We start from the raw sequence: 112826 nt of genomic DNA, 5'->3' as shown, positions 1-112826 counted from the left end.
ACAGAAACGACCCCGGCTGTTAATAGCCACAGAATCAAGGTGGTACGACCGAATCCATGTTTCATCAGGCATCTCCTGTGTCCAACACCCGCTTCCATCAGGATGCGGGTTTGGCTGCCGCACGGCAGACATTACCGTTGCAACTAAACGGCAAAGTGGGTTTACCGCCGAAGTCGTTAATCGTGGTGACGTGCGGCGTCGTAAAGTGCGAACTGCTCACCATCGCCGTCGATTTTGGCGCGACCATGACCGACTGAAACCCCTTCGCCACGGCCATGTTCGGCGCGGGGGTAATGCCAATCACCGTCATGTAATACGGCGTCGGATTCTCCACCCGATATCCGCCGTTCACCTTCTGCAGCACCAGTTGGTTATCCCAACGGCTATACTTCTCCGGCAGGATGGCTTTTGGCCGGTAAAACAACTTTATTTTGGTGTGCAGCGCCAGCTGCATCACATTAGGTCGGTCGCTCTTAGGCGGTACTTCACGCACGTTGAAATAAAAAAGGCTCTCTCTGTCCTGAGGCAATAACGCCGCGTCCGGCATTGCATTAATGCGCAAAACGCTTTTTCCCTTTGCCTCGAGCCGCTGGAGCGGGGGGACCACGACCAACGGACCGCTTATTTTTTTCCCCTGCTCATCTTCAATCCATCCCTGGGCCAGGTAAGGCATTGACGTGCTGTCGTTAGTAATGTTCAGGGAAATGCTCTTCTGCGAACCGGGAAAAATCGCCCGCGTTCTGTCCAGGGCGATCGCCGCCTGTGCATCATTCAGCAGACCTGACGTCAGCGTTCCCAGCAGAATAGCCATCGTCGTTTTATTTACTTTCATTCCTTCACCATCCACTTTCTCAGCCGCGAGATATCGGTTTGCATGGCAGTAACAGCTGCTGTGCAGGGAGGACTCGCGGCAGTACGACTTCACACCGGGCGGAACCGCCCCAGTGCACGGTTAAATGCTCATCCGGATTCACGCCGGTCAACCAGGCCAGTCCGCCATCGCTGACCATTCCCAGCTCGCGCTCTTTGGCGTTATGCACCGTCGCGCCAAACGGCGGATGACGACCATCTTCCTGGCTGAGGATGGCGACGACTTTCGCGCCCTTTAACACATCGAAACGGCGGAACCCGATGGCGCCTTCGGTAAGCGCCAGCTCAGCAATTGGCGAGCCTGAAGTCTCAACGTCGTCTGGTAAGCGGTTAACGTCAATTTCGGCACTGGTGCGGAAATAGTTCGGCACGCCTGGGATCACCGCGATACCAAAGGCGTTGGTGTAACTCTGATACCCCACAGGCACTCCGCTCACCCCATCGGTGCTGACCATCAGCCGGGTCCCCCCCTGTACCCCACCTGAGTGCAGCGCCACGCCTTCAGCCGTTGCGGTCATACCGCCGCTGGCTGAGATACCAAAAGAGGTATACTGGCTTTGTGCCCAGTTAAAGTTGGTAGTAACATCGGCCATACTGCCAGGGTGCGAGTAATAGCCGCTCATCTGACTGCGCGTTCCCTGCCCGCCGCCTATGCTGTTACCGGCGTTAATGCGGTAATAATCATTATTTTCCAGACGATCGCTCCAGCTGGCGTTTTGCGTATAGCGGTCGCGGTTAATGCTTCCGTTGTACCCTACCGTGCCTGAACCAAATGGCATGGTGAGCGAAATATAGGCCGTGTCGTCCTTACGTCCGTTAAACTCGCTGCGCGCCGCGTTGAGCGATAACGAAAGATGTCTCCAGTCGCCCAGATCAAAATACTTGTTAAGAGAAACGCTGTAGCGATCGGTCGCCGGGCGGTTCCAGTAAGTCTGATGCGACCAGTTAATACTGGTGGAGAGGCGCAGGTCCTCGAAATTCTTGGTCGCCTGGAGGGTATACAGCTCTTTACTGTTACCGATATAACCTTCCCGGTAGCGAATATCTAAATACTCACCCATGGTGAGATAGTTGCGCTCGGAGAAGCGGTAGCCGGCAAACGTGACTTCACTACTGAGTTCATCAAAGCGTTTGGAATAGCTGAGCCGCCAGGATCTTCCGTGACGGTTTTTATCGCCCGGGAAGCGGGCGCTGGCATGGGTAACGTCAGCGGACAAGGTGCCGTAGACGCTCATATCACGACCTGCCCCGAGTGCCACGCTGTTGTAGTCCTGCGAGAAAATACCGCCGCCATACACCGACCAGGCATTCGTCAGGCCCCAGGAGAGCTCACCGGTCGCAAAATAAGGTCCCTGTGTACTGTGGCGATAGTCCCTTGGCCGACCGGTGGTCAGCTTGTAACGAAGCTGGCCGGGACGCGTCAGATAAGGAACCTGAGCCGTATCCACGGCAAAGGTCTGCACCGAGCCATCCTGTTCTTCAACCCGCACATCCAGCCTGCCGGTCAGGGCGCTGCTCAGTTCCTGAATACGGAACGGCCCCGCCGCAACGGTACTTTCATAGATCACTCGCCCTTGCTGGGTGACCGTAACCTTCGCGTTCGTCCGCGCGATACCCGAAACTTCAGGGGCATAACCGCGCAGTTTCGGCGGCAGCTGGCTTTCATCGCTGACCAGCGATAACCCGGTGTAGCGCCACGAATCAAAAAGATCGGAAGTGAGATAATCTTCACCAACGGTAAGCTTTGACATAATGCCAGGCAGCGCGCGATAGGCGTAGAATCGGCTCCAGTCAAAGTCACGGTTGGTACTGTTCGGCCGTCCAGTGGTGTTGTAATAACTTCCCTGATAATCCCCTCTTAAGCGCCATGGACCCAGGTTCACCCCGGTGGTGCCGCTGACGCTGGCACTCTGGCTCTGATTCCCCCGCCGTGGGAAGGTGACGTTAGTGTTGAGGTTGTAATCAAATAGCAGGCCAGGAATACCCTCTTCCCAGCGGGAAACAGGCAGCCAGGAAGCATCCTGGTACTCCAGCCATGCCTGAGGCATGGCAACCTGCAAGGAGGATTCGGACAGGTCGCCGCGTAAGACAATACCTTCAAGCGCGCTGAAATCGGCGCAACGACCGCCGTCAAGCCACTGAATCATTTTGAGCGCGTCTTCACGCAGCCCAAGTAAATCGACTTGTTCAGGCGTCAGGCAGGCTTCGACAACCAGTTGATCCTCGCGTGTTCTTTCAACGAAAGTAATATCCTGATCGGAAATCCCGCGATCGTTAAGTCGCATACTCAGCGTGTAGGTCCCGGGCATAATATATCCGGCCCGAGAAAAGCGGGATAAATCAATATTCTCGCGGTCCTCAGAATCCAGAATATCCACATTAAATTCTACCGCCACAACGGGTGATGTAGAACCAAAAATGGCAATAGCAATGTAAATACCCAGACGCCGCAGGTAATAAGCTGGTGGTCTGCTTTTTTTCATTTTTTTAAATCCATTTATTGCCTACCAGAATTCACCAGTGGGAAAGTATCTATTACGGGAAAAATGGATGAGGAGGAATAAAGATTCCCAGCCATTTAATAACGCTTTAACTTACTGATAAGTTACCATAAAGCGAATAATTCCGTACCAGTCACCTTCCGACAACGATTTTCCGCCGCGCACCAGCGATAATAAATAACGCAATTCATTATTGTCATTTTGTAACATGACGGCTGGCATCGGAATGCCGTCTTGCGCCACATCGCCGATCTGGCTGTGAATACGTAGCCCAAGCCCCTGAGCATTGCCATAAACTTTAAATATATCGCGACGAAATACCTCCGTTTCCCCACTAAAAGTGATGTTCACGCTTTGCCATAAATCGCCATGACTTCTTTCCAGTGAACAGTTCACCAGACGAACAGCGAAGGGTTTAATAATCGCTTTGCCTTCCTCGTCGAGGTCATTATAAGAAATCACCCCAAAGGGTATTTCCTGCCAGATATCATCAGTATGAATAGAGCAAGCTGATTCCTGAATTTGACCATTCATTGTGACAAGCCCTCTGCCCTGATCGGATGCCACAGCGCCAGAAGATATTGCCAATAAAAGACTCAACGTCAGGCAACGCGTAATTTTTACCATGACTGTGCTCCTGAATATCGGGCTGCAGACGCAGCCCGAATAAAACTACTTGAGAACAGGCTAAGACTTATTGATAAGCCAGGGTAAAGTTAGTCACCGCCTCAAAATCACCCGGAGTGACGTTAGTCACTGACGCGATTTTTTCCAGGTAAGCGCTAAAGCTCAGAGTGTTGTCGCCAATGCCAAGAACGCGCCCGGCAGTCGGCTTATCTAAAGTCACCATCGTGCCTGAGTAATCCTGGATACGAACGCCAGCGCCCGCAGCCTGACCGGTAATAGCCAGCATGGTCATGTCATTAGGAACGTTGCCGCCATTGAAGGTGACAGTGACGGTGTTAAACATCGGGTCGCCGTTTGCATCCTTCGCGAAGGAGCAGTTTTCCAGCTCAATGTCGAACGGACGAGGAGTAGAGATACCGCCGTTATCCAAATGCGTATTGGAAATCTGACCCAGTTCGATACGCTGATCGCCGTAGCCATTTTTAATTGAGCATGGAGCATCAATAATCGAACCCCAGAAGGTGACCTTGCCGCTTCCCTGATCGGCCTGAGCTGCGAAAGAGGCAACACCCATAGTGAGAACAACAGCAGATGCAATTTTGCTAATTTTCATAATACATTCCGTTATATTAAAAGTTACTGGATAACCATCCTGAAAAATAACCCTCAAAGAGACTGAACGCAGATAGAGGGATAAAAACCTCTATATTTCTTCTCGAGTTACGCTTATTCCTGACAGCGAATTCATACTAACGCGAAAAATCTTACAATCAAATATATGCACCTGCTGAAACGATCATTACGAGCTAATAATTTTATAAAAAAATATCCAACAGGATAAAATCCCGTGCGTGTAAGGTAATACGACAACGCATGTGAAAATATTACTAATAATTTAAAATAAACTATTTGTATAATTTAAAAAGATCGCACGCATAGTTACACAAAAATAAAAACTTTTATTTTTCAGATGCTTGGGCAAATGCCCAGAAATTTAATAACATTAGGATTTTTCCATGAGAAAATTCCTAATACATAATGCAAAAAAGGGGGTTCAAAAGACGAAAAATCCTATGAAATGGATGGGCGTTCTATATAGAGAAGAGCGAGAAGGAGCGATATTTTTACCACCTGGTCAAAAATACGCCTTATAGACGAGGCTACATTATAGATATGTGGCCAGGACGATCATGATCCACAGCAAAAATTTCTACAGAATTTCGTACAGGAAGCGACAAGATATGAATTGTTGCCCTATCGCGGCAGCTGATAGAACCGACTAACCGCTCCAGGTTAAATCGCAAGCAAAAGATAAAGTTAAACCCGTACATCAAGAGGTGTTATTTTGCCCGTTCCTTGTTATTCTGCTGAATTGTTGTCCAGGTGATTATCATTCAGCATTACGCTGCTGCAGAAACTCTCCTGGCCACGGCGCTATTCTTGCCAGCTCAATATTGAAACCAATAAAAGGAAGAACGGCGAGCTTATTCACACCTGACGCGCAGGTGTTTTTTTCTACAGGGAGAATTATCGTGAGATTTGCATCAGTTCCTTTCAATCAGAATCAGGTGGGATGGCCGCTCAACGACATTGACCATCACAGACAACCGCAGCTGAGCGGCGACATCCAGGCCGACTGGGTGATAGTCGGTTCCGGCTATGCCGGCGTCAGCTTTGCCCGCCGGCTGGCTAGCCTCAATCCGCAGCTGAATATCGTGCTCATCGACGCTGAATGCGCCGCGACCAGCTCCTCAGCGCGAAATTCCGGCTTTATTATCGGCCTGCCGCACAATATCGGCAGCTCTACCGCCGAGCTGAAAAAAGCGCAGGATTACCGCGCCCTGTTGCAGGAAGGGATCCGCCTGCTCGATGAAACGGTGACCGAGCACCAGATCGCCTGCGAATGGGAAAACGTCGGCAAATACCACTGCCAGATAGATCCGTCCAGCGAAGCCATTATGCAGGAGTACGTGGATAACCTGCAGCTGATGCAGGAGCCCTACAGCCTGCTGGACGGCGAAGCGCTGTACCAGAAGCTGGGAACCCGCCTCTACAGTAAAGGGATCTATACTCCCGGCTGTATTCTGGTCAACCCGGCAAAACTGATCGCGGGCCTCGCGCGTCATCTGCCGGAAAACGTCACCGTTTACCATCAGACCCCGGCGCTGGCTATGCGCCAGGAAAACGGCGGCGTCAGGGTGACGACGCTGCAGGGTACAATCCGCGCCGCCCAGGTCATGCTGGCGACCAATGCCCTCTCCCGCGAACTCTCGCCGACCGTGAGCCGTCAGGCGTCAATGGCGACCTACGCCAGCATTACCGCCCCGCTCACGGCGGAGCAGCGTCAGCGCCTGCCAGAAATGGAAAGTTGGGGGTTAACGCCGGTCAATGCTATCGCCGGGGCCACGCTACGCTATACCCACGATCATCGTTTCCTGGTTCGCCAGCATGTCGATCCGGCATTGCGCGGCGTGATTACCGCCGGGCAGACCGCCACCGCCGCGCGCCAGCATCTGGCGCTGTTCCACACGGCCTATCCGCAGCTACGGGATGTCACGCTGGAGCGAACCTGGTCCGGGACCATCAGCGTCACCCGCAACGGCGCGCCGGTCTGGGGAGAGCTTGCGCCGAAGGTATGGACAGCCGGAGGCTGTAACGGCGCCGGGGTATCCAAACAAACCATCGCCGGGACGCTACTTGCCGATCTGGCGATGGGACAGGACAACCCGCTGATCGCCGCCATGCAGTCGCTCGGCCAGGCAAACTTTATGCCGCCTTCCCCGTTCCTGGATATCGGCGTAGCCGGGGCATTATGGAAAGAGCGCTACATGGGCCGTAAAGAGATGCCCGTGTAGTCGCGGTCTGACAGGTTTCACTGCCCGTGCGTGAAACCTGTTGTTGGGGCTAGTCTGGAATCACTTCATCTTTACGCAGGGTCAGAACCTCGAATCCCTCCGCGGTGACGGCGACGGTATGCTCCCACTGCGCGGACAGCTTTTTATCGCGGGTGACCACCGTCCAGCCGTCTTTTTTGGTTTTAATCCGGCTATCGCCCTGATTCACCATCGGTTCAATGGTAAACACCATCCCTTCCTTAAGTACGGCGCCGGTGCCGGGTATACCGTAATGCAGCACCTGGGGATCTTCATGCATCTCTCTCCCTACGCCGTGGCCGCAGTACTCCCTGACCACGCTATAGCCGTTGCCTTCGACATACGTCTGAATCGCATGGCCGATATCGCCCAGCGTCGCGCCCGGCCTGACAACCTTGATCCCTTTCCACATCGCTTCGTAAGTTTTCAGCACCAGCCGACGGGCCAGCGGCGAAACGTCGCCAATCAGGTACATTTTGCTGGAATCGGCAATCAGCCCCTCTTTTTCCAGCGTAATATCCACGTTCACAATCATGCCGGATTTCAGATGCTCGCTCTCCTTTGGCATACCGTGACAAACCACTTCGTTGATCGACGTATTCAGCACGTAGGGGAAATCATACTGCCCTTTGCTGGCCGGGCGTGAATGCAGATCGTTGACGATAAAATCCTCCACCCGGTTGTTGATGGCCATGGTGGAGATACCGGGCTGAATAAAGGTATCCAGCATGTCGAAAACCGAGGCCAACAGCTTGCCTGCGCGGCGCTGTCTGGCCAGTTCGTCCGCGGTCTTAATGGGAATTGATAGCATTGATCACCTCCAGCAAGCGGTCGGAGCCGGACTTCAGCATCATCATCTTGATCTGCTGATGGTTAAGTTCGGGATAGAGTTCGCTCATCATACCCAGACGGATCCAGTACTCCGCCTGGGCGTTGACCGAACGCGACATCGCCTTGCTGGCATCACGAATATCGTCGTGCAGCAGGTCGGAAATTTTTACAATACCCATTTATACATACCATAACGTTTTATATATGTTTCGTATATTACGCCTCCCCGCTCAAGCTGACAACGTTTGCCGCTTTTGTTGCCAGCGCTACGGGTTGCTAACGTTAAGAGCCACTATCTGGATGTTCTGAGAGTCAACAACGGTGCCTTTTGTCGTCACAAAGGCGTTGTGGACAAAGTCCCCGCTCTCTTTATCCACCAGGGCAATATGAGGCTCATCATGCAGGATATTTTTATGCCCCCACGCCATCAGGGAAAACAGGATCGGCGCCAGGCTGCGGCTTTTTGGCGTAAGAATATACTCATAACGTTCGCGCGCCCCTTCTTCCTGATAGGGCGTTTTGCTCAGTAAACCCAGCTCCGTCATTTTCTTTAACCGGTTTGCCAACGTCTGCTTAGGCATTTTTGTATGCGAGCGGATCGTTTCAAAGCGGGTCACGCCGTATAAAGCCTCTCTTAAAATCAACAAAACCCACTGATCTCCCAGGATTTCCGCTGCCGCAGAAAGCCCGCACAGCTCCGGTAGTAAGTACGTTACTGAATTATTTTTTGACATGTCCGCTTTCGCTCTCTAATCTGAGTATGAATTTTAGACCTAGATTATTAAGGAGAATACAATGCCCTTCGTCAATGTACAAACCATTAAAGGAATTATGAACCCGGAGCAAAAAAAAGAACTTTTACGCCGCATGACCGATCTGATTGTCGAAATCGAAGGGAAAGGCGATCCTGAATTTCGGCGTTCAGTCTGGGTGCGTATTGACGAGCATGAGCCGGAACAGTGGAGTCTGGGCGGCATTCAGCCCACGGCTGAAGCGATCGCGGCAAAATTTTCGTCGCCTAAGGCGTCATAACCTGATGGCGTTTTAACGCGTCATACCTGCGGGAAATTGCGGACAACCTTGATGTCCGCTTTTACACCGCCCGACTGGTGCTCAAAACGGCCATAAACCGACTCTCCGGGGCTTATTTTACGTAACATACCACGGTCGCATGATCCCACCATGGGTTCTCATTGACGTTCACCTCAAGCACATCAAAATGTTCATCGCGGATCTCGTCCAGGAGAGCCTGGAGCGGTCGCAGCGTACGCCAGGGTTGACCCTCTTTAAATAAATGATGGCGAATGGGATCGTAAGCGGCCAAGTCTTCCGGGTGGCGAGGGGTTCCGCACATCGAACCGACGACAAACCGTCCTCCCGGCCTGAGCAATCTTCTGACTTCGGCAAAGCAAAGGTGGCGAGCTTCGTCAATCAGGCAATGCGTACAGCTGCCATCGATAATGAGCTCAAACGTCGCATCCTGGCACTGATGAATATGGCAGACATCCCCGACAAAAAATTGAGCCGCCAGCCCCGCTTGCTGAAAACGATTTTCTGCCCAGCGGATCGCGGTTGCGGACAAATCCATCCCCCACACGGAATAGCCTCGTTCAGCAAAGTACTGCGCTGCCATGGCGCCATTCCCGCACCCCAGCTCAAGGACTGGCGCTCCGGGTTGGGGAAAGTACTGCTGTAAATCAAGCCAGCTAAACACCCGCTCCTGTTGTTTCTTTGCCCTTAAGTAACCCTCGCCAGCCCAGGCGATGGCGCCATTTTCCAGCAGCTGGCGGTACATTTTTTCATAGGGATTCATCGTAAAAACGCCTTTTTCAGCAACAACACAGGCCACTCTACTTCCTATCGCGCAAGAAGAGATCCCCCCGTTTTTAGCGGCTCCCCGTTATCTTGGGCAGTAATTGCTCAATCACGCTGATAATGCTTCTGACCCGCTGCGGAATAAAGCGGGCGTCAGGGTAAACCGCATAGAGGAAGCGATCGGGTAATCGCCAGGCGGGTAAGACCGGCACCAGCCTGGCGGATTGTAAAGCGTTGGCCGCGAGGGGCAACTGCATGCCACCGATACCAATACCGGACTCCAGCGCCTGCAGCAGCGCTTCGCTGGTGTTAGCCCGAAACACGGTATTGACTTTCACATCGACCGTTTTATCACCCGAGACCAGCCGCAGCGGCGCGTCCTGCGCGATGCCGCTGAAACGTACGTGCGGATGGGCAGCCAGTTCGCTCACGCAATGCAGTTCTTTAAAACCCGGGGCGGCGAATAGCGCGGTTTCAATACGCGCCAGCACGCGCGCCGCATGCCCTTGAGGCGGTTCACTGCTTAACCGCAGCGCGACATCCACCCCTTCAGTAACCAGATCGGCAATGCGGTCATCAAGTGAAAGCGTCAGATGCAGCCCGGGGGTCATTTTCTGCAGCGCCAGCAGGTGCGGCAAAAAGATCTGTCCCAGGCCGCTCGGTAGCTGCACATGTACCCTGCCTTGCCGCTGACTCTCGCTGGGGTTTAAGCGCCTTTCAGCGTCGCGCATCGCTTCCAGCAAAAGCTGCATATCGCGCCGGTAGCTTTCCCCCTGCTCGGTCAACGCCATCGCCCGCGTCGTTCGATGCAGCAAGACCACCCCGAGCTCCTCCTCCAGCGCCGCGATCTGCTGGCTGACTGCGGATTGTTTCATCCCGCACTGGCGGGCCGCCGCCGAAAAAGATCCCGCTTCGACGACGCGCAGAAAGGTGGCAATGGCGTTGAGCTTATTATTCATTTAATGATTCTTCTTATAAGTACCATCGAATTTATGGGATATGCGTGAAAAAAATAATATATCACACTGCCTCTGTCCCCCCTTTGGAGAAGCAACGTGAATAAGAAACCGCAACCCAGGATCGCGCTGGTCGCCGGCGCCAGCGGCATTGTAGGCAGACAGCTAGTGAAAACGCTGTTGCGCCATCGGTGGGAGGTCATTGGCCTCAGCCGCCATGCCTCGCCTCACCCGGATGACATTCCCGTTATTAACGTCGATTTACTCGATGCGCGGGACAGCGCGCAGAAACTGCAATCGCTCAACGGCATCACCCACATTTTTTACAGCGCATGGTTGAACGCGGCGAACTGGACGGAAATGGTTGAACCGAACGTCGCCATGCTGCGCAATCTGGTCAGCAACATCGAGAAAACCTCACCGCTGCGCACGGTAAGCCTGATGCAGGGATATAAAGTTTATGGCGCGCATCTTGGTCCGTTCAAAACCCCGGCGCGAGAAAGCGATCCCGGCGTACCCGGGGCCGAATTTAATGCCGCTCAGCTCACGTGGCTCAGCCAGTTCCAGCGCGGAAAAACGTGGCGCTGGAGTGCGCTCAGGCCGGGCGTGGTCGGCAGCACGGTGCCCGGCAACGCCATGAATCTCGCGCTGAGCATCGCGCTCTACGCCTCGCTGTGTCGGGCGCAGAATTTACCGCTGCGCTTCCCCGGCTCGGAACAAACCTGGCGCAGTATCGTCGATCATACTGACGGCGGATTGCTGGCGGAGGCCACGCTGTGGGCCGCCACCTCGCCGCAGGCGGAAAATCAGGCGTTCAACGTCAATAACGGCGACCTCTGGCGCTGGTGCGAGCTGTGGCCGCGCATCGCGGACTGGTTTGAACTGCCTTCCGCGCCGCCGGTCAGGCTCTCCTTTCACCAGCTGTTTGTCGATTACCGCGCGCAGTGGCGCGAACTGGCCGGGCAGGATCTGGTGGAGGCGGATATTTTACGGCTGAACGACGGTACGTTTGCCGATTTCGTCTTTAGCTGGAACTACGACATGTTTGGCGATGGCAGCAAACTGCGCCGGGCGGGCTTCACGGACATGCAGGCCACCGACGACATGTTTTTCCGCCTGTTCGCGCAGCTGAGAGCCGCACGCGTTATCCCCTGAAACAGCATGCTTTTAACCGTCAGCCGGCGTCGCGCGAGCAGCCTGCGATTCAGTTTTTCGCCTCTTCCTCGCGCTTCGATACGCTGGCAAAAATCTGCCAGTCGATATTCTCGACTGGGAGGCGGATTAACGCCCTTTTTCGATGGTGCAGGCCCACTGCTGGCTCATGCTGCTCTGGCTGGTGGCGATTTGCAGCGACAGGCTGGCGTCAAGGGTATGCGTGACGCTGTATTCAAGCACCACATCATCCAGATCGCGGGCCACCCGTTCAATGCGAAACAGCGGCGCTCCCGGTTTGATATTTAACAATCCTGCCGTGCGGCTATCGCAGCACACCGGCGTATAGCGCTCCGTGGCGTTGGCCGGCGAGTAGCCGAACGTTTCCCGCAGCTGCTTGTATAGCGATCGGCTGCCGTCCACGTGGCTGAGATCGTTGTAAATACGGCCATTAAGCCACGTCAGCACATGGCCAACCGGCCGATCGCCCTGCACTAACAACCGTTCCAGACGCATCAGCTGGCAGCCTAAATCCAGCCCCATTTGCTCCGCCACCTGGCGGTCGGCCATGGTCGAAATCAGCGACAGTACTTCTACGGCTATCTCACCGGGCTCAGCAAAGCTCGTCAGTACGTCCGGGAGGTCGGTGTAGTATTTCTGCAGCGCATCGCGGTTGATAAACGTCCCTTTACCCTGCTCGCGGTACACCATGCCAATACTGGCCAGCGAATCTATCGCCTGTTTAATGGTGCCGCGCGCGACCTTGAACTCCCCGGCGAGCAGCAGTTCGCCCGGGAGCTTATCGTCATAGGTAAAAGAGAGGATCCGCTGCAGGATAACGTCTTTTATCCTTAAATAGAGAGGGAGTCCATCCGACTCAAACATACTTGTGCTCCAACTCAGAGGTAGTGTATCTGGCTCCTGTAAGCGCTCAGTATATCCTGATTTATCGCCTGATTACCGTCTATGTTTGCGCTGGCGAGAATGGGCGGCGTGCGCGCATTTTCCAACATGATTTCGCAAATACGTAATACCAGGCTGTTGGCGATAGCCGCGCCCATGATGGTGGAGAGCGGCGCGGCTTTCTGCGCCATCCCCGGCAGGCTCACCGCCGCATCGCCATACTCGCAGTGGTTATCAATGGTGATATCGGCAATATCCACCAGCAGTTTGCCGCTGGAGTGGCGAGAGGTCACGCGCGCCGCCGTCGCCAGGCTGGTAATCGCGATAACTTTTGCGCCGCAGGCTTTCGCCGCCAGCGCGACGTCAATGGTAATGGCATTCCGCCCGGAAACCGAGTGGATCAGCAGCGTATCGTCAGCCCTTAGCGGCGACTGCTCCACCAGTACCCGGCCGAGATTTTCCACATTTTCCACCGCGCTGGTGAGGGTTAATGGCCTGACGTTAAGCATCAGCGCAGGCGTGAAAAGCGGATTGATAATGGCCAGGCCGCCCGCCCGATAGCTCATCTCCTCCGCCAGAATTCCTGCGTGGCTGGCGCCAAAGACAAAGATGTTGCGCTGGGCCAGAATGCTTGCGGTCATGGTTTCCGCCGCCCGGGTGAGATCATCGGGGCGCTGCTCAAGCAACGCCAGCTTCTGGCGGATCTGGCGGTAGTACTGTTTCAGTGCCTGACTCATAGACTTCCTCCCGATATCAGAACGTCAGCATGCGGGTTAAAAGATGAATGACCGGCGCGAGGACAAACATATCGCTGTCGCCCGCCCACAGCGCGGTATCCGGGATCGTGCTGTCGATAAAGCCGGTGACGCAGAAATACTGCCCCCAGGCGACCACGGTGGAGGTGATAAACCCCGCCAGCAGCGCGCCTTTATAGCCTCCGGTAATATTGCCGAAGACCCCCGCCGTCCCGGCGTGAAAGAAAATCACGATCATGCTGGGAATAAAGACGTAGCCGGTATAGCGGCCTATCAGGGTCAGCCACAGCAGCGAGCCAACAAACGCGCCGACAAAGCCCAGCACCACCGCGTTTGGCGCAAAGTTGAACAGTATCGGGCAGTCGAGCGCCGGTTTTGCGCCGGGGACCAGCCGCGAGCCGATGCCGTTAAACGCCGGCACCATTTCGCCAATAAACATCCGTACGCCAAGCAGCACCACGGCGATGCCGCCGGTAAACATCAGCGATTGTTTGAGGGCATAAATGTAGAAACTCAGGTCGCCCGATTGCGCCAGGATCTCCGCGGCTTTCGGCGTACCTTTTATCTGCAGAATAAAGGTGCCAATAAAGAACAACAGCGCCATGGTTAACGCGGTCACCACGTTGGAATCGCGCAAAAAACCGAGCTTTTTAGGAACTTTAATATCCTCGGAGCTGATTTTGTTGCGGGCAAATATCTGGCCGAAAATCGCCCCCAGCAGCGCGACCGAGGCGGAAGTATGCCCCAGGGCCACGTTGTCGTTACCGGTGATTTTCCGCACCCAGGGCTGAACCAGCGCGGGCTGTAAGGTCCAGTACACGCCCATAATAACCGTCAGCATCAGCGTCAGCTGTACTGCGGAAATAGCGGGCGCGGTGTTCACTATCACTCCGGCAAAGATCATCGTGGTCCAGAACATCATATGTCCGGTCAGGTAGATGTACTTAAAGCGCGTCAGCCGGGCCAGCAGCAAATTAATGGCGAATCCGCCGGCAATGGCGATGGTCACGCTGCTGCCGTAGCGTTCGCTGAAGCGCGCCTGGCCGATAATATTGGTCAGGTTCATCGAGCTCAGCCCGAAGACTTCGGTCCAGATCGGTTGAAATATCAACAGCGCGGAGACGATAATCCCGGCCCCCGCGCCGATGATCAGAAAGCCCAGGATCCCCTTCAGCGTGCCGGACACAATATCCGCCAGCGATTTCTTTTGCAGCACCAGGCCGAGCAAGACAATCAGGCCAATTAAAATCGACGCTTCACCAAAGATATTGATGGTTATCCAGCGCAGTACGCCAAGAAACTCGCTCATGATGGCTCTCCCGCGGGCAGAATGTTCGCCTGCGTCAGCGCCGCGGTGATTTCCGCGTTGTCGATATAGTTGTTCACCACCACCACCGGGCAGGACAGATGCTTAAGGTTATCTACCAGTTCCGCGTTGGTTATCACCACATCGGCGTTGGCCGACGCGGCGGAAGAGACATCCATATGTTCCACGGAGGCCTGAATCCCGTGCTGTTTTAACACCGCCTCAACGTTCATTTTTAAAATCAGGCTGGAGCCCATACCTAAACCACAGACTGTCAGAATTTTCATCGCTATTCACTCCGTGTTAATCACGCTACAAACGCTGCGAGCCGCTGGCTAACAGCCGATAAAGTTGTTCTGGGTCGCGAGAATGCATCAGGGTATGCAGGTTATTTTCATCGCTGAGTACGGTGACGATATGCTGGATAAGGCGGATATGCGCATCGCTGCTGGTTGCCGACAGGCCCAGCACCACCTGCACCGGATCGTTTTCCGCATGACCAAACGCCAGCGGTTCGCGCAGCCTGATCGCGCTGATCTGCGCTTTCATCGCCCCCTGTTCCGGGCGGGCATGCGGCAGGGCCAGCCCGGGGGCAATGACAAAATACGGGCCCAGCTCGCGGTAGCTATCGACCATTGCCTGGACGTATTGCGGGCTGCAGGCTCCCGCGCGGCACAGCGCGTTCCCCGCCTCGCGGATGGCCTCTTCCGGGCTGTTGGCCGCACAGTCGACGTTTATTGCCTGACGCTCAATCATGAGAGGCTCCTTGCGCTAAATGCTGGCGGATGGAAACCAGCGTGGTCTCCAGCGCCCGCTGGACAAACGCGCGCCCTTTCTCTTCGCTGGCGGCAGTCGGATCGCCCAGCACCGCATAATCAGAGAACGCGGTCCAGGGTATCGGCTGATAACGAAAATTCTGCGGAAAATCAGGATAGTGTTGCCGAGCTTCTGTCATGTTGACGAATTCCGGCGCTAGCGCCAGCATCAATGAGGTCTCGACTTCGTCGGCATGCATATAACCGGGATAAGCCACCGCCGAGGTTTGCCGCTTTTTTACCTCCTCATCCATCCCCGCCCAGCTGTAGCCAAGTAGCGTGATGCCCTGCTCCTTAAGCTGACGGGAAGCGGCTTTAATGGCGTCGAAATTACCGTAATGCGCGTTAATCACCGCCGTGGTGGTGATACCGTAGCTGGCCATGTTTTCCGCCAGCGACACCAGCAGCGAGGTCAGCCGCTCATTACCGATATCAATCGCGCCCGCGTGGCCGCGCAGGGACCAGACCTGGCTGTAGGAAACGACCGGCAGGCTCAGGGCGCACTCGCCCAGCTGGTCATCAAGCAGCGCGCAGAACCGCTCGGCCAGCAGGTTATCGGTATCCAGCGGCAGGTGGTCGCCGTGCGGTTCGACGGCGCCGAGCGGCAATAAGGCTATCCGCGCCTTTTGTAGCGCCCGCCTGGCCTCGCGTTCGTTTAAATGATGCAGCTTCATGACGCCTCCTCAGGCAAAAGCGAGGTAACGAGCCGGGTTGTCGACGAAAAAATCGTGCAGCAGCGCTTCGCCGTCAAATCCGGCTTCCCGCGCCTCTTCAAGGAACCTTGGCCGCCAGTCGTTAAGGATGAACTTCAGCCCCAGCCCCCCCTTGCCGTAGTGCGCGCTCATTGATTTACGGGCAAAATCACCGCCGATTAAGATCTGTTTTTGATAACCCCGCTGGCACAGCGCCAGGATGGCCTGGGTGCGGATATGCTCAGGGTGGTATTTGATGCGGCTGATACCGTCGAAAGAGAGAAACGCCCCGGTGTTGGCGATCTGACGGTGCAGCCAGGGATCGGGGTTGCGATCCATATGAGCAAAACATAAGCGGGATAAATCCAGCCCCCATTTTTTGAAGATCCGCGCCTGCTCGAGTCCCATCGTCCCCATTTCCGTATGGCTGTGCATTGGCGCGCCGGTGCGCTGCTGGGCGCGAACGATAACCTCCATGGTTTTTTCTTCCAGCGGGGAAATGGTGTTGTAGCCGGTGCCGCACTTCACCACGCCGGCCCGATGCGCGGTGCCCTCTATTCCCTCTGTGACCTCGCGACAGACGTGCTCAACCAGTTCATCAATCTCTGAATGTTCGATCCACTCGGCAAAAGTCTGCGCTGAGCCTGGCCGCTTGCTGCTCCAGAGAAAACCTTTGTTGAAACCGGCGGTGGCGATGATGTGCAGCTGCTGGCGCTGCGCCATGGCGGCGACGGCTGCGGCCTGACGACCATAGTCCGGCGCGGTGGCGTCATAGATGGCGCGGCCGCCCGCCTCACGAAAATCGCTTAATTCACGCTCTGATGCCTGTGGATCGTCGAGTAACAGATCGTCATCCTGACGCTCGGCCCAATAGGGCGGAATACAGTAGATATGGTCGTGGCTGTAGGTGACACCCAGCTGATGAGCGGAAATATCCCCGTTTAACGTTCGAATGATGCCCATGTTACTTACTCCCCGGAACGGATAAGAAGGTGCTTTCAACATAGGCCCGCCCCACTTGACCAGTCAAGTGATCAAGTTCGCATCGGTCATATAAAATTTCTATCTGTGAGGGCGGTAGATATTTAAAACGCGATAACGGCGCAGTACACCGGTGACTTTCAGGCAACAGAAATAATATCTGTAAGAGGATCGTGCCGGGGACGATAAAGTGACGTTGTCACATATAAACTCTTCAAAGGGAATACCGCTGCTTATGGAAAAAATCGCTTTCCCCACAAGGGTGTGACGCATTTTATTTATTATAAACAATAAGTTAAATAAATAATCAGCACACTTCATCTCAGGCTAATAATCAACATCATTGATTAAAATGTTTAATTGAATGAATCGATAAAAAGAGTATTGTTAAAAACAATGATGAGCGGAGATAAATAAATGTTACGTGATTTTTTGAAGGTAGAAAAAGAAGATCGTCTGGTCGAACAACAGGACGCCAGCAGCGATAAAGTTAATTCAACGGACGTCACCGAATGGATTATTGTGAATAAAAATGGCGATAAAAAAGGCCGGGTGGCGTTATTCAATCAATTTACCACCCGTCGTTCCTATTGCGTGAATTACCGCATCACCCAGTTTGATAATAGCGGCAACGTGGTTGTCGACCGGCTGGCGGAATCAATCTGATCCCGGGAAACGTTATCACGCCGGTGTCCCGCGCCTTTAGCCCGGGCCGTCGCTGGCGGCGGCCAGCAGCGGCACAATCACATCGCTGAGCGGCGTGGGGATATGGTGAATACGACCATATCGCTGCACGACCCCGTTGCGAATATCCCACTCCAGCGGCAGCCCGGCCTCGCGATCCGTAAGTATTGAAGTGCTTAAATCCGGGGGCGCGCGATGGAAACCGGCGAGAATTTCCTGCGGCACGCCGTCGCCCAGGCTGGCGCCTGCGGCGCGCGCCACCGTCAGCCCCTCCTGCAGATAGGCTAAAGCCAGCGCCGTGATATCTTCGCGGGCAAACATCCCTGCCCGCCTCCCCGTCAGCACCATCAGACCAGCGACCGCATTTTGCAGCAGTTTCCGCCACGCAACGGAGAGGAAATCAGCGCTAACGTCCACTTCACAGCGGGTGTCCCGTAGCGCATGCTTCACCCGTTCAGCCCCCTGGACATCGGGCAGCGTCAGCCGCGGTTTCGCCCGCAGCCAGACTGACGCCTCGGGTTCACGCTGCGCCGGGAACCAGACGACCGATGGCAGCACGGTCGCTTCCGCTACGTACGGTGCGAACTGCGTCTTTTGTTCAACGCCGTTCTGGAGCACGCAGACAACCGTGCGATCGTGGCATAGCGCTTTCAACCACGGCGCAATCGCCGTAATTTGCGTCGCTTTTACCGCCACAAAGACCAGGTCGAACGGCGCGACGACCGATGCCGGTTCCGTCACGACGGGCCCCGGCACCACAATCTTCCCGCCATCGAAACGCAGCGACAGCTGCGGATGCGCGCGGCGACCGCATACCAGAGGCGTACGGCCAACCTCGTGCAGCGCAGCGGCGATGGTGGTACCGATTGCGCCCGGGCCTACCAGCGCAATGGTGGGTTCTTCAACTGTCATCTATGCCTCCAGGCCGCTTCCGGCCCCTGAGATTCAATGGGTATGTAACATAAACGCGACTTCGTTCGCATTACCATTTTATTCATATGGGTAATCTGAATGTGTGTGTCAGCGTACACACTTATCACCATCAACAAGGAAGGTACATGTTTCCAGAATACAGAGAGCTAATTTCTCGATTGAAAACCACGCACCCGCGCTTTCAGTCGCTATTCGAAAAACATAATGCACTCGATCACGACATTTCCCGCATAGAAGGAGTCGATGGCAAAGGATACAGTCTCGAGCTCGTACATATGAAGAAAGAAAAACTTCTGTTGAAGGATGAAATGCTGAAAATCCTCCAGCATGAAAGCCTGAATCAGGCCTGAAGTGTGTGATAAGGCCGCCGGATGGCGGCCTTTCTTATCCCGCAGCTACGCGCGGATAAACGCCAGCAGATCGGCGTTAATGACATCGGCGTGCGAGGTATGCATACCGTGCGGAAAGCCGGGGTAAATTTTTAGCTGGCTGTTCGGCAGCAGCTTATCCTGCAGAATGGCGGCGTTTTGATAAGGCACAACCTGATCGTCATCGCCCTGCATCACCAGCACCGGTAGCGTAATGGCTTTTAAATCCTCGGTCTGGTCCGTTTCAGAAAACGCCTTAATCCCATCATAATGCGCCTTCGCGCTGCCGGTCATTCCCTGACGCCACCAGTTCTGAATGGTGCCCTGCGACACCTCCGCGCCATCGCGGTTAAAGCCGTAGAACGGCCCGGACGCCACGTCGAGATAAAACTGTGAGCGGTTGGCGGCCAGCGCTTTGCGAAAACCATCAAATACCTCGATTGGCGTACCGCCAGGATTACTCTCCGTTTTTACCATCAGCGGCGGAACCGCGCTGATCAGCACCGCTTTGGCCACACGACCCTGCGGCTGACCATACTGCGCAACGTAGCGCGCAACCTGCCCGCCGCCGGTAGAATGGCCGATATGCACGGCGTTATGCAGATCCAGATGTTCCGCCACCGCCGAAGCATCGGCGGCATAATGGTCCATATCATGACCTTCACTTACCTGATCGGAACGACCGTGACCGCGTCGGTCAATCGCAATCACCCGGAAGCCTTCTGCCAGGAAAAACAGCATCTGGTTATCCCAATCATCGGCGCTCAACGGCCAGCCGTGATGAAATACGATCGGCTGCGCCTCCTTCGGGCCCCAGTCTTTAAAGAAAATATGAAGTGAAATAACGATCTGTTTATTTAACGCGCTATGCCTACTCAACATACCGGCTGATGGTCACCGTCGCTGTGCCCGGCTGGTCAAGCGATTTAAGCCCCTCGACCACCCGGCCAAGCTTTATCAGCCCGGACGATTGGCGAAAATCCTCGCGAAAAATGGCCAGATTGCCCCACGGCGCGTAATAGGCGATGTCGCCGCGCCGTGGGGTTAGCGATGCGCCAGGATCCGCCTGGCGCAACTTAGCCGGCAGCCAGGCGATTTTTTCCGTGGAACCATAATCCTCAAGCTTCACCGTCATCGGCAGCTGTGCCAGGAACTCATTAGCCGCTGCGCTCTCATCCAGCAAACCGACTACCGTCGTTGCGTTAAACGCAAACTGAATCTTCACTCCGTTCTCCTGCCCGGCAGAGAATGCCGCGCCCGTTGTTGCCATAAAAATGATTAGCGTGGCGCTAAGAGAGTTGAACATCCGCTCACCCTGCCAGGCCGCGAGCGCGCAGGACTTCACTGACCACCGCTACCGCCGAAAAGGCGTTTGGCCAGCCGGCATAGAAAGCGGCATGCGCAACGACCTCTCCCGCCTCTTCCGCGGTGAGGCCGTTATCCATCGCCCGGTTAAGGTGGTAGCCAATTTGCGCGCTTTGCCCGGCGGCAATCAGCGCGCTGACCGTCACCAGGCTGCGGTCGCGCGGCTTCAGCCCCGGGCGCTGCCACAGGTCAAGAAACAGCGGTTGCGTTGTGAACTTCACCAGCCCGGGGGAAATCGCGCCGACGTTCTGCTCTACCGTTGTTGAGCGCTGCTTTTCCATCGCCTGATTAAGAGGAAGCAGCTCCGGGGACGCCGAAGCCAGCTGCTCGCGGCCAATACCGCGCGCGATAAAAATATCTTTCGTCACCGCAACGGCGGACATCGCGTTAGGCCAGCCGGAATAAAAAGCCAGATGAGTAACGATCTCGGAGATTTCAGCCGCTGTGACCCCATTATCCAGGGCAACGTCAACGTAATGTTTTAGCTCCGCGAGCTGGAGACGGGCGATAAGGATCGCTACGGTCACGATGCTGCGATCGCGGCGCGAGAGTTCATTTCGCACCCAGAGATCCTCTGTCAGCACCTCGCTGCCGAAACGGGCAAGCGCGGGCGCGACGGATTGAACATCTTCAACGGACAACTGGGATGGGCTAAATGGAGCCATTTTTTCACCTCTTTTTTCTTCAGCCAGGACGGGAGCGCCCAGCATCAACGACATGGCGGCAGCGGCAATAAAAGCTTTCACGATAAATTCCTCATCGGCATATTAATTCGTCAACCTTTCCACCAGCTGGCGCTGGTACTCAGGAAGCCGGCTGCGGCTGGCATTCTCAAAAGCCAGCGGGGGAAGCCAGGTCATGCCCGCATGCAGCGCGCTGGCCTTCATCGGCGTAAAGACGTCGGCCAGGCTGACGCCGATCCGCCCGGACTCGCCGTAGGTGGATTCGCCTCCCGCGGCCGTCGTCACGATCATCATCTCTTTGCCCTGCCATATTCCCGGCCCCACGCTACCCCAGGTATCGTTCAGCCAGGCCTTCATCATCGGCGTGATGTTGAACCAGTGGGTCGGGAAAATAAAAACGACGCGCGCGTGTTCCCGCATAAGCCGTCGCTCTTCATCGGCATTGATGTTTCGGCTGTCAAAGCCGTAAAGCGCCTCGAGATTGCGTACGGTCACGCCGGGCACGCTTCGCGCAGCCTCCTCCAGACCTTTGGTCATGACCGATTGTTCAGGATAAGGATGGGAGACAATAACCAGCGTGTTAGCCTCGGCGGCACGGCTGGTAGGGGTAAAGCTAAACAGAAACGCGGTGACGGCCAAAAGCCAGAACAGACCGGGAATACAGCGGTGCGAATAGTTCATCAAGCTCTCCTTCTCTTTTGCCACAGGTTAAGGCGCGGAATAAGAAGGAGCCAGCCCTCGCTATCGAATGGGGCTGTGAGTTATTTTCATCAATCGGGCTACAGACCGAGCGGCTTCATTTCCCGCACAAGGGAGATTAACAGGCGCAGCCCGGTAGGAAGCTGATGACGGCTGGAGTAATAGATATAGAATCCCGGTCCGTATGAGGCCCAGTCGGTCAGCACCAGACGCAGGCGCCCGGCGCTGACGTGCTCTGCTATCAGCGGTTCCGGCAGGTACATCAGGCCGAACCCCTGCAGAATGGCCACTACGCCCGTCTCCGCCAGATCGACCGTTAATAGCGGCGGCACTTTGACGGTGAGCTGCTCTTCGCCGCGTTCAAACTCCCATTTATAAATCCGGTTGTTTCCCAGACGATTGCTGACGCAGCGGTGCTGGTGAAGATCGTTGGGATGCCGGGGTTCGCCAAAGCGGACAAGATATTCCGGCGACGCCGCGACCACCCAGCGCACATCGGCGGACAGGCGCTGCGCCACCATATCTTCCGGCACGGTTCCGCCATAGCGGATCCCGGCGTCGAAGCGCTGTTCCGTGACGTCGACAATGCGATTGCTGGCCACGATATCCAGCTCAATATCGGGATAACGTTCGGCAAAAACCGGCAGTACCGGAGCCAGCAGCAGCGTGGCGGCCTCAACGGCGACGTTAAGCCGAATATGCCCCGCCGGCGAATCGCGGAACTGGTTGAGCTGTTCCATCGCGGCATCGATGGAGGCGACCGGCTCGCTTACCGCGCTGGCCAGGCTCTCGCCTGCCGCCGTCAGGGTGACGCTTTTGCTCGTGCGGTTCAGCAGGCGTACGCCCAGCCGCGCCTCAAACCCCTTCAGGGCGTGGCTTAGGGTCGAGGCGCTCACCCCAAGTTCGACGGCAGCCTTACTAAAACTATGATGGCGCGCGATGGCGCAAAAATAGATAAGGTCGGCCATATCGGCACGGTTCACATTCATACGGCCTCGCTAACGGGGTAAAAGATAAGCTAAAAAAATAACGGTACCTTGATGTCATGCCGCATCGTGGCGATCGTCCGCGAAGGAAAATCAAAGACCTTAATGCACGAGCAACCTGCCGGGCGGTAGGTTTATACTACAGGCTTCAGCCCTGATAAACTGTCCATCCGACCGGTAATAAACCCTATTTTGTCCGCCAGAGGCGCGTTTATGTTACCTGATTGCGATAAAGCCATCGTCCTGCTGCATGAAATCTATGGCCTCAACGCGCATATTCAGCGAACCGCCGCGACCTGGAGAAGCCGCGGTTACGCTGTCTTTACGCCCGCGCTTTTTCCCCACTCTGCGCCTTTTGCTTATGACCAGCAGGACGAGGCCTGGCGCCACTTTTCCGATAACGTCGGATTTGATACCGCCGCCATTGTGCCGCTGCTGGCCGAGCTTAGAGCGAAATACGGCACGCTAATTCTTATCGGCTACAGCGTGGGCGCCACCTTAGCCTGGCTGGCCGCCAGGAGCGGGCTCTGCGACGCCGCGGTGTGCCATTATGGATCGCGGATCCGCCTGTACAGCGACGTTGCGCCCCCCAGCCCGACGCTTGTCATCATCGCCCGTAATGAACCGGCGTTCGATCCCCGCGTCATGCAAAACGAGCTGGAGAAAATTCCCTCCGTGACCTGCCGGATGTTCAATGCGCAGCACGGTTTTTGTGATGCCGACAGCCCGGCATGGGACGCGCGCCTCGCTCAGCAGGCAGACGAGGACACGCTGCGCTTTTTAACGCTTATTCAGCAAACACAGGAGGCCTAATGCATCAGGTATTTCACTGGATTAACGAACCCGCGACATGGTCGGAAGAGGACGGCGTACTCCGCGTAGTCACCGATGCGCAAACCGACTTCTGGCGCGAAACCTGGTACGGATTTGAGCGCTTCTCCGGCCATATCTACGCGACGGAGGCCGCAGCGGATTTCACCTTTCAGGTGCGGGTCCGCGCCGACTTCAGCACCCTGTATGACCAGGCGGGGATCCTGCTTATGCAGGACGCGCAACGCTGGCTCAAGGCCGGTATTGAGTACAATGACGGCGCGCCCGCTATCGGCAGCGTATTGACGCAGGGGAAATCAGACTGGGCGACCGGTGTTTTCCCGGGCGACCCCGGCGAATTTTGGCTGCGTCTGACCCGTCGGGGGGAAGCGCTGCGCCTGCAGTACTCTACGGATGGCCGTCAGTGGCCGCTGCTGCGGCTGTGCCCTTTTCCCAGCGGAGCGGTGAAGATCGGCGTCATGTGCTGCACGCCGCAGCGTAGCGGACTACGGGTTAATTTCCACGATATAGCGTTGCTGCCGCCAAACGAGAAAGATCTGCACGACCTGAGCTGAGTCGCCAGCTCGCGCACGGGCAAAATCGCGGAATAATCGCGATGAAGGTATGATTTTTAGCCCCCCGGCCTGCATGGCCTCCTCCTTGCTGCTAGATTGGCATCGACCTTCAGACCAACTATGAGGAGGAGCCATGTTTTCTTACATCATGCTCGGCACCAACGATCTGCCGCGCGCGCTGCGTTTTTACGACCCGCTGATGGCAATGCTGGGGCATCCCCAGAGCGGTCGGAGCGATGAAGGCGCATCGTGGGGGACATTCAGCGGAAACAGCACCATCGGACTGTGCGTTGGCAGACCGTTTAACCAGCAGCAGGCGACGACGGGTAACGGCGTGATGGTAGCGCTGAACGCTCGTTCAGTTGATCATATTCAGCAGCTGCATCAGCTGGCGCTGAACCTCGGGGGAACTGATGAAGGCGCCCCTGGACACCGTCCGCAGTACGGTGAGGGCTTCCACAGCGCCTACGTCAGAGATCCGGACGGCAATAAGCTGGCGTTTGTGTATTACGCAAACGCAGGCTAAGCCCGCAGAACGGGAGGTTAAGGCAGGGTTCGCGCATGGCGAAACCCTGCGCGTTGCTGAACATCGCGCAGGGCTCGTGCCGCCTGTTTCACCTTCGGCGCTCACCGGTCATTCACGGCGCGCCCACGAGAAAGGCATTTTGTTTCAGCCCGTTGCCGTACAGCAGCGGTCGTTTCTGACTCAGCCTTCAGTAAACATTCCCGACGTAAACGCCGCCCGCATCGCTTCGATTTCGCCCGCCTGCGTCGCGTTTAATGCCGCCAGCATATTGCAGGTAAAATCCACAAAGCCAACCCCATTGGCGGTCACCAGATTGCCGTCGCGAACCGAAGGCACGCTTCGGTAGCGCGCAGCGCCGCTGTAGGCGGGGCCCGCTCTGTTCTGCAGGTAGGCCAGCCCGTTCGAGGTGTGGTCGACATCATTGAGAAAGCCGTGCGCGCCGAGGAATGCCGAAGCATCGCATATCGCGCCAACCACGATCTGCCGGGCCTGCGCTTGCTCTACCAGCGGCACCACCCGCCGGGCCTCTTCTCCCCACCAGTTCATACCGCCCACCAACACCAGCGCGGCGTAATCATCGGGTATCGTCTCGAAGGTATAATCCGGCAGGCAACGGACCCCGCCAATGGACATCACCGGCCCCGCATCCGCGGCAACGGTCCTGACATCATACTGCGGCGCCCATATGCCAAACCCCCGGCGCAGCCCTGGCGCCAGCAGGGCAAACTCCCAGTCGGCATACTCCTCGATGAGCACAAACAACACTTCTTTACGCGTATCCATAAATCTCATTCACTCCCTGGTCAACGGAATTAGCCGTCGCGGCATCCGCCAAGCCCTTCGCTGTCGCGATCGATATTCTCGTCGTGCCGCCGCTACAAACTGTATAAATACACAGTAATGAAGGCAAGGTTAATTTTCCCCTTATGGCAATCCGCACTCATTTTTGCGAGCCTGCTCCCCGGATAGAACCACTATCCGGGGACATTGGCTATCGTCTTCTGCGATCCGGGCCTGCAGACAACGGAATGCGCCTGCGGGCGAGGAGAACCTCCCTGGTGATATAAAGCGTATATCCCTCCGGCCTCAGCCGGGGCGATCGCAACGCCTTCAGGGTGATGCCGCCGATATCTCCCGACGCAAGGCGCTTACGGACAGCGCTACCGCTAAGGCACAGCTGACTTCGCAGCACCGATAGCAGGCTGGTCTGAAAGGCTCGCGCGACGGTAACCTCCACTCTCACCTGAGAAGCGCGAACAAGGCTGATTCGCCAGCGCTCCTTGACCATGAATTCAGGCGATCCTGACGGCGACGCGCGATTACGCCGCAGCACCAGCAGATCGTGAGAATAAGCCTCGACGGCAGATTTATCGTTAGCGATAAGCCGCTCGTAGAGCTGCGGATTGATTTTGCTGATCGGTAAACGAGAGAACAGGCTGATGTTCCAGGTATACGCGCAGCGGACGCACTGATAGATACTCCAGACATCAAGCATCTTTTTTTGTGAATTGACCCGGAAGGCGCCGGATGGGGTGAAATCCTGCTGCCCATGACAGGCGGGGCAGCATTTGCTAATCAGCTGGTAGCCCACGGGGCTGACGTTCCATGTGACTTTCATGGTGAACCTTTTTTAACCTATACAAAAGCGGATCCGTCGATAACGGACCGTGATTTTTGCGATGTGAAAAATATTTAGAGGATACTTTTCAGTGGGTTAAAAAAAGATTTCCAACACGACTACCCTGTCTGACCGCCAATGAATGGGCCTAAGCGTAACAAAGCGGCTAAGGGTAAAGGCATGCATTAAATCAATAAATACAGAGAATTCATTCATAAACAGCATTGTTTACCTTCTGTTCACAAAACGAGAAGCGGCTCACTGATCAAACAAACCTAAACGTTTATGTTTTGTCTCATAAACGTTTAGGTTAAGGAAATAACCGTTTATATCACGGGTAATTTTCATAAATGCAGAGAGCGAAAAATGCGAAAAGCGACGATGCGGGACGTGAGTGAGGCGACGGGATTTTCAATGTTCACCGTCTCACGCGCGCTTAACGGTGGCGATGGCGTAGCTGATGATAGCCGGGAGCTGATTTTAAAAGTGGCGCGCGAGCTCGGCTACGTCCCTAACCGCGCGGCACAGGCGCTACGCCGTTCGAGCAGAGACTCGGTGGCGGTGATTACGGCCCATGCGTCGAACTCTTACTACCTCAACCTGATGTCCGGGATTCAGCAGATGCTGCAGCCTTCGCAGTGGACCGTGGTGCTTGGCGATATCGCGGTAAACGGGATCTACGACCGGGCGCAGGAAGATCGCATGATTAACCGCCTGATCGAATCGCGGATGGCCGGGATCATTTCGACGGTGACGCTCCAGCCGGAGAGCCTGAGCCTGCTGGCGAAATGGGATATCCCGGTGGTCTTTGTCGACTCTCCTCCCCGCGGCGAGCACAATTTTCCCAGCGTCACCACCGACAATTACCATGCCAGCCTGCTGGTGGGGAACCATCTGGCGCAGCACGGCTATAAAAACTGGCTGCTGCTGATCTACCCGGACCGCTGGACCACGCGTTTTGAACGCGAGCGCGGGATCCGCGAAGCCGCTGAGCAGTGCGGCGCCACGCTTGAAGTCCTGGAAACGGAAAACGACGCGCAGTCGGCCTCTGAAAAACTGAGCCAGTATCTGGCGCGCGGGGAAGCGCTGCCGGACGTGCTTATTGCCGGGAACAACCCTATTCTGCTGGGTTCGCTCAACCAACTCCAGCAGCGCCAGATAGCCATTCCCGGCGATATGGCCCTTATTGCCTATGACGAATTCGACTGGGCACCGCTGTTAAATCCACCGCTCACGGTGCTCAATGAAAACAGTGAAGAGATCGGCAGGCAGGCGGCAGAGATGCTGATTCGCTTAATTAATCAGGAAGGAAAAGGCGAAATAGAGACCCAACTTAAAGTTCCCGCCGCGCTGGTGATTCGCCAGTCCTGCGGCTGTAGAAAAGCCCATAACACTTAAAAAGACACGATTGAGATGGCTGCCCAGACGGCATTCTACGGGCCGACAGACATTGCTCTTGCGGTTCTGTCCTTCCAGCCAACAAGCGGCTAACCCGAGCGAAACAATTTTGCCGCCACTCTTTCATCATTTTAGCGATTTAAATAACGGCTGAATTATTCAGTCGCGATTAAAAAACAACATCAGGGGATTATTTCTGAGGCATCCCCACACCTGGCCGTACCTCGTACCACAAGAAAATGAAAGGAGCAGAATATGACCAAACTTCGTAAAGCATGGCTGGCTGTCGCGGTTGCCGCGGTAATCACCACCATGACAGGCTTGGCTCCCGCAGCCAGCGCCGCGCCGCAGGAAAGCAAAAAAATCGCCCGTATCGGATTAATGGTGCAGGACATGTCCAACCCGTTCTTCTCCGCGATGGAGAGAAACGCTAAGCAGGCTGCGGCTAAAATCGGCGCAACCCTTAATGTCCAGGATGCGCAGGTCGATCTGGCAAACCAGAACACGCAGATTGACGCTTTTATTCAGCAGAAAGTGGATCTCATTATTATTTCCGCCGTCGATGAGTCCGGGATCGAACCGGCGATACAGCGGGCAAAAGCCGCCGGCATTATCGTTATCGCAGTCGATACCCCCGCTAAAGGCGCTGACGCGGCGATCATGACCAACGCCATTCAGGCCGGGGAGACCTCCTGCGAGTACTTGTTCAGCCAGATGGGCGGCAAAGGCAAAGTGCTGCTGGTCGATGGGCCCCCAATTCAGACCATTATCGACCGCATTAAAGGCTGTAAAAACGTCGCGCAAAAATACCCGGATATCAAAATCGTCGGCCAGCAGGCATCGCGCAACGACCGCGCATCGGGCCTGATGGTCACCACCGATATGCTCACGGCCAACCCGGACGTCTCCGGTATTTTCGGTATGAACGATCCTTCGGCCCTTGGCGCGGTGCTGGCGGTTGAACAGGCGGGCAAAGCGGGCGCGATCAACGTTACCGGCGTCGACGGTAGCCCGGAGGCGGTTGAAGAACTCAAGCGCGGCGGCTCGCCTTTTATCGGCACCGCGACGCAAAACCCGGGAGAAATGGTTCGCCAGGCCATATCGCTTGCTCAGGATATGGTCGACGGTAAGCCGATCGCCTCCCGTACCGTTTTGATCCCGAGCGTACTGGTCACCCGCGATAACGTGGGTAGCTATCCGGGCTGGTAATCACATCGTCACTCTAAGCAGCAACAAACGGGATGACCCTCAGGCTCATCCCTGAGGGCAAAGACAATGGCCGACATATCATCACCTCCCTTACTCAGGCTGGAAGGGATTTCAAAACGCTACGGCGCGACGCTCGCGCTGAACAACGTACGCTTTGATTTATTCGCCGGAGAGGTCCATGCCCTGATGGGGGAAAACGGCGCGGGTAAATCCACGCTGATGAAAATCCTCTCCGGCAACGAGCAGCGCGATAGCGGCGTTATTTTTATCGATGGACAAGCGATTGATATTCGCACGCCCCGGGACGCGCGCAAATATGGTATCGCCATTATCCACCAGGAGCTGAACACGGTGCCGGATATGACGGTGGCGGAAAACCTGTTTCTCGGCCAGGAGCCCACCTCTTTCGCCGGTATTCTCGATCGCAAACGGATGCACCGGGAGGCCAAAGAGAAGCTGAATCGAATTAACGCGGATATCGACCCGCAGGCGCCGCTCGGGTCATTGAGCATCGGGCGTCAGCAAATGGTGGAGATCGCCCGCGCCGTCAGTGAAAACGCGAAAGTACTGGTGCTTGATGAGCCGACCGCCGCCCTGTCGCGGGCGGAGACTCTCCAGCTATACCGGCTGATCGCGCAGATGCGCCAGGACGGCGTCGGCATGGTCTACATCTCGCACCGCATGGAAGAGGTGTGGCAGTTGGCAAACCGGGTCACGGTGTTCCGCGACGGCACGTGGATCGGCACGGAAAACCTCGGCAACGTCTCAACCACCGATATCGTGCGCATGATGGTCGGCCGGCAAATCGTCGATCTCTATCAGCACGAGCCGCGTACGCCCGGCGACGTCCTGCTGGAAGTGCGGGATCTGGCAGGCAGTGCGACCGGCCCGGTCTCCTTTGAGGTCAGCGCGGGCGAAGTGGTGAGCATGTCCGGTCTGGTGGGCTCCGGGCGAACCGAAGTTGCCCGCCTGCTCTTCGGCGCCGATCCGCGCAGCCAGGGAAGCGTGCGCCTTGCCGGCAGGGAGAGCCAGCCGTCAGACCCCACCGCCGCTATTGCCGACGGTATTGGAATGGTGACCGAAGACCGTAAAACCCAGGGACTGTTTCTCGGTCATTCGGTTGAGCACAACATTGATATCAGTTCGCTGGATAACTTTGTCGCCGGCGGCGTGGTTAAACGCAAAACCATCCGCGCCGCCGTCCTTGAGCAGATGCGCAGGCTGCGGCTGCGGGAAAACGCGGTTGAACTGCCCGTCAGCGCCCTGTCCGGCGGAAATCAGCAGAAAGCGGCGCTGGCGCGCTGGCTGCTGCGCGATTCGAGGCTGCTTATCCTCGATGAACCGACCCGCGGCGTAGATATTGGCGCCAAAAGGGAAATTTACGAGCTGATAGACAGGCTCGCTCGCGCCGGCAAAGCCATCCTGGTGATCTCTTCCGATTTGCCGGAGGCCATCGGCATCAGCGACCGCGTGCTGGTCATGCGCGGCGGGCGAATCGTCCACCAGCTCCCCTCATGTTCAGCCACGGAAGAAGAAGTGATGCTGCACGCAACAGGAACCTTTACCAGTCAATCCGGAGAATGCCATGGACAACAATAAACCTGTGACGGAACTGCCGGTCAAAGCGCCGTTTGATTTTGCCAAATGGTGGGACCGGGTGGGGATCTTAATCGTCCTGCTGGTTTTGCTGATCCTCATGTCGACCTTCGCGCCAAACTTTAACCGTGTCGATAATCTGCTGAATATCGCCCGTTCGATTTCCGTCAACGCCATTCTGGCGGCAGGTATGACGTTCGTCATTTTAACCAGCGGTATCGATTTATCCGTCGGGTCGATCGTCGCCGTATCCGGCGTGGTCTCGGTGGTGGCGGCGATGGCCGGGATCCCCGCGCCGCTGGCGATTCTGGCCGGGGTTGGCGTTGGCGCGCTCTGCGGTCTGCTTAACGGCGTTCTCACCGCCTATCTCGCCCTCGCGCCGTTTATCGTCACCCTCGGGACAATGACCTTCCTGCGCGGTATGGCCTACACGATTACCGAAGGGCAGCCTATTGTTTCGAGTAGCCTTAGCTTCCGCGAGCTGGGCAACGGCTATCTTATCGGGATCCCCATCCCGGTCATTATCATGCTGGTGGTTTACCTGCTGGCGTGGTTCATTCTCGAACGCACCCGCTTTGGCCGTCACATTTACGCCGTCGGCGGCAACGCCCAGGCCGCACGCCTGGCCGGCGTACGGGTCAAACGCGTGCTGGCGGCGGTGTATATGATTGCCGGCGTCTGCGCGGGTCTGGCGGGCATTATCTTCGCCGCCAGGGTGATTTCCGCCCAGCCTACTGCCGGAACGGGATATGAGCTGGACGCCATTGCGGCCGTTGTCCTGGGAGGCACCAGCCTCGCCGGTGGCCGCGGGCGAATTATCGGCACCCTGATTGGCTCGATAATACTTGGCGTACTCAGTACCGGTCTGATTCTGCTCAGCGTGCCCTTTTTCACCCAACTCTTAATCAAAGGCATCGTCATCATCCTCGCCGTGGCGATTGACGGACTGAAGCAGCATCCGGAACTGTTTACCTTCTGGCGGAAAAAAGAGATCGCCCGTCCCCGCTAGCTTTCCCTGACGCGTTGTTTATCCGCCGCATCGGCGGCGGGTTTTCGTTTGCTTAAAATCTGATGGAGTACACGCCCATGACATACCACATTACCCTGACGGACCCGATGAATGGCCACCGGGATCGCGAACCGATTACGTTTACCCTCCCGGAGAGGCTGGCGGAACCTCTGTGGTGGGCCATTACCGACGAGGACGAGCGGATCCTTTGCCAGCGCCTCGAGCATGAATCGTCGGTAAGCAGTACCGCTTTTATCGCGACGGTCAGCTTCAGCGGTACCCTTAAGATGCGGCTTGACCGGCCGCTCACGGCGGCTGAAGTCGATGACATATCCGGTATCCAGACGCTGCCCGGCCGGGAGAGCGACTGTTTTGCGCGCCTCAATACCGGCTGTTTCGATCTGGAAATGTGTCGGGGAACCGCTCAGGGCGTCGGTTCATCAAAATGGGGGCTGCGCCATTTCCGCGCTCTGCAGGACGGCGTCGAACTGCTTCCTTCGGGGAATAACGCCATCGGCGGTTTTTACGGTCCGTTCTTTACCCCGGAGAACGGACTGATTAACCCGCCGGAGCATACCGTCGTTGATATTGAGGTCGTTGAACAGGGTCCGGTCTATCATCACTACCGCATGCGCGGCGCGATCCCCGACGGGTTATTACCGGAGCTGCGCGGTAAGCGCTTCGCCATCGACTGGAAATTTAGCTGGAACACGCCGTGGTTTCAGCGGCGCTACTGGGTGGATGACTTTTCGACGGTGATCAACGGCCGTTCGGTGACCAACAAGATCACCGTCGGCGACGAATTTGAGAGCGGTCCGGGAAACCTGCTGTTCGACCGCTTCGCGGCCTACGGCGGCACCCGCTACCGCGCGGGCGACCCCTACGCCGAAGAGCTGGCGGCGATGGTGGCCAATACCGTCGCCACATCGGAAAATCAAAGCCCGAAATTTGCCGAATTCCGCGAACAGCTCACCGATATGGCTTCTGCCCACTGGGATCTCTACTGGCGGATGTTCTGTCGCTGGGAGCACGTGCTGGATGAAGCGGAGATTCGCGAACGGCTGAGTCAGGTGCGCGCCCGAGCGCATCTTCGGGCCGATCTGACCGAGCGGGAATGGCTGTTGACCGATTCGCCGGTTAACGTTTCCGCCGTCGCGGATGAAACCATCTTCCCCGGGCCGGCCAGTAAAACCGTCGAGTATGATTCGGCTAGCGGCCGGGCGATGATCTGGTGGACCTCCCGCCCCTCCGGCGCGTTTCAGATAGTCCAGCGCCGCCAGTCCGGATGGGTTAACTGGGGCAGCAACGGCGAAAATGAGTGTCCGGAGCTCCCCGTCGGCGTCGAGATCAAGACCGCCTGCGGGATCTTCGCCGAAAACTGGATGCAGATCGCCGATCGGCTGGAAACCCCGCCGGTGGTCACGGTACGTAAAGGAGATAACTGATGATCCTCTGCTGCGGAGAAGCCCTCATCGACATGCTGCCCTGCCAGAGCCGCGAAAATGACCCCGCTTTTACTCCCTGCGTCGGCGGAGCGGCATTTAATACCGCCGTCGCCCTGGGCCGTCAGGGGATGGCGGTCAGTCTGTTTTCCGGTTTATCGGATGACTTTATGGGCGATATGCTGCGCCACACGCTTGACGCATCCGGCGTGGATTATTCGCCCTCAACCCGCGCGCCGCTGCCAACCACGCTGGCCTTTGTCAGGCTGGTAGGCGGTCAGGCCCGCTATACCTTTTACGATGAAAATAGCGCCGGCAGAATGCTGAGGGAAAGCGACCTGCCGGAACTCGGAGATGATGTCGCCGCCGTGTTGTTCGGCTGCATCAGCCTCATCGCGGAGCCGTGCGGCAGCGTTTATGAAACGCTGATGGCGCGAGAGGCGCCGCGCCGGGTGATATACCTCGACCCCAATATCCGTGAAATTTTCATCGCGGATCGGCAGAAGCACCTGGCGCGCATGAGGCGCATGATTGCGCTGGCGGATATCGTCAAGCTTTCCGATGAAGACCTCGCGTGGTTTGCCGAACCCGGCGAAGAGCATGAGGTCATCCGCCGCTGGCTGGCGCTGGGACCAAAGCTTATTGTGGTTACCCGCGGGGCAGACGGCGCCGATGCCTGGACCGCAGATTTTCATCTTCACGTGCCCGCGATTCGCGTCGCGGTGGCCGATACTGTCGGCGCGGGAGATACGGTGAATGCCGGTATTCTCGCCAGCCTTTCGCAGGCCGGGCTTCTTGAAAAAGAGAAGCTAGTGACACTGTCACGTGAGCAGGTTCGCCGCGCGGTCGATCTGGGGATGCGCGCCGCCGCGGTGACGGTTTCCAGGCCAGGAGCTAACCCGCCCTGGGACCATGAACTCCGAAGTCAGCAGAGACCAGGCCTGTAAACAACGGAAAACCGGATGAGGGTCTGCAACCGCGCGTATCGACGGACCCTTATCATTAGCTTTTATGGATATGATTTAGGTCCCAATTATTGAATGAAAGCTAAACCAGCTTCATTTATTCATGGGTTATTGCCGACTAATCCATTAATATCAGGCAATTAGATCGGCATTCAATTTTTGCCCTTCTCGCTAATGGACATCAGGGACAGGAGGTCAATAATGAAAATGAATCAATGGTTTGTACGTTTGCGTAATACTCCCATTCCGCAGCGCAAGCTGCATCCGGCGAAATGGCTGACGCTGATCGCCTTTCTGCTGCTGCTGGCGCAGCTGGCGGTAGAGTCTTTGCTCTCGGTATAAGCACAATAAAAATGGGCTTTAGTGTCAAAGCGCGCCAGCACTAATAAGATTAAACTCAAATCTAATTCGTGATAAGCATCTCAGTTTATCAACAACGGCTAGACAGAAAGAACTCAGGCATGCTAGTAATTAATTCAAGCAAGGGAACGGATTTAAATTAAACGCCATTTAAACCCTACCCATAAGGCTGAAAAATTAATTGATAATGGTTTGGCTTACTGAACGATTATCAAAAGGGTAAGTGAATCGAAGGCCCTCAGAGACGAAAGTTTCTGAGGGCCTTTTTGTTTTTTTCTCTCACAGGAGTTAATCAATGTCTAAAGAACGTCGTCTCTCCCGAATTTTCGCAAAAGATGGTAAATCAGTCACGCTGGCGCTGGATGGCTACTATTTTTCCAGCAACACAAATGGTATTGATAATACGATAAAGCAGCTCCCGGTACTGGTCGAAAATGGCCTGGATTGCGCGCTGGTGACCTGGGGTATGTTGAAAAATTTTCGCGAAATTTTCAACAGCGTTCCCGTTGTATTACGCGTCGATAGCACAGTGAGTATTTTTGATAATACCGTTCCCGATACCACCCCTGTTTTTTCTATCGAAGATGCGCTGAAAGTGGCTGCTGATGGCGTGGTGTGCATGACCTTCCCCGGCGCGTTCAATGAAGAGAAAACGCATATCATGGCCATGCAGCTGGCGCAGGCGGCCGATCGCTGGAGCATGCCGCTGATAGTGGAATCTCTGCCCTATGGCTATCCCGTCACCAGCGACGACTCCAATAATCCGGCTATCATCGCCGCCTCGGCCCGCGTCGCCGTTGAGCTCGGCGCGGATGTCATCAAAACCCGCTTTACCGGTACCGAAGACGATAGACTCATCGTCGAAGCCGCCGGAGTGCCGGTGCTCGCGCTCGGCGGCCCTAAAACCGGCATCGACGGCTATTTTAAATTTGTTCATCACTGTATGCAGGTGGGAGCAAAAGGCGTGGCGGTGGGTCGCAATATTACGCAGGACCCACGGCCAGAAAAAGTAGTAGCAGGTCTGAATGCCATCATCCATGAAAATGCCACAGCGGAAGATGCTTACAGCCTCTACATGGTTTAAACATACGGGTATTAATATGCACTTAAATAACACCATCATTCCTTCCGTCAGAAAATATAAACATTTTGAGCAGGCGCTGTCTTGTTCATCAGAATACGTACTGTTATCCGAAGCGAATATCGGCAACTTACAGTCGCTGATTGGTAAATGTCATCAAAGCGGCAAAAAAGTACTTATTCACCTGGAGCTATTGGGCGGTTTTAAACCCGACCAGGCGGGGATTAGTCTGCTCAAAAATTACTACAAGGTTGATGGTGTTATTTCTTCCAATCTCTCGGCCCTACGCCATGCAAAAAAAGAGGGATTGTTAACTATCTTTCGGGTACTGCTGATCGACTCACGTTCGCTGGATCAGTCCATCGATATTGTTAAGCATAACCCGCCGGATGCCATTGAGATCTTACCTGCTGAATATGCCTGCCAGTGTCTGGAATTGATTAGCCGGAATTTAAAAGGCTTTGACGTGATATTCATCGCCGGAGGCTTTGTTAAGCGGAAATACCTTGTAGATAAAATATTCCATGCCGGATTTAAAGGAATTACCAGCAGCGAACCCGGATTATGGTAACTCATAAGGAGTCCACGCGAATGAAAGAACACTATGTCATGGGCATTGATAATGGCGGAACCGTTACAAAAGCGGCGATTTACGATCGAAGCGGCAACGTGGTCGCTATCGCGTCGCAGTCAACGCAAATGCTGACGCCAAAAGAATTTCATACCGAGCGCGATATCAACGAACTCTGGGCGGCTAACGTTGAAGTCATTAAAAAAGCCATCGCGCAGTCGGGTATCGACGCCAGCCAAATCAAAGGCGTGGCGGTAACCGGCCACGGCAACGGGCTGTATATGGTGGATGAAACCGGTGCCCCGGTGCGCAACGGAATTATCTCCACCGACAGCCGGGCTAAGGCCTGGGTTGAAAAGTGGTACCGCGAGCCGACGTTCGTTAGCGATATTTTGCCCAAAACCATGCAGTCCATCTGGGCCGGGCAGCCCGTCGCCCTCCTCGCCTGGCTAAAAGAGTACGAGCCGGAAACGCTGAACAAAGCGCGCTACATTTTCATGGTCAAAGATCTGATTCGTTTTTACCTGACCGGTGAAGCTTTTCTCGAACTTACCGATATCTCAGGAACCAACCTGATTAACGTTCGCGACCGCGACTATGACGCCTCGCTGCTGGCCTGGTGGGGGCTCGGCGATCTGCGCGACAAGCTTCCGCCGATTAAACGCTCCACCGATTGCTGCGGCTACATAACCGACGAGGTGGCGCAGCTGACCGGTTTGTGCGCCGGGACGCCGGTTTCCGGCGGCGTTTTTGATATCTCGGCTTCTTCCGTGGCTTCCGGGATCAATACGTTGGATAAGCTGGCTATTATTACCGGGACCTGGAGCATTAACGAATACGTGACCGACCATCCGGTTATTGACCAGGATCTGTTTATGACCTCGATCTATCCGATTGAGGGTAAATGGCTAATCACCGAGGCCAGCCCCACTTCCGCCAGCAATCTGGAGTGGTTTATCAATAACTTTATGGAGGGCGATCGCGCGGCCGCTTCCGCGCAAGGTATGTCCGTCTACGATCTGTGCAATGAGCTGGTTTCCACAACGACGCCCGCTGAGAGCCACCTGCTGTTCTTCCCGTTTGTCTTCGGCTCTAACACCATCCCGGATGCTTCTGCGGGGTTTATCGGCCTGAATAGTTTCCATAAAAAAGCGCATTTTCTGCGCGCTATCTATGAAGGCGTCGCCTTCAGCCACCTTTATCACACCGAACGTTTACGCAACATCAACCCACAGTTAAGCCGCACCATTCGGATTGCAGGCGGCGTCACCCACTCTCCGGTTTGGTTACAGGTATTTGCCGACATTTTTCAGTCCACGCTGGAAATTGTCGACGTGAAAGAGCACGGCACGCTCGGCACCGCGATGACCGCGGCGGTGATGGTTGGCTGGTTTGATGACGTTTTCGACGCCTCAAATGCAATGGTGCGCGTCTCGCGAACCGTCACGCCGAACCCCGACAACAACAAGGTCTATCAGGATAAGTATCAGCTCTACAAAAATCTGTTAGCGGAAATGCAGTCTCCGTGGAAAAGCTGCAGCAACTACATCACGCATTAAGCGAGGAAAGTATGGATCTGAATTTACACCACCGCACGGCTATCGTTACCGGAGGCGCTACGGGCCTCGGCAAAGAGTTTGTCCTTTCCCTCGCCAGAGAAGGAGTCAATATCTGCTTCACCTATATGCATGAAGACGAGCACCCTGAACTGCTGGTCGAAACGGTGAAAAGCACTACCAACGTCGAGATCGTTGCGGTGAAAACCGATCTTTCCGACGAGCAAAGCCGTGAGAATCTGTTCGCCACCTGTATCGACCGCCTGGGAAATGCCGATATTCTGGTCAATAACGCCGGGATCTGGCTGAGCGGCTACGTTACTGAAATTACCCCACAGGACTGGGATAAGGTGATGAACATCAACCTGAAGGCGGTATTCCACCTGAGCCAGCTGTTTGTAAACCACTGCCTGGCGAAAGATCGGGCCGGCAGCATTCTGAATATCACCTCTCAGGCGGCCTTTCACGGTTCGACCACCGGTCATGCTCATTACGCGGCCAGTAAAGCGGGCCTGGTGGCATTCGCCATTTCGCTGGCGCGCGAAGTGGCGAAACAGAAAATCAATGTCAACAACATCGCCGTCGGCATTATGGATACCGCGATGATCCGTAAAAACATTGAACAGAATCCTGACTATTACGTCAGCCGTATTCCGGTGGGCCGGGTGGCCCAGCCGCACGAAATTGCCGATATCGGCGTCTTCATGGTCTCTCCGAAAACCAGCTATATGACGGGAGCGACTCTGGATGTCACCGGCGGTATGTTGATGCGTTAACTTATGGAGAATGTCTATGAAATGTCTGGCAATTGCCGATCTTTTTATCAATGCAGCGATGATGGACGCGGGTCTGAACGCGCTGAAAGATAAAGGTATTGCAGTGGAAGTGCGCGAGTGGTCGCACGAGTCGATTGAAAAACTGCAGGAGGATAATTTGCTGGTGGAACAGCAAGGTTCAGAGGCGCTGGCGCTGCCTGCCGCCCTGCTTCAGGGCGCTGAGGAGACGGAGATCCTGATAGTCCAGTTCGCCCCGGTTAACGCGGCGGTATTCGACAAGCTGCCAAAGCTTAAATACGTCGGCGTGCTGCGCGGCGGCATTGAAAACGTTAATCAGGCGGAGGCCAAAGCGCGCGGGATTGAAGTGATGAACACGCCGGGGCGTAATGCCCGTAGCGTGGCTGAGTTTACCGTCGGCATGATTCTGGCGGAGATGCGCAACATCGCCCGCTCGCACGATGCGCTGCGCGATAAGTTCTGGCGCAAAGAGAGCCCTAACTACCGGGCCATTCCTGAACTGGGCGGCAAAGTGGTAGGTCTGGTCGGGCTGGGGCATATCGCTCAGCTGGTGGCTGGCTTCCTGCGCGGTTTTGGCAGCGAGATTATCTTTTACGATAAGTACGTCGCTGGCCATGACAGCTATGAAAAGGTGGATTCTCTTGATGAGCTGGTTCGACGTGCGGATGTGATTTCGCTGCACGCCCGCATGACGGCGGAAACCGAAAACCTGATCAACGCGCATCATTTCGACTTGATGAAGGAGAGCGCCATTATCGTCAACACGGCTCGCTCCGGCCTCATTAACGAAGCCGATCTGATTGCCGCGCTTCGGGCTGGTAAAATCATGGGCGCCGCCCTCGACACTTTTGATGATGAACCCCTGCCGGACGATAGCGCGTTTTATTCGCTGAATAACGTCACGATAACGCCGCATATCGCCGGCAGTACTATTGATGCCTTCAGCAATTCGCCGAAGCTTTTTTCTGAGATCTTGCTGAAAAAAATCGGTTAACGATTAAAAGAGCCAGTTACGCTTTTATCGGGCCCATTGGGCACGGGTTCGCTCGCGCCCAATTCGGCCGCCTTTTAAGGAAATATTATGGATATTATCAACAGCATTATTAGTCTGGGGGCATCAGTAATGATGCCAGTAATATTCTTTATTATCGCACTGTGCTTTGGCGTAAAAGTGGGCACCGCATTTAAAGCCGGGATGCTGGTGGGGATCGGTTTTGAAGGGGTGGGTCTGGTGATCGGTCTGCTGTTGACCAACCTTGGCCCGGCGTCGCAGGCCATGGTCGAGCGTATCGGTTTGCACCTGACGGTGGTGGATACCGGCTGGCCGACCGCCTCGACTATCGGCTGGGGTTCGCCGCTGATGCTGCCGGTGGTGGTGGGGTTTATCGTTATCAATATCGCCATGCTGCTGCTGAAATTAACCAAAACGGTAAATATTGATATATTTAACTACTGGATTTTCCTGATTATGGGTTCGGTGGTGTATGCCGGAACCGGTAACTACTGGCTCTCCGTCGGTATCACCTTCGGTATATTTATCTTAACCCTGCTGGCGGCGGATTTAACCGCTCCCTATTTACAAAAAAACTATAATCTCCAGGGGATTTCGTTTCCCCATCTTACCTGTATAACCTACGTCCCCTTTGGGATTGCCTGTAACTACATTATTGATAAGATCCCGCTGATCAATAAAATTAATTTCGACCCGGAAAGTATTAATAAAAAATTCGGCGTCTTTGGTGAACCGCTGACTCTGGGCTTCGTGCTGGGGCTGCTGCTGGCCTTCCTTGCGGGATACGACGTTTCCGCTGCGGTCTCGCTGGCGATTAAAGTTTCCGCCGCCATGCTGCTGCTGCCGAAAATGATCGAAATTTTGGTTCAGGGCCTGCTGATCGTGCGCGACGCCGCCGAAGCGAAGCTGAAGGCTAAGTTTCCTGACCGCGACTTCTATATCGGCATGGATACCGCGCTGCTTATAGGCGAACCCTCGGTGCTGGCGACCGGACTGCTGTTGATCCCCATGGCGGTGGTGCTGGCGATTATTCTGCCGGGCAACCGCGTGCTGCCGTTTGTCGATCTGGCCTCACTGATGTTCCTGCTGGCAATGGTAACGCCGTTTTGCAAGCGCAACATGTTTCGCATGTTCATTACCGGCACCCTGGTGGTCAGTTGTATTTTGTACGTTGGGACGGATATTTCGCACGAGTATACCCAGGCCGCGGTCAACTCTCATATTCCGGTACCGGAAGGCATGTCTGAAATTACCAATATCGTTGGCGGAGCAACCACGCCGGTTGGCTGGCTGGCGCTAAAATTCGGCGAGTTTTTCAGTACCGCGCCATAAATCGCCCTTCTCACTCTACCCGGCGCGGGAAACGGCGTCGGGCTTTTTTCGCCCCGTCCGTCATTAAAAATGCCTGCCAGGAGGGTAAGCTGGCAGGCATGGCACAATGGACGTCTGTGCTTAGAACTGGTAGGTCATACCCACGGCAACGATGTTGTCGGTACTGATTTTGGCATCGTTGGTGAATTTCGTCTCATCCAGCAGGTTGATTTTGTAGTCCACATAGGTAGACATGTTTTTATTGAAGTAGTAAGTCGCGCCGACATCAAGGTATTCAACCAGATCCTGGTCGCCGTAGCGGCCCAGATCTTTGCCTTTCGATTTCAGGTAGGCGATGGACGGACGCAGGCCAAAATCGAACTGATACTGGGCCACGACTTCAAAGTTCTGCGCGGTATTGGCGATATAGCCGCTACCGAACTTCGTCATATTGCGGGTTTCAGCATAGGTGGTCGCCAGGTAGAGGTTGTTGGCGTCATACTTCAGACCGGCCGCCCATACTTCCGCTTTCTCGCCGCGAGCGTATGCGTTCGGATTGTCGCGACCCGCTTTAACCTGCGCATCGGTACGATCGGACGCCGCGTAGGCTGCGCCTGCGGCAAAACCTTCGTACTCATAGGTAGAGGCCAGCCCCCAGCCATCGCCATGCTGTTTCGCCAAATCGCGACCGTTACCCTCTTCTTTACCCTGATACTGTACGGCGATATTCAGACCATCAACCAGCCCGAAGAAACCGTTGTTACGGTAGGTAGCAACGCCGGTGGTACGCGCGGTGGCGAAGACGTCAGTTTGCGTCCAGGTATCGCCGCCGAACTCCGGCAGCATATCGGTCCAGGCGCCGATGTCATAGGCGACACCATAGTTACGCCCGTAGTCCAGTGAACCATATTCGCCGAACTTCAGGCCAGCGAAGGCGAGACGCGTTTTGTCGCCGGAATTGTCGCCTTCAACGTTATTGGCGCTGAAGTTATATTCCCACTGGCCGTAGCCGGTCAGCTGGTCATTGATCTGCGTTTCACCTTTGAAGCCCAGACGCGCATAGGTCTGATCGCCATCTTCAGACTTATCGCTGGAGAAGTAATGCAGGCCGGTCACTTTCCCGTAGAGGTCGAGTTTGTTTCCGTCCTTGTTATACACCTCTGCTGCCTGCACGGTTCCTGCAGCAAGAAGTGTAGAGACGGCCACTGTAAGTAATTTTAATTTCATATTATTTCGTCCCTAACTATTAATAAAATATCAAATCTCAGATGCCTTCTGAGCGAACCTATTATGCGATAATTCGCAAAGAGACTTAAAATTAAAAGTTCCTGGTTTTTATGCCAATGCCGATAATTGTGACGGCGTCAGGGGTTGTTAATTGACCTTGATCAATTAATCTTACCGCTGACCTGTAATTATTCTGAATAAGATCCGTTGCAACCGGTTAAATCAGAAGATTTAACTAAAGGAGACGATTTTCTATAAGTAAATTCTAATGATAAGATAAATTAAAGATTGCATTTTGTTAAATGACAGCAAAATCATATAGTTATAATTTTAATATCAATGCGAATATTCTCATCCATAAACAGATTCATTCTCCATAACTTCCTTTATAAGGTATATTCAGACTTTTCCCCTTAAAATAAAACCTGGTGTTATGGGTACCCTCTACGTTATTTTGATTTCTTGACAAAACTCATGGAGATTATAGCACTGCGGTTTAAGGTTTGTTTAATCTTTTTGTGAAAGGGATAGTCACGACAGTTTTTTCAAGGGATGGGGAAGTGATGAATAAATATAGTTCTGGAAGAGTCCAAAGGATTATGCCTATCGGAACGCGATGGAGGCGAATATGTTAAGGCCGATGACGGCGGGACGAAGGCTGGGCGGGAGTCGCCAGCCGACATCGCCAGAGAGGTGAAAAGACGGCTAAACGGCTGCGTTTGATTCAAACCATCGGTCAGATAAGCAAATGAAGCCCAGGAGAGTGGTTATCCCTCTTCACCGGTTCCGGGTAATGATATGAGACACGTTGGCTCAACGTGTCCATCCTGAAAAGCGCCGCAGGCGGAAAAATAAAATGAAAGTGCACAGATAACGGTAACGTGCGGCAATTACTCCGGCATGAATTTATCGATCAGCGAAAAAGCGTGTAAATAATTAGACAGCGCCAGTAGCGCATGAAATGAATGAAAGCCAAACTTTTGAATTATTTTTCTTTTATTGCAGCTATAAGCCTTCGGTGAAATGCCGAGCAGTTCCGGATAATCCTTTGCCAGCACGTTAAACTTCATTACAAAAATATACTGAAACTCTCGCTCTGTTAAAGTGATATCTTCCCCCACCGGGATCCCGTCAGTTACCCTGTCGATGATATTGGCGATATGCGCGGTGCGCCTCTTATTTATCAAACAAACAATATTATCTTCGACCTTAAAGCAAACAAAATTCTTTTTCATTTCAAAGCTGTTAATCAGAAAATGAAACTGCGCGCGCCTGCTGGTTGGGTACCTTGTTAAGCACAAATCGACCAGATTCGCCTGCTTCGCCGCTTTTACGTCATTTATTTTCAGCCGCATGGCTTTTTTAAAAAAATGATTGTGGCTGACAATCGTCACCATTCCTTTCCCTCACGAAAGCCGAATAATCCTTATAAAAAGGCGAAAATACGCGCCATGGGGATATACCCATGAGTGAAGTGGGTGAATTATAAGTTTGTTTAATATTTATTGTCCAGACGCGCGCTTTTCAGAAAAATCCCGCAATAACCGCACTGATTAATTTTGCGTCAGCCCGCGCACGGCGATTCAATCAATCATTATTTTAAGAATTTTCTCATTAGACATCGGAATAAGCGCAACAAGCAGAATAATACACTGATATTTTATGTAAATTCGATTGATTAAATCAAATAAATATATTTATCGAAATATTATTTCACATTAACAAGACTACCCGCGAAGGAACGTAAAGCGTTTATTCATTTTACCAATGTTTATTTGCCATTCGTTTAAGTCTGCGCCGGGTGATGACCCGGCGCGAAGAAGTTTACGCCCGGTTTCTGGCAAGCAGGATAATGATAAACAATCCGCCGATTCCGGCCGTAATGATCCCAATCGGCAGCTCCTGCGGGGCCAACAGCGTCCTGCTGACAATGTCGCCGCCGCACAGGAGCACGGCCCCCCACAGGCCGCATAAAGGAAGCAGCAACAGATGTTTGACGCCGGAAAAGTAGCGGCACATATGCGGCACCATCAGGCCGATAAAGCCAATCACTCCGGTTAAAGCCACCAGCAGCGAGGTGGCCAGCGCGCAGCAGAAAAAAACCTCCATTCTCAGGCGGCCAACGTTAATACCCAGCGACTGCGCGGTCTGCTCGCCGGCCAGTAAGCCATCCAGCGAGCGCCAGCGTAACAGTACGAACGCGCCGAGAAACAGCAGACTGAATACGGCATACGGTAAATTATCCCAGCGCGCCAGACCAAGCCCTCCCAACGACCAGAACAGTACCGAACTGGCGGCCCGCTGATCGCCGGAGAAAATCAGATAGCTGGTCAGCGCGCCGAATAAAAAGGAGATCGCCAACCCGCAAATCACTAAGTGTTCGGCGCCGCGCTGCTTTTTAAAATGAAACAGCAGCATCACCGCCACCGCCGAGCAGAGGCCGCCAACGAATGCCGATACCGGCAGCGTCAGCGCGCCAAGCCGCTCGCCGAATCGGGTAATCACCAGCACCGCGCCCGCCGATGCGCCGGAGGAGAGACCAAATAAAAAAGGATCGGCCAGATCGTTGCGCGTGGTGGTCTGTAAAAGGCCGCCCACGATGGCCAACACGGCGCCCGCCAGCACCGAGAGCAGCGTTCTCGGCACGCGTAAATCAATGACAATACGCCCGATCATCTCCGATACCGGCACATCCAGCAGCCGCAAGGCTCCAAGAACCTGGGCCAGCGATAGCGGTACGCTCCCTTTGGCAACGCTGAGCAGCATCAAACCGGCTAACAGCGGCAGCGCGCCCCACATTGCCCAGCAGTAACGAAATTGAGTGCCCCTCATTGGTTAGCCGCTGGATACAGCGCATGAGCCAGCTTTTCCGCCGCGTTGATATTCGCCGGGCCGGGCGTCAATTCAGCATACTGCAGCTTCAGGTAGCGCTGCTGCTTCACCGCCGGTGTCTGCTTCATTAACGGATGATTTTCGAGGAAACGGCGCAGCGAATCAGCGCCGCTGCCGGTCTGATAATCGAGAAGAATAATAAAGTCAGGCTCCGCCGTCGCCACGCTCTCCCAGGAGGTGGTTCCCCAGCTCATCGCCAGGCCGTCCATCACGTTTTTCCCTCCGGCCGCTTCAATAATCGCGGTCGGCATGGCGTACCGCCCGCTGGTAAAGGGCTTATCTTCGCCAGAGTCATAGACAAACACTTTCAATGGCTGTACGCCCCGCGGCGGCTTAGGCAACGCGTTCAGCGCTTTCTTCCAGCCGTCAACCAGCGTCTGGGCCTCATGCCGCTTGCCAAAAATTTTGCCCAGCGTCAGCTCATCGTTGTACAGCAGGTCCATACTCGCTTTACGTTTATGCTCCGCGGTAAAGACGCAGCTCTCGCTCAGCACAAAGGTTTTGATGCCGTATTTATCGAGCACGGAAGGCGTGACCTCGCCGCCGACCTTCATGCCGTAATTCCAGCCTGCGAAAAAGAAATCAGGATTCACCGCCAGCAGCGTTTCCAGAGAGGGATATTTTGGCGCCAGCTCGGGAATGGCTCCCATCTGGTGTTTAAATTCCGGGGTCATTTTGTACCACCCGGTAATGCCGGTTAAGCCCACGATGCGGTCCTGCAACCCGAGAGCAAAAGCCATTTCAGACATATTCAGGTCGTGTATAACCGCCCTTTTCGGCGCCTGGGTGAAGGTCACCGGCGTTCCGCAGCTCTCAATAGTGACGGGGAAATCAGCCGCGCTCGCCGCTGAAATGGAAAGAACCGCCATCATGCCTGCAAACCCTTTTTTCATGCTTCGTTATCCTTCAATAATGTATTACGCATAGCCCGGAACCTCGAAAATCCGCAGCGCTTTCCCCGTTTCGGGATGCGGTACGGTAAAGCTGGTCAAGCCAAAGACCGGGTAAAGCCGTTCTGAAACCAGTACGCGCTCCGGCACGTCCCAGGCCAGGGCGCGCCCTTGCGATAAAAGCAAAACCCGGTCGGCAAAGGACTCAATCAGGGAAAGATCGTGCAGTACCGCAACGACCGTGATCCCCAGGCTTTTCACTAATGCCAGCAGTTCTACCCTGGCCTGCGGATCGAGGTGGTTGGTCGGTTCATCCAGCAGCACCAGTTTTGGCGACTGGGCCAGCACCCGCGCCAGCGCCGCCCGCTGTCGCTCGCCGCCGGATAACGCGGAGAGCGAGCGCGTGCGCAGCTTCTGCAATCCCGTATCGTTAATCGCCCGGGTTACGATGCTTTCATGTTCGCGCCGTGACATATCCCGGGCGTGGGGAATACGTCCAAGAGCGACATAATCCTCAAGCGCCAGACGCATATCAGGGGCGTCGTTCTGCGCCAGTACCGCTATCTGCCGGGCCCGCTGCTGCCGGGTTAATGCGGAGACGGAGCGGCCATATAAGCGAACGTCGCCCTCCCGCACCGTCAGTTCATGATCTATCGCGCGCAATAAAGAGGTTTTTCCGCTGCCGTTCGGGCCAATGACCGCCAGGCACTCCCCTTTACCGGCACTAAAATGAATGTCGGCGAGAATGTCCCCGCCGCCGGGACGCGGCAACGATGCGATACTGACGCTAAGCACCGGGACATTGGTCGTACCACCCTTTGTCAAACTCTCCTCCATTAGCCGTTCTCCCTTGCTCTTAAGCGCGGATTAGCGAAACGCACTCTCTTGTTCATTTTCACCGCAGAAAATAGATGATAATCATTATCATTTAAAAAGAAAGGTGAATAGTCACATATTTTATAATGCTTTAATTGTTATATTATAACATAACAATTATTAACGATGATTTGCAACTGCTCTTCGGGGCTGGCCAAAGCCAAGCGCCGAAACATGGGGAGTTGTGCTCAGCGCGGCGCTGTGGTGTATTGCTGCAACCTTCAACGGATTTGCACAGGAAATGTCAGGATGAAAACGGTAGAGTTTTTGCTTTATACCCTTAAACCGGGTTCCGGGAACGATTTTCACCGGCTAATGAAAGAACAAAGCGCGCCCTGCCACCGTGCAGCCGGCATGGATATCGTCGCCTTCGGCAACTCAGTCGAGGACAACGACGCTTATTATCTGATACGGGCCTATGACGACCTGACGCATTTAAATACCTCGCAGGAGCGCTTCTATCGTAGCCCGGCGTGGCGCGAAGGCCCGCGACAGGCCATCATCGATAAAATCAGCGTCAGCGTAAAAACGGTGATGGAGCTGAGCGACAGCGCGATTGATGGCCTGCGAAACGGCTGACCCGCGCGGGCAACAACGGCTGAGCCGGCGGCGGTTCGTTTTTTCTGGCGCAGACATTCATGGGTTGCAGGCGTTGCCCGCTGGCGGCCGACGCCTTACCGTGCCAACGATGAGTCAGTGTAACCCGGCAAAAATGCGGCTACTGCGCGTCCCCCTGACTCCGCCATGAGTTGTGATTCAGCGACGCAAGAAAGCCCTGCGGCGTGTTGTTGCCGAGCTTTTTTTGCGTCCGTCCCTGGTTCCACAGCGCGCACAGCCGCTGCAGCGTCGCATCCGGTTCGTCCAGCGCCGGAATAACGTCGGCTAATCGCTCGCTAAGCTGCACCGCCCCGCTCTCCGCCATCGCCACCGTTGCGCACGACAGATCCGCGCGCGCGGGCTGAAAGCCGGCATGAGCATAAATCTCAAGACATTGTATCCGCGCCGGACAGGCGTCCAGCGCCTGGCTCAGCCAGCTATCGACCAGCGCGGGCGAGATCCCCGAATAGATGCGGCCAAAGCACCAGCCGCTGATCGGCTCCTGCGCCCAGAGCAGATGATGTTCACCACCGTCGTCCATCGACAGCGCCAGCTGGCGGTAGTGCAGCGTCAGGGTATCGGCGCGCATCCCTGCCTTTAACGCTTTCTTTCCCTGCGGCGCGGCGCTTTTCCGCCCCTCATGGGCCGGGCGCAGATAGCGGTTCAGGGTGGCCCGAGAGATGGCGATGCCCAGCCCCTCATTCACCATAAACAGCAGCTCATCCAGCGGCGCGCGCAGCGCATCGCGCAGGGCATTTATCAGGTTCTCCTGCTCTTGTCTCAATACTTTGTGTATCAAATGCGGCGTGGTGTGGTTATCGGAAATCTGGCTGCGGTTGCGCCAGCGGCGCACCGTAGTAATAGAAATCCCCAGTTCCTGCGCCAGTTCGCGGTCGCTTTTGGTCGATTCCTGAAGATATTTGCGCGTTCTTGGCGTGGTGGTTGCGTTGGCGTGCAGCTTAATTTCCATACGATCCTCGACAGAAAATATAACCAATCATATGAGATATATATTATTGTAGAGAACACAATGTGAACCGCTTCACCTTTAAGCCCACCGCTTTCTCTCATAATCCGCCATAGATAACACACTCATCCCCTGTCGATCTTGTACGGAGTTCACAATGAACAATGTTCTGGGATTTCTTGAAGCCAAACTGATGCCGCTGGCGGCGAAAACCGCCCAACAGCGTCACCTCGGCGCTATTCGCGGCGCCTATGTTTCATTTATGCCTTTTATTATTGTCGGTTCTATTCTGCTGGTGATCTCGTCGTTCCCCAACCAGAGCTATCAGCAGTTTATGGCCAGCACCTTCGGCGCCAGCTGGAGCGCGATTATCGAAATTCCGTTCAACGCGGTCTTTTCGACGATGTCGCTGTTTATCAGCTTCCTGGTGGCCTATCGTCTGGCGGAGCATTACGGCGATGACCGCATCTCCTGCGGCATCCTTTCGCTGGTGGGGTTTCTGATCCTCACGCCATTTATTAAAGTCGCTGAAAACGGCGGCATCACGGTGATCCCCGTGGAATGGATCGGCACCAAAGGATTATTCGTCGCCATGATCGGTTCGCTGCTGTGGACCGAACTGTTCTGCTGGCTTAAGCGCAAGAAGCTGGTGATTAAGATGCCGGACGGGGTGCCGCCCGCGGTGCAGGAGTCGTTCGCCGCGCTGATCCCGGCGCTGCTGGTAATGATTCTGATCCTGGCGATTCGTATCGGGTTTGAGCACACCCACTACGCCACCATCCACCAGTTTATTTATGAAGTCGTCGCCTCGCCGGTACGCCATTACGGTACCTCCTACTTCGGCGCGCTGATGACCGTTTTCAGCATTACCATTCTATGGTCGGTCGGCATCAACTCCGGTTCGATGATTAACGGCATTATTCGTCCGCTGTGGATGGAAAATCAGACCGATAACATCGCGGCTATTCAGGCTGGCGTCACTCCGCCGCACATTATTACCGAGCAGTTCTTCGACATGATCTGGATGGGGGGCGCGGGCGCAACGCTGTCGCTGGTCATTGCGATGCTGATTTTCGCCCGCAGCAAAAATATGCGCGAAGTCGCCCGCCTCGGCGCCGGCGCCTCCATTTTTAATATCAATGAGCCTATCCTCTTTGGCCTGCCGGTGATCATGAACCCGATCATGCTGATCCCGTTTAACCTCGTGCCGCTGGTGCTGGTCACCGTGCAGTACGCAGCGATGAAAATCGGCGCAGTGGCCGTCACCACCGGGGTCTTTATCCCCTGGACGCTGCCGCCGGTGATCAGCGGTTTTATCGTCACCGGGCATCTTAGCGGCAGCGTGATGCAGATCCTTAATTTGCTGATTGGCGCCATGCTGTACCTGCCCTTCATGCGCATCGTCGATAAGCAGTATCGCGCCGCGGAAATCACCGCCCGAGCCGAAACGGACAACACGCTTGCTAAACAGGAGTAAACCAATGTGGGGAATGATTGCCACCTGGCGAATGGCGCTGGAAGGCGTAACCGAAGCCGCGACGGCGCTGGCCTCCGGCGCTGACACCGCCAGCGCCGTGGTCAATGCGGTGGCGGCGGTAGAAGATTTTCCGCTGTACAAATCGGTAGGCTACGGCGGTTTGCCGACGGAAAACGGCGAGGTCGAACTGGATGCCGCCTTTATGGATGGCGATACCCTGGCCTTCGGCGCGGTCGGCAACCTGGTGGATATCGCCAACCCGGTTAAAGTCGCCCACGCCCTCAGCCGCCAGCGCTATAACAGCCTGCTGGTCGGCCAGGGCGCCCGAGAGTGGGCCATAAGCCAGGGCTTCGCCGCCAAATCAATGCTGACCGAGCGGGCCATGCAGCACTACCGCAAACGCTGCCGCGAAACGCTGGATAAAGGCCTCAGCCCCTACGACGGCCACGATACCGTGGGCATTATCGGTCTCGACAAACAGGGTTCCATGAGCGTCGCCACCTCCACCAGCGGCCTGTTTATGAAAAAACGCGGGCGGCTGGGCGATTCGCCGATTATCGGCTCAGGCTTCTACTGCGATAGCGAGACCGGCGCCGCCACGGCCACCGGCGTCGGTGAAGATCTGATGAAGGGTTGCGCCAGCTACGAAATCGTCCGGCGCATGGCCCAGGGAATGACGCCGCAACAGGCGGCGGACTCGGTAGTCTACGAGTTGGAAGACAAACTGATGTCGCGCTTTGGCCGCGCGGGCGACCTTTCGGTGGTGTGCATGAACCGCCGCGGCGAATTCGGCGCCGCCACCAATATCAAAACCTTCTCCTTTGTCGTCGCCAGCGCGACCCAGCCGCTCACCGTGTTTTGCGCCGAGCGCGTGCAGGAGAAAACCCACTACCGTCCGGTGGACGACGAATGGATGCAGGCCTACGCCGCACGTATTCGCGCCCCCATCGAGGAGTAAGTCATGCTGGATTACCGCTTTATCAACCGACTGGATAGCGCCTGCCATGGCGCGCATCTGGTGACCTGGCCCGGCAGCACGCTGTTAACCCAGGCCCCCCTCAACTCAAGTCCCCTGCTCGCGGAAATGGTGGCACAGGCCGCCCGCGGCGAGGTGGCGGATACCCGCTTCGGCTGCTCCCCCTTCGCGCGCATCACCCTTATTCCGCGGCCGCTGTGGCAGGATGCGCTGAACGACGGCCTGGCCGAGGCGCTGCGGCCGCTATGCAAAAAGCCGCTGAGCGAAGCGCTTATCCTCGACTGTTCGCTGGAACAGAGCAACGGCACGCTAACCAAAGCGCTGCGCGAACTGTTTAACCTCGACTGGCAGCTTGATGACTTAGGCCTGCATCAGGTGAAAGCCGTCAGGCCACGACTGCGCCAGCTCGCCCTCTACGCCCTGCCTGAACAGCGGCCGACGCTGGAAACCCTTGTGCGTCAACAGCAGGCGATCGCGCACGGCATGATTGCCGCACGACGGCTGGCGGATCTGCCTTCGGAGCAGTGTACCCCGCAGTACGTGGTGGACGAGGCCCGGCGTCTGTGCATCGATATCCCTGTTCTGCGCTGCGAAGTACTCGATGAAAACGCGATTGTTGAACAGGGGCTCGGCCTGCTGCATGCGGTGGGGAAAGGGTCCGCGCGTCCGCCGCGCCTGCTGGCGATACATTATGATGGCGGCGGCGATGGCCCGGTTCGCTGCTACGTCGGTAAAGGCGTCACCTTTGATACCGGCGGGCTGTGGCTGAAGGAAGGCGCCGGGATGTACACCATGAAGTACGATATGTGCGGCGCGGCCAACGTCCTCGGCCTGATGCTGAGCATCGCCGAGCTGGCGCTACCGGTGCGAGCGATGGGCGTTCTGGCGCTGGCGGAAAACGCGATTGGTCCCGACGCTATGCAACCGGGCAGCGTCGCCCGGGCCTGTAACGGTCTGACGGTAGAGATCAATAACACCGACGCCGAAGGTCGGCTGGTGCTTTCCGACGCCATTGCCTGGGCCAGCCAGCGGCATCCGCAGGCGCGCTATATTATCGATATGGCAACCCTGACCGGCGCGGTGGTTAAAGCGCTGGGTTACGATTTAAGCGGTTTGATGACGCAAAACGAAACGCTGCGGGCGGCGTTGACCCAGGCAGGGATGAAGAGCGGAGACGAAGTCTGGTCGCTGCCGCTGGATAGCAGGCTGAAGAAACAGACCGAAAGCGCCATTGCCGACCTGTGCAACACGCCGGGCAATAATGCGGCGATCAGCGCTTCCGCCGCCTGGCTTTTACAGCATTTCTGCCCACCGGAGATCCCCTGGGCCCATCTCGACGTCAGCGGCACGGCGCTGTGGCGCGAAGGCGGCAAAAGCGTTGCTTCCGGCCGGCCGATTCCGCTGCTGATTCAGCATCTGCTCGACGATATCGGCGAGATTTAATGTCTCCCTGGAGGCGATGTTCGCGCACTATCCCGGGTTGCGGCGAAAACGCCTTACCCGGGCTACGGATTACCCGCAATCTGCGGTCCTGTAGCCCGGGCAGGCGCTCTGCGCCGCCCCCGGGGGAAGAGCGCGGAGTAGCAGAATTTCCCGGAGGCGGTGCTCGCGCACCTATCCGGGCTACAAAATCAGCAGGATCCGTAGCCCGGGAAATGCCCTACTCCTCGCTCACAACCGGTTTGACTCTTACCGCAAACAGCACAATCACCATGGCGCTGACCAGCAGCACGCCGCTGCCGACAAAAACGCCGCTCGCGCCGTTGAGATCGAACACCGCCCCACCGCCAGCCGCACCGGCGCTAATCGCCAGCTGAATAGATGCCACCAGCAGGCCGCCGGCGCTTTCCGCTTCATCCGGCACCGTGGTGGCAAGCCAGGTCGACCAGCCCACCGGCACCAGGCCAAAAGCAAAGCCCCACATCGCTACCAGCAGACCATCCAGCAGCGCCACGTGGCCGAACGCCACCATCATCAGCGCCAGCACGCTCATTGCCAGCGGCACCAGCGCCAGCGTCAAGCGCAGGCTTCGGGCTAACAGATGTCCGGCAATCGAGGTTCCGATAAAGTTCGCTACCCCAAAACCGAGCAGGATCAGGGAGACCCCTTCGACGCTGGCCTGAGCCACGGTTTCAAGGAACGGGCGCAGATAGGTAAAGAAAGCAAAATGGCCGCTGAAAATCAGGATGGTCGCCAGCATCCCGCCAATCATACCGGGACGGCGCAGTACCTTAAACAGCGTAGCGAAGCTGCCGGCGCTCTCCGGACGCATGGAGGGCAGAACCCACAGCTGCCAGAGCAGCGCAACCACGCTCGGCAGCGCACAAATAAGAAACACGTTGCGCCAGCCGATCAGCGCGCCGAAATAGCTGCCTAGCGGCGCGGCAACCACCGTCGCGATTGAAACGGCGGAAAAAATAATCGCCAGCGCTTTCGGCACCATCGCCGCCGGGACCAGGCGCATGGTGGTCGCGGTCGACATCGACCAGAAGCCGCCGATGGCGATCCCCAGCAGCAGACGCCCCAGCAGCAAAAACTCCAGCGAACCGGCGAAGGCCACCATCATGCTGGAGATAATCTGCAAAACCGAGAAGAACATCAGCACCCAGCGGCGGTCAATATTTCGCGTCGCGGTAGTGATCAGTAGCCCGGTCACTAACGCCACCAGCGCCGTCGCGGTCACCGCCTGCCCCGCCATACCTTCGCTAACGCCCAGGCTGGCCGCCATCGGCGTTAACAAACTGGCAGGAAGAAACTCGGCGACAATCAGGCCAAACACCCCCAGCGCCAGCGCATAGACGGCGCGCCACGCGGGCCTGGCGTTAGCCTGGCTCTCTTCAGCTGCAATGCAGGAACTCATAAACATCTCTCCAGAACAATTAACATTTCGTTAAGGTTAAGCGCTTCTGTTCGGACGATCTATGATGCATACTCCTTGATTATTGATAATTCGTCCGGGAATGATGTGATGACTCAGCACGCCCTCGATCTCACCAGCGAACTCTTGCGCGGCATGCGCCTGTCCGGCGTCAACTACCGGCGCATCGAAACTTCCCGCCCGTTCGGCGTCGAGTTCGGCTTCGTGCCCGGTAAAGCGCAGTTCCACTTTATCAGCCGGGGGCCGGTACTGCTGCGCATGGTCAGCGGCAAGCGCCTGATGCTGCAGAGCGGCGATGCGCTGTTTATTCCCAACGGCGATGGCCACGTGCTGCTCTCCGACGACCAGGCGGCGGTGGTGAATGTGTCCAGGCTGCCCAGCGAACCGGTCTGCGACTCGGTAAGCTGCGTCAAAAACGCGTGCGACGACGCGAAAAACGACAGCGCCATTATCTTTAGCGCCTGTATGGACTTTGAGCTGGGCGGCATGCAGCCGCTGGTCAAAGCGATGCCCGAAGTGATGATGGTCAGCAGCCTGCTGACCAGCCGCCCGGAGATCCCGCCGATGCTGGCGGCGATGGAACGCGAAAGCCTCACTCGGCAGGCGGGCTACGCCGGTATACTGGCGCGGCTGGCCGATGTGGTCGCCGCGCTGATTGTCCGCGGCTGGGTGGAGTCTGGCTGCGGCAACGCCACCGGCTGGGTGCAGGTGCTGCGCGACCCTAAGCTGGCCAAGGCCATTTACGTGATGCATCAGCAGCCCGGCATTAACTGGAAAGTCGAGGATCTGGCCCGCGAGGCGGGGATCTCGCGTTCGGTATTTGCTGAACGTTTCCTCTCCGCCACCGGCACCACGCCCGCCCGCTATCTGACCGAGCTACGTATGCGCCTCGCGGTGCAGTACATTTCCCATGAGGGTCAGGCGCTGGAAAAAGTGGCCTTCCGGCTGGGCTACAGTTCCCATGCTGCCTTCAGCCGCGCCTTTAAACGCATTATCGGAAAAGCACCGGGCGCGCTGCGCGAGCCGGCGCGGGAGCAAGAGGCTTAGCGCTGTCCCAGTTCACGGGTTCGCCTGACCGCCGCCAGTACGCTACGCTGAAGCCCGGCGGCAAAATCGCTGTTATTCAGCTCGTACAGACCGTGGATCCCGACTCCCGCCGGGGAATTATTGATATCCAACAGCTGGCGCGGATGCTTCTGGCTTTGGCGCAGCATCTCGATCGCGCCGAGCAGATTTTCCAGCACCACCTCCGTTGCCTGGGGTCGCGATAGCCCCGCCAGCACGCCGGCGTCGGTAAAGGACTCGATAAAATAGTAGATATAGTTGGGGCCCGCGACAGCAAAGCCGGTAAAGATGTCGATCAGCCGTTCAGGCAGATACAGTACCTTGCCAAAGCCGCGCAGAAACGGTTCGATTTCCGCCGCGCTGGCGTGAGCGTTTAAGGTCACGCCGCTATAGCCAAATCCGGTATCGGTCAGGGTATTGGGGATCGCTCTGGCAATCGGCGTGGCCTCGCCAAACAAGGAGGCCAGCTTTTCCAGGGTCACTCCCGCGATCAGAGAAACCACCGTCGTCAAACCGTTAAGCTGCGCGCGCACGCGGTTCGCCACCCCCGCCAGATCGTCCTGCGGACGGATCCCCAGCACCAGCAAAGAGGCCTCGTTTACGCCGCCGTCGCCCGACAACCGATAATGGGCGTACAGATGCTCGGCTCGCGCGCTGTCGATATCCTCCAGCGAGATCGCGTCCGCCCGCAGTGCGCCGTTGCTTAATGACGCGCGAATAATCGCCTCCGCCATCTGTCCGGCGCCGATAAAATGGATCTTTGCCATCGTTCCTGCTCCTTATTCAAAGAGATATTCGCCGTTGCCAACGCGAAAGCGCCGGCCTTTAAGCGCCGGGTCGGCAACGCGAAACACCAGTTCAGTCAACTGGTTCGCCGCACCGTGGCGGAAGATAAACTCACGGCCGCCCACCTCCAGCCCGAGTTCGCCTTGCGGAGTAAAACCAAACAGCCGCTGCCAGCGGTCGCGTACCGCCCGGGGATTGTGAACCGCAAAAACCGCGCGCTGCAGCTCTATCTCCCCCAGCGGATGCGGCGCAGCGAGACCCTGGGCCTGCAGGCGGATCAACCGGGCGTCATCCTCTTCGCCCCATTGCAGAACGAACGGATAGACCAGGCCATCAAAGTCGCCGTCAATGGTGAAGATCCGCCAGCTGATAACGTTGCCCTGCGGATCGTTGCGCTGGCCGTTGACGATCGGCGAAACCCGCAGGCCCTGTTGATGTAGCTCCGCATGCGTGCGCGCAATATCGTCGCTACGCAGCGCCACCCGATACAGCGCTTCATTTTCCGGCAGCAGCCGTGAGGCATCCCGGGAGAGTAAAAACGTCTCTGCGGCGCAGAGCAGCTCTGCGCCATCGGCAATCGCCAGAAATTCGATATAGGTCAGGCCGAAATAGCTCAGCGCATTCCGGGTCCCCCAGCCCGGATGGCGCCCACCGGCCACCGCGTTGAGCTTTTGCCCGCTCAGCGCCTCTATCGCCGCTTCAGGCTGATTAACAAACTGGACCGCGTGGTCCCACGTTAAGGTTGTCATTCTCCCTCCCGCTCCTCTGCCTGATAAAAACGCAGCCGACAGGCGGCATCGCCGCGGGCCAGCGCGGTCTGCACCTCTAAATGCAGCCCCGGAAACGCGTCGGTTAATGCATGATCGCCTTCCATGCAGATATCGCACAACGTCGCAATGTCGCTGGCGCCTCGCCCCTGCTGCCGCCAGCAGTTGACATAAGGACAGTAGTGAAACAGCACGATAAACTCGGCCCGGCCGATGCTGACGGGTTCCATCTCATAAACCTGAGATTCCAGACCGCGGGTAAACAGCCCGGCAAACGCCTGCAAATCCCGTTCATCCTCCATTTGCGCGCGGATCTTATACCCGAGATCGCGGCCATAATGACGTATTGCCTCGCGGGCAAAATCATCGGCGATCTGGCGCTGGCGGCTTTCGTCCAACAAATAACCGATGGTTGCCGCGCGTTTTTCAGTAATGGCGCGCAGCGCCAGGGTCACCTCATCGTTTAAGGTGGCGGCGTTATGCGCCGTTTCGGAACTTATTGGCGTCATGCGCTTATTCCCAGTCGGTATTCACTTTCACGTCGCTGGCGCCCGGCAGGGCATACACATCTTCGGCGTACCATTTTCGCGAGAGCTCAGCGAGCGTGCCGTCCTTTTTCAGGGCAACCAGCTGCGCGTCAATCGCTTTGATCAGCTGCGGGTCGGTATTCTTTTTATACAAATAGACGTTAGGAAACAGGCCACGGAATCCGAAGCTTTCAGATTTAGATTTAGCGCCTTATTTAGCGCCAGCAGCGCGCCAATGGGATAAATCGCCGCATCGTATTCTCCGGAGGCCACGGCTTTGAAAATATCGGCGGCGGACTGTTCGCCGTTGGGCTGGAGGTTAATTTGTTGGCCCGGATGTTTTTTATTGTAGTTTTCAATCACCGTATACCGGGCGTCGGAGGTGTGGATCGGCACCAGTTTTTTCTTACCGCTGGCAAGATCGCCAAGGTTATGAATATCGTTCTCATCGTTACGCACAATCAGACGCAAATCGCTGATCCCGGTCGGCTCGTCTGAGTGGTCGTATTTTTCCGCCCGCTCTTTGGTGAGATAAAAGTGATCCGCCGCGAGGGTATAGGCGCCGGTCGATAGGCCGACGATCATCGCGTCGCGCGAGACCGCATTAAAATGAAACGTATAGTCGGTTAACCGCTGGTCCAGCACCTTTAACAGGTCGCCATCGTAACCGGTAATATTGTTGTTATCGTCAACAAAGCTAAAGGGAAAACCGTTAGCATTGACGACCACCTCAACCGTTTTGGCATTAGCGCTTTTCTCAACCGCCTGCGCGCCGGTAATTCCCATTGCCAACGCGAGCGAACTCACCAGTAATATTTTATTTTTCAAAATACTTTCCCCAAAATGATAACCGTGGACCACTTTTTTGTCCGTTTCCTTGCCAGCGGGCGCTCAGAAACGTTTCTGCACTGCGCAATGCTCTGGCAATCGCCAGGCACAGCAGGATATAAATCACCAGCACCACGCAATAGGCTTCGACAAAATGAAACCCGCGCGCGGCGGCGATATTGGCTTTCGCCATCAGATCAACAACGGTGATGGTGTAAACCAGCGAGGTGTCTTTAATCAGATCGATCAGCACGCTGGTAAAATTCGGCAACGCGGATACCGCCGCCTGCGGCAAAATAATGCGTCGGAACTGCGTGAATCCGCTTAGCCCAATTGACCATGCTGCCTCCCGCTGCCCCTTATCAACCGCGTTCCACCCGGCGCGAAAGGTTTCAGCGAAATAAGCGCTGAAAATCAACGATAGCGCAGTGACCGCCGCCGCCAGCGGCGAGAGTTTATAGCCGAACATAGTGTCCTGCGGGCCGCCAAACAGCCCGACGGCCACCCACGGCCAGACGTAAAAGAAGAAATACAGCATCACCAGTACCGGGACCGAACGGCCAAAGGAGAGGAATACCTTCGCCGCAACCTGAACGCCCGGAATCTGACGAATAATCGCCCACGCCAGCGCCGCGCCCAGCAGCGTGGAAAACAGCAATGATAATAATGTTATCGCCAGCGTGACCGGCAACGCGCTTAATATAAAAGTAAAATTATCCCGAATGAACGTCAGGCTAAACATGTTTATCTATCACTCCAGCAGGAACTGATATTTCTTTTCAATACGAGTAGTCAAATAGAGAATAAAACTATTCAGTACCCAGTAGACGATAATAACGCTGATAAAGGCCGCCACCTGTTTAGCTCCATAGCTATTTTGCGAAATCTTTTGCGCGCGACCAAAAACATCAACAATGCCAATAATATTGACCAGTGAGGTCATTTTCACCAGGTTAATTAAAAGATTACCAAACACCGGGACGGCAATAATGAATCCCTGAGGGAATATGATCCGCAGCAGCCCGGTATGCCAGGGGATATTCAGGCTGGTAATGGCCTCTTTCTGGCCGCTATCCACCGCGCCCCATGCTGAACGCATCATTTCAGCAAAATAAGGGCTAATGCTGACCGAAATAGACAAAATCGCAAAGGTGGTATCGCTAATCAGCAGCGGCGGCAGCGACAGCGCGGTGAGGATTAATTTGCCGCCGAAGAAAAACAGCAGGATCAGCAGCGCCAGGGGCGCGCCGCGCAGAATGTCGGTATACCCGTTTGCCGCCGCTCTGAGCGGCTTAATGCGGCTAAATTGCAGCACCACGATCGGCAGCGCGATCGTCAAACCAAGGAGCAGCGACGCCAGCGCTATCCCGAGGGTCACGGGCAGGTTTTCCAGCAGCTTCGGCAGTATCCCGGCAATATCCTGCCAGCTAAACAGCGGGTTATTGTTCATCTTCAGCCTCAGGCGTGATAGTGCAGTTGCGCAAGGAAAGCCCGGGTGCGGCCCTGCTGGGCTGCGCCAAATATCTGTTCCGCCGGACCCTGTTCGACAATCTCGCCGTTTTCCATAAATATCACCCGGGAAGCGACCTGGCGGGCGAACGCCATTTCGTGGGTGACGATGATCATCGTCTGGCCCGCGGCGGCAATGGTCTGAATAAGCTCAAGCACCTCACCCACTTTTTCAGGATCCAGCGCGGAGGTCGGCTCATCCAGCAGCAGCACGGCGGGGCTCATCGCCAGCGCGCGCGCAATCCCGATACGCTGCTTTTGGCCACCGGAAAGACTGTGGGGATAGTGGTCTTTTTTATGCAGCAAACCCACCTGCTTTAAAAGCCGCTCAGCAATATTGAGCGCCTCCTGACGCGGACGTTTTTTAGCGTAAATCAATCCTTCGGTAATATTTTGCACTGCGGTAAGATTGTGAAACAGATTCCACGACTGAAAAACCATGGCGGTTTTACCGCGTAGTTTTTCAATTTCTTTTTTCCCCGCCGTTGCGCAATCCAGCGCCACATCATCTATTTTTATTTTCCCGCTATCGGCGGGCTCTAAGAAATTAAGCGTGCGCAACAACGTGGTTTTTCCTGAGCCGCTGGGGCCAATAATGCAAATAATCTCACCGGAATTAACGCTAAGCGATACCTCTTTTAGTACGCTTTCCCCGGAGAAACTTTTACTGATCTTATTGAGAGTCATCATAATGAGATAGTCGTGAAGGATTTAAAAAACCGCTGCTTATCGGCATTGATTGCTGTGTAAAAACTATATTGCCGGGGTTCAGACGATAGCAAACAAGAAAATAGTCTATCGAAAGTTAAAAAATAACTTTTTATATATTTGTTATGACAATGAGGCGGGATTGTAATCAGATCTTCTTAGCAAAACAGGATGGCGGAAACCGTCATTTATCATTCAAATTTACTGAATGATGAGAGCAAATTGTTTCGATTTTCATTATCACCATGTTGGCCTATCATTTATCACATCGGGGCAACAACGCTCCAACACTGATAAAACACTTAAGGAATACGACCATGAAATCCATCAAAACTTTCGTTGCAGTTGCCGCTCTCTCCCTGATCTCTTTCGGCTCTTTTGCCCAGAGCATCAGCGCCAGCGCGTCCACTCTGGACCGCGCAGAAGCCAAAATTGCCGCTCAGGCCGCAGAACAAGGCGCGTCCTACAAAATCACCAGCGCACAGTTCAATAACCGCGTACATATGACCGCTGAGCTGACTAAATAAAATCGACAACATTGCCGGGCCGCCGCAAGAAACAGGCGACAGCGACAACGCGATGAAATAAGGAACACAACATGAAAAATATCGGCGTAGTCACCGCACTGCTTCTGGCTGCTACACTCTCGTCCGGCGCGATGGCCGCAGAGAATAGCTTTGCGCGCCCGGAGGCAGGTTCAAATATCGATACGTCTGTGCATCAGAATCATATAGATGTCAGCCATGCCTTTGATAAAGAGAGCCTGACCGCAGGCAATCTTCAGTAACACACAGCGCAAGGCGCGCGCGGAATTATCCGCTGCGCGCCTTACTTTTTCTGCCAGTGAGCCCACGGATTATCCGCCGGCGCGTCCTCTTTTGCCGTCTCGGCACCGGACAGCGAATCAATATACAGCGCTTCCACCTCTTTACGCGCCCACGGCGTGCGGCGTAAAAACTTCAGACTCGATTTAATGCTCGGATCGCTTTTAAAGCAGTTAATGTTGATGCGTTTCGCCAGTTCGGCCCAGCCATATTGCGTGACCAGCGCGTTTAATAGCGCCTCCAGCGTGATGCCGTGCAGAGGATCGTTTGGGTGCTGCATTGCGTCTTTTACCTGAATTAAAAATTTTGCTCACCATACTGGCTCCCGACGCCAATCGCAACCGCCCCGCCTCTCCCTTATCCAAAATTCGCAAAAGCACAGAACCCTCCCCGGTCATAAATTAGAAAAGAACGTTATTGGTTGAATATTTTCGCTTAAGGCAAGCTGGCTTCAACCACCCGACTGAGGAATCGATCATGCGCTGTTGTTGTCCCCGAACCCTGGACCTGTACCAACGAAAACATCTGAATACCGCCTTCGGAGAACACAATGAACGCGACAACTTTACCGATACTGGATCTGGCCCGCTACGCGGATCCCGCTGAAAAAGCGGCGTTTCTCGCCGACCTGCGCCACGCCGCCCGCGATATCGGCTTCTTTTATCTGATCAACCACGGCGTTGATGAGTCGCTGCAGCAGGCCGTACAGGAGCAATCCCGCGCCTTTTTTGCCCTTCCCGACGCTCAAAAGCAGAGCGTGGCGATGATTCACTCCCCACATTTTCGCGGCTACAACCGCGCCGCGTCGGAATTAACCCGCGGTCAGCCCGACTGGCGCGAGCAGTTCGATATCGGCGCCGAACGTCCGGCGCTCAGGCTTGACGAACGCGCTCCGCGCTGGCAGCGCCTGCAGGGGCCGAATCTCTGGCCAGAGGCGTTGCCCTCGCTCAGACCAACGCTGTTAACCTGGCAACGGGAAATGACCCAGGTTGGGATCACCCTGCTGCGCGCCTTCGCCGAAGCGCTGCGCCTGCCGTTGGATGCCTTTGATGGCCTGTACGGCGAAAAACCCAACGAACATATCAAGCTAATCCGCTATCCCGGCCAGCAGGAAACCCAGAGCGCCCAGGGCGTTGGCGCGCATAAGGACTCCGGTTTCCTCAGCTTCTTGTTGCAGGATGAGCAGAAAGGATTGCAGGTCGAAGTCTCCCCCGACCGCTGGATTGACGCCACCCCGCTGGCGGGCAGCTTTGTGGTGAATATCGGCGAACTGCTGGAGCTGGCGACCAATGGCTATCTGCGCGCAACGGTGCACCGGGTCGTTTCGCCGCCCGCCGACCAGCAGCGGCTGTCGATAGCCTTTTTCCTCGGCGCCCAGCTGGATGCCGTGGTCCCCGTCTACACGCTACCTGACGAGCTGGCCCGCGAAGCCCTCGGACCGGATAGCGACCCGCAAAACCCGCTGCTACGCGAAGTGGGCTGGAATTACCTGAAAGGGCGTCTGCGTTCGCATCCTGATGTCGCCGAACGCTACTACCAGGATGTTTTTCGCGAACGCGCCGAGCAATTGATCGTTTAAACATAACAACAAACACAAGGAATAAGATGATGAAATATGCCGCATTTAAACTGGCAGGGGTTGCACTGTCTCTCTCTCTGGCATGGACTTCCGCCCAGGCCGCCGCGCTGCGCGTCGCCGCGGACCCGGTGCCGCACGCCGAAATCCTTAACTACATTAAAAAGATCGATCCCAGCCTCGACCTGAAAATTGTCGAACTCACCAGCGGCGTTAACGCCAACGAACTGCTGGCCAACGGCGACGTCGATGCCAACTATTTCCAGCACGTGCCCTATCTGAAAGATCAGGAGAAAGCGCTGGGTAAAACCTTCGCCGTCGCGGCGACCGTGCATATTGAGCCGCTGGGGATCTATTCGCGCAAGCATAAAGATTTTAAATCGCTGCCCGAGAACGCCACCGTGGCGGTACCGAATAACACCACCAACCTGAGCCGCGCGCTGTTTCTGCTGCAAAATCAGGGGCTGATTAAGCTGGCGGCCAAATTCACCGACCCGGCGACCACCCTGGCGACGCCGAAAGATATTGTGGAAAACCCGAAGCACCTGAAAATCCTTGAGATTGAATCACCGCAAATCCCGCGGTCGCTGGATGACGTCGACCTGGCGGTGATTAATGGCAATTACGCGCTGGAAGCCGGGCTGGTGCCAGCCAAAGATGCGCTGGGTCTGGAGAGCGCGACCAACAACCCGTACGCCAATATCCTGGTGACAACGCCGGCGCTGGCAAACGATCCGCGCATCAAGGCGCTGGCCAAAGACCTCACTTCGCCGCAGGTCGCCGAATTTATTCGTAAGCAGTATAACGGCTCGGTGATCCCGGTTGCCCCTCAGTCATGATTGAGATTGCCGGGCTGAGTAAAACCTATGCCGGAACAGGCCGACCGGCGCTAAACGATGTCTCTCTGCAGGTGCCGAAAGGAGCCGTTTACGGCATCCTTGGGCGCAGCGGCGCAGGCAAAAGTACGCTGATACGCTGCCTGAATTTGCTGGAGCGGCCCACGTCGGGCCGCATTATTGTGAACGGGAACGATATTACCCGGATGGATAAAACCGCGCTGCGCGAGTACCGGCTGCGCACCGGGATGATCTTCCAGCACTTTAATTTACTGCACGCCCGCAGCGTCGCCGACAACATCGCGGTGCCGCTGGAGATAGCCAAAGTGCCGAAAGCGGCGCGGCAGGCGCGGGTGGCGGAGCTGCTGGAACTGGTCGGGCTGGCGGACAAAGCCGCCGCCTTTCCGTCACAGCTTTCCGGCGGGCAAAAACAGCGTGTCGGGATCGCCCGCGCGCTGGCCGCGAGGCCGGACGTGCTGCTGTGCGATGAGGCCACCAGCGCCCTCGACCCCGAGACCACGGCCTCGGTGCTCAGCCTGCTGGCGGATATCAATCAACAGCTGAACCTCACCATCGTGCTGATCACCCACGAACTGGACGTGGTGAAAACCCTCTGCGACCACGCGGCGCTGCTGGAGCACGGGGAGATTATTGAAAGCGGCAGAATCGCCGATTTGCTGGTGGCGCCATGGTCGCGGCTACGGCAGTCGCTGCTGCACGATCCTCAGGCGGAGCGGGATTTCCTCGCCCGCCACGGTTTTCACGGGAGGCCATTATGCGGAGTAGCATGAGTTGGGAAGATCTCTGGCCGCTGCTGCTTCAGGGCACGGTAGATACCGTTTATATGGTCGGCCTGGCGGCGCTGTTTACCGTGCTGCTCGGGCTGCCGACCGGCGTGCTGCTGTTTGTTTCGCGCCGCAATGGCCTGGCGCCGATGCCGAAACTCAACGCCGTGCTGGGCGCGATTATCAACTTTGGTCGTTCGCTGCCGTTTATCGTCCTGCTGATCGCCCTGATCCCTTTTACCCGGCTGATTATCGGCACCACCCTCGGCAGTACCGCCGCGGTGGTTCCGGTCACCATTGGCGCCTTTCCGTTCTTTGCGCGGCTGACGGAGAATGCGCTGGATGAAGTGGATTACGGGCGTATCGAGGCGATTTTATCGATGGGCGGCAACATCTGGCACGTTATCTTTAAATCGCTGCTGCCGGAAGCGCTGCCGACCCTACTGGCAGGCATCACGCTGACCATCGTCATGCTGATCGGCTTCTCTTCGATGGCGGGCGTGATTGGCGGCGGCGGGCTGGGCGATTTGGCCATTCGCTACGGCTATCAGCGCTTTAATAACGAGGTGATGGTCGGCACGGTGCTCATTCTGGTCGCGCTGGTGCAGGGCGTGCAGATGGCCGGCGACCGTCTGGTACGCGGCCTCGCCCACCGGCGTTAACGCTAAGCGGATGGCAGCGCGCCATCCGCGCTTAAAACCCGCATTCGTTTACCAGGGTCCGAATCAGCTCCGCCGCCGGCAGCTCGCGAATCAGGCTGACGCCCTGCCCGGCCCAGTGCGCGCCGTACTGGCGGTCCCCCTGCGCTTTCGCCGCCGATGCCAGCGCTTTCCCGACGTCATAGGCCACGGGATAATCCGGTACGAGGTGGCGATCGTTTATTGCGCGCCAGCCGTTAACCAAACATCTTGCCGGGCGCCCGGAAATCGCCGACGTTAACACGGTGTGTCCGTCAGTCGCGCCTTTAATCGCCTCGCGGTAGCCGGCGTCCGCTGCCGATTCCGGGCACAGCAGAAAAGCCGTTCCCAGCTGCGCGCCTTCGGCGCCGAGATGCATTACGCTGTTCACTCCCGCGCCGTCCATGATGCCACCTGCGGCGATAAGCGGAATATCAATGCGCCGCTTAAGCGCCTGAATCAGGGTAAAGGTACTCATCTGCCCATCGGGCGCCTGGGGATCGAAGATGCCGCGATGACCGCCGGCCTCATAGCCCTGCGCCACCACCATATCGATGCCCTGCTCTACGGCCAGCAGCGCCTCCTCCACGCTGGTGACGCTCGCCAGGGTAACGATGCCTTTTTCACGCAGCTGGTCAACGACCCCTCGCTCCGGAACACCAAAATGGAAGCTGACCACCGCCGGAGTAAGATCGAGCAAAAGCTCGGCCATCCGCGGCTGCTGCTGAAAACTCAGGTAGATTTCCGCCAGCGTCTCCGGTGGCAGGCCGCCAAAGCGCGCAAACTCAGGGCGCAGTCGCGCCAGCCACTGCGCTTCACGCTGCGGGTCCCTTATTGCCGGGGCGTGGCAAAAAACGTTGACGTTAAACGGACGGGTGGTTAAGCGCCGGGTGTGGTTGATAAGCGCCTCGGCCTGCTCTACCGTGGAGGATCCCAGCCCCAGCGAGCCGAGCGCGCCGGCGTCGCTAACCGCGGCCGCCAGCTCCGGCGTCGACACGCCGGCCATCGGCGCCTGAATAATGGGATAATCAATATCAAGCTGCTGCGTAAGCCGGTTGCTCATGGTGTGCCCTGACAAAATTTGTGCGTTGAGGCAATTAAAATCTCTTTTAGAGATGATAAGATCAACATTATTTTCAAATTAAGAATAAAAGTATGAACCACACCACATTACAGATTTTCAAAACGGTGGCTGAAGAACAGAGCGTCACCCGCGCGGCAAAGCTGCTGGGGCGGGCGCAGTCCAACATTACGACCCGCATTCACCAGCTGGAAGAAGAGCTGGGCGTTGAGCTGTTTGCCCGCGGTAACAAGAAGATGCCGCTGTCGCCCGCCGGGGAACGTTTTTTGGCCTATGCGCTGAAAATCCTCAGCCTTGCCGAGGAGGCCCGGCAGGCTCTGCACCCCGCCACCCCGGGCGGTAATTTACGCATGGGGGCGATGGACGCCACCGCCGCCAGCCGCCTGCCGCCGCTGCTTACCCGGTTTCATGCCCAGTGCCCGGAGGTGATACTGACGCTCAAAACCCAACCCAGCCGCCAGTTGACCCTGCAGGTGCTGGACGCCGCGCTCGATTGCGCGCTGGTATGCCTGCCGCAGGGCGCTTCCCCCGCCGAAGACCTGGAATATCTGCCGCTCTTTCAAGAACAGCTGGTACTGGTGCTTCCCGCGGATCGCCAACGCTTTCGCTTTGCCGCCTTCGCGGAGGGCTGTACCTACCGGGCGATGGGTGAAGCGTATCTGGCGCAATCCGAGGCGGCGGAGAGCGAGATCCAGGACGTCGGCTCCTATCACGCGATGCTCGCCTGTATCGCCTCCGGCGGCTACGCCGGCATACTGCCGCAGAGCGTGCTCGATACGCTGACGCTGCCTGAAGCCAGCCGGGTGCGCCCGGTCGGTCAGGCGGTCACGCAGCTTATCTGGCGTAAAGGCTACGCGTCCCCCGCCCTCGATAAAATGCGCCAGCTTCTTACATCAGCCTCCGACCTTTGACGCTCGCCGCCCTCCGGCGGCAACCAGCGCGGCGGCCACCACCAGCGCCCCTGCCGCCGCGCTGAGCGAAGGATTAAACGACCCGCTGCGCTCATACAGCGCGCCGGCAACCAGCGGGCCGACAATCTGCCCGACGCCATAGGTCGCGGTCATGGCGGCAATCATATTGAATGAGACCAGATGGTTCAGCCGCCTTCCCTGCGGCAGCGCAATAGTCACCGTTCCCATAAAGGTAAAACCGACCAGTAGCGCGCTCAGCAGACAAAACGGCAATGCGTGGCTCCACGCCGGGAGAATGACGCCGACGGCCTGAATCAGCAAATTAAGGGTGAACGCGCGACGGTAGCCAAACCTGATGACCAGCCGGTGCCAGATAAAGCACGAGGGCACAGCGGCAAGACCGAAAATGGCCCAGATCTGCACCGGATCGATAGCGTTCAGCGAGCCGCTGAGAAACAGCGGCAGGTAGGTGGCGGTGATGATGTAGCCAAAGCCGGCCAGGCCGTAAACCAGCAGCAGCTTCCACGCTTCACGCACGCGGCCTTGCGCCTGCTGGTCCTGTACGCCAGCAGGCGATTGATAGGCAATAAGATAGTCTGCCGGGCTCAGCAACAGGCGCAGCGCCAGGATGAAAAGCGCGCCGGCGCTTATTGTGCACAGCAGCCATATTTGCTGGCTGAAGAGCGCCAGGGTCTTGCCCTGCGAGATACATTCCGCCGACAAAAATATCCCCATGCCGACGCCGGAATACAGCACCGGCGCGCCGTTATGGTGCTTCATATGCTGCAGCAGCCACAGGGAGGCGGCAATCAGCGTAACCGCGCTTAACAGTCCGGCTATTCCGCGTACCGCGATAATGGCCAGCGGCGAAACCAGCCAGCCGAGTAACGCCAGGCAAAGCAGCGTGAGCAATACGGAAAGCAGATTTAACACTCTGGCGTCCGCGGGCCTGGCTTTCGCCAGCAGCAGCGCGCCGGCCAGGTAACCCGCGTAGTTGGCCGAAGCGGCAAGGTTGCCTTCACGCAGCGAGAGCACCTGCTCGTTCAGCATCAGTGGCAGGATCCCGGTATAGGCGAAACGCCCGTAGCCCATGCCAATCATCAGCACCGCCGAACCGGCCAGCGCTAGCAGAAAGGCCTTTAACCCCGGCCTGAGTTCAAAAACGTTCACCCGCTACCTCCGCGATTATTCTCAAAAATAGAATTATAAATTTATATAATTCTCTTTTTATTATGATATCGGTCAACCCCACGCGCAAGCGACGTATGGGCCTGTCTGCCGATGACTTTACGGGGAATGCCGGGAAACGCTTCGCCGGGCGACGAAGTATGACGTGAGGGCTGGACGTCCATGTCCAGCATGTTTTAGCGGTGGCTGAGCGCCAGTTTGGCGGCAAACAGCATAAAGACGCCGCCGGTTGCGCGATCCATCCAGCGGATGAAGGTCGGTGTTTTCAGAAGACCGGCGGCGTACCGGCTGGCCAGAATCAGCGTTAACGACCAGAGCGTACCAATCGCAACATGAATAGCGACCAGCAGAAATGTCCAGATGGTTGGCGAGTGGCCCGCCGGTATAAACTGCGGCAGGAAAGAGACATAAAATATCCCCATTTTCGGATTCAGCACATTGCCCAGCATCCCTTTTAAAAACCAGTTGCTGGCCGACGGAGCGGCTATTTCCTGACTGTTAAAGTGGCTGCGCGGTTTGAGAATTAACTGAATGCCCAGCCAGCATAAATAGACGGCCCCACACCATTTAAGCAGGTCATACGCCAGGGCCGATGCCGCCAGCAGCGCCCCGAGGCCGAAGGCCACCACCGCGCCCCAGATAAAACACCCAGTATCAATACCCAATGCCGCCTGAAAGGCCTTTTTTCCGCCTTCAACGGTGGAGGTGCGCAAAATGAGCGCGGTATCAAGACCCGGGGTCAGCGTGAGCAGCAGCGCGGCAAAGGAATAAGCAAGAAGGGAATCTGCGACGGACATTTTCTATCTCCGAAAGCGAGGATTCTAGATAAAACGCGTTGAAAACGCAATCATTGATATACCCTTCGCCGGGCGCGTCGCGCTTTGCATAAAAGTTCTTCGCGACAAGTCTCTGACGCCAAAGCCGGTACAGTTATTTGACGACGCGTTTATCAGCACAGGTTGTTATGACGTTTAATCAAAAATAAGTAAAATCTCAATACGATGATGCAACGTTTGGCGAATAACACACTAACTATACCAGTCTAGTCTAACTTTATTTATGTCCTGCGGTAAAAACCTTCCCATTTTTAATATATATAGTTGGCGTCCAACATCATCCCATAGTAATGTTTTAGCACAATCCTTATGCCATATATTGGGTTGGACATTGGGCAAAGAGAACTCCACGCCAGCGACCAGTTTAGCGTTTTATCACCATAAACCTTATTAATTTTCGCTGGTGTCTTCGAGTTTACCTTTAATATTCTCATGTAATATATTTGCAGCCCTTGTACAAAGCTCAGCGAAAATAGCAATTTCACCCTGCGACATGCACGATGCCACCTGCTCAGCCATTATGCGCCTGCTGGATTCTGCAGAATGCAGAAACTCAATACCTTTTTCCGTAATCCGCGTCAGCATTTCTCGTTTGTCGCTTTCTGCCGATTCCTGTTCAACAAAGTGCTTATCTTTCAACATCCGCAGGATCTTGGACATTTTACTACGCGCAAAACCGAGCTTTTCACCAATTGCGCTTGGAGTCATGGGCTGGAACTGGCGTAAAATATACAACGTATCGTATTGTGGCCAGTTAATACCATCAGGATTAATCAACGAGCGACGAGCAACAAGTACGCATTGCAAATTTCCTAAAGCATCTTCAAATTGACGATTCAATGATATTTCGCGTTCAGAACCACTAGCCACTTTTTTATTCATTTCCATACATTCTCCTGATGCCGTTTACAATAAGTTAAGCTTACTATTTTACCACATCCCTTCAAGGAAGGAAAAGTCATCATACCTTTTGCCCCCATTAACAACATAAGAACTGTCCTGCTAATCCTGAAAGATATATTCTCTGTTCAAAACATCCTCATAATCTATTAACTCAATTATCTCACCATTATTTATTTCAATCACATTAACATATAACAAAGAGAAGTGTTTTCCATCCGGCAGAGTATTCCCATGTAGTTTATATTCAACAATGACGACATCGGGATTATTCGTATAATGAAATCGTTCATCCTCTATAGAGGTAAAGCGTAAGGGCGCAACGCCAAAGCCATTAGCATAGTGTAAGCGAATATTCTCACGTCCAACAATCACCTCCCTGTTGCGACGAAAAGGCAACGACAAACGCCCGTTAACAGAGAAAAGGGATGCCAGCTTATCCGATGACTTCTCCATCACTGCCGAAATATATTTATCAAATAACGCCGGAACCATTTTATTATCCTCTTGATGAAATTGATAAAAGTCTTGTTAGACAATTTCGTTCTGCCGCTGGAAATAAACAATCATACGTTTGAACGTCTCCTCCGACAGTTCAGGAAAGCGCAAACCCAGTTGTGTAATACGCTTAGTCGTCTCTGGATTACCGTAGGCGTTATCGCCAGTATCCAACAAATTCTCTTTAAAGAGATGAATGACCGGTCCCAGCGCAACCTCGCGCCCCTGGGTGACACACAGCTCAAGTTGTTGCAACCACTCGCCGTCAGAAGTCGTTTCCAACGGATAGCCCAGAGAACGAATCGCCCGATACACCGGCTCAAATCGAGTGCTCTGCGGATGGAAAATATGGAAGTTTTCCTGTCGCGTAGCTTCTGAACGCGCTAATGCAACTATCGCTTCAGCGACAAAGTCGACAGGCAGCAGGTCCGTTGATAGTGAAGACGGATCGGGTGCCAATCCCATCTGGATAAAGCTTTTTATCTGTCGCCATAAAAAATCATCGCTCTGGCAGGCTCCACTTCTGCTGTCTCCGCCAATACGTCCTATGCGAAATACGTTAGCATCAAGTCCCTGTTCTCTGGCCTGTATAACATAGCGTTCAGCCACCCACTTACTTTGCGTGTAACCTATCGACAGTGCTTCCGGATGCCCCGGCACACAATGTTCCACGATAGGCGATTGCGGATAGCGTGGAGAAAATACCGCGATAGTGGATAAATAGTGCAGCGTTTTACGTCCGCCACAACCGCAGAAAGCTAAAATATTCAGCGTACCCTGCACATTTGACTGTTTTACCGAAGAATAAGAGAGCAAAAAATTAATCTGTGCGGCCGCATGGAATACCGTGTCTACTCGCTCTGCCAAACGGCTATACGCTTCAGAGCTTAACCCTAAATTACGCTGACCAATATCGCCGAGGCAAACTTCAACCCGGGAAAAATCAATCTCATCGGCGATTCCGTAACGCATCGCATTTTCACGCAAACGAGCCAACGCGTGCTCATCTGTCCTGGCTCTTACCATACAGAGCACGGATTGGGTCCCGGCCAATAGCAATGAACGCAGCAGGTAGATGCCCAAAAATCCTGTCGCCCCGGTGAGCAGCGTCAGCCCAGGGGTTGAACGCACTCCCCCCTGCCAATGTATGCGTTCGTATCCGTCCTGAACAAAGGAACGATCAACGGCATCGACGGGCCCCTTTTCACTGGCAATATAGCCGTCGATGGACTCAGCCATAGCCGACAAGGTCGGATGATTAAATAACAAACGTAGAGGAATATCGCAATCGAACGCCTTACGCAGCAGAAAAACCAGCTGTGTGGCCAACAAAGAATGTCCACCAATGGCGAAAAAATCATCGTGCAGTGCGATGTGACGTCCCGGAAATAGCGTTTCCCATAGCGCCTTGACCTGCTCCTGCGTTTTGGTCAGAGACCGCTCCGGCATCTGCGTGGATGATTCAATAATAATATCCACCTTAAGCAATGCCTTACGATCGATTTTCCCGCTAGGCGTGGTCGGCAGCTTATCCACAAAGACCAACTCTGTGGGAACCATATACTCCGGCAGCACCAGGCGAAGGCCGCGTTTGATCTTATCCTTTTGATTGCCTTTATCATCCAATAAGCCAGCAATAAAGGCGATGAGCTGCTTGCTTCCTGAATTATCTGCCCTGCCAACTACCGCTGAAACCTGCACGCCCTCCAGGGCATTGATGGCCGCCTCGACTTCAGACGGTTCGATCCTAAAACCGCGTATTTTTAACTGATTGTCTATCCTGCCAAGATAGCTGAACCGATCGTCATGCTCCAGCCTCACCAGATCACCGGTACGATACGCGTGGCAACTTTGTGCGGCAAAGCCCTCAGCAGAGATAAAACGTCGAGCGCTTTCTTCACTTTTATTGTGATAGCCGGGAGAGAGAAAATCGCTAACGATAAGCAGTTCACCGGCGACGCCGGCGGGAACCAGCTGCAGATGCGCATCCACCACCAGCAGAGTGAATCCGGGTAGAGGGTAACCAATGGACGCTGCATCTCCCCATTTATCGCTCTCCGGCGGCAGCACATATGCGGAACAGACGTGGCTTTCTGAGGGACCATAGAGATTAATCAGGCGAACGGGTTGCCTGAAAAAATGTTTAATATCCGCAGTGAGTACGAGCTGTTCCCCAGTGGAGTAGACCTCTTTTAAACTCGGGAATTGCCTGTTGGCCAATGCGCTCAAATGCGCGAACTGTTGCAAAGCAACATAGGGGAAATAGAGCCGATTAATTCCCTGCTCCTGGATAACCTCTTGCAGATGATCCAGGTCTCTCCGCTCTTCTTCACTGGCGATATATAAGCGCCCACCGCAGGCTAACGTGCCGAAGATCTCCTGAACCGATACATCAAAAGAAAGTGACATAAAATGCAAAGTACAATCTCCCTGACCGCACTCAGATACATCTTGTTGCCACTTAATCAGGTTATTGAGCGTTTTATTTAATAACCGTACTCCCTTGGGCTGCCCGGTTGAACCGGATGTATAAATGATATACAGCTCATCGTCGGGCATTCTTTTGATATAAGACCATTCCCCAGGGTACTCCGGGGGAATATCATCGATTAATAACAGAGGTACGGAGGCAGACACTGGAAATCTCGCTACCAGCGATCGCGTCGTGGCGATGCAATCCACCTTGGCGTCCTGTAACATGTAACCGATACGCTCTTGCGGGTATTGCGGATCGACCGGAATGTAGGCCGCGCCGGTTTTTAATACGCCAAACAGAGTGGCAATCGCCTCGGCATTCCTTTCCAGTAATAACGCAACACGTTTGCCAGGAGCGATATTAAACTGCTGCTGCAGGTAAGCGGCAATCTGCCCCGATCGTTCCGCTAACCAACCATACGATCGCGTGCCATTAGCGGTAATTAACGCAGTATCCGCAGAGTGGTTTACAGCATGCTGATTGAAAGCCGCCAGAGCGTCAAATCGCCAGGCCTCCGCGCACGGCTTAAGGCTAGATCGAACAACCAGTTCACGACTTAACGGTGCATCCAATAGCCTCAGGGATGACAGTAATACCTCGCCGTCCTCGCCCATCGCGCTCAATAAATGGCGAAAGATTTTCAACCAGTAGTCAATGGTCTGCGGATGATACAACGCCGTCTTATACTCCAGCGTCAGCTTCCACTGCGGTTGTGCTTCAAAGAACAGCGTCAGATCGTATTTTGCCATCTGGCTAAAATAGTCATCCAGCATGACTTTAAAAGGCAAGTCGTTGAAAATATCGCCCCGGGTATCGGGCATAACCAACAGCGTTCTGAATAGTGGACTGTCCTGCCCCGCGTTTTCACGCGACAGTGCGACAATTTCATTGAAAGGGAGCAGCTTATTGAAATGCGCGCCAATAAAAGATTGACGCACCTTTGCAGCCAGCGTCCTGACCGTGTCATCTTCATTGACCTGCACGCGAACCGGCAGAGTATTGATCATATATCCCGGCGTTTCGGCAAACTCGCTGCGATCCCGCAGAGTAAAAGGTACGCCAACGGTAATATCGTTCTGCCCACTCATGCGGCTGAGGAAAAATTGCCAGCACATCGACATATACATAAATGGAGTCATTGACAACGATCTCGCGTGCCGCTGCAGTGAGTCCGCTTCCTGTTCGTTCAGCGCCAGCATGGTATAGGCGGCTTTGGTATCTTCCCGAAGACGACGGGGAAAATCGACCGGGAGGTCCGACAGTGGCGGAGCCGGATGCAGTGCCTGCCGCCAGTAATCCCGCATATCTTCGCGCTCCGCCGCCGCAAGGGATGCGGCCTGCCAACGAGTAAATTCCTGATAGCTTCCCGTGTCGTTAAACGCTGGCAGAGCGCGCTTCTCGTCAAGCGCACAATATATGCGCAGCAAATCATGCAAGACAATACGTACTGAGGGGGCATCAATAATGATGTGGTGGAAACAGCATGCTAACCAGGTTGTACCCGAGTCTGAACTGAGCATATTAATGATACTCAACGGACCCTCAGCTAATGATAAACGGCTAGCCGCCAGTTGTGCAGTCACCGATTCAGGGGTTTCCGTCTGCTCTGGTTGTCGATGGGAAAAAGAGAGATAGCCATCAGCGCCGATACGCTGTTGTAATTTACCGTCAAGATAAACAAAACGCGTTCTGAATATTTCATGGCGCAAGGTCAGCTCAGCCACAGCGCGCTGCATAATCTCAGCGTCCAGTGTCGCATTAACGGTCAGCAGCACCGGCACGTTATAGCATTGGGGCTGATCCAGCGTATTATCCAGCCACCACATTGCCTGCTGGCCGGGCGTCGCTGCCAGATACGTTACCGCACTTTCTCCACACGCCTTGTTCAAACAGCCCTTATTTGACTCGCCGCTATTAAATGATGGCATTTTATCCCCCTCTTAAAATTCCCTGTAAAACCCTTCCTGTTTGCCGGCAGTCCCAACTCCAGGTATTAGAGCTGTTGCCGTTGCCGAATGGTCTGAGCCAGCGCGGCAATAGTTCCGGCAGTGAAAATGTCCGCCGGCGAGACAGCCAAATGAAATGTCTTGCTTACCATTGACGCCAACTTTATGAAATGTAATGAGTTACCACCCTGGTCTAATAAATTATCTTGCGGGTTAATCGCCTCTGAATGAATAATCTCCTGCCAAATCGAGAGTAGCTGTTGCTCAACGTTGTCCATATTTACACCTGCTCCAGTAAAATATTTTTTAACCGTAAACGATCTTTTTTGCCGTTAGCGGTCATTGGCAGTACCGCCAGACGGCTAAATTTTTCAGGTATCATCCAGGCAGGAGCATGCATAGCGAGGTGATTCTTTAAATCCGCTACGGATAGCGCGTCATCCTGCGTGACATAACAAGCATGTAATCGTGGTTCATCCGGCGTCTCCTCTACCACAATCAGCACATCTTCCACAGCGTGATGTAAGCGCAACAGGTGCTCAATACCGGCGAGATTGACGCGGAAGCCACGAATTTTACAAATATGGTTGCCTCTTCCGACCAGGACGATATTGCTATCCTTGTCGTAAGTTGCCCGATCGTCGGTACGATAAAAAAGCACGTCTGTGCCTTGATACGGTATGGAGATAAACCTTTCCGCCGTCAGTTGCGGATCGGAATACCCCAGAGCCACTCCAGCCCCTGCGATCAACAATTCCCCATATTCACCGCAGGTACAGGGTTGCAACCGTTCATTGAACACCACCATCTCAACCAAAGGGAGCGCAGTACCAACCGGCACAGGAGAATCACTGGATAATTGCCCCTCCGACTGAACATGATAGAGAGACGAGATCGCTGAATTTTCCGTGCATCCTAATCCATTAAATATTTTTGCTTTACCGGCCTGCGCCGCCACGCTAAATAGACGAGGGTTGACAAAATCGCCCGACACCACCACACAATCAGGTATATGCAGCGTTTCGAGCGAAACCTCGACAAATAGCCGGAACAACCCGCCAGAGAGGAATAGCATCGTCACGTTATCCGATTCGATCTGCCGTACCAGGGCCATCAAATCCGGCAAGCCAGGCGGCGCAATCGTCAGACACGCGCCGGTCAATAAAGCCATCCAGATTTCATTCGCTGAGGCGGCGAAAGAAACATCTGCAATTTGCAAATAGCAGTCCCGCTCGCTATTCCCCAACGCGGGTACCGGCAAACTCAGTCTGGCAATCCCGCGATGAGCGATCAGCACGCTCTTCGGTTTTCCTGTTGATCCAGAGGTCATCAAGATGAGCGCCGGATCATCAGCGCTTAATACCGGATAATTCCCGCTTCTTTGTTGAGCGCAGTTTTGTATCAACGTCCTGCTCGACAACACCTGCCATGACCCGCCGGGCACGCTTGTGACATCATCGCTAATCAGGTATCTGGCTCCCGCCGCACTTAAAACCTCACCAATATAGCGCTCAGGACTATTCGAGTTCACGGGAACCATAACAGCGCCTATTTTCATGAGCGCCAGCATAAAAATATATAACTCCGGGCTACGTTCTATTTTTATTGCAACGATATCGCCTTTTATCAGGCAATTATTTTGCAATACTGCAGCCAGCGCTGAACATTGCTCAGCAAGTTCTCGATAGGTTATTTGTCTTTGATCGAAAATTAACGCAACTCTGTCCGAAAAACGTTGCGAAATCTCATCAAATATATCAGGAACAGCCTTTAGCTGATTGACATATGCTGAATGCGTCATCACTCTCTCCTGGAGAATTAGGAACGTTCACACGCATAAAATCTTCTCTTGAAGAAGAAATTAAAGATCTAAAGAAATGCCGCCAGCTTACCGTGAGACGCCTCAAAAAAAGCGCAGCAGGGAAAGCAACATATAAGCAACACAAGCATAACCAAGCGTTGTTTTCAATAGTCTATCTTCGAACCTGACCCTCAGTCAATTTGATTTCCAAAAAAAAATCATATAGAAAAAATCCAAAAACAACCAAAAATAATAACCAATAAATTCAAATAATTAAAAAAACAACAATAAAAAATCAACTTTTTTGATTGACATAAGGAACTCATTGGCGTGCAATCTTTGTGCAAAACGTATCGTCTTTCATGTCCGGTAAACAGACAAGGAATAGTACTTTCTCATCGCTTTTTTGTTAAAAAACAAATGGAAAACCTGTTAAATTTCGAGTGAGAGATTAGAAATGACATCATTTCCTGGCAATAAGTCCAACTGGCAACAGCCGTTCTGGAGCGATAAGGACATGCTTGCCCTGGTCATAAGTGAATTAGACACTCTTCCAGAGTTATTAAGTTTTGAAGAAATAAGCGAATTCAATAAAGCATTAGCCGCCGTTTATGCAGGGAAAGCAATGATATTTCAGGCTGGCGACTGCGCTGAAAGAATTTGCGAATCTGGCGCGTTACATGTACGGAAAAAATTGACCTTCCTGGAGCAAATGTCCCGCGAACTCTCAACCCTGATGGGACTGCCGATATTGACGGTCGGTAGAATTGCCGGTCAATATGCTAAACCACGCTCACAACACAACGAAGTCGATGGCGACAGGGTACTTCCCGTGTGGCGCGGTGATTCCGTCAACAGGCCCGAAGCGACTCCAGAAGCCAGGCGTAACGATCCGCAACGGATGCTGCTGAGCTACCATGCTGCAGCGGAAACGCTGGCCGAAATTAAACGTTACGAACGGGAATATCCTCGCGATGTTCATCCCATCTGGACCAGCCATGAAGCGCTGTTGCTGGACTATGAAACCACTCAAATCCGCACTAATCCCCATGGAGAATCCTATTTAGCCAGCACTCATTGGCCCTGGATCGGCATTCGTACTCTTGCGCCTGACAGCCCACATATCGCCATGCTGGCGAATATCGCCAACCCTGTTGCCTGCAAGATTGACGCCACCGTAACGCCGTCGTTCATCGCGACACTTTGCCGACAACTCAATCCTCAGCGTATTCCTGGACGTCTGACTTTTATTTCGCGTTTTGGCCGTTCACATATTCATCGGTTGGGCGCGTTGATTCAGGCCGCACAGGCAACCGAAACGCCGGTGTTATGGATGTGCGATCCAATGCATGGGAATACCGGGAAAACGCAGGCGGGCAATAAACGCCGCGAGCTTAGCGACATGATGGCTGAAATCTCCGGTTTCCTGAGGCAGGTGAAAACACATAACGCCTGCGCCGCTGGAATCCATCTGGAAGCGACGCCGAACCCGGTCATCGAATGCTTCTGTGAAAATAATCACCCTGAAGAACATGAACTTAAGCAAATTCTCTGCGACCCGCGCCTGAACGTAACGCAAACGCAGATGTTATTAACTCACTGGAAAGAGAGACAAAATGACCTTTGATAAAGACTACATTGCCGTTATTACCGGCGCCTGCGGTGGCATTGGCGAATCCGTTGCCCACGCGCTGGCGAAAGAAGGGGTTTCACTAGCGCTTCTTGATAATAACGCCTCTCAGCTGGCAACCCTTGTAGCCACACTACAAAATAACCATCCGCAGCCCATTGCAGGCTTTAATGTGGACGTTGCCGACGACCGCAGCGTAGCAGAAGCCTTTACCGCAATCGGTCGCCAACTGGGTCCGGTGGGTTATCTGGTCAACGGCGCCGGCGTACTGTGCCACGCCAGCGTGGCCGAAACACAGCCGCAAGATTGGACGAAAACATTTGCCGTCAACGCGACTGGCGTATTTAACACCAGCCGCCATGCAGCCAATCTGATGATGGCTCAGCGTAAAGGCAGCATCGTAACGATCGCCTCAAACGCAGCGCGCGTGCCGCGGGCGACGATGGCCGCCTACTGCGCCTCAAAAGCCGCTGCCCAGGCATTTACCTATGCTCTGGGGCTGGAGGTCGCTCCGTACGGGATCCGTTGTAATGTTGTCGCTCCCGGCTCAACCGATACGCCGATGCTGCGCGGCATGTGGCATAGCGAAAGTGACAGGCAAAACACGCTTAACGGTAATCCACAACAATTTCGCATCGGTATCCCACTCAACAAAGTCGCCACGGCGGAAGAAATTGCTGCCGCGGTCTGCTTTTACCTGTGCGAAGAATCAGGGCAAACCACGCTTTCAACGTTATTGGTCGACGGTGGCGCCGCACTCGGCAGCTGCTAAGCGTACAAGGAGAATAACATGGAAAAGATACAGCCCTATCCGTTGCCGACAGAACGTCAATTACCCAAATCAATGGCAGACTGGCGACCCAACAGTTCAAGAGCGGCGCTACTCATACATGATATGCAGCGTTATTTTCTCGATTTTTACACTGCTGACGCCCCGCCGATAGCGCAGGTTATCGACAACATTTACCGCTTGCTTAGCGTCGCCCGACGTCTGCATGTACCCGTATTTTATACTGCCCAACCCGGCGACATGACGCCACAACAGCGCGGCTTGCTGCACAGTCTATGGGGTTCAGGCATGAACGGCAGCCAGGAACATAAACAGATTGTTCCGCCGTTGACGCCTCTGGAAAATGAGTGGGTATTAACGAAGTGGCGATACAGCGCCTTCTTTAACTCCCCCCTTCTGAGTACGTTGCACGAACTCAAATGCGATCAGCTGATCGTCTGCGGCGTTTACGCCCATATCGGTTGTTTATGCACAGCGCAAGAGGCCTATTCCAATGATATCGAGACATTTTTTATTGCCGATGCGCTAGCCGATTTCTCTGAAGAAAAGCATCGTCTGGCGCTTGAGATAGCTGCGGAAACCAGCTCAGTCGTGCTGTCAACCCGACAAGCTATCGACGCTTTGGAACATTAAAGATCCTCACGGCACTCCAGGAGATGATGATGTTATCTAAAGGCACAGCAAAGCCCGACGAGCTTTCGGCTCATCTGGCCAATCTTGATAGACCCTTTGCCTGTATTTACCGCCCCCAATGCGAACCTATCAAGGCAGTATTATTTCTTGAAGGGGATATTGAGCTAAACCAATCCCTTTCAGAATTAGCGCTGGATCCTCCCCTGGACGGGAAGGGAAAAAACTCATTTAACAAATTGATTTTATTACCATTTAATCAGCTTAAAGAAAAAGGTTATGCCTGCATTGACGATGGTGAACAGACGATCGTCATGCACATTGAGCGGCAAGATTATTACCCTATAGATTCGTTTATCGCAGCCATTAATGACTATGATATCAAGCCGCGAAACCTGCACTTCGATCTTGATGACCAAACGTATGGCGACATTGTTGATACCGTCATTGATCAGGAAATCAGCTCCGGAGAAGGGAGCAACTTTGTGATTTCACGCAGCCTGGAAGGCGATATAACCGACTTCAGCATCCGCCACGCGCTGACGCTGTACAAACGGTTACTGCAATCTGAATGCGGGTCTTACTGGACATGGATGATCTTCACCGGCAGCCGCTATTTCATAGGTAGTTCGCCTGAACAGCATATCCAGGTTGATGAGCAGAACGTGGCGATGAATCCTATCAGCGGCACGTTAAAATACCCCGACTCCGGGAATATGGCGCACGTGCTGGATGATTTTCTGCAGGATAAAAAAGAGCGCGACGAACTATTTATGGTGGTGGATGAAGAACTCAAAATGATGAGTAGCATCTGTCAGCATGATATTCAGGTAACCGGGCCGAAGCTCAAAGCTATGTCGCACATCGCGCATACCGAATATTTTATCCATGGCAGCTCAGATCGCAGTCTGAAAGAGATCATCAGGCAATCGCTCTTTGCGCCAACAGTGACCGGCAGCCCAATAGAAAGCGCCTGTAAAGTTATCGCCCGGCGAGAACGCCGCGGACGCGGCTATTACAGCGGCATCGTTGCTATAACGGGTGCGCAAGAAGGTAAACGTTATCTGGACTCGGCCATAATGATCCGCACGGCCGATATTACCGCTCAGGGACATTTTCGGCTTACGGCGGGTTCAACCATCGTCAGAAGTTCCATCGCGCAAAATGAAGCCGGTGAGACACGCGACAAATTGCAAGGGCTAATGCATTCGTTCTTCTCTGACACAAGCGCCGGGACGCCAAACCGAACAGGATTGTCTGCAGAACTTCGCCATCGGGCTGACCAGATACTCGCAAAACGGAATGCATGCGCCTCCGCCTTTTGGCTGGATAACTCGCAATTGGGCCCGTGCGCTTTACTCTCTCGTCATACCATCACACTGATCGACATGGAGGACAACTTCACCGCCATGATTGCCTATCAGTTACGCAGCGCAGGTTGCGCCGTTACCCTCATTCCCTGGTATGACTGCCTGAGCAAGCTAACGCAGCTCACCGATCGCGACATCGTATTCATTGGGCCCGGGCCTGGCGATCCAACCAATATACAACTCGAAAAAATACGCGTGGGCCGAAAAATTATTGCGCAACGGCTGCGGGAGCAGCGTCCGCTAATCGGGACTTGTCTGGGACATCAGTTAATTTGCGCCGAATTAGGCATTCCGATCGAGCGGCTGATCAATAACCGTCAGGGTAGCCAACATCAGATATCCATTCAGGGAAAATCTCATACCGTTGGCTTCTATAACAGTTTCTCCGCGCTACATCAGCGGCCATGCTGGTACAGCCCGGAGCATGACAAAACAGTCCAGCTGGAGCGACTCCCTTCCGGTGAAATTGTTGCATTATCGTCAGGTAACGTTGCCTCCATACAATTTCATAACGAGTCATTCCTGACGCAAGACGCATTTTCTATTTATCAATGGCTGATACAGAACGCCTTAACAACAACGGTAACTCTTAGTCAACAAGATGCCGTTTAAAAGGAAGCGTTGAAAACCGATATTCGGAGAGAGCTGACATGGGAAATAAATCAGTATCGTTACCTACCGGTAATGACTTTTTGGCGGGTCTGAATGATGGACGAGAAATATGGGCTTATGGTGAAAAGGTCGACAATGTTATTACACATCCAGCGTTTCGCAATTCAGCACTGTCGATAGCTAAATTATACGACGCGCTCCATGACGAAAAGTATCAGGCTATTTTAACCACGCCGTGTGATACCGGTAGCGGTGGTGTCACCCATCCGTTCTTCCGCGTTCCGCATTCTGTTGACGACCTGATACGCGATCGCGACGCAATCGCCCAGTGGGCAAGGCTGAGCTACGGCTGGTTGGGAAGAAGCCCTGATTTTAAAGCGTCGTTTCTTACGACTCTCGGCGCCAATCCCGAGGCCTACGGCGAATATGCGGATAACGCCAGACACTGGTACAAACGCTCGCAAGAGGAGCTACTTTACTGGAATCACGCCATCATTAACCCGCCTATTGACCGCAATCTCCCGCCCGACCAGATTGAAGATATCTGCATTCATGTCGAAAAAGAGTGTGATGATGGCGTGATTGTTAGTGGTGCCAAGGTGGTTGCTACCGGCTCTGCCTTGACGCATTACAATTTCATCGCGCATTACGGTTTACCTGTCAAAAAAAGAGAATTTGCCCTGGTATGCACATTACCCATGAATGCCCCAGGGCTGAAGCTGGTTTGCCGCCCCTCTTACTCCTTAGCCGCCGAAAAGATCGGCAGTCCTTTTGACTATCCACTCTCCTCACGCTACGACGAGAATGACATGATCTTCATTCTGGATAAGGTGAAGATTCCCTGGGAAAACATTTTTATTTACGGCGATACCGCTAAAGCGGCCACGTTTTTACCCAGTTCAGGCTTCCTGCACCGCTCTACGTTCCACGGTGTGACGCGTCTGGCGGTAAAAATCGATTTTATCTGTGGTTTATTCATTAAAGGCGTGGAGGCCACCGGCGTAGCCGATTTCCGCGGTATACAGACCCGCGTTGGGGAAATGCTGGCCTGGCGCAACCTCTTCTGGGCCATAAGCGATGCAATGGCTAAATCGCCGAATCCCTGGCACAACGGCGCCCTCCTGCCTAATCTGGATTATGGTTTAGCCTACCGTTGGTTTATGAGTCTCGGCTATCCACGGATCAGAGAAATTATTGAGCAAGATCTTGGCAGCGCGCTTATTTATATCAATTCGCATGCCAAAGATTTTGCCGCGCCGGAACTGGAGCCTTATCTGAAAAAATATATGCGCGGTTCCAACGGTATGGATGCCGTGGAACGGGTCAAGCTCATGAAGCTAATTTGGGACTCGGTAGGAACAGAATTCGCCAGCAGACACGAACTCTATGAACGAAATTATACCGGCAGTCATGAAAATGTTCGTATCGAACTGTTGCTCGCCGCACAGATGTCGGGGCAGGTACAAGAATATAAAGGTTTTGCCGAACAATGTATGATGGATTATGACCTGGATGGCTGGCTGGATCGCGATTACCACTGGCCTGTAGACTAATAAGATTATCGGGACAATACATCCGTATAATAATGGGTATGCATCACATTATTGCCAGTCTCTTCTGGCTGTCCCGACCACCCTTTCTCACTCCACCAGGCAATGTTTGCGCAACCACTCCGCGGTTAAAGAATGGCGACAGGCCAGCATCGATTCAGGTGTACCGCTAAACAGTAATTTTCCCCCTTCTTGCCCGGCATAGGGTCCAATATCAATAATCCAGTCAGCCTGAGCGATCAACTCCATATTATGTTCAATAATAATGACGGTGTTTCCGCGATCTACCAGTCGGTTAAAGAGTTTCAGCAGCGAGGCAACATCACTGGGATGAAGTCCGGTGGTTGGCTCATCGAAAATATACATGTCACTATCATGATTTAATTGTGAGGCTAACTTCAGCCGCTGGCATTCACCGCCTGAAAGATGATTTAACGATTCCCCCAAGCGCAAATATCCCAACCCGACTTCGACCAGACTACGAAAAATTGGCCTGAGCTGTGGCTCATTCAGGAAAAAATCGCCAGCATCGTTAATCGACAGGGATAATACCTCCGCAATATTTTTCCCCTGATAACGATATTTTAGCGCCTGTGGGCTATAGCGCTGCCCCTGGCAGGCCTCACAGGGCAACGTAACCGTATCCATAAATGCCAGATCGGTTTGTATTACTCCTAGCCCATGACATTCCGGACAGGCGCCTTTGGCATTGGCGCTGAACCACGACGCTGACACATGGTTTTTTTCGGCAAACAGCAAACGGATCGTATCAAATGCACCGCACCAGGAAGCAATATGCGATCGAATCGAAGTATGTATCGGTTTTTGATCGATAACGATCGCGTCCGGACATTGTGGCGCCAGGGCTCCCATGACGAATGAACTTTTGCCCGACCCAGCGACCCCCGTCACAGCGACCATAACGCTCAAAGGCACGTCTACCGATAAGTTATGTAGATTATGCAATGTGGCGTTTCTTACCGAAATATAACCTTTGGCACATCTCGGTCTGTTATTTATCTCTGCCCGTGAAGAGAAATATCTTCCCGTCAAGGTTTGGGACTGCTTAAGTGCCGACAGGTCGCCCTCAAAGACAATATTCCCGCCTTGCTTACCCGCTCCCGGCCCTAAATCAATAACATGCTCGGCTATCGCTATCATGTCGGGATCGTGCTCCACCATCAGAATGGTATTGCCTTTGTCACGTAGTTTGCTAATTAAAACATTCAGTTTCACAATATCTGCTGGATGAAGCCCGGTACTGGGTTCATCAATGATATAAACGATCCCGGTCAGACTACTTCCCAGATGTCGGACCATTTTTAATCGCTGGGATTCACCGCCCGATAAGCTAGGGGTCGTCCGGTTCAAATCCAGATATCCCAAGCCTACTGCACACATTGCATCTAACCTTTCCAGCAATGCTTCGAGCAGCGGCCTGACTTCAGGATAATCGAGCTTTTCTACAAACAGCTTTAACTCTGTGACAGGCAGCGTTGCGCATTCGCCAATATTTTTCCCTCTAATCCTGCAGGAAAGTATTTTCTCGTTGAGCCTCATGCCCTGACAAGAAGGGCAAACCTGCAAACTAACGACTCGCTGAAATTCCTCAGTTTTAGTATCTTTAGTTTCTTGTTTCAAATAACTTCGCGTAAAGCGTGTAATGACGCCTTCAAACTTTGCACTCTTAGGCCAACCGGCTAACGGTGCTTCAGGAGTGAGATTATCTGCATAAAGTAATATCTCTCGTTCCTCTTTTGAATAATCCGCGATTTTTTTATCAGCATCAAAAAGCCCTGAATAAACATAACGTTTCCAGCGCCATGAACCCGGTGCAAAAGAAGGATAACGAATAGCACCTGCATTTAATGACAGATTTGAATCAATCAGTTGGTCGATATCAATGGTACTGGCAATCCCCAACCCGTCGCATGTCGCACACATCCCCGCAGGATGATTGAATGAAAAAACATTCGAATAACCTACGAAAGGTTCGCCGACACGAGAAAAGAGTAGCCGTAGCAGGGTATAAATATCTGATGCGGTGCCCACCGTTGAACGTGCGTTGCCACCAATACGTTTTTGGTCAATAATAATGGCCACCGACAGGTTTTCAATGTCATCAACTTCAGGATTACCATAATGCGGTAAACGGTGTCGAATAAAAGGAGGAAACGTGTCATTTAGCTGACGCTGAGATTCTGCCGCGATAGTTCCGAATACCAAAGAACTTTTTCCCGACCCGGAAACACCGGTGAAAACTGTTATTTTATTTTTAGGCACCTCTAAATCAATATCCTGCAGATTATTTTGTCTTGCGCCAATAATTTTTATAGCGTCATGTGTATTCATCACACTATCCTTTTTTACCTGTCAATAATAATGCCATGATGGCTATTAAACAGCATCCCGCTATAATCAGCGACATCGGCAGTAATGACAACGGGTCGCCAAATCCAAGCAGTAATGGGGTTATCGCAGCGATACCAAACTGAAAAACACCTAAAATAGCAGAACCCGTTCCTTTTAAATGTGAAGATGCCGCCATGGCCATACTCGCGGCATTACCAAATGTCAAAGCCATAGTAAACATCATTATTAACAGTAGTACCGCCGCAATCTCAAACTGGAAATGAGAAATATAGTTAACAATGCAAAGTAATATAGATATCACCAGCGTGCTTATTACCCCCACTATTATGAGGTTATCTTCGCCAAATTTCGTAACATAGCGAGCGCTGACAATACTACCAAACATCATCACTGCGGCGTTGATAGAGAATATTACAGCGAATTCCCCTGAGGATAAATCAAACGCCGATTGATAGATAAACGGCGATGCTGATATATAAGCAAATAGCGCCCCGAACTGGATTGCAAAAATTAAAGTATAACCAATATATTTCTTATGACTAAGCAGCTCGATAAACTGACTGATAAACTCGTTGAGGTTGAAAGGTAATCGCTGATGGCGGGGTAAGGTTTCGCTAATAAAATGACTGCTGAGCAAGGTGGAGACTAATGATATTGCAGCCATAAAAACAAAAACCACCGGCCAGATAAACCATGCAGCCACGCCGCCAAGTAATGGTGCAATAACAGGGGCAATCCCCTGTATCGCTAACACCAGATTAAAATATCGAGCGGCTTTAGTCCCCGGGCACAGATCGGAAATAATTGCCCGGGAAAGAACGATACCAGCCGCGCCTCCCAATCCCTGAAAGAATCGTGTAACAATAAGCAGCTGAATGTTCGTAGATATAGCGCCAGCTAATGAAGCGATGGTTAATAGAGTCATCCCGCCTAGCAATAATTTACGTCTGCCGTAATGATCGGACAATGGGCCAATGAATAACTGCCCAATTCCTAAACCCACCATAAAAGCGGTGATACTAAGCTGAACTTTGTCAGGCGTCGTATGCAAATCACTGGCGATAGCTGGAAATAAAGGCAAGTACATATCAGTGGATAATGCAGCAACGGCGCTAAGCAAACCCAGAACAATAACGACTTTACGGGAAAGCAAACCTCTACTTTCATCTCTGTACATCGTACTGGCTGTCGGTGCTGGAACTTCTTTTGGTCGCATGATGAGCATAATCCCTTTACCTTCTGTGGTCTGTAATAACTATACCACCAGCCAAAGTAATTGCAAAAACGAAATCAATTAAAATAACAACAAGATAATAAATCAATAAAAATCAATAGCATACAAAATATTGAATAAAATTTTATTGCGTTTTAATTTCTTTAAGGGCATTACAAAACTGATTACTCACTTCCATGGATATCCTAAATAAAGTTGTAATATCAATAATCTATGCCAGAAAACCCAATACTCGCCATACCAGGCGTCGCATGTTGCGCGTGTTGCTTTATACCCTTAAGGTTTGGGCTGCACTGTTGCCCGAACATGCAACTTGAAGCGTATTGAGTCTATGCCCGGGTACTAGAAAAAGGCGCTTTTAAAGGGGTGCAGCATTATGTTAATGTTTGACAAAAATGTTTCCCAGGGATATTCATCCGCTCTTTCAAAACGGGGGATGTTATACAAGAAGCATTAATAATGTGTCTGTAAGCTTGAGTTTGATATTGCAGAATATAATGATGCTTTGTTTTCAACATTTACCATCGAATTTCCTGAATCACTCTCCTCAACTATCCTAAAACAACGAGTCGGATATCTTGCCGGAATAATTTCGACACAAATCTAACTCGTTAAAGAAGGTATTTATAAAAAAGACGCACTTTGTAGCGACCTAAGTCCTAAACCACAAGACGGACGTCAGGATGGCGCGGGCTTGCCGCTTCGTGAAAAATATCCCCCAGCCAGCCGGGAATTTCCGCCTCCGTAAGATCGTCCGGGATGATAACCCCGGCCAGCGGCGAAAATTTCCCCTCGTTAAGATCGACGCGGAAAAGCTGCCAGCGTTCGCCCTGACGCTGGACGCCAATATGACGCCCGAATACGTTATAAATCAGCATCCTGTCACCCTATGTGACGCGGGAGCTTGGGCAGCCAATGCATTCCATTCCGCTTTGGTTATTTCCCACAGTTCGGCTTCCAGCAGACCGCAGATGAACTGCTTTTTCTCAACACGAATCAGCCGCATACCGCTACGGTGCGAAATCTTTTTCGACCCGCTATTGCCGCAGGCTTTCGGCGCGCGCAGCACCTCCCGGTTAAGCGTGTTAAACCAAAAATCGGTCACCCGGTGGCAGGCTTCGGTCATCAATCCCTGGCGGTGCCAGCGCGGATCCAGCCAAAACCCGCGGTTGTTATCCACTTCATCAGAGAGCGTAATCAGGCCAATTACCCTCTCCGGCGCCGTTTTAAGGCGAATGGTCCAAAACCAGGCGGTGCCGTTAGCTGCGGCAGGTAAAGCCACGCTATTGACATAGCGCGACGCGCCATCCTCCGGGAACGGCCATGGAAAACCGGCGGCAAGATAACGCACGATTTCCCACTGTGGAAAGAGAACCTGAATTTGCGGCGCATCGTCTGCGGTTAAGGGGATCAGCAGGAGTCTTTCAGTCATCAATTCCGCCGCCATCATGCTTTGCCCTCGCGCAGCCACGGCGTCACGGTGATCCCCGCCAGCAGCCCTTCCGGGCTAAGCAGACGCGTGACGGTTTGCCCCCACGGCTCAATGCGGTTGTCCACCAGCAGCCGATAGCCTCTGGCCTTCAGCGCGTCGGTTGCCGAATCGATATCGCGTACTTCAAACTCGATCCACGCCTGAGGCACTGGCAGATAGTCTGGCCAGCTATCGGCGTCAAAACAGGAGCGCGCCGCCTGCGCCAGCGGCCAGAGGGCAAAATGTTTTACCCCGCCGAGGGCATCATGTTCGGTCAGCAGATAGGCTTCGTTACCGGGCATCGGTTTGAGCGGTAGCCCCAGCGCGGCGACATAGAAGTCACGGCTGGCTGCGGCCGACTGCGTTATCGGCCCAAAGCCGGCGACAAAAAGTACATCCATTCCGTCTAAATCGTATTCCATACCCTCTCCCGTCATTGTCCGTGATGCGTTAACAAATTTTATACTCTGCCGCGCGCGACTTGCCCAGCCTTCTGTGTTCACTACGGCTGCACATCGGGGCATAAATCTGACCGTCAGGCGGCGATCGACGCAAATAAATATTGCTATAAAACTAATCAATATTTGACTGTAATTCGGCTTCCGTGCCACCATCGCCTCGGCGCCCGGCAAGCGGCGCGTAGGTGGTACGGGTGAATATCAGAGACCGCATGCTTAAGGTCCATGCCCGTCCGCAACCTGATTCTGGCGGGAAATAAAGACATGCACCAAAGTTTTAATCAGCGCGTTCATTTCTATTACTGCATTCTGGTGGCGCTGAAAATGCACGCAAAATCAAAGAAATCGGGCGGAGTTCGCGGGAAAAATAATTTCCTGCTCAAATGGCTGCGCAAAGCGCAGGACAACAATATATTCCACCCGGATATCACCAGCGAGATCGAATGGCTGCGCGGTAAAATCATTCAGGCCGGCTACGATACCGACCTTGAGCCGATGCTGGACTTTGTTTACGCAACCGCCAAACGCGCGGAAGATCTTAAGAACGCCGACTGATTCACGCCCGAGCCGCCTGGCCCGGGCGTTGTACTTTAGCGTTTGTTACGGTGCGTCAGGTGATAGACTGCCGGGATCACCAGCATCGACAGCAGCGGCGCGGTGATCATCCCGCCGATCATCGGCGCGGCGATACGCTGCATCACCTCCGATCCGGTGCCGCCTCCCCACATAATCGGCAGCAGCCCGGCCATAATCGTCGCCACGGTCATCACTTTCGGGCGCACGCGCAGCACCGCCCCTTCATGAATCGCCTCGTTGAGCGTCTGGTCATCAAGCCGTCCGCGGCGTTTGGCGATCGCCTGGTTTAAATAGAGCACCATAATCACCCCGAACTCCGCCGCCACGCCGGCCAGCGCGATAAAGCCCACGGCGGCCGCCACCGACAGATTATAGCCCAGCAGCCAAAGCAGCCAGACGCCGCCTACCAGCGAAAACGGTAAGGTACCCATAATCAGCAGCGCGTCTTTGACCTGACCGAAGGTGACGTAAAGCAGAATAAAGATAATCATCAGGGTAAACGGCAGCACGATTTTTAGCTTTGCCGTCGCGCGCTCCAGATACTCATACTGCCCGGACCAGGTCAGCGAGATGCCTTCCGGCAGCTTGACCTGTTCGCTGACCTCACGCTGCATCTGGTCCACGGCGGATTTCAGGTCACGCCCGCGAATATCGACGTAGATCCAGTCCGACAGGCGGGCGTTTTCGCTTTTCAGCATCGGCGGGCCGTCGGTGATGGCGATATCCGCCAGTTCGGAAAGCGCCACCTGCGCCCCGCCGCTGGTCACCACCGGCAGATCGCGCAGCTTTTGCAGCGAGTCGCGCACGTCGCGCGGATAGCGGACGCTGATCGGGTAACGTTCTCGCCCCTCGATGGTTTCACCGATGTTATCGCCGCCGACCACGCTGGCGACGATCGACTGCAGCTCCTTCACCGACACGCCGTAGCGGGCGGCTTTCACCCGGTCGATAGTGATATCGATATAGCGACCGCCGTCGAGACGCTCCGCCAGCGCCGAGGTCACCCCCGGTACGTTACGTACGATACGCTCAATCTCCTCGGCGGTTTTTTCGATCTCCGCCAGATTGTTGCCGTTCACTTTGATGCCGACCGGGCTTTTAATACCGGTCGCCAGCATATCCAGGCGGTTACGAATCGGCGGCACCCAGACGTTGGCGATGCCCGGCACCTTCACCGTATTGTCCAGCTCGCTAATGAGCTTATCCATGGTCATGCCGGGCCGCCATTCGCTTTTCGGCTTGAACTGAATGGTGGTTTCCAGCATGGTCAGCGGCGCCGGGTCGGTGGCGCTATCCGCCCGTCCGGCCTTACCGAATACGCTTTGCACTTCAGGGATGGTCTTGATCAGGCGGTCGGTTTGCTGCAGCAGACGTCCGGCTTCGCGGCTGGAGATCCCCGGCAGCGTGGAGGGCATGTACAGCAGGTCGCCCTCGTCAATCTGCGGCAGGAATTCGCTGCCGAGCTGCGCCAGCGGCCACAGCGTGGCGACCAGCAGCAGCCCCGCCGCCGCCAGCGTCGCCTTCGGCCACTGCAGAACTTTATCCAGCAGCGGTTCATAGGCGCGGATCAGCCAGCGGTTGAGCGGATTGGCGGTTTCATCAGGGATTTTGCCGCGAATAAAGTAGCCCATCAGCACCGGCACCAGAGTTATCCCCAACCCGGCGGCCACCGCCATCGACCAGGTTTTGGTGAAGGCCAGCGGCGAGAACATCTTGCCCTCCTGCGCCTCGAGGGTGAACACCGGAATAAACGACAGGGTGATAATCAGCAGGCTGCAAAACAGCGCAGGCCCCACTTCCGACGCCGCGTGCTGGGCAATCTGCCAGTAGTCGGCGGAAGACGGCTGGCGTTCGGGATGCTCGTGCCGCCACTGCTCCAGCACCTTATGCATATTTTCAATCATCACGATTGCCGCATCGACCATGGCCCCGATAGCGATCGCAATCCCCCCGAGCGACATCATATTGGCGCTGACGCCCTGATAGTGCATCACGATAAACGCGCCGAGGATCCCCAGCGGTAGCGTGATCATCGCCACCAGCGCGCTGCGGAAGTGGAACAGAAACAGCGAGCAGACCACCGCCACGACGATAAACTCTTCGATAAGCTTATGGGTCAGGGTTTCGACCGAGTTTTTAATCAGCTGCGAGCGGTCGTACACCGGGACAATCTCTACCCCTGCGGGCAGGCTTTTTTGCACTTCCGCCAGTTTGGCCTTCACCGCGTCAATGGTGGTCAGCGCGTTTTTGCCCGAACGCATGATGATAATGCCGCCCGCCACCTCGCCTTCGCCGTTGAGCTCGGCGACGCCGCGCCGAATCGCCGGACCCCGGCGCACGCTGGCGACGTCGGAGAGCAGCACCGGCACGCCGCCGCGCTCGGCGATAACGACCTGGTTAAAATCGTCGATGGATTTCAGGTAGCCGGTGGTGCGTACCATATATTCCGCTTCACCCAGTTCCAGTACCGAGCCACCGCCTTCCTGGTTGGCGCTCTGGATCGCGCTAATCACCTGCTGGTGAGTGACGTTCAGCGCCCGCAGCCGGTCTGGGTTAAGAACCACCTGATACTCTTTCACCATCCCGCCGACGCTGGCCACCTCCGAAACATCCGGTACGGTTTTCAGTTCATATTTAAGGATCCAGTCCTGAATCGCCCGCAGGTCGCCGAGGCTATGCTGGCCGCTTTTGTCGGTGAGCACATATTCAAATACCCAGCCGACGCCGGTGGCATCCGGCCCCAGCGACGCTTTGGTTTCCGGCGGCAGGCTGCTCTGGATTTGGCTCAGGTACTCCAGCACGCGGGAGCGCGCCCAGTACGGGTCGGTACCGTCCTCAAACAGTACGTAAACGTAAGCATCGCCGAACATGGAAAAACCGCGCACGGTTTTCGCCCCCGGCACCGACAGCATGGTAGTGGTCAGCGGATAGGTCACCTGATCTTCGACAATTTGCGGCGCTTTGCCCGGATAGCTGGCGCGAATGATCACCTGGGTATCGGAAAGATCCGGCAGCGCGTCCAGCGGCGCCTGCTGTATCGACCAGACGCCCCAGGCGGCCATAATCAGCGTCGCCAGCAGTACCAGCAGGCGGTTGCGCAACGACCAGCGGATAACGGCGGCAATCATGGCTGCTCCTTAGCGCCGCTCATCGGCATCACTGAGGTCACCCGCGCCCCTTCATCGGTCAGCACGAAATGAAACATCACCGACTCGCCGGGACGCACCTGCTCCCGCAGCGGCGGCGTAATGGCAAAGTCCATGATCATCGCCGGCCACTTCAGCGCCGGGACCGGCTGGTGCGCGATCGTTACCGCCTCATCGCTCACCGCCTTGATGACGCCCTGCGCCGAGTAGCTTTGTATCTCTTCATTCTGCCCGGCCATTTGCGGCAGCGCGCTGCGCAGGCTGGCTTCGGAGTCAATCAGGAACTGTCCAGAGGTGACCACCTTTTGCCCCTCTTCAAGGCCGGAAGTTACCTCAACCAGACCATCCTGCGTTCGTCCCGCGGTCACCTCGACCGGACGGAAATACCCCTCGCCGTCGGCGATCAGCACCCGGTTGCTGGTGCCTGTTGCAATTAATGCCTCTTCCGGGATAGTCAGCACCTCGCGCCCCTGCTGCGCCTCAGCCAGCTCAACGTTCAAATACATGCCCGGTTTGAGCTGATGCTGCGGATTATTGAGCACTACGCGGGCTTTCAGAGTACGGGTGGTCGCTTCGAGGTCGGGAAGCAGCTCGCTGACGGTTCCCTGAAACGTTGTGCCGGGCCAGCTGCTGGTGACGGCCGTTACCTGACTGCCTACGCGCAGCAGGCTGGCCTGGCTTTGCGGATAATCAATCACGATCCAGACCGGGTCGAGGCTGGCCAGCTCGAACAGCGGCTGGGTTGCCGTGACCTGCGCGCCGGTGCGCACGTCAAGCTTGCTGACGTAGCCATCGTGCGGCGCGCGTACCGTTATGCGGGTTTGCGGTTTACCGCTGCGCTCAACGCTGCGGATAATCGCTTCCGGCATAAACTGCAGCTGCAAACGGCCGCGCGCGGCGACGGTTAAACCGCTATCGCCCAGCAGCCTCACCGCCAGATACTCCTGCTGCGCCGCCGCCCACTGCGGGATCCACAGCTCGGCCAGCGCCTCGTTCTTTTTCACAAACTGCTGGGAGGCGTTGACGTAAAGTTTCTCGATCAGGCCGCTGGCCAGCGCCGGAACCGTTTCAACGCTGCGCTCGTCAATCGCGACGGTACCGAAAGCGCTGAGCTTCTGCGCCAGCGTCCGCCGGGCAACATCAGCCGTGCGTACGCCGAGGTTTTGCTGCTGGCGGGCGCTAATCTGCACGCTCCCGGCCTCCTCTCCCGCCCCTTCGTCGGCGTAGCGCGGCACCAGATCCATATCCATAAACGGTGACTTTCCCGGTTTATCGAAGCGGGTGCCGGGGGTCATCGGATCGTACCAGTACAACACTTTGCGGCCCGTTTCGGTCTGAGCCCCGTCCGCGGAAAGCGTCGGCGCGTTTCGCGAACCGAGCCAGTATCCGCCCGCGGCGGCCAGGGCGATGGCCAGCGCCACAAGGGTAATAGCAGATTTTGACTTCATTATTTAACATCCTGAGGAATAAGGTAGCGAATGGCGGCCCACGCATCAGCGAGCGCTTTCTCCGCGTCGTTGCTGGCAATTTCTCCGCTCAGCAGATCGCGACGGGCGGCGAGCAGTTCCGCCAGCGCCGAGCTGCCGCCCCGATACTGGGCATTGACGAGGCTCACCTTCTTGCGCAGCAGCGGCAGCACCTCGCTTTGCTGACGATCGTAAATGGCTTTCGCGGCGTTATATTGCGAGATCAGCTGATACTGCTGGGCCTGATGCTCGCGCATCAATAACGTCAGCCGATCGTTGGCTTCATAGGTACGGGAGACGTCGGCGGCGTGCTCTATGTCCTGGCGTTTGCCCTGAAAAATAGGCATATCGACGGTAAACATGACGCCCACCATATCGTCGTAATCGTCCCCGCGCCGGGCGTAATAGACCTCGACGCCAACGTCAGGGATCGCCGCGACTTCCGACTGCCCTGATTTCGCTTTCGCCAAATCGGCCTCGCGCGCGGCCTGAATCACCTCAGGATGTAGCTTAATCCCCGCCATTAACGCGGCTTCATCGGCCGGTAGGCGTTCAATGCGCGGCAGCGGGCCGGAGATATCGCGGACCTCTTTGCCGGTAAGCTGCAACAGGCGCGCCCGGGCAATCTGCACATCGCGGCGGGCGTTATCTTGCTCATTTTTCATGGCATTCAGCGCCAGCTGAACGTCGAGCACGCTGCCGGGACTGGCGCTGGCGCTGCTTACGCCGGCCTTTTGTACGTTGATTTGCCGGGAGGTTTCGCTGATCAACGCCTGTACTGAACGCAGTGATTTCTGCGCCAGCGCCAGCGCCAGCCACGCCTGCGCGGTTTCCCGCTGCAGCCGGGCGCGGATCACATCGGCATTGGCGGCGGCCTGGCGCGCTTCGGCGGTTATCGAGTCGGCCTTTCGTTCGCGCTTGGTGCTGCTGACGTAGTCCTGCATCACGCCGACCCTTTGCATGGTCATCCCCTCGCGGGTCAGTCGGCTGGCGTTGTTGCCGCCCAGCGGAACGTTTTCAATGCCGAACTTCAGCTTCGGATCGGGAAGCTGCATGGCGGAATCCGCCCTGTTTTTTAACGCATTCACCTGATGATCGTTGGCGGAGAGCTCGGCGGAGTAGCTTTCCGCCGCCGACAGGGCCTCAGCCAGCGTCGTCGCCCAGCCGTTGGCGGAAATCAGCGACAGTAAAAGCGGCAGCCCGCGGGCCGCCTTATTTAAGATGGACATAATGACTCCGGAATTAGTGCGCGGTCATCGAAACGAGCGCGTAGCCGGAGTCCGTCTGACGGAAGGTGAAATCAACCTTTTGTCCCACCGCCAGCTCTTTATCGTGGTTATCGCCGAGCGCAAAGCTCATGGTCATCGCTGGCCAGTTCAGCTCGGCAACCGGAGCGTGGGCAATCACCACGGCATTGTCGCGCCAGGCTTTAATGACCCCGTTCGTTGAATAAAGGGGGGCGGAATCATCCGGCTTATTCATCCCCGGCATCTCCGCCCTCGCGGACATATTATGGTGATGCATCGCGCCGTCTTCCGCACTGGCGGAAAATGAAGTGAGGGAAAAGGTCAGAACGCTGGTAATAAGCAGAAAAATAGAGGTCGAACGCATAATAAAGTCTCCGAAAAAAACATAAAGTCGCCCGCAGACCGGGCAGATCTGATGGATGTTTTTAACGGCGTTTTATTCCCTGAAACGGCAGAAGCGTATTTCAGCCGGCGGACCGGTGACCGGCGGCGTCCGCCAGTCCATACGTTCAGCGCAGGTCTCCTGCTGCGGGGAAACCACTAATAGCGCGGTTTCGGAGGGAAGCGCATTCAGCTGTAAAGAGGTTAATGAGTTTGGCTGCGCGGTATCGGGGTCGCAGTGCTTCTCGCAGATGGCTTTCTGACCGACGCTTTCCATGCCTGGCATGCTCATCACGCCATCGACAATATGGTGAATCTGCGCCTGCGGCGCCACCGGCTGCTGTTGGCCGCCGTGGTGCGCCGCGATGGTCAGCTGAAGGTTGAGCAGTAGCCAACAGGCAATAACAAGCCCCGCGCGGATACGAAGCCGACGCCGGGTTGCTTGTTTTAATAATGCCTGCAGTGACGCAATCATAGAGATATTCGCAATAAGAAGACCGCTGAATTAAATCACACTCACCGGCAGAATTAAATGATATTTCAAAGAGAAAACCCCAGGTTAAATAGAATGAAGTTTCTCTATAAATATTTACACCAAAAAGGGATATCAGTATTTGACCTTCCCCCTGGGGGAAGGTGTATAGCCGACGGTTAATGTATTTAATAAATAGCAAAAATGTTATTTATATGTAATTAGAAAAAGTGAATGCGATTGTTATTCCAGCACCAACGTATCGCCGGTGGCCGGGGCGCTATCCGCGGCAAGCCACCAGCGCCCCCATGAACCGGTGCAGTGGCAGGCCATCACCTCCTCGACCTTCTGCTGGCGCAAGAACTGCTTTAGCCGACGTATCACCCACGGCGTCGCGCTGCGCAGGTGAAGGCCGCCGATGATGGCGCGTATCTGCTGGACGCCGGTGATCTTCTGACAGTGGCGAATCGTATCGATCAATCCGCGATGCCCGCAGCCGCAAATAATGACTAACCCCCGCGTCGAGCGGTAGATCAGCACGCCTTCGTCGGCAAGGTAATCTTCCCCCGGCGATTGACCCGCGAGGACGCCATAGGCTCGCGGACGCGCGACCGCAATCTCGCCGGACCACAACAGTCGTTCGCCGATCGCCAGCGGTTCGCGGCTGTACTCCATGCGGTGGCGGGAGTAGTCAATTTCTCGCGACAGTTTTTTGACTTTCCAGTGACGTCCAGCAAGGGATAACGCCGAGTAGCGCTGTTGCGCGATCAGCGGATGGCAAATGATACGGCTGTTATCCGGCAGCCACGGCACGCCGCCGCAGTGGTCGTAATGACCGTGGGAGAGCACCGTGGCGGTCAAGTCAGATAAAGAGACGCCCATCCGCTGCGCATTATGAAGAAAACTGCCGTCTGGCCCGGTATCAAACAGCACCCGGCTGGTTTCATCTTCCACAAGCAGGCTTAATCCGGGTTTCGCCTGCAGCAGGCTGTCCTGCCCCTCGCCGAGCCGGTTTTCAAGTAACACCTTAATGATTAACGCCATTTAATGACCATACCCCCCTTTTTTGCGACGCCTACTCTAGCCAACCTCCGCCGGGTCTACCGTGACGAACCCGGCATAAGTTAAGTGACACCGTCACATTTCGTTTGCATATAGCTGTTGTTTATTTGCCAGTTAAGCATTGCCGTCTATGCTGATGAACGAGTTTCTCTTAACCGGAGCGTGCTATGGCTGACTGGAATCCTTCATTGTATTTGCAATTCGGCGCGGAGCGCACGCGGCCCGCCGCCGAGCTTCTCGCCCGCATCGCCCACCATCCCGTAGCGCTGGCCGTTGATTTGGGCTGCGGGCCAGGCAACAGTACCGCTCTGCTACGGCATGCCTGGCCAGAAGCAACAATTATTGGCGTAGATAATTCACCGGCCATGCTGGAAGAAGCCGCTCAGCGGCTCCCGGACTGCCGCTTTGTCGAAGGAGATATCGCCGGGTTTCGCCCCGAGCGCCCGGCGGACGTTATTTACGCCAATGCTTCGCTGCAATGGCTAACGGATCATCAGCGGCTTTTTCCCCATCTGGTCAGCAATCTTGCGGAAAACGGCGTACTGGCGGTGCAAATGCCGGTTAACTGGCAGGAACCCTCGCACGTGCTGATGCGTGAGGTCGCGGAAGAGCTGGGATATCCAGCCAGCGGGCGGCCGCCGCTGCCGGATGTGCCGGAGTATTACGATATGCTGACCGCCTGCGGCTGCGAGGTGGATATCTGGCGCACCACCTACTTTCACCCGCTGGCTTCGCACCAGGCCATTATTGAATGGCTGCAGTCAACGGGCCTACGCCCGTTTTTACAGCCTCTTGATGAACCGCAGCGCCAGGCTTTTCTCGAACGCTATCTGGCACGTCTGAAACAGCACTATCCGTTACAGTGTAACGAAAAGGTGCTACTGCTATTTCCGCGCCTGTTTATCGTCGCGCGCCGCTAGCGTGGTTGGCATAACGTATTGATGTTAAAGTAGGAACTAACGTTGCGGCGCCAGGCTTTGGCGCCGTACGTTCAGGTTTACCAGGACAGGTGATGGACCAGGGAGAGATCCCACGCGGTGGCCAGCAGCGAAAGAAACATGATGAGGTTCACAACCGTCTCTATGCGTTTTTCCATTTTGTTACTCCTGAGTCGTTTCCCCTGTTTTACAGGGGAAATCTTAATAACTTCTTAATCTCAGATTTTCAGAGCGTCACGCGGTAACGAACATAGTCATCGGCTGGCGTAAATTCATCATACAGACGCCGGGCCGGATTATCAGTACGAGTGTGCCAGTACAGACGCGACCACCCTTTCTCTTTCCCTTCCGCTTGCAGCGCCTGCATCAATGCCCTGGCGATGCCTTTTCCGCGCATCGGCGGAGCAACGAACAGATCTTCCAGATAGCAAACAGGCATCTTTACCCAGGTGCCTTCGTGAAGGACACAAATCGCAAATCCAGCGACGTTGCCATCCGCCAGGGCCACGCGCCCCAACATGGGAGAAGCGGGATCCAGCATGCGCTGCCAGGTGTATTCCGTGACGTCCGGCGGCTGCGGGCTACCGTAGAAACGGGTATAGCCTTCCCATAGCCGTAGCCACTGCGCTTTATCCTGCTGGCCCACTTCACGAATTTCGATGACCATTGGTCTAACCTCTCGTTTGGATAAGGCATTATTTTCCTGCCGGATAATTTGATCAACCGTCAGGGACACAATTCATCTTTTTCTCTTATTTGCCCTGATGATCGCTGCTGGACGAAATTGGCGCGTTCTTACAGACCTGTGCCAGTCAAAAAAGCAAAAAGGATGTTGTAACTAATGAAGGGAAAAAAATAACCCGGCAGCGGCCGGGTTGCGTTCGATAACCAATCGCGTTCGGCACGGTGCCGGGATTCTTGCTGGCGCCTTACCCGGCCGCAATCCGGTCGTTTCAGGATATCAGCACAGCGGCTTAACGGCGGCGCGCATACCGTCGCGCAAAATAGCATCCAGATCCTGCGCCACCTGCTCGGCCAGGCCGGAAACTTTCGTCAGGTCCTGCTCCCAGTGGGACTCAACGCAAAGCACCGCGTTTACCAGCTCGCGGGTGCTGATTTGACGATCCCGATGCTGGGCCCACAGCGCCTGATAGCTCTCTATCCATTCGGCGTCGTCCTGTACCGGATAGCTCTCGCCGTGACGCTCGCCGCGATAAAATGCGATCAGCGCCGCCAGCGCAAAGGTCAGACGCGCCGGGAGTTTCCCCGCTTTCTTCTGTCCCGCCAGCAGCTGCGGCAGAATACGGGTACGGTATTTAGTCATCCCGTTAAGCGCGATAGACAGCAGCTGATGCTTGATATAGGGGTTACGGAAGCGACCGGTTACCGCGCTGGCAAAAGACTCCAGCTCATCGCGCGGCAGATCGAGAACCGGAATGATCTCCTGGTAAATCGCCTTCTCGACGAAAGCGCAAATTTCCGCATCGTTCATCGCATCGCCCACGGTATCCAGCCCTGCCTGGAAGGCGACCGGCACCAGCGCGGTGTGCGCGCCGTTAAGAATGGCCACTTTACGCTCTTTGTACGGCTTAATATCGTCCACGATCAGGACGTTAAGCGGCAGTTTATCGAGTCGCAGCTCGGCGGCCAGAGATTTCGGCCCCTGAATGACAAACAGGTAGAAGTGTTCGGCGGTATCGAGGAAAGCGTCTTTATATCCCAGCTGCTCTTCAATCTGCGCGGCTTCATCACGCGGATAGCCGGTCACAATGCGGTCTACCAGCGTAGAACAAAAAGCGTTGGCTTCATCCAGCCATGTCACAAAGGCTTCCGGCAGCGCCCACTCCTGAGCATAGCGTAGCACCAGTTCACGCAGCGCTTCGCCGTTATAGTCAATCAGCTCGCAGGGAACGATGACCCAGCCTTTATCCGCCGCGCCGGAGAAATGGCTGTAGCGTTCAAACAGCAGACGGGTCAGTTTAGCCGGATAGCTTACCGCGGGCGCATCGTCAAAACGGTCGCCCGCATGGTAGCTAATTCCCGCTTCGGTCGTATTGGAAAACACAAAGCGCATATCCGGGTTATGCGCCAGCCGCAGCAGTTCATCGTAATCCGCATAGGCGCTAATTTCGCGGTTGACCGAGCGAATCAGGCGCGCATCGCTGACCGCTTCACCCTTCTCATTCAGGCCGCGAATTATCGTGGTGTAGAGACCGTCCTGGACGCTGAGCGACGGCGGGAACGTACTCTCAATCGGACGCACAATCACCACCCCGGCATTCAGGTCGGTATGCTCGTTTAGTAGATCGATCTGCCAGTCGATAAACGCGCGCAGGAAGTTGCCTTCGCCAAACTGAATGATACGTTCAGGGTACTGCGCGCCCGGGAAATCGCGACGGTTTAGTGTTTTCACAAGGGTTCCCTCATAGAGTAGTCATACAACCTGAGTAATTGGTCCAATAAGTTATCAGGTTTTTAGCTAAGTGAAACCCCGTTTTGATCAAAGCTGTATGCAATATCAAATTTAAGACAGAAATTTATAGAACAGCGACGTTGCCGTCAGCTCGCCGTCCGGCATCAGCGCATAGCGGGGGATTTCCCCTGCTTTTTCCCAGCCGCACTGCACGTAAAAGTTTTCTGCCCCACTGCCGGTTGCGGTATCCAGCACCAGAACGCTTTTGCCCTGCTCGCGCGCGATCGCTTCCAGCCGGGTCATCAGCGCATTCGCCAGCCCCTGACGACGCGCATTTTGGTGAACCAGGAGCTTGGCAACATCGGCGCGGTGCGGTTGGTTTTCCGGCTGGTCGGTAATCAGCTGTACCGTACCAACGAGCCGCTGCTCTGCATCCGCCGCGGCGAGGACAACGCGTTCCCCGGCGGCAACGCTTTGCGCCATTCGCAGCCAGAACGCCGTCGCGGTTTCCGGGGCGAAAGGTAGCATAAAGCTCACCGAGGCCCCGCCGTTGACGCAGCTGACGAGGATATCGGTTAATTCAGAAAGGTGTTCGAGAATATCGTCACGCGACAGCGTGCGCAGAGTGAAAGATGTGGTCATAGGTAACTCCTTGAAATTGACCACATCACTATGTTTTTAACTTATATTTAACACAAGCAAAATTATCATCGCGTTTTCTTATGGGGTTATTCAGGCCATTTCGTGCGTAAAAATCCGGTTGCGCCCGGCACGTTTCGCCCGAATCATCGAATCATCGGCTTCCATCAGCAGCTGGTTGAACAGATCCGTAACCCTGGCGGTAGCGAGCGGTTGGCTCTCCAGCCCCATGCTGACGGTCAGCTGGATTTTGTATTGCCCCCAGGTGAAGGTCTGCGATTCGATTCCCTGACGAATTTTTTCCGCCAGCACCTGTCCGTCCCGTTCTGATGAGGTCAGCGCCGCGACGGCAAACTCTTCCCCGCCAATGCGCGCCACCATGCCCTCTTCGCCCACCAGTAGCCTTACCTGCTGCGCAAACTGGGCCAGCACGCAGTCGCCGCACTCATGGCCCCAGCGATCGTTGACCTGCTTGAAGCCGTCGATATCCAGCACCATGACCGTTAACCGCTTATCTTCCGACAGCGGCTGACGTTTCAGCGCTTCGCTTAACCCCGAGCGAGAATAGACCCGGGTCTGAAAGTCAAAGTCAGCGCGCAGGGCCAGCTGTTTGACAAGATTATTTATCGCCTCGACGCTGGAAGCGACGATAATCGGGCTGATCAGCATCGCCGCGATACCCAGACGCGTCGAAAACAGCTGCCAAGGCTGCATTCGGGTGTCGGGCGTGAGGTGAATCAGCGAGTTCGCCACCAGCAGAATTTCGCTAATCCCGGTAATAAAGGTCAGCAGGCAGGTCAGCGGCAGCGGGTAGCGAATCGCGCACCAGATCAGCGCCGGTAGCGGGAAGGTGATGCTCCCGGCCCCGCCCACCGCCACGCCGAGCACAATTGACAGCACCAGCGCAATCGCTGGTAACAGCTGACGCAGGCGAAAACGCCCGAACGCCGAAGGGAGCGTGAGGGTTAAAATGAACGGCAGGATCAGTACGGCAGTGGAAAACTGTTCGCTAAACCAGTCCGCCAGTTGGGGAATAAACGTGGCGCGTTCCACATCTACCGAACCCAGCGCCCCAACGGCCGCGCACAGCAGCGCCGCCAGCAGGCAATAGCAAAACAGGCTTAGCGCGTTGATCGGTCCCGGCATCGAATCCGCCCGCCGCTTATCCCACAAAATGAGCTGCGCCAGGGTAACGATAAATACGATATTGGAGAAATTGATCAGAAAGGAGGCAAGCCCCATCCCCCAACGCGAAGTTAAACCGTCATATACCAGCATGGCGGCAAAACAGATGGCGTAAAAATAGCTGCGATTTAGCCAGATATAACGCGCGAAAATCCCCGCCATCACCGCGTTAAGCGGCCAGAAGAACGACAATTCTTGTACCAGACGCAGCATCGCGCCGAAGAAATGCAGCAGTAGCGTTAAAGTGAACAACACCAGCGCATCACGCACGGGCTGTTCCTCACGAAACAGCGTGAATGACCGAATCGACAGTGGAGACATTCATGATTATCCGTCTAAATGTTTCAGGCAATTATTATGTTAATAATGAGTAAGCGGTTCATCATATCATGAGAATAATTATCAGGCATATACCGCCGCCCGATGAATTACGGTCTGCCGCGATCCGGCGAATTCATCTGGATCACCAGCCAGTGGTGAATAACCTGCACCACGTAGCGCTGCTCTTCGTCGCTGAGCTCGCGCCCGCGCGGGATGGCGTGCCACTTCTCCAGACAGCCGCGACAGCAGGTCGCGGTGGCATGCTGGGCGATAAACACCGGATGTCCGCGCATCGGGGTCTGCTTGCCGTCGTTAGGAATGCGCGCGGGCGCCAGCCGCCGGGCGATAAAGTCCGCCGCGTGCTGGTCGATAACTTCCGCGCCCTTATCATAACAGTACTGCCGTTCTTTCACGCCGAGGCGAAAACGGGAGCGAAAAGTGGAACGCTGCAGGCGGGCAAACAGGCTTTCGATTGGCACCATCAGAACACCGACCTCCCCAGCTTTTGGGTGAGTTTTTCCAGTAAAGCAATCCCGGCCAGCGAGTTCCCCGCCTCATCGAGCTCCGGGCTCCACACCGCGATCGCCATCTCCTGCGGGACAATAGCCACAATCCCGCCGCCGACGCCGGATTTCGCCGGCAAACCGACGCGCCACGCAAATTCACCGGCGTTCTGATACATGCCGCTGGTCATCATCAGGGCGTTGACCTGCCGCGACTGAATCGGCGCAATCACCGGCGTCTCAAGGTGCGGGGCGATACCTCGGTCAGCAAGAAACAGAAAGGTGCGCGCCAGCTCCACGCAGCTCATCTCCAGCGAACAGTAGTGGAAATAGTTTTGCAGTACCGTGGCGACATCGTTATGGAAATTGCCGAAGGATTTCATTAGCCAGGCGATAGCGGCATTGCGCGCCGAATGATCGAACTCCGAGCGGGCAACCACCGGATCATAGGCGATATCGCCCACCCCGCTCAGACGACGAACGATTTCCAGCATTCGCTGGCGGGGCGCGCTAAGACGGCTTTGCAGCATATCGCAGACCACCAGCGCCCCGGCGTTAATAAACGGGTTGCGCGGTTTGCCTTGCTCAATTTCCAGCTGCAACAGCGAGTTAAAAGGCTGGCCGGAGGGATCTTTCCCCACCCGCTGCCAGATCTCCTCTTCCTGATAGTGATTCATCGCCACCACCAGGCTCAGGACTTTCGAGATCGATTGAATGGAGAAACGCTCGTGCGCGTCGCCGGCGCTGTAGTGCTGACCGTCGACCGTACAGATGGCCACGCCGAGCTTATCGCCGCTGACGCTGGCCAGCGCCGGAATATAGTCCGCCACTTTACCGCGTCCAATCAGCGGCCTGACTTCAGCCAAAATGGCATCGAGCATTGCGTTATTTATTACCGTCGCCACGCGCGGCTCCTTGCCAACAACAAAATTCGGGCGGTAATTATAGGCGCACGCGGCGCGAAGAAACAGCCTCTTTCTCGCTTCGGTGCCGCTAAGTGAATAGCTTAATCATATCGGGGCTTTTTTCCCGGGCTACGCGATCGCAGATGGCTGTGACCCGTAGCCCGGGCAGGGGCATCGCGCCGCCTCCGGGGGCAGTTTGTAGGGTTAGTGGCGATCTCTCCAGACGGTCTGCACGTTGCAGAATTCATGCAGGCCAAAATGGGAGAGCTCGCGGCCAAAACCGCTTTTCTTCACGCCGCCGAACGCCACGCGGGCATCGCTGGCGCAGTAGCCGTTGATAAACACCCCGCCGCACTCCAGCTCATCGGCAAAGCGCCGGGCCTGCGTTTCACTGGTGGTATAAACCGTTGCTGAAAGGCCAAATTCGCTCTCGTTAGCCAGCGCCAGCGCATGATCGGCATCGCGGGCTTCGGTAATCGTCGCCACCGGCCCAAACAGTTCCTCGCGAAAGCCGGTCATCTCAGCGGTGACGTTCCCCAGCACCGTTGGCGCATAGTAGTTGCCTGCGCCTTCGATTTTTTCCGCGCCCAGCAGCAGGGTCGCCCCCTCTTTTAGGGTTGCCCGCACCTGCTCGTGCAGCTCATCGCGCAGGTCGAAACGCGCCATCGGTCCAATATAATTCTGCTCATCGCGCGGATCGCCCATTTTCAGCGCGGCGACGGCGGCGACAAATTTCTGCGTAAAGGCTTCAGCAATACCCGTCTCGACGATGAAACGCTTCGCGGCTGCGCAGACCTGCCCGGTATTCTGGTAGCGGCCAATCACCGCCGCCTTCACCGCCTCATCAAGGTCGGCGTCGTTAAGGACGATAAAAGGATCGGAACCGCCCAGCTCCAGCACGCATTTTTTCAACGCCGCGCCGGCCTGGGCGCCAATCGCCTTCCCGGCGCGCACGCTGCCGGTGACGGTCACCGCGGCGATGCGCGGGTCGTTAATCATTTGCGAAACGCCGTCGTTGGTGGCGTTCACCCAGCCAAACACGCCTTCCGGCACGCCCGCTGCGGCAAAAATTTCGCCAATCATCGCCGCGCTGCCCAGCACGTTTGGCGCATGCTTAAGCAGATAGCTGTTGCCCGCCAGCAGAATCGGCACCGCGCCGCGCAGCACCTGCCACACCGGGAAGTTCCACGGCATGATCGCGAGGATAGCGCCCATCGGACGGTACTCAATTACCGCTTTATTGTCTTCAACCAGCGTCGCTTCGGTATTCAGCATCGCCGGGCCGTGTTCGGCATACCAGTCACAAAGATTGGCGGATTTAGCGACTTCGCCGCGCGCCTGGGCAATCGGTTTGCCCATCTCAAGGCTAATCATTTGCGCCAGCGCTTCGCTCCGGGCGCGCATCGCGGCGCCGACGTTACGCAGCGTCGTCGCGCGCTGCGCCACGCTGACCTTGCGCCATTGGCGATAGCCTTGTTCCGCAAGCGCAATGGCTGAATCAACCTGTTGTTCGCTGGCCCATGGCAGAGACGACAGCGTTTCACCTGTCGTTGGGTTCACGGAAACCGCATGAGTGGCAGATAAATTCATCATTTTTCTCTCTGTGTTGATTGCGAAGTGACCTTATTCTGGCTTACCCTTCCCTTCATTAAAAATGAATAATATTGAGCAACCCTTTCACAAAAGAAGAACGCTATGGATCTGACCCAGCTTGAGATGTTTAACGCCGTCGCCAGCACCGGCAGCATTACCCAGGCCGCGCAGAAGGTGCATCGCGTGCCGTCGAACCTGACCACGCGCATTCGCCAGCTGGAGGCGGATCTCGGCGTCGAACTGTTTATTCGCGAAAACCAGCGCCTGCGCCTGTCGCCCGCCGGACACGGCTTTTTACGCTATAGCCAGCAGATCCTGGCGCTGGTTGATGAGGCGCGGATGGTGGTCGCGGGGGACGAGCCTCAGGGGCTGTTTTCGCTCGGCTCGCTGGAGAGTACCGCCGCCGTGCGTATTTCCCCGACCCTGGCGCACTTTAATCAGCGCTATCCGAAGATCCATCTGGCCCTCTCCACCGGCCCGTCCGGCACCATGATCGACGGCGTACTCGAGGGCAACCTGAGCGCGGCGTTCGTCGACGGCCCGCTGGTGCATCCGGGGCTTGAAGGGTTACCGGTGTTCCCTGAAGAGATGATGATCGTCGCGCCATTTGGCCATCCGCCCATCGCCCGGGCCAGCGAAGTGAACGGCGCCAGCGTCTACGCGTTTCGCGCCAACTGCTCCTACCGCCGTCATTTTGAGAGCTGGTTCCACGCCGATCGCGCCACCCCGGGGCGGATCCATGAGATGGAGTCCTACCACGGAATGCTGGCCTGCGTCATTGCCGGCGCCGGGCTGGCGCTGATCCCGCGCAGCATGCTCGAGAGCATGCCGGGCCACCAGCAGGTTTCCGCCTGGCCGCTGGCCGAAGAGTGGCGCTGGTTAACGACCTGGCTGGTCTGGCGGCGCGGGGCGAAAACTCGCCAGCTCGAAGCGTTTATAGCGCTGCTGAACGAAGATCGACAAGCAGCAGTTTCTCCATAAAGATGCTTAACGGATCCGGCTGATACGGCGCGAAGGCGCTGCGGGTCTGATACCCATTGCGCGTATATAGCGCAACGGCGGCGTGCTGATGGATGCCGGTTTCCAGGCGCAGGGTATGGCATTCCCGATTTATCGCCTCTTTCTCCAGCGCCGCCAGCAGTTTTTCTCCCAGCTGCTGGCCGCGATGGGCCGGGTTAATGAACACCCGTTTCATCTCGCCAAACCCCTCTTCGCCGAGCACGATCGCCCCGCAGCCAACGGCCTGCTGCCGGGTATCGCGGATAATTAGCGCGATAACCGACTCCGCCGGAAGCGCGCTCAGGTCGATCAGATGGTTGCTTTCCGCCGGATAGAGCGTCTGCTGGTAGGCGTCCAGTTCGGCAATTAAAGCGGTGAGGTCCGGATGGTTTAGCGGGGTCGCGGCGATGGTGTACATAAATAAGCTCCTTTTTTGAGCGTACTGTAGCGCGCAGCGTCCGCAGCGCCGCCATAGCATTAACTTATAGCTTCCGGCCCCGCTTGCGCTAACCCCTTGGGAGGCAGTAATTTTGCGGCATGATGTCTTTTATCAGGATAAAACGATGAATACCAAAGCGCGCAAGGTGATGATTATCGGGGCCGGAAACGTCGGCGCCTCTGCGGCCTACGCCCTGTTAAACCAGTCGGTTTGCGAGGAGTTGATCCTTGTCGATCTCAATAAACCACGCGCCGAAGCGCACGCTCAGGACCTGAGCGACGCGGCCGCCTATATGCCGGGAATGATGACCATTTCCACCCGCGAAGCCAGCGACTGCGCCGATGTCGATATCGCGGTGATCACCGTTTCCGGCGGCGCGCTCAAGCCGGGCCAGACCCGATTGGATGAATTGACCAACACGGCGAAAATCGTCAAAAGCCTTGTCCCGCAGATGATGAACGGCGGCTTCAACGGCATCTTTTTGGTTGCCACCAATCCCTGCGACATCATCACCTGGCAGGTGTGGCAGCTTTCCGGCCTGCCGCGCGGCCAGGTGCTGGGAACCGGCGTCTGGTTAGATACCACCCGCTTACGCAGGGTGCTGGCCCAGGCGCTGGATATCGGCGCGCAAAGCATCGACGCCTTTATTCTGGGCGAGCATGGCGATGCCCAGTTTCCGGTATGGTCGCACTCGGCGGTTTACGGCTCCGCCATCGCCGATGTTTACCAGAAACATACCGGTAAAGCCCTCGACCGGGATCTGATTGCCGACAAGGTGCGTAAGCTGGGGTTTGAGATTTACGCCGGCAAAGGCTGCACGGAGTACGGCGTCGCTGGGACCATCGCCGAAATCTGTCGCAATATTTTCACCGGCAGCCATCGTGCGCTGGCGGTATCGTGCATTCTTGATGGCGAGTACGGGGTAACCGGCGCGGCGGCCGGCGTTCCGGCGGTGCTCACGCAAAGCGGCGTGCAGCAAATTATTGAGCTGCAGCTGGCCGATGATGAAGCGGAGAAGTTTCGCCACGCTATCGAGGTGATTAAAGCCAGTATCGCCCGTCTGCCGTAAGCCGCTTCCCGGTTAGCCGGCCACGATCAGCCGGGGATGAATATGCGTTAACGCTTCGCGCGTCGCTTCCGGCAGATGACTGTCGGTAATGATATCGGTGAGTGAGTCGAGATGCGTGATATTAAACAGCGACCAGGCGCCGTATTTAGAGCTGTCCGCCAGCAGTATGCGCCGCCGGGCGTTGGCGATTAAGTCGCGCTTCAGCGCCGCTTTTTCTTCCGTTGGCGAGGTGACGCCCTTCTCCAGGTCCCAGCCGTTGCAGCTGACAAATGCCAGATCGGGCCAGATATTCTGCAGCAGGCGGCGCCCGTGATCGCCGATGCAGGACTGGCTGCTGTCGTCGATGCGCCCGCCGATGATCGTCACTTCAATTTGCTTAAACTCCGACAGGAACAGGGCGATATGCAGGTCGCTGGTGATCACCCGCAGCGGCAGATGGGTAATTTGCCGGGCCAGTTCAATCATGGTGGTCCCGGCATCGAGGACAATGGCGTCCCCGGCCTTGACCAACGCCGCCGCCGCGCTGGCGATGGCGTATTTTTCCTGCTGGCTACGCTGGGATTTCTCCTGCGTGGTCGGTTGTGCTGGAATAAACCGGTTGAGGGTCACGCCGCCGTGCGTTCGGCTGATCACCCCTTCCTGATCGAGCTTAATCAGGTCGCGGCGAATGGTCGCGGGCGAGGCGTCGGTCACCGCCACCAGCTGGTCCACTGTCACCAGATTATGGCTCTTGAGATAATCCATAATCTGCTCTAACCGGTTATATCCCTTCATGTTATTCCTGTGCGATTTGCATGGCGAGCTCAATAGAGGTAGTCATGCTGTCAGACTTAGCTTTACCTGTCCAGGCAATATCAAACGCCGTGCCGTGGTCGGCGGAAGTGCGAATAAACGGCAGTCCGGCGGTAATATTCACCCCATCATAAAACCCAAGCAATTTTAGCGGAATATGTCCCTGATCGTGATACATCGCCACGACCATATCAAACAGGCCTTCGTGGCACTGCATAAACACCGTATCCGGCGGGCACGGTCCGGTGACGTTAAGACCTTTGGCTTTCATCGCTTCTACCGCCGGCCCGACGATACGGATCTCTTCATCGCCAAACAGGCCGTTTTCACCGGCGTGAGGATTAACCCCGGCGACGGCAATACGCGGCTGGCTATAACCCACCCGGCGCAGGAAGCTATCGGCAATACCAATCACCGTCTCCACCCGCGGCTGGTTCAGGTTATCGAGGAAGTTACGCAGCGCCACGTGGGTGGAGATATGGATAACCTTGAGCTTATCGGTATACAGCACCATCGCGAAATCTTTGGTCTGCGTCAGATGGGCGAGCATTTCGGTATGCCCCGGGAAGTTGTGCCCGGCCAGATGCAGCGCTTCTTTATTTAACGGCGCGGTGGCGAGCGCGAACACCTCTCCGGCCATCGCCAGGTCGGTCGCCCGCTTGATGCAGCGGTATGCTAAATCCCCCGCCTGTGCCTGTACTTCGCCCGGGCGCAGCCCCTGCGGATCGGCCAGCGGTTCGTCGATCACGTTAATCGTGCCCGCGCTGAACTGCGCCTGCCTCGGGTTCTCAATGATTCGCAGTTCGGCGCGCGGGGTGATCCCCAGCGCCAGGATCCGCCGCAGCGTCTGCGCGCAGCCCACCACGACTACCGGCGCGCCGTTGAGTTTCCCCTCAACCAGCGATTTAATAATAATTTCCGGGCCAATGCCTGCCGGATCTCCCATCGTTACCGCTATGATGTTAGTCACTCATTTTCTCCTCAATAAAGTTCACGACCTCCAGCAGGGTGGTTTCCGTTCCGAATCCGCCTGCCTTGGTCATTACCGGCCGCTGCCAGCTACTACCCAGAAAATTGCCGTACGGCACGCATTGCGCCACCCGGCCTGTAATATGAAATCCGCTGGCGCCCAGCGCCTGCGCCACGGCGATAGCCACGTCGCCGCCGGATAAATAGAGCGCCCCCGGCTGGCTTTGCGCGATGGCCAGCTCGCTCACGCGCGCCAGATACGCGCAGATCCGCTCGCCAAGCGCGGTGCGATCGACCCCGTGCTGCCGGCACAGGGCTTCAATACCCTTTCGCGCCTCGCTATCGGGACGCGTGGTGACGACGCAATGATTATTTTCACTCAATACCGCGGCGATGCATCGGGCGTCAGCGTTGGCATCGCCGCCAAACGCCCTCGCGACATCAATTTCTACGCGAACAACGCGCGAATGCGCCTCAAGCCGGGCGACCTGCTGTTGCGCAATCTCGCTCATTGAACCGACAATCGCCAGCAGCGGTCCGCGCGGTACGGCGGCCAGCCGACGCGCCAGGGCGTCACATAGCCCCGCAGCCCCCACCAGCAGCACCCGCTGCTCGCACACAGCGACCGTGGCGATAATGGCGTCCAGCTGCTGGTTTTCTTCGGCATCCACGATCAGCACCCGCGGCGTCTCAACCGTTTGTTCCAGCTCTGCCGCCAGCCCGGCGACCGTTGTCCCGCGGCACAGCACATCGCTTTGTTGAGCGACCACGACGGCGATATCCGCGCTGCTGACCGGCGTTTTCGGGTCGGTCGCGAACTCGGTTTCATTGACCGGCACGCCGTGCACATAGCACAGGCCCCGGCGCGTCACCCGGCCTGCCGCCGGAAAGGCGGGCGCCAGAACCGCTACGGCGCAGTTCAGCGCGCGCATCGTTGCTTCCAGCTCAGCGCCGAGATTGCCACGCAGCGTGGAGTCGATTTTTTTCACCGTCCAGCGCGGCTGAAAACGCGGCAACACCGCCTGTAAAAGATGCGTGATGCGCCGTGCCGCCTCTGCGGCGGGCTGCGCGCGGCTGTCGCTATTGAGGATCAGCGCCTGCGCCTCCCCCTGGTAACTGGCGGTAAACGCCACTTCCGCCCGCATCCCCGTCTCCGCCAGGCTGACTCCCGCGTCATTTGCGCCGGTAAAGTCATCAGCCAGAACCAGCACCTTGTTATCGCCGCTGCCCATCGTTTTCCCTTTTCAAGCTGTTCGATATTGATAATGATTATATTCAATCACAATTGATTAAATGTGAGCAAGCTCAAGTTATTAAATCTCGCTATAAATTATAACTTCATCCCACAATGTGAGTGGCACGCAGAAAAGATGATTAAATTTAATCATTCATTACCGAGGAGAAAAAAGTGGCAACCATTAACAGCACTCTGATTAGCGGCGCGGGCGCCTTTACCGCCCTGCTGCCGCTGCTAGCGGGCAAAAGGCGCATTTTGCTGGTCACCGACGCCAACGTGGGCAAACTCGATGCCGCGCAGCAGATCCGCGCGCTTCTGGAAGATGAGGGGCGTCAGCTGCAGGTGATGGATTCCGTACCGGCTGAGCCGAGCCAGCATGATATGGCGCAAATTCTGCGCCTCGTCAGCGCTAACCAAGCGGAGCTTATTGTCGGGATCGGCGGCGGTAGCGTTCTGGATGTGACCAAGCTGCTCTCCGTTATGCTGCATCCCCGCTCGCCGGGGCTGGATGCGCTGCTGGCCGGCGAAAAGCCGCAGCAAAAGGTGACCTCGTTATTAATTCCCGCCACCGCCGGCACCGGTTCCGAAGCCACGCCGAACGCGATCCTGGCGATCCCGGAACAGAATACGAAGGTGGGGATTATCTCCCCGGTTCTGCTGCCGGACTACGTTGCCCTGCTGCCGGAATTGACCACCAGCATGCCCGCGCACATCGCCTCCTCTACCGGCATCGACGCGCTGTGCCACCTGATTGAATGCTTTACTTCGACCGTTGCCAATCCGGTTAGCGATAACGCGGCGCTGATTGGCCTGCGCAAGCTGGTGCGCAACATCGAGCTGTCGGTGAGCGAGCCGCACAATCTGGCGGCGAAGCTGGAGATGCTGTGGGCCTCTTATTATGGCGGAGTGGCCATTAACCATGCGGGCACTCATCTGGTTCATGCCCTTTCCTATCCGTTAGGCGGCAAATATCACCTGCCGCACGGCGTGGCTAACGCCATCCTGCTGGCGCCTTGTATGAAGGTGGTGCGCCCGCACGCGGTGGCGAAATTCGCGCAAGTATGGGATTTGATCCCTGACGCCGATCTGACGCTTAGCGAAGAACAAAAATCTCATGCGCTGGTCGCCTGGCTGGCCGCGCTGGTGAAACGCCTGCAGCTGCCCGACAACCTCGCCGCGCTGGGCGTGCCGCAGGAGAGTATCGGCGAACTGAGCGAAGCGGCGCTGAACGTCAAACGTTTACTGAATAATGCGCCATGCAGCGTTAACCAGGAGCAGGTTGAGGCGGTTTACCGCACCCTGTTCCCAGCACAATAACACCAGGGAAGAGATGAAATGAGCAATTCAATTACCGGCGTTCTGACCGCCATCGTCACGCCTTTTACCGCCGAGGGAGCCGTAAATATTCCGGCGCTGAAGCAGCAGGTGCAGCGCCAGCTCGCCGCGGGCAACGGTATTTTCTGCGGCGGGACCAACGGCGAGTTTTTTGTGCTCAATGAAGCGGAAAAAGTCGCTGTCGCTAAAGCCTGCGTGGAAGAAGTCGCCGGTCGCGCGCCGGTGGTGGCGCATATCGGTGAAGTGTCGACTCGCGAAACGATCCGCCTGGGTAAACAGATCGAACAACTGGGCGTTGACGCGGTCTCGGTCATCACCCCCTGGTTTGTGCCGCTAAAACAGGATGAGCTGATCGCCCACTATACCGCCATTGCTGACGCCCTGAGCGTACCGGTATTTCTCTACAACATCCCGGCGCGCACCGGCAACACCATTGAACCGCAAACCGCGCGCGCGCTGGCGCAGCATCCGAACATTATCGGCGTCAAAGACAGCGCCGGCAGCTACGAAAGCCTGAAGGGTTTCCTCGATGCGGTCCGGGATATCGCCGATTTTGACGTGCTGAACGGCCCTGATTCGCTGATACACCAGGGTTTTGTTGATGGCTGCTCCGCCTGTATTTCCGGGCTGGCCAACGTCGCGCCAAAAGAGATCAACGCCATCTGGGCAAATTTTAAAGCGGGCAATGTTGAGGGCTCCCGCCAGGCTCAGGAGAGCGTCACCGGCCTGCGCACCGATCTTTATAAAGTTGCGTTCTCGCCGGCGGCGGTAAAAAAGGCGCTGCAGCTGATGGGCCACGATGTTGGCGACAGCCGCTATGCGGTGAGCTTCACCTCGGCGCAGTGCGAGGAAATTAATCATATTATTGCCAAATATATTTCCTGAAGATAGCGGAAATATTTAATTAAATTCCCGGCACTGGTTTAAACAAAAATCAGTGCCGGCAATATTTAATGTTTTGTATATAACGTCTTGCGTAGCGTAAGGGATGTTTCAATGTTTATATGGATGCTTGATCCTGAAATATGGTTGACGCTGGTAACGCTCACCTTTCTGGAGATTATTCTCGGGGTCGATAATATTATCTT

114 protein-coding genes and 1 pseudogene (2 of these 115 cut by a window edge) are annotated in these 112826 nt (G+C 55.3%); 45 read left to right on the top strand and 70 right to left on the bottom strand.

The genetic code is table 11. From position 1 onward, the window contains the following. The 5 genes from CMQ96_RS03870 to CMQ96_RS03850 form a co-directional block, all read right to left on the bottom strand. Positions 1–65: the 5' portion of a fimbrial protein gene (locus CMQ96_RS03870; protein WP_004136415.1), read on the bottom strand. The gene continues 529 nt to the left of window position 1, outside the view; only the first 65 of its 594 coding nucleotides appear in the window; it begins with the start codon at positions 63–65; its stop codon lies beyond the left edge, outside the window. A 32-nt stretch (positions 66–97) separates the two neighbouring features. Further along, complete coding sequence (locus CMQ96_RS03865) at positions 98–832, bottom strand: fimbria/pilus periplasmic chaperone (RefSeq protein ID WP_049086055.1); 735 nt, start codon at positions 830–832, stop codon at positions 98–100. Between the two features lie 19 nt (positions 833–851). Further along, positions 852–3353, bottom strand: a complete 2502-nt coding sequence (locus CMQ96_RS03860) for a fimbria/pilus outer membrane usher protein (RefSeq protein WP_024358136.1) — start codon at positions 3351–3353, stop codon at positions 852–854. 111 nt (positions 3354–3464) lie between these two features. Next, positions 3465–3998, bottom strand: a complete 534-nt coding sequence (locus CMQ96_RS03855; RefSeq protein WP_024358135.1) for a fimbrial protein — start codon at positions 3996–3998, stop codon at positions 3465–3467. 67 nt (positions 3999–4065) lie between these two features. Further along, positions 4066–4611 carry a fimbrial protein gene (locus tag CMQ96_RS03850; protein WP_024358134.1) on the bottom strand — a complete coding sequence of 182 codons (546 nt, stop codon included), beginning with the start codon at positions 4609–4611 and terminating at the stop codon, positions 4066–4068. Between the two features lie 919 nt (positions 4612–5530). Between CMQ96_RS03850 and CMQ96_RS03845 the strand changes: the two genes are divergently transcribed. Continuing rightward, on the top strand, positions 5531–6853 hold the full coding sequence (locus CMQ96_RS03845; RefSeq protein WP_004136405.1) for an FAD-binding oxidoreductase: 1323 nt from the start codon (positions 5531–5533) through the stop codon (positions 6851–6853). Between the two features lie 49 nt (positions 6854–6902). On the opposite strand, the gene map is transcribed toward CMQ96_RS03845, so the two are convergent. From map to CMQ96_RS03830, 3 genes are all read right to left on the bottom strand, one after another. Beyond that, positions 6903–7682: a type I methionyl aminopeptidase gene (gene map, locus CMQ96_RS03840; RefSeq protein ID WP_098065947.1), complete on the bottom strand. Its 780-nt coding sequence runs from the start codon at positions 7680–7682 to the stop codon at positions 6903–6905. Further along, positions 7663–7881 carry a ParD-like family protein gene (locus CMQ96_RS03835; protein WP_004868736.1) on the bottom strand — a complete coding sequence of 73 codons (219 nt, stop codon included), beginning with the start codon at positions 7879–7881 and terminating at the stop codon, positions 7663–7665. Before CMQ96_RS03835 ends, map begins: the two co-directional genes overlap by 20 nt. 87 nt (positions 7882–7968) lie before the next feature. Continuing rightward, positions 7969–8436, bottom strand: coding sequence for a helix-turn-helix domain-containing protein (locus CMQ96_RS03830; RefSeq protein ID WP_049089768.1), 468 nt, complete (start codon positions 8434–8436; stop codon positions 7969–7971). Between the two features lie 61 nt (positions 8437–8497). On the opposite strand from CMQ96_RS03830, the gene CMQ96_RS03825 reads away from it, so the two are divergent. Continuing rightward, positions 8498–8734 (top strand): tautomerase family protein, encoded by a 237-nt coding sequence (locus CMQ96_RS03825; RefSeq protein ID WP_004136398.1) that lies wholly within the window; start codon positions 8498–8500, stop codon positions 8732–8734. A 112-nt stretch (positions 8735–8846) separates the two neighbouring features. Here CMQ96_RS03825 and CMQ96_RS03820 read toward each other — a convergent pair whose 3' ends face one another. Continuing rightward, positions 8847–9515 (bottom strand): class I SAM-dependent methyltransferase, encoded by a 669-nt coding sequence (locus tag CMQ96_RS03820; RefSeq protein WP_098065944.1) that lies wholly within the window; start codon positions 9513–9515, stop codon positions 8847–8849. 73 nt (positions 9516–9588) lie between these two features. Further along, a complete protein-coding gene (locus CMQ96_RS03815; protein ID WP_049089764.1) occupies positions 9589–10476 on the bottom strand; it encodes a LysR family transcriptional regulator in 888 nt (295 codons plus the stop codon). A gap of 96 nt (positions 10477–10572) precedes the next feature. Here CMQ96_RS03815 and CMQ96_RS03810 point away from each other — a divergent pair, with 96 nt between their 5' ends. Continuing rightward, a complete protein-coding gene (locus CMQ96_RS03810; protein ID WP_024358130.1) occupies positions 10573–11628 on the top strand; it encodes an SDR family oxidoreductase in 1056 nt (351 codons plus the stop codon). Positions 11629–11754: 126 nt separating this feature from the next. On the opposite strand, the gene CMQ96_RS03805 is transcribed toward CMQ96_RS03810, so the two are convergent. From CMQ96_RS03805 to CMQ96_RS03775, 7 genes are read right to left on the bottom strand one after another with little or no spacing between them, the layout of a single operon-like run. Beyond that, positions 11755–12510 carry a GntR family transcriptional regulator gene (locus CMQ96_RS03805; protein ID WP_024358129.1) on the bottom strand — a complete coding sequence of 252 codons (756 nt, stop codon included), beginning with the start codon at positions 12508–12510 and terminating at the stop codon, positions 11755–11757. Positions 12511–12524: 14 nt separating this feature from the next. Further along, positions 12525–13265: a sugar isomerase domain-containing protein gene (locus CMQ96_RS03800; protein WP_004136388.1), complete on the bottom strand. Its 741-nt coding sequence runs from the start codon at positions 13263–13265 to the stop codon at positions 12525–12527. 16 nt (positions 13266–13281) lie between these two features. Then, positions 13282–14592 carry a PTS ascorbate transporter subunit IIC gene (locus tag CMQ96_RS03795; protein WP_098065941.1) on the bottom strand — a complete coding sequence of 437 codons (1311 nt, stop codon included), beginning with the start codon at positions 14590–14592 and terminating at the stop codon, positions 13282–13284. Next, complete coding sequence (locus CMQ96_RS03790) at positions 14589–14876, bottom strand: PTS sugar transporter subunit IIB (RefSeq protein WP_004136384.1); 288 nt, start codon at positions 14874–14876, stop codon at positions 14589–14591. Before CMQ96_RS03790 ends, CMQ96_RS03795 begins: the two co-directional genes overlap by 4 nt. A gap of 25 nt (positions 14877–14901) precedes the next feature. Beyond that, positions 14902–15345, bottom strand: coding sequence for a PTS sugar transporter subunit IIA (locus tag CMQ96_RS03785; protein WP_004136382.1), 444 nt, complete (start codon positions 15343–15345; stop codon positions 14902–14904). Then, a complete protein-coding gene (locus tag CMQ96_RS03780) occupies positions 15338–16078 on the bottom strand; it encodes a creatininase family protein (protein WP_049089759.1) in 741 nt (246 codons plus the stop codon). The genes CMQ96_RS03785 and CMQ96_RS03780 overlap by 8 nt, the downstream gene beginning before the upstream one ends. 9 nt (positions 16079–16087) lie before the next feature. After that, the gene (locus tag CMQ96_RS03775) at positions 16088–17059 is read right to left on the bottom strand and encodes a phosphotriesterase (RefSeq protein WP_024358125.1); all 972 of its coding nucleotides are present in this window, start codon (positions 17057–17059) and stop codon (positions 16088–16090) included. 435 nt (positions 17060–17494) lie between these two features. Between CMQ96_RS03775 and CMQ96_RS03770 the strand changes: the two genes are divergently transcribed. Beyond that, positions 17495–17743, top strand: a complete 249-nt coding sequence (locus tag CMQ96_RS03770) for a hypothetical protein (RefSeq protein ID WP_004136375.1) — start codon at positions 17495–17497, stop codon at positions 17741–17743. A 36-nt stretch (positions 17744–17779) separates the two neighbouring features. On the opposite strand, the gene CMQ96_RS03765 is transcribed toward CMQ96_RS03770, so the two are convergent. After that, positions 17780–18673, bottom strand: coding sequence for an oxidoreductase (locus CMQ96_RS03765; protein ID WP_049100428.1), 894 nt, complete (start codon positions 18671–18673; stop codon positions 17780–17782). A gap of 146 nt (positions 18674–18819) precedes the next feature. Between CMQ96_RS03765 and CMQ96_RS03760 the strand changes: the two genes are divergently transcribed. Then, positions 18820–19044 carry a YdcH family protein gene (locus tag CMQ96_RS03760; RefSeq protein WP_004136373.1) on the top strand — a complete coding sequence of 75 codons (225 nt, stop codon included), beginning with the start codon at positions 18820–18822 and terminating at the stop codon, positions 19042–19044. Between the two features lie 45 nt (positions 19045–19089). Here CMQ96_RS03760 and CMQ96_RS03755 read toward each other — a convergent pair whose 3' ends face one another. The 5 genes from CMQ96_RS03755 to CMQ96_RS03735 all read right to left on the bottom strand — a co-directional run bounded on the left by CMQ96_RS03755 (position 19090) and on the right by CMQ96_RS03735 (position 22798). After that, positions 19090–19944 (bottom strand): alpha/beta fold hydrolase, encoded by an 855-nt coding sequence (locus CMQ96_RS03755; RefSeq protein ID WP_098065938.1) that lies wholly within the window; start codon positions 19942–19944, stop codon positions 19090–19092. Next, a complete protein-coding gene (locus CMQ96_RS03750) occupies positions 19934–20368 on the bottom strand; it encodes a cyclophilin-like fold protein (RefSeq protein ID WP_024358123.1) in 435 nt (144 codons plus the stop codon). Before CMQ96_RS03750 ends, CMQ96_RS03755 begins: the two co-directional genes overlap by 11 nt. A 4-nt stretch (positions 20369–20372) precedes the next feature. Then, complete coding sequence (locus CMQ96_RS03745; RefSeq protein ID WP_098065935.1) at positions 20373–21173, bottom strand: carboxymuconolactone decarboxylase family protein; 801 nt, start codon at positions 21171–21173, stop codon at positions 20373–20375. A gap of 21 nt (positions 21174–21194) precedes the next feature. Next, on the bottom strand, positions 21195–21791 hold the full coding sequence (locus tag CMQ96_RS03740; RefSeq protein ID WP_082237119.1) for an NAD(P)H-dependent oxidoreductase: 597 nt from the start codon (positions 21789–21791) through the stop codon (positions 21195–21197). Positions 21792–21889: 98 nt separating this feature from the next. Next, on the bottom strand, positions 21890–22798 hold the full coding sequence (locus tag CMQ96_RS03735) for a LysR family transcriptional regulator (RefSeq protein WP_049085632.1): 909 nt from the start codon (positions 22796–22798) through the stop codon (positions 21890–21892). Between the two features lie 210 nt (positions 22799–23008). Here CMQ96_RS03735 and CMQ96_RS03730 point away from each other — a divergent pair, with 210 nt between their 5' ends. The 3 genes from CMQ96_RS03730 to CMQ96_RS03720 all read left to right on the top strand — a co-directional run bounded on the left by CMQ96_RS03730 (position 23009) and on the right by CMQ96_RS03720 (position 24706). Beyond that, entirely contained in the window at positions 23009–23608 is a 600-nt protein-coding gene (locus CMQ96_RS03730) for a dienelactone hydrolase family protein (protein ID WP_049085633.1), read from the top strand. Then, positions 23608–24180, top strand: a complete 573-nt coding sequence (locus tag CMQ96_RS03725; RefSeq protein WP_004136360.1) for a DUF1349 domain-containing protein — start codon at positions 23608–23610, stop codon at positions 24178–24180. The genes CMQ96_RS03730 and CMQ96_RS03725 overlap by 1 nt, the downstream gene beginning before the upstream one ends. A 133-nt stretch (positions 24181–24313) precedes the next feature. Next, positions 24314–24706: a VOC family protein gene (locus tag CMQ96_RS03720; protein ID WP_004136358.1), complete on the top strand. Its 393-nt coding sequence runs from the start codon at positions 24314–24316 to the stop codon at positions 24704–24706. Positions 24707–24886: 180 nt separating this feature from the next. Here the strand turns inward: CMQ96_RS03720 and CMQ96_RS03715 are convergent, their stop codons facing one another. Further along, entirely contained in the window at positions 24887–25489 is a 603-nt protein-coding gene (locus CMQ96_RS03715; protein ID WP_064411275.1) for a DJ-1/PfpI family protein, read from the bottom strand. Between the two features lie 208 nt (positions 25490–25697). Then, positions 25698–26324 (bottom strand): DUF1062 domain-containing protein, encoded by a 627-nt coding sequence (locus CMQ96_RS03710; RefSeq protein ID WP_064371774.1) that lies wholly within the window; start codon positions 26322–26324, stop codon positions 25698–25700. A 366-nt stretch (positions 26325–26690) separates the two neighbouring features. Here CMQ96_RS03710 and CMQ96_RS03705 point away from each other — a divergent pair, with 366 nt between their 5' ends. The 13 genes from CMQ96_RS03705 to CMQ96_RS03650 all read left to right on the top strand — a co-directional run bounded on the left by CMQ96_RS03705 (position 26691) and on the right by CMQ96_RS03650 (position 40649). Further along, positions 26691–27722 (top strand): LacI family DNA-binding transcriptional regulator, encoded by a 1032-nt coding sequence (locus tag CMQ96_RS03705; RefSeq protein ID WP_024358115.1) that lies wholly within the window; start codon positions 26691–26693, stop codon positions 27720–27722. A gap of 255 nt (positions 27723–27977) precedes the next feature. Continuing rightward, positions 27978–28931 carry an ABC transporter substrate-binding protein gene (locus CMQ96_RS03700; protein ID WP_098065932.1) on the top strand — a complete coding sequence of 318 codons (954 nt, stop codon included), beginning with the start codon at positions 27978–27980 and terminating at the stop codon, positions 28929–28931. Positions 28932–28997: 66 nt separating this feature from the next. Continuing rightward, a complete protein-coding gene (locus tag CMQ96_RS03695) occupies positions 28998–30530 on the top strand; it encodes a sugar ABC transporter ATP-binding protein (RefSeq protein ID WP_004136348.1) in 1533 nt (510 codons plus the stop codon). Further along, on the top strand, positions 30517–31536 hold the full coding sequence (locus CMQ96_RS03690; RefSeq protein WP_004120114.1) for a ribose ABC transporter permease: 1020 nt from the start codon (positions 30517–30519) through the stop codon (positions 31534–31536). The genes CMQ96_RS03695 and CMQ96_RS03690 overlap by 14 nt, the downstream gene beginning before the upstream one ends. Positions 31537–31613: 77 nt before the next feature. Further along, positions 31614–32981, top strand: coding sequence for a hypothetical protein (locus tag CMQ96_RS03685; protein WP_098065930.1), 1368 nt, complete (start codon positions 31614–31616; stop codon positions 32979–32981). Beyond that, positions 32981–33925: a carbohydrate kinase gene (locus tag CMQ96_RS03680; protein WP_098065926.1), complete on the top strand. Its 945-nt coding sequence runs from the start codon at positions 32981–32983 to the stop codon at positions 33923–33925. The genes CMQ96_RS03685 and CMQ96_RS03680 overlap by 1 nt, the downstream gene beginning before the upstream one ends. A gap of 219 nt (positions 33926–34144) precedes the next feature. Beyond that, a complete protein-coding gene (locus tag CMQ96_RS28615; protein ID WP_165775014.1) occupies positions 34145–34285 on the top strand; it encodes a hypothetical protein in 141 nt (46 codons plus the stop codon). A gap of 313 nt (positions 34286–34598) precedes the next feature. Continuing rightward, entirely contained in the window at positions 34599–35387 is a 789-nt protein-coding gene (locus CMQ96_RS03675) for a class I fructose-bisphosphate aldolase (protein ID WP_004136342.1), read from the top strand. A gap of 16 nt (positions 35388–35403) precedes the next feature. After that, on the top strand, positions 35404–35955 hold the full coding sequence (locus CMQ96_RS03670) for a glycerol-3-phosphate responsive antiterminator (RefSeq protein ID WP_004136340.1): 552 nt from the start codon (positions 35404–35406) through the stop codon (positions 35953–35955). Positions 35956–35975: 20 nt separating this feature from the next. Beyond that, the gene (locus tag CMQ96_RS03665; protein WP_004136338.1) at positions 35976–37514 is read left to right on the top strand and encodes an FGGY-family carbohydrate kinase; all 1539 of its coding nucleotides are present in this window, start codon (positions 35976–35978) and stop codon (positions 37512–37514) included. Between the two features lie 11 nt (positions 37515–37525). After that, entirely contained in the window at positions 37526–38287 is a 762-nt protein-coding gene (locus CMQ96_RS03660; RefSeq protein WP_024358109.1) for an SDR family NAD(P)-dependent oxidoreductase, read from the top strand. Positions 38288–38303: 16 nt separating this feature from the next. After that, positions 38304–39299: a 2-hydroxyacid dehydrogenase gene (locus tag CMQ96_RS03655; protein ID WP_049100443.1), complete on the top strand. Its 996-nt coding sequence runs from the start codon at positions 38304–38306 to the stop codon at positions 39297–39299. An 87-nt stretch (positions 39300–39386) separates the two neighbouring features. Then, the gene (locus CMQ96_RS03650) at positions 39387–40649 is read left to right on the top strand and encodes a PTS galactitol transporter subunit IIC (protein ID WP_004136334.1); all 1263 of its coding nucleotides are present in this window, start codon (positions 39387–39389) and stop codon (positions 40647–40649) included. A gap of 120 nt (positions 40650–40769) precedes the next feature. On the opposite strand, the gene ompC is transcribed toward CMQ96_RS03650, so the two are convergent. The 5 genes from ompC to CMQ96_RS03625 all read right to left on the bottom strand — a co-directional run bounded on the left by ompC (position 40770) and on the right by CMQ96_RS03625 (position 46474). Continuing rightward, complete coding sequence (gene ompC, locus CMQ96_RS03645; protein ID WP_004136332.1) at positions 40770–41855, bottom strand: porin OmpC; 1086 nt, start codon at positions 41853–41855, stop codon at positions 40770–40772. Between the two features lie 890 nt (positions 41856–42745). Then, positions 42746–43252 (bottom strand): hypothetical protein, encoded by a 507-nt coding sequence (locus tag CMQ96_RS03640; protein WP_098065923.1) that lies wholly within the window; start codon positions 43250–43252, stop codon positions 42746–42748. Positions 43253–43679: 427 nt separating this feature from the next. Next, positions 43680–44687 (bottom strand): iron ABC transporter permease, encoded by a 1008-nt coding sequence (locus CMQ96_RS03635; protein WP_024358107.1) that lies wholly within the window; start codon positions 44685–44687, stop codon positions 43680–43682. Continuing rightward, positions 44684–45640 carry an ABC transporter substrate-binding protein gene (locus tag CMQ96_RS03630; RefSeq protein ID WP_098065921.1) on the bottom strand — a complete coding sequence of 319 codons (957 nt, stop codon included), beginning with the start codon at positions 45638–45640 and terminating at the stop codon, positions 44684–44686. Before CMQ96_RS03630 ends, CMQ96_RS03635 begins: the two co-directional genes overlap by 4 nt. Positions 45641–45664: 24 nt before the next feature. Next, positions 45665–46474, bottom strand: a complete 810-nt coding sequence (locus tag CMQ96_RS03625; protein WP_004136324.1) for an ABC transporter ATP-binding protein — start codon at positions 46472–46474, stop codon at positions 45665–45667. Between the two features lie 288 nt (positions 46475–46762). On the opposite strand from CMQ96_RS03625, the gene CMQ96_RS03620 reads away from it, so the two are divergent. Further along, entirely contained in the window at positions 46763–47092 is a 330-nt protein-coding gene (locus CMQ96_RS03620) for an NIPSNAP family protein (RefSeq protein WP_004136323.1), read from the top strand. A 139-nt stretch (positions 47093–47231) separates the two neighbouring features. On the opposite strand, the gene CMQ96_RS03615 is transcribed toward CMQ96_RS03620, so the two are convergent. Beyond that, a complete protein-coding gene (locus tag CMQ96_RS03615) occupies positions 47232–48080 on the bottom strand; it encodes a hypothetical protein (RefSeq protein WP_024358104.1) in 849 nt (282 codons plus the stop codon). Between the two features lie 154 nt (positions 48081–48234). Here CMQ96_RS03615 and celB point away from each other — a divergent pair, with 154 nt between their 5' ends. From celB to CMQ96_RS03600, 3 genes are read left to right on the top strand one after another with little or no spacing between them, the layout of a single operon-like run. Then, positions 48235–49554, top strand: a complete 1320-nt coding sequence (gene celB, locus CMQ96_RS03610; RefSeq protein ID WP_004120071.1) for a PTS cellobiose transporter subunit IIC — start codon at positions 48235–48237, stop codon at positions 49552–49554. A gap of 4 nt (positions 49555–49558) precedes the next feature. Further along, a complete protein-coding gene (locus CMQ96_RS03605) occupies positions 49559–50512 on the top strand; it encodes a N(4)-(beta-N-acetylglucosaminyl)-L-asparaginase (protein WP_004134354.1) in 954 nt (317 codons plus the stop codon). 3 nt (positions 50513–50515) lie between these two features. Beyond that, positions 50516–51973 (top strand): M17 family metallopeptidase, encoded by a 1458-nt coding sequence (locus CMQ96_RS03600; RefSeq protein ID WP_024358103.1) that lies wholly within the window; start codon positions 50516–50518, stop codon positions 51971–51973. 217 nt (positions 51974–52190) lie between these two features. Here the strand turns inward: CMQ96_RS03600 and CMQ96_RS03595 are convergent, their stop codons facing one another. Further along, a complete protein-coding gene (locus tag CMQ96_RS03595) occupies positions 52191–53390 on the bottom strand; it encodes an MFS transporter (RefSeq protein ID WP_004120066.1) in 1200 nt (399 codons plus the stop codon). A 108-nt stretch (positions 53391–53498) separates the two neighbouring features. Here CMQ96_RS03595 and CMQ96_RS03590 point away from each other — a divergent pair, with 108 nt between their 5' ends. After that, positions 53499–54455 (top strand): AraC family transcriptional regulator, encoded by a 957-nt coding sequence (locus tag CMQ96_RS03590; RefSeq protein ID WP_098065919.1) that lies wholly within the window; start codon positions 53499–53501, stop codon positions 54453–54455. Here the strand turns inward: CMQ96_RS03590 and CMQ96_RS03585 are convergent. The 7 genes and pseudogenes from CMQ96_RS03585 to CMQ96_RS03555 all read right to left on the bottom strand — a co-directional run bounded on the left by CMQ96_RS03585 (position 54452) and on the right by CMQ96_RS03555 (position 59580). Beyond that, the gene (locus CMQ96_RS03585) at positions 54452–55240 is read right to left on the bottom strand and encodes a pyrroline-5-carboxylate reductase (RefSeq protein ID WP_098065917.1); all 789 of its coding nucleotides are present in this window, start codon (positions 55238–55240) and stop codon (positions 54452–54454) included. The two genes, CMQ96_RS03590 and CMQ96_RS03585, sit on opposite strands and share 4 nt — an antisense overlap. A gap of 12 nt (positions 55241–55252) precedes the next feature. Further along, entirely contained in the window at positions 55253–56008 is a 756-nt protein-coding gene (locus CMQ96_RS03580) for a VOC family protein (protein WP_024358101.1), read from the bottom strand. Next, the gene (locus CMQ96_RS03575; protein WP_024358100.1) at positions 56005–56535 is read right to left on the bottom strand and encodes an L-2-amino-thiazoline-4-carboxylic acid hydrolase; all 531 of its coding nucleotides are present in this window, start codon (positions 56533–56535) and stop codon (positions 56005–56007) included. The genes CMQ96_RS03580 and CMQ96_RS03575 overlap by 4 nt, the downstream gene beginning before the upstream one ends. A 4-nt stretch (positions 56536–56539) precedes the next feature. Beyond that, a pseudogene (locus CMQ96_RS03570) lies at positions 56540–57381 on the bottom strand (transporter substrate-binding domain-containing protein). Beyond that, on the bottom strand, positions 57371–58123 hold the full coding sequence (locus CMQ96_RS03565; RefSeq protein WP_024358099.1) for an amino acid ABC transporter permease: 753 nt from the start codon (positions 58121–58123) through the stop codon (positions 57371–57373). Before CMQ96_RS03565 ends, CMQ96_RS03570 begins: the two are co-directional and overlap by 11 nt. Positions 58124–58132: 9 nt before the next feature. After that, a complete protein-coding gene (locus CMQ96_RS03560; protein ID WP_024358098.1) occupies positions 58133–58831 on the bottom strand; it encodes an amino acid ABC transporter permease in 699 nt (232 codons plus the stop codon). A gap of 8 nt (positions 58832–58839) precedes the next feature. After that, positions 58840–59580 carry an amino acid ABC transporter ATP-binding protein gene (locus tag CMQ96_RS03555; protein WP_024358097.1) on the bottom strand — a complete coding sequence of 247 codons (741 nt, stop codon included), beginning with the start codon at positions 59578–59580 and terminating at the stop codon, positions 58840–58842. Positions 59581–59915: 335 nt separating this feature from the next. Here CMQ96_RS03555 and CMQ96_RS03550 point away from each other — a divergent pair, with 335 nt between their 5' ends. Both CMQ96_RS03550 and CMQ96_RS03545 read left to right on the top strand, forming a co-directional pair. Continuing rightward, a complete protein-coding gene (locus CMQ96_RS03550) occupies positions 59916–60125 on the top strand; it encodes a YdgH/BhsA/McbA-like domain containing protein (RefSeq protein WP_004120044.1) in 210 nt (69 codons plus the stop codon). Positions 60126–60196: 71 nt separating this feature from the next. After that, complete coding sequence (locus CMQ96_RS03545) at positions 60197–60385, top strand: hypothetical protein (RefSeq protein ID WP_004134116.1); 189 nt, start codon at positions 60197–60199, stop codon at positions 60383–60385. A 41-nt stretch (positions 60386–60426) separates the two neighbouring features. On the opposite strand, the gene CMQ96_RS03540 is transcribed toward CMQ96_RS03545, so the two are convergent. Continuing rightward, complete coding sequence (locus CMQ96_RS03540) at positions 60427–60702, bottom strand: VF530 family DNA-binding protein (protein WP_098065915.1); 276 nt, start codon at positions 60700–60702, stop codon at positions 60427–60429. Positions 60703–60972: 270 nt separating this feature from the next. On the opposite strand from CMQ96_RS03540, the gene CMQ96_RS03535 reads away from it, so the two are divergent. Genes CMQ96_RS03535 through CMQ96_RS03520 form a run of 4 tightly spaced genes read left to right on the top strand, consistent with a single transcriptional unit; the run spans position 60973 to position 64281 of the window. Further along, positions 60973–62001, top strand: a complete 1029-nt coding sequence (locus tag CMQ96_RS03535) for an isopenicillin N synthase family oxygenase (protein ID WP_024358095.1) — start codon at positions 60973–60975, stop codon at positions 61999–62001. Positions 62002–62030: 29 nt separating this feature from the next. After that, a complete protein-coding gene (locus tag CMQ96_RS03530; RefSeq protein WP_004134110.1) occupies positions 62031–62837 on the top strand; it encodes a MetQ/NlpA family ABC transporter substrate-binding protein in 807 nt (268 codons plus the stop codon). Then, positions 62834–63625, top strand: a complete 792-nt coding sequence (locus CMQ96_RS03525) for a methionine ABC transporter ATP-binding protein (RefSeq protein WP_004134108.1) — start codon at positions 62834–62836, stop codon at positions 63623–63625. Before CMQ96_RS03530 ends, CMQ96_RS03525 begins: the two co-directional genes overlap by 4 nt. After that, positions 63622–64281 carry a methionine ABC transporter permease gene (locus CMQ96_RS03520; protein ID WP_162685384.1) on the top strand — a complete coding sequence of 220 codons (660 nt, stop codon included), beginning with the start codon at positions 63622–63624 and terminating at the stop codon, positions 64279–64281. The genes CMQ96_RS03525 and CMQ96_RS03520 overlap by 4 nt, the downstream gene beginning before the upstream one ends. Before the next feature lie 31 nt (positions 64282–64312). Here CMQ96_RS03520 and CMQ96_RS03515 read toward each other — a convergent pair whose 3' ends face one another. Next, positions 64313–65359 carry a nitronate monooxygenase family protein gene (locus CMQ96_RS03515; RefSeq protein ID WP_098065913.1) on the bottom strand — a complete coding sequence of 349 codons (1047 nt, stop codon included), beginning with the start codon at positions 65357–65359 and terminating at the stop codon, positions 64313–64315. A 92-nt stretch (positions 65360–65451) separates the two neighbouring features. Here CMQ96_RS03515 and CMQ96_RS03510 point away from each other — a divergent pair, with 92 nt between their 5' ends. Next, positions 65452–66288: a LysR substrate-binding domain-containing protein gene (locus CMQ96_RS03510; RefSeq protein WP_024358092.1), complete on the top strand. Its 837-nt coding sequence runs from the start codon at positions 65452–65454 to the stop codon at positions 66286–66288. On the opposite strand, the gene CMQ96_RS03505 is transcribed toward CMQ96_RS03510, so the two are convergent. From CMQ96_RS03505 to CMQ96_RS03475, 7 genes are all read right to left on the bottom strand, one after another. Continuing rightward, positions 66271–67458, bottom strand: a complete 1188-nt coding sequence (locus tag CMQ96_RS03505; protein WP_098065911.1) for a YbfB/YjiJ family MFS transporter — start codon at positions 67456–67458, stop codon at positions 66271–66273. The genes CMQ96_RS03510 and CMQ96_RS03505 overlap by 18 nt on opposite strands. Positions 67459–67652: 194 nt before the next feature. Continuing rightward, positions 67653–68273, bottom strand: coding sequence for a LysE family translocator (locus CMQ96_RS03500; RefSeq protein ID WP_049086540.1), 621 nt, complete (start codon positions 68271–68273; stop codon positions 67653–67655). Between the two features lie 429 nt (positions 68274–68702). Beyond that, a complete protein-coding gene (locus CMQ96_RS03495; RefSeq protein WP_024358089.1) occupies positions 68703–69200 on the bottom strand; it encodes a MarR family winged helix-turn-helix transcriptional regulator in 498 nt (165 codons plus the stop codon). A 114-nt stretch (positions 69201–69314) separates the two neighbouring features. Continuing rightward, positions 69315–69707: a nuclear transport factor 2 family protein gene (locus CMQ96_RS03490; RefSeq protein ID WP_024358088.1), complete on the bottom strand. Its 393-nt coding sequence runs from the start codon at positions 69705–69707 to the stop codon at positions 69315–69317. A gap of 36 nt (positions 69708–69743) precedes the next feature. After that, the gene (locus CMQ96_RS03485) at positions 69744–74114 is read right to left on the bottom strand and encodes a non-ribosomal peptide synthetase (RefSeq protein WP_098065909.1); all 4371 of its coding nucleotides are present in this window, start codon (positions 74112–74114) and stop codon (positions 69744–69746) included. 65 nt (positions 74115–74179) lie between these two features. Next, positions 74180–74410: an acyl carrier protein gene (locus tag CMQ96_RS03480; protein ID WP_004135554.1), complete on the bottom strand. Its 231-nt coding sequence runs from the start codon at positions 74408–74410 to the stop codon at positions 74180–74182. A gap of 2 nt (positions 74411–74412) precedes the next feature. Continuing rightward, positions 74413–75933 carry an amino acid adenylation domain-containing protein gene (locus tag CMQ96_RS03475; RefSeq protein WP_098065907.1) on the bottom strand — a complete coding sequence of 507 codons (1521 nt, stop codon included), beginning with the start codon at positions 75931–75933 and terminating at the stop codon, positions 74413–74415. Positions 75934–76390: 457 nt separating this feature from the next. Between CMQ96_RS03475 and CMQ96_RS03470 the strand changes: the two genes are divergently transcribed. The 5 genes from CMQ96_RS03470 to CMQ96_RS03450 are packed head-to-tail and all read left to right on the top strand — an operon-like array spanning position 76391 to position 82518. Further along, positions 76391–77560, top strand: coding sequence for a 3-deoxy-7-phosphoheptulonate synthase (locus tag CMQ96_RS03470; RefSeq protein ID WP_098065905.1), 1170 nt, complete (start codon positions 76391–76393; stop codon positions 77558–77560). Further along, on the top strand, positions 77550–78335 hold the full coding sequence (locus CMQ96_RS03465; RefSeq protein WP_004135551.1) for a 2,3-dihydro-2,3-dihydroxybenzoate dehydrogenase: 786 nt from the start codon (positions 77550–77552) through the stop codon (positions 78333–78335). The genes CMQ96_RS03470 and CMQ96_RS03465 overlap by 11 nt, the downstream gene beginning before the upstream one ends. Positions 78336–78353: 18 nt before the next feature. After that, complete coding sequence (locus CMQ96_RS03460; RefSeq protein ID WP_004135549.1) at positions 78354–78986, top strand: isochorismatase family protein; 633 nt, start codon at positions 78354–78356, stop codon at positions 78984–78986. Between the two features lie 23 nt (positions 78987–79009). After that, complete coding sequence (locus tag CMQ96_RS03455) at positions 79010–80965, top strand: anthranilate synthase family protein (protein WP_255256976.1); 1956 nt, start codon at positions 79010–79012, stop codon at positions 80963–80965. 38 nt (positions 80966–81003) lie between these two features. After that, the gene (locus tag CMQ96_RS03450) at positions 81004–82518 is read left to right on the top strand and encodes a 4-hydroxyphenylacetate 3-hydroxylase family protein (RefSeq protein ID WP_004135545.1); all 1515 of its coding nucleotides are present in this window, start codon (positions 81004–81006) and stop codon (positions 82516–82518) included. A gap of 87 nt (positions 82519–82605) precedes the next feature. Here the strand turns inward: CMQ96_RS03450 and CMQ96_RS03445 are convergent, their stop codons facing one another. The 5 genes from CMQ96_RS03445 to CMQ96_RS03425 all read right to left on the bottom strand — a co-directional run bounded on the left by CMQ96_RS03445 (position 82606) and on the right by CMQ96_RS03425 (position 88015). Further along, positions 82606–84867, bottom strand: coding sequence for an excinuclease ABC subunit UvrA (locus CMQ96_RS03445; protein ID WP_098065900.1), 2262 nt, complete (start codon positions 84865–84867; stop codon positions 82606–82608). A 4-nt stretch (positions 84868–84871) separates the two neighbouring features. Continuing rightward, a complete protein-coding gene (locus tag CMQ96_RS03440; protein ID WP_004135540.1) occupies positions 84872–86113 on the bottom strand; it encodes a multidrug effflux MFS transporter in 1242 nt (413 codons plus the stop codon). A gap of 668 nt (positions 86114–86781) precedes the next feature. Further along, on the bottom strand, positions 86782–87000 hold the full coding sequence (locus CMQ96_RS03435) for a hypothetical protein (RefSeq protein ID WP_004135538.1): 219 nt from the start codon (positions 86998–87000) through the stop codon (positions 86782–86784). Beyond that, on the bottom strand, positions 86994–87569 hold the full coding sequence (locus tag CMQ96_RS03430) for a GNAT family N-acetyltransferase (protein ID WP_098066103.1): 576 nt from the start codon (positions 87567–87569) through the stop codon (positions 86994–86996). Before CMQ96_RS03430 ends, CMQ96_RS03435 begins: the two co-directional genes overlap by 7 nt. After that, the gene (locus tag CMQ96_RS03425; RefSeq protein ID WP_004135534.1) at positions 87569–88015 is read right to left on the bottom strand and encodes a VOC family protein; all 447 of its coding nucleotides are present in this window, start codon (positions 88013–88015) and stop codon (positions 87569–87571) included. The genes CMQ96_RS03430 and CMQ96_RS03425 overlap by 1 nt, the downstream gene beginning before the upstream one ends. 300 nt (positions 88016–88315) lie before the next feature. Here CMQ96_RS03425 and CMQ96_RS03420 point away from each other — a divergent pair, with 300 nt between their 5' ends. Next, positions 88316–88606: a hypothetical protein gene (locus tag CMQ96_RS03420; protein WP_004119983.1), complete on the top strand. Its 291-nt coding sequence runs from the start codon at positions 88316–88318 to the stop codon at positions 88604–88606. Between the two features lie 35 nt (positions 88607–88641). Here the strand turns inward: CMQ96_RS03420 and CMQ96_RS03415 are convergent, their stop codons facing one another. From CMQ96_RS03415 to CMQ96_RS03390, 6 genes are all read right to left on the bottom strand, one after another. After that, positions 88642–91755 carry an efflux RND transporter permease subunit gene (locus CMQ96_RS03415; protein ID WP_098065898.1) on the bottom strand — a complete coding sequence of 1038 codons (3114 nt, stop codon included), beginning with the start codon at positions 91753–91755 and terminating at the stop codon, positions 88642–88644. Then, positions 91752–93221 (bottom strand): efflux RND transporter periplasmic adaptor subunit, encoded by a 1470-nt coding sequence (locus CMQ96_RS03410; protein ID WP_098065896.1) that lies wholly within the window; start codon positions 93219–93221, stop codon positions 91752–91754. Before CMQ96_RS03410 ends, CMQ96_RS03415 begins: the two co-directional genes overlap by 4 nt. Further along, positions 93221–94468: a TolC family protein gene (locus CMQ96_RS03405; protein ID WP_098065894.1), complete on the bottom strand. Its 1248-nt coding sequence runs from the start codon at positions 94466–94468 to the stop codon at positions 93221–93223. Before CMQ96_RS03405 ends, CMQ96_RS03410 begins: the two co-directional genes overlap by 1 nt. A 13-nt stretch (positions 94469–94481) precedes the next feature. Then, positions 94482–94850, bottom strand: coding sequence for a copper-binding protein (locus CMQ96_RS03400; protein WP_024358076.1), 369 nt, complete (start codon positions 94848–94850; stop codon positions 94482–94484). Between the two features lie 72 nt (positions 94851–94922). Then, entirely contained in the window at positions 94923–95342 is a 420-nt protein-coding gene (locus tag CMQ96_RS03395) for a hypothetical protein (RefSeq protein WP_024358075.1), read from the bottom strand. Between the two features lie 240 nt (positions 95343–95582). Beyond that, complete coding sequence (locus CMQ96_RS03390) at positions 95583–96383, bottom strand: MBL fold metallo-hydrolase (protein ID WP_049130268.1); 801 nt, start codon at positions 96381–96383, stop codon at positions 95583–95585. A 185-nt stretch (positions 96384–96568) separates the two neighbouring features. Here CMQ96_RS03390 and tam point away from each other — a divergent pair, with 185 nt between their 5' ends. Then, positions 96569–97321 (top strand): trans-aconitate 2-methyltransferase, encoded by a 753-nt coding sequence (gene tam, locus CMQ96_RS03385; RefSeq protein WP_024358073.1) that lies wholly within the window; start codon positions 96569–96571, stop codon positions 97319–97321. 244 nt (positions 97322–97565) lie between these two features. On the opposite strand, the gene CMQ96_RS03375 is transcribed toward tam, so the two are convergent. The 7 genes from CMQ96_RS03375 to sad all read right to left on the bottom strand — a co-directional run bounded on the left by CMQ96_RS03375 (position 97566) and on the right by sad (position 104898). Continuing rightward, positions 97566–98006: a GNAT family N-acetyltransferase gene (locus CMQ96_RS03375; protein ID WP_024358072.1), complete on the bottom strand. Its 441-nt coding sequence runs from the start codon at positions 98004–98006 to the stop codon at positions 97566–97568. A gap of 294 nt (positions 98007–98300) precedes the next feature. Continuing rightward, positions 98301–99752: a tagaturonate reductase gene (locus CMQ96_RS03370; RefSeq protein WP_049086294.1), complete on the bottom strand. Its 1452-nt coding sequence runs from the start codon at positions 99750–99752 to the stop codon at positions 98301–98303. Positions 99753–99863: 111 nt separating this feature from the next. Continuing rightward, on the bottom strand, positions 99864–100394 hold the full coding sequence (locus CMQ96_RS03365; RefSeq protein WP_004135516.1) for a GNAT family N-acetyltransferase: 531 nt from the start codon (positions 100392–100394) through the stop codon (positions 99864–99866). A gap of 90 nt (positions 100395–100484) precedes the next feature. Continuing rightward, positions 100485–101897: a GGDEF domain-containing protein gene (locus CMQ96_RS03360; protein WP_024358070.1), complete on the bottom strand. Its 1413-nt coding sequence runs from the start codon at positions 101895–101897 to the stop codon at positions 100485–100487. A gap of 107 nt (positions 101898–102004) precedes the next feature. Beyond that, a complete protein-coding gene (locus CMQ96_RS03355) occupies positions 102005–102379 on the bottom strand; it encodes a DUF4186 domain-containing protein (protein WP_024358069.1) in 375 nt (124 codons plus the stop codon). Then, positions 102379–103305, bottom strand: a complete 927-nt coding sequence (gene glsB, locus CMQ96_RS03350; RefSeq protein ID WP_004135510.1) for a glutaminase B — start codon at positions 103303–103305, stop codon at positions 102379–102381. The genes CMQ96_RS03355 and glsB overlap by 1 nt, the downstream gene beginning before the upstream one ends. A gap of 204 nt (positions 103306–103509) precedes the next feature. Beyond that, complete coding sequence (gene sad, locus CMQ96_RS03345) at positions 103510–104898, bottom strand: succinate-semialdehyde dehydrogenase (RefSeq protein WP_176518973.1); 1389 nt, start codon at positions 104896–104898, stop codon at positions 103510–103512. Between the two features lie 102 nt (positions 104899–105000). Between sad and CMQ96_RS03340 the strand changes: the two genes are divergently transcribed. After that, a complete protein-coding gene (locus CMQ96_RS03340) occupies positions 105001–105879 on the top strand; it encodes a LysR family transcriptional regulator (RefSeq protein ID WP_098065889.1) in 879 nt (292 codons plus the stop codon). Here CMQ96_RS03340 and CMQ96_RS03335 read toward each other — a convergent pair. Continuing rightward, positions 105833–106315, bottom strand: coding sequence for a GNAT family N-acetyltransferase (locus CMQ96_RS03335; protein ID WP_049085887.1), 483 nt, complete (start codon positions 106313–106315; stop codon positions 105833–105835). The two genes, CMQ96_RS03340 and CMQ96_RS03335, sit on opposite strands and share 47 nt — an antisense overlap. Before the next feature lie 145 nt (positions 106316–106460). On the opposite strand from CMQ96_RS03335, the gene CMQ96_RS03330 reads away from it, so the two are divergent. Then, positions 106461–107405, top strand: a complete 945-nt coding sequence (locus CMQ96_RS03330) for an L-lactate dehydrogenase (RefSeq protein ID WP_049085886.1) — start codon at positions 106461–106463, stop codon at positions 107403–107405. Between the two features lie 12 nt (positions 107406–107417). On the opposite strand, the gene CMQ96_RS03325 is transcribed toward CMQ96_RS03330, so the two are convergent. Genes CMQ96_RS03325 through CMQ96_RS03315 form a run of 3 tightly spaced genes read right to left on the bottom strand, consistent with a single transcriptional unit; the run spans position 107418 to position 110398 of the window. After that, on the bottom strand, positions 107418–108179 hold the full coding sequence (locus CMQ96_RS03325; RefSeq protein ID WP_024358066.1) for a DeoR/GlpR family DNA-binding transcription regulator: 762 nt from the start codon (positions 108177–108179) through the stop codon (positions 107418–107420). 1 nt (position 108180) lies between these two features. Beyond that, positions 108181–109167, bottom strand: a complete 987-nt coding sequence (locus tag CMQ96_RS03320) for a D-threonate 4-phosphate dehydrogenase (protein ID WP_098065887.1) — start codon at positions 109165–109167, stop codon at positions 108181–108183. Then, entirely contained in the window at positions 109160–110398 is a 1239-nt protein-coding gene (locus CMQ96_RS03315; protein ID WP_098065885.1) for a four-carbon acid sugar kinase family protein, read from the bottom strand. Before CMQ96_RS03315 ends, CMQ96_RS03320 begins: the two co-directional genes overlap by 8 nt. A 176-nt stretch (positions 110399–110574) precedes the next feature. On the opposite strand from CMQ96_RS03315, the gene CMQ96_RS03310 reads away from it, so the two are divergent. The 3 genes from CMQ96_RS03310 to CMQ96_RS03300 form a co-directional block, all read left to right on the top strand. Next, positions 110575–111720, top strand: coding sequence for an iron-containing alcohol dehydrogenase (locus tag CMQ96_RS03310; protein WP_098065883.1), 1146 nt, complete (start codon positions 110575–110577; stop codon positions 111718–111720). An 18-nt stretch (positions 111721–111738) separates the two neighbouring features. Continuing rightward, complete coding sequence (locus CMQ96_RS03305; protein ID WP_004132750.1) at positions 111739–112623, top strand: dihydrodipicolinate synthase family protein; 885 nt, start codon at positions 111739–111741, stop codon at positions 112621–112623. Between the two features lie 111 nt (positions 112624–112734). Beyond that, positions 112735–112826, top strand: partial view of a TerC family protein gene (locus CMQ96_RS03300; RefSeq protein ID WP_064411265.1) — the start only. It continues 670 nt past the right edge of the window; the window shows 92 of its 762 coding nt (coding positions 1–92); it begins with the start codon at positions 112735–112737; its stop codon lies off the right edge, out of view.

Origin of the sequence: Klebsiella sp. MBT K-1 (genome assembly GCF_002556465.1) — a bacterium.
Classification (GTDB): domain Bacteria; phylum Pseudomonadota; class Gammaproteobacteria; order Enterobacterales; family Enterobacteriaceae; genus Klebsiella; species Klebsiella grimontii.
The sequence above is the reverse complement of the archived record's forward strand: the minus strand, read 5'-3'. Positions and strand labels throughout refer to the sequence as shown.

Excerpts from the sequence above, each read along its gene's own strand:
- CMQ96_RS03790 (WP_004136384.1), bottom strand. The coding sequence starts at position 14,876 with ATGAAAATTCTGACAGTCTGTGGTTTAGGTATGGGCTCCAGCCTGATT.
- ompC (WP_004136332.1), bottom strand. The coding sequence starts at position 41,855 with ATGAAATTAAAATTACTTACAGTGGCCGTCTCTACACTTCTTGCTGCA.
- CMQ96_RS03460 (WP_004135549.1), top strand. The coding sequence starts at position 78,354 with ATGGAAAAGATACAGCCCTATCCGTTGCCGACAGAACGTCAATTACCC.
- CMQ96_RS03780 (WP_049089759.1), bottom strand. The coding sequence starts at position 16,078 with ATGAAGCTGCATCATTTAAACGAACGCGAGGCCAGGCGGGCGCTACAA.
- CMQ96_RS03360 (WP_024358070.1), bottom strand. The coding sequence starts at position 101,897 with ATGTCTCCACTGTCGATTCGGTCATTCACGCTGTTTCGTGAGGAACAG.
- CMQ96_RS03465 (WP_004135551.1), top strand. The coding sequence starts at position 77,550 with ATGACCTTTGATAAAGACTACATTGCCGTTATTACCGGCGCCTGCGGT.
- map (WP_098065947.1), bottom strand. The coding sequence starts at position 7,682 with ATGCTATCAATTCCCATTAAGACCGCGGACGAACTGGCCAGACAGCGC.
- CMQ96_RS03675 (WP_004136342.1), top strand. The coding sequence starts at position 34,599 with ATGTCTAAAGAACGTCGTCTCTCCCGAATTTTCGCAAAAGATGGTAAA.
- CMQ96_RS03335 (WP_049085887.1), bottom strand. The coding sequence starts at position 106,315 with ATGTACACCATCGCCGCGACCCCGCTAAACCATCCGGACCTCACCGCT.
- CMQ96_RS03405 (WP_098065894.1), bottom strand. The coding sequence starts at position 94,468 with ATGTCCATCTTAAATAAGGCGGCCCGCGGGCTGCCGCTTTTACTGTCG.
- CMQ96_RS03725 (WP_004136360.1), top strand. The coding sequence starts at position 23,608 with ATGCATCAGGTATTTCACTGGATTAACGAACCCGCGACATGGTCGGAA.
- CMQ96_RS03375 (WP_024358072.1), bottom strand. The coding sequence starts at position 98,006 with ATGGTCATCGAAATTCGTGAAGTGGGCCAGCAGGATAAAGCGCAGTGG.
- CMQ96_RS03635 (WP_024358107.1), bottom strand. The coding sequence starts at position 44,687 with ATGAGGGGCACTCAATTTCGTTACTGCTGGGCAATGTGGGGCGCGCTG.
- sad (WP_176518973.1), bottom strand. The coding sequence starts at position 104,898 with ATGATGAATTTATCTGCCACTCATGCGGTTTCCGTGAACCCAACGACA.
- CMQ96_RS03590 (WP_098065919.1), top strand. The coding sequence starts at position 53,499 with ATGACTCAGCACGCCCTCGATCTCACCAGCGAACTCTTGCGCGGCATG.
- CMQ96_RS03865 (WP_049086055.1), bottom strand. The coding sequence starts at position 832 with ATGAAAGTAAATAAAACGACGATGGCTATTCTGCTGGGAACGCTGACG.
- CMQ96_RS03685 (WP_098065930.1), top strand. The coding sequence starts at position 31,614 with ATGACATACCACATTACCCTGACGGACCCGATGAATGGCCACCGGGAT.
- CMQ96_RS03410 (WP_098065896.1), bottom strand. The coding sequence starts at position 93,221 with ATGAAGTCAAAATCTGCTATTACCCTTGTGGCGCTGGCCATCGCCCTG.
- CMQ96_RS03735 (WP_049085632.1), bottom strand. The coding sequence starts at position 22,798 with ATGAATGTGAACCGTGCCGATATGGCCGACCTTATCTATTTTTGCGCC.
- CMQ96_RS03670 (WP_004136340.1), top strand. The coding sequence starts at position 35,404 with ATGCACTTAAATAACACCATCATTCCTTCCGTCAGAAAATATAAACAT.
- CMQ96_RS03550 (WP_004120044.1), top strand. The coding sequence starts at position 59,916 with ATGAAATCCATCAAAACTTTCGTTGCAGTTGCCGCTCTCTCCCTGATC.
- CMQ96_RS03525 (WP_004134108.1), top strand. The coding sequence starts at position 62,834 with ATGATTGAGATTGCCGGGCTGAGTAAAACCTATGCCGGAACAGGCCGA.
- CMQ96_RS03455 (WP_255256976.1), top strand. The coding sequence starts at position 79,010 with ATGATGATGTTATCTAAAGGCACAGCAAAGCCCGACGAGCTTTCGGCT.
- CMQ96_RS03355 (WP_024358069.1), bottom strand. The coding sequence starts at position 102,379 with ATGGTGCCAATCGAAAGCCTGTTTGCCCGCCTGCAGCGTTCCACTTTT.
- CMQ96_RS03520 (WP_162685384.1), top strand. The coding sequence starts at position 63,622 with ATGAGTTGGGAAGATCTCTGGCCGCTGCTGCTTCAGGGCACGGTAGAT.
- CMQ96_RS03425 (WP_004135534.1), bottom strand. The coding sequence starts at position 88,015 with ATGGAATACGATTTAGACGGAATGGATGTACTTTTTGTCGCCGGCTTT.
- CMQ96_RS03560 (WP_024358098.1), bottom strand. The coding sequence starts at position 58,831 with ATGAACAATAACCCGCTGTTTAGCTGGCAGGATATTGCCGGGATACTG.
- CMQ96_RS03785 (WP_004136382.1), bottom strand. The coding sequence starts at position 15,345 with ATGATTGAGCGTCAGGCAATAAACGTCGACTGTGCGGCCAACAGCCCG.
- CMQ96_RS03695 (WP_004136348.1), top strand. The coding sequence starts at position 28,998 with ATGGCCGACATATCATCACCTCCCTTACTCAGGCTGGAAGGGATTTCA.
- CMQ96_RS03850 (WP_024358134.1), bottom strand. The coding sequence starts at position 4,611 with ATGAAAATTAGCAAAATTGCATCTGCTGTTGTTCTCACTATGGGTGTT.
- CMQ96_RS03535 (WP_024358095.1), top strand. The coding sequence starts at position 60,973 with ATGAACGCGACAACTTTACCGATACTGGATCTGGCCCGCTACGCGGAT.
- CMQ96_RS03630 (WP_098065921.1), bottom strand. The coding sequence starts at position 45,640 with ATGAAAAAAGGGTTTGCAGGCATGATGGCGGTTCTTTCCATTTCAGCG.
- CMQ96_RS03800 (WP_004136388.1), bottom strand. The coding sequence starts at position 13,265 with ATGAGTCAGGCACTGAAACAGTACTACCGCCAGATCCGCCAGAAGCTG.
- CMQ96_RS03665 (WP_004136338.1), top strand. The coding sequence starts at position 35,976 with ATGAAAGAACACTATGTCATGGGCATTGATAATGGCGGAACCGTTACA.
- CMQ96_RS03805 (WP_024358129.1), bottom strand. The coding sequence starts at position 12,510 with ATGTTTGAGTCGGATGGACTCCCTCTCTATTTAAGGATAAAAGACGTT.
- CMQ96_RS03825 (WP_004136398.1), top strand. The coding sequence starts at position 8,498 with ATGCCCTTCGTCAATGTACAAACCATTAAAGGAATTATGAACCCGGAG.
- tam (WP_024358073.1), top strand. The coding sequence starts at position 96,569 with ATGGCTGACTGGAATCCTTCATTGTATTTGCAATTCGGCGCGGAGCGC.
- CMQ96_RS03485 (WP_098065909.1), bottom strand. The coding sequence starts at position 74,114 with ATGCCATCATTTAATAGCGGCGAGTCAAATAAGGGCTGTTTGAACAAG.
- CMQ96_RS03640 (WP_098065923.1), bottom strand. The coding sequence starts at position 43,252 with ATGGTGACGATTGTCAGCCACAATCATTTTTTTAAAAAAGCCATGCGG.
- CMQ96_RS03500 (WP_049086540.1), bottom strand. The coding sequence starts at position 68,273 with ATGTCCGTCGCAGATTCCCTTCTTGCTTATTCCTTTGCCGCGCTGCTG.
- CMQ96_RS03540 (WP_098065915.1), bottom strand. The coding sequence starts at position 60,702 with ATGCAGCACCCAAACGATCCTCTGCACGGCATCACGCTGGAGGCGCTA.
- CMQ96_RS28615 (WP_165775014.1), top strand. The coding sequence starts at position 34,145 with ATGAAAATGAATCAATGGTTTGTACGTTTGCGTAATACTCCCATTCCG.
- CMQ96_RS03495 (WP_024358089.1), bottom strand. The coding sequence starts at position 69,200 with ATGGAAATGAATAAAAAAGTGGCTAGTGGTTCTGAACGCGAAATATCA.
- CMQ96_RS03515 (WP_098065913.1), bottom strand. The coding sequence starts at position 65,359 with ATGAGCAACCGGCTTACGCAGCAGCTTGATATTGATTATCCCATTATT.
- CMQ96_RS03545 (WP_004134116.1), top strand. The coding sequence starts at position 60,197 with ATGAAAAATATCGGCGTAGTCACCGCACTGCTTCTGGCTGCTACACTC.
- CMQ96_RS03710 (WP_064371774.1), bottom strand. The coding sequence starts at position 26,324 with ATGAAAGTCACATGGAACGTCAGCCCCGTGGGCTACCAGCTGATTAGC.
- CMQ96_RS03420 (WP_004119983.1), top strand. The coding sequence starts at position 88,316 with ATGCACCAAAGTTTTAATCAGCGCGTTCATTTCTATTACTGCATTCTG.
- CMQ96_RS03325 (WP_024358066.1), bottom strand. The coding sequence starts at position 108,179 with ATGAAGGGATATAACCGGTTAGAGCAGATTATGGATTATCTCAAGAGC.
- CMQ96_RS03430 (WP_098066103.1), bottom strand. The coding sequence starts at position 87,569 with ATGGCGGCGGAATTGATGACTGAAAGACTCCTGCTGATCCCCTTAACC.
- CMQ96_RS03440 (WP_004135540.1), bottom strand. The coding sequence starts at position 86,113 with ATGCTCATCATGCGACCAAAAGAAGTTCCAGCACCGACAGCCAGTACG.
- CMQ96_RS03330 (WP_049085886.1), top strand. The coding sequence starts at position 106,461 with ATGAATACCAAAGCGCGCAAGGTGATGATTATCGGGGCCGGAAACGTC.
- CMQ96_RS03475 (WP_098065907.1), bottom strand. The coding sequence starts at position 75,933 with ATGACGCATTCAGCATATGTCAATCAGCTAAAGGCTGTTCCTGATATA.
- CMQ96_RS03715 (WP_064411275.1), bottom strand. The coding sequence starts at position 25,489 with ATGGATACGCGTAAAGAAGTGTTGTTTGTGCTCATCGAGGAGTATGCC.
- CMQ96_RS03775 (WP_024358125.1), bottom strand. The coding sequence starts at position 17,059 with ATGGGCATCATTCGAACGTTAAACGGGGATATTTCCGCTCATCAGCTG.
- CMQ96_RS03585 (WP_098065917.1), bottom strand. The coding sequence starts at position 55,240 with ATGGCAAAGATCCATTTTATCGGCGCCGGACAGATGGCGGAGGCGATT.
- CMQ96_RS03470 (WP_098065905.1), top strand. The coding sequence starts at position 76,391 with ATGACATCATTTCCTGGCAATAAGTCCAACTGGCAACAGCCGTTCTGG.
- CMQ96_RS03740 (WP_082237119.1), bottom strand. The coding sequence starts at position 21,791 with ATGAACTATTCGCACCGCTGTATTCCCGGTCTGTTCTGGCTTTTGGCC.
- CMQ96_RS03770 (WP_004136375.1), top strand. The coding sequence starts at position 17,495 with ATGTTACGTGATTTTTTGAAGGTAGAAAAAGAAGATCGTCTGGTCGAA.
- CMQ96_RS03305 (WP_004132750.1), top strand. The coding sequence starts at position 111,739 with ATGAGCAATTCAATTACCGGCGTTCTGACCGCCATCGTCACGCCTTTT.
- CMQ96_RS03730 (WP_049085633.1), top strand. The coding sequence starts at position 23,009 with ATGTTACCTGATTGCGATAAAGCCATCGTCCTGCTGCATGAAATCTAT.
- CMQ96_RS03395 (WP_024358075.1), bottom strand. The coding sequence starts at position 95,342 with ATGATTGCGTCACTGCAGGCATTATTAAAACAAGCAACCCGGCGTCGG.
- CMQ96_RS03765 (WP_049100428.1), bottom strand. The coding sequence starts at position 18,673 with ATGACAGTTGAAGAACCCACCATTGCGCTGGTAGGCCCGGGCGCAATC.
- CMQ96_RS03415 (WP_098065898.1), bottom strand. The coding sequence starts at position 91,755 with ATGATTGCCGCCGTTATCCGCTGGTCGTTGCGCAACCGCCTGCTGGTA.
- celB (WP_004120071.1), top strand. The coding sequence starts at position 48,235 with ATGAACAATGTTCTGGGATTTCTTGAAGCCAAACTGATGCCGCTGGCG.
- CMQ96_RS03650 (WP_004136334.1), top strand. The coding sequence starts at position 39,387 with ATGGATATTATCAACAGCATTATTAGTCTGGGGGCATCAGTAATGATG.
- CMQ96_RS03510 (WP_024358092.1), top strand. The coding sequence starts at position 65,452 with ATGAACCACACCACATTACAGATTTTCAAAACGGTGGCTGAAGAACAG.
- CMQ96_RS03760 (WP_004136373.1), top strand. The coding sequence starts at position 18,820 with ATGTTTCCAGAATACAGAGAGCTAATTTCTCGATTGAAAACCACGCAC.
- CMQ96_RS03365 (WP_004135516.1), bottom strand. The coding sequence starts at position 100,394 with ATGACCACATCTTTCACTCTGCGCACGCTGTCGCGTGACGATATTCTC.
- CMQ96_RS03680 (WP_098065926.1), top strand. The coding sequence starts at position 32,981 with ATGATCCTCTGCTGCGGAGAAGCCCTCATCGACATGCTGCCCTGCCAG.
- CMQ96_RS03555 (WP_024358097.1), bottom strand. The coding sequence starts at position 59,580 with ATGATGACTCTCAATAAGATCAGTAAAAGTTTCTCCGGGGAAAGCGTA.
- CMQ96_RS03340 (WP_098065889.1), top strand. The coding sequence starts at position 105,001 with ATGGATCTGACCCAGCTTGAGATGTTTAACGCCGTCGCCAGCACCGGC.
- CMQ96_RS03595 (WP_004120066.1), bottom strand. The coding sequence starts at position 53,390 with ATGAGTTCCTGCATTGCAGCTGAAGAGAGCCAGGCTAACGCCAGGCCC.
- CMQ96_RS03795 (WP_098065941.1), bottom strand. The coding sequence starts at position 14,592 with ATGAGCGAGTTTCTTGGCGTACTGCGCTGGATAACCATCAATATCTTT.
- CMQ96_RS03615 (WP_024358104.1), bottom strand. The coding sequence starts at position 48,080 with ATGGAAATTAAGCTGCACGCCAACGCAACCACCACGCCAAGAACGCGC.
- CMQ96_RS03720 (WP_004136358.1), top strand. The coding sequence starts at position 24,314 with ATGTTTTCTTACATCATGCTCGGCACCAACGATCTGCCGCGCGCGCTG.
- CMQ96_RS03400 (WP_024358076.1), bottom strand. The coding sequence starts at position 94,850 with ATGCGTTCGACCTCTATTTTTCTGCTTATTACCAGCGTTCTGACCTTT.
- CMQ96_RS03690 (WP_004120114.1), top strand. The coding sequence starts at position 30,517 with ATGGACAACAATAAACCTGTGACGGAACTGCCGGTCAAAGCGCCGTTT.
- CMQ96_RS03565 (WP_024358099.1), bottom strand. The coding sequence starts at position 58,123 with ATGTTTAGCCTGACGTTCATTCGGGATAATTTTACTTTTATATTAAGC.
- CMQ96_RS03655 (WP_049100443.1), top strand. The coding sequence starts at position 38,304 with ATGAAATGTCTGGCAATTGCCGATCTTTTTATCAATGCAGCGATGATG.
- CMQ96_RS03700 (WP_098065932.1), top strand. The coding sequence starts at position 27,978 with ATGACCAAACTTCGTAAAGCATGGCTGGCTGTCGCGGTTGCCGCGGTA.
- CMQ96_RS03435 (WP_004135538.1), bottom strand. The coding sequence starts at position 87,000 with ATGCTGATTTATAACGTATTCGGGCGTCATATTGGCGTCCAGCGTCAG.
- CMQ96_RS03815 (WP_049089764.1), bottom strand. The coding sequence starts at position 10,476 with ATGAATAATAAGCTCAACGCCATTGCCACCTTTCTGCGCGTCGTCGAA.
- CMQ96_RS03660 (WP_024358109.1), top strand. The coding sequence starts at position 37,526 with ATGGATCTGAATTTACACCACCGCACGGCTATCGTTACCGGAGGCGCT.
- CMQ96_RS03620 (WP_004136323.1), top strand. The coding sequence starts at position 46,763 with ATGAAAACGGTAGAGTTTTTGCTTTATACCCTTAAACCGGGTTCCGGG.
- CMQ96_RS03530 (WP_004134110.1), top strand. The coding sequence starts at position 62,031 with ATGAAATATGCCGCATTTAAACTGGCAGGGGTTGCACTGTCTCTCTCT.
- CMQ96_RS03750 (WP_024358123.1), bottom strand. The coding sequence starts at position 20,368 with ATGTTCAACTCTCTTAGCGCCACGCTAATCATTTTTATGGCAACAACG.
- CMQ96_RS03820 (WP_098065944.1), bottom strand. The coding sequence starts at position 9,515 with ATGAATCCCTATGAAAAAATGTACCGCCAGCTGCTGGAAAATGGCGCC.
- CMQ96_RS03480 (WP_004135554.1), bottom strand. The coding sequence starts at position 74,410 with ATGGACAACGTTGAGCAACAGCTACTCTCGATTTGGCAGGAGATTATT.
- CMQ96_RS03575 (WP_024358100.1), bottom strand. The coding sequence starts at position 56,535 with ATGACGCCAATAAGTTCCGAAACGGCGCATAACGCCGCCACCTTAAAC.
- CMQ96_RS03755 (WP_098065938.1), bottom strand. The coding sequence starts at position 19,944 with ATGTTGAGTAGGCATAGCGCGTTAAATAAACAGATCGTTATTTCACTT.
- CMQ96_RS03390 (WP_049130268.1), bottom strand. The coding sequence starts at position 96,383 with ATGGCGTTAATCATTAAGGTGTTACTTGAAAACCGGCTCGGCGAGGGG.
- CMQ96_RS03830 (WP_049089768.1), bottom strand. The coding sequence starts at position 8,436 with ATGTCAAAAAATAATTCAGTAACGTACTTACTACCGGAGCTGTGCGGG.
- CMQ96_RS03860 (WP_024358136.1), bottom strand. The coding sequence starts at position 3,353 with ATGAAAAAAAGCAGACCACCAGCTTATTACCTGCGGCGTCTGGGTATT.
- CMQ96_RS03445 (WP_098065900.1), bottom strand. The coding sequence starts at position 84,867 with ATGAATACACATGACGCTATAAAAATTATTGGCGCAAGACAAAATAAT.
- CMQ96_RS03855 (WP_024358135.1), bottom strand. The coding sequence starts at position 3,998 with ATGGTAAAAATTACGCGTTGCCTGACGTTGAGTCTTTTATTGGCAATA.
- CMQ96_RS03605 (WP_004134354.1), top strand. The coding sequence starts at position 49,559 with ATGTGGGGAATGATTGCCACCTGGCGAATGGCGCTGGAAGGCGTAACC.
- CMQ96_RS03315 (WP_098065885.1), bottom strand. The coding sequence starts at position 110,398 with ATGGGCAGCGGCGATAACAAGGTGCTGGTTCTGGCTGATGACTTTACC.
- CMQ96_RS03705 (WP_024358115.1), top strand. The coding sequence starts at position 26,691 with ATGCGAAAAGCGACGATGCGGGACGTGAGTGAGGCGACGGGATTTTCA.
- CMQ96_RS03490 (WP_024358088.1), bottom strand. The coding sequence starts at position 69,707 with ATGGTTCCGGCGTTATTTGATAAATATATTTCGGCAGTGATGGAGAAG.
- CMQ96_RS03450 (WP_004135545.1), top strand. The coding sequence starts at position 81,004 with ATGGGAAATAAATCAGTATCGTTACCTACCGGTAATGACTTTTTGGCG.
- CMQ96_RS03835 (WP_004868736.1), bottom strand. The coding sequence starts at position 7,881 with ATGGGTATTGTAAAAATTTCCGACCTGCTGCACGACGATATTCGTGAT.
- CMQ96_RS03580 (WP_024358101.1), bottom strand. The coding sequence starts at position 56,008 with ATGACAACCTTAACGTGGGACCACGCGGTCCAGTTTGTTAATCAGCCT.
- CMQ96_RS03625 (WP_004136324.1), bottom strand. The coding sequence starts at position 46,474 with ATGGAGGAGAGTTTGACAAAGGGTGGTACGACCAATGTCCCGGTGCTT.
- CMQ96_RS03600 (WP_024358103.1), top strand. The coding sequence starts at position 50,516 with ATGCTGGATTACCGCTTTATCAACCGACTGGATAGCGCCTGCCATGGC.